Origin of the sequence: Streptomyces seoulensis (assembly GCF_004328625.1) — a bacterium.
GTDB lineage: Bacteria > Actinomycetota > Actinomycetes > Streptomycetales > Streptomycetaceae > Streptomyces > Streptomyces seoulensis.
The window spans coordinates 1,125,555-1,239,884 of sequence record NZ_CP032229.1; the positions used below are offsets into that span (position 1 = coordinate 1,125,555).

99 protein-coding genes and 3 rRNA genes (2 of these 102 running past the window's edge) are annotated in these 114,330 nt (G+C 72.2%); 44 read left to right on the top strand and 58 right to left on the bottom strand.

Going from position 1 to position 114,330, the window contains the following annotated elements; genetic code table 11:
• Both D0Z67_RS05330 and D0Z67_RS05335 read right to left on the bottom strand, forming a co-directional pair.
• A protein-coding gene (locus D0Z67_RS05330; protein ID WP_078873102.1) for a molybdopterin-dependent oxidoreductase crosses the window boundary here: on the bottom strand, window positions 1-683 show its 5' portion. 142 nt of this gene lie to the left of the window's left edge; the window shows 683 of its 825 coding nt (coding positions 1-683); its start codon is at window positions 681-683; its stop codon lies off the left edge, out of view.
• On the bottom strand, window positions 664-1,638 hold the full coding sequence (locus D0Z67_RS05335; RefSeq protein WP_031179989.1) for a hypothetical protein: 975 nt from the start codon (window positions 1,636-1,638) through the stop codon (window positions 664-666). The genes D0Z67_RS05330 and D0Z67_RS05335 overlap by 20 nt, the downstream gene beginning before the upstream one ends.
• A gap of 345 nt (window positions 1,639-1,983) precedes the next feature.
• Here D0Z67_RS05335 and D0Z67_RS05340 point away from each other — a divergent pair, with 345 nt between their 5' ends.
• From D0Z67_RS05340 to D0Z67_RS05355, 4 genes are read left to right on the top strand one after another with little or no spacing between them, the layout of a single operon-like run.
• Window positions 1,984-2,877, top strand: a complete 894-nt coding sequence (locus D0Z67_RS05340; RefSeq protein WP_037774569.1) for a DMT family transporter — start codon at window positions 1,984-1,986, stop codon at window positions 2,875-2,877.
• A 33-nt stretch (window positions 2,878-2,910) separates the two neighbouring features.
• Window positions 2,911-3,426: an NUDIX hydrolase gene (locus D0Z67_RS05345; protein WP_031179987.1), complete on the top strand. Its 516-nt coding sequence runs from the start codon at window positions 2,911-2,913 to the stop codon at window positions 3,424-3,426.
• Between the two features lie 21 nt (window positions 3,427-3,447).
• Window positions 3,448-3,840: a YidH family protein gene (locus D0Z67_RS05350; RefSeq protein ID WP_031179986.1), complete on the top strand. Its 393-nt coding sequence runs from the start codon at window positions 3,448-3,450 to the stop codon at window positions 3,838-3,840.
• Window positions 3,828-4,151 carry a DUF202 domain-containing protein gene (locus D0Z67_RS05355; RefSeq protein WP_382849327.1) on the top strand — a complete coding sequence of 108 codons (324 nt, stop codon included), beginning with the start codon at window positions 3,828-3,830 and terminating at the stop codon, window positions 4,149-4,151. The genes D0Z67_RS05350 and D0Z67_RS05355 overlap by 13 nt, the downstream gene beginning before the upstream one ends.
• Before the next feature lie 158 nt (window positions 4,152-4,309).
• Here D0Z67_RS05355 and D0Z67_RS05360 read toward each other — a convergent pair whose 3' ends face one another.
• Window positions 4,310-5,248, bottom strand: coding sequence for an NADP-dependent oxidoreductase (locus tag D0Z67_RS05360; RefSeq protein ID WP_031179984.1), 939 nt, complete (start codon window positions 5,246-5,248; stop codon window positions 4,310-4,312).
• 192 nt (window positions 5,249-5,440) lie between these two features.
• Between D0Z67_RS05360 and D0Z67_RS05365 the strand changes: the two genes are divergently transcribed.
• Window positions 5,441-6,463 carry a phosphotransferase family protein gene (locus D0Z67_RS05365; protein WP_031179983.1) on the top strand — a complete coding sequence of 341 codons (1,023 nt, stop codon included), beginning with the start codon at window positions 5,441-5,443 and terminating at the stop codon, window positions 6,461-6,463.
• A gap of 5 nt (window positions 6,464-6,468) precedes the next feature.
• Complete coding sequence (locus D0Z67_RS05370) at window positions 6,469-7,683, top strand: acyl-CoA dehydrogenase family protein (protein WP_031179982.1); 1,215 nt, start codon at window positions 6,469-6,471, stop codon at window positions 7,681-7,683.
• A 56-nt stretch (window positions 7,684-7,739) separates the two neighbouring features.
• Here D0Z67_RS05370 and D0Z67_RS05375 read toward each other — a convergent pair whose 3' ends face one another.
• Both D0Z67_RS05375 and D0Z67_RS05380 read right to left on the bottom strand, forming a co-directional pair.
• Window positions 7,740-8,333: a TetR/AcrR family transcriptional regulator gene (locus D0Z67_RS05375; protein ID WP_031179981.1), complete on the bottom strand. Its 594-nt coding sequence runs from the start codon at window positions 8,331-8,333 to the stop codon at window positions 7,740-7,742.
• A 98-nt stretch (window positions 8,334-8,431) separates the two neighbouring features.
• Window positions 8,432-9,205, bottom strand: a complete 774-nt coding sequence (locus D0Z67_RS05380) for an SDR family oxidoreductase (RefSeq protein WP_031179980.1) — start codon at window positions 9,203-9,205, stop codon at window positions 8,432-8,434.
• A 184-nt stretch (window positions 9,206-9,389) separates the two neighbouring features.
• On the opposite strand from D0Z67_RS05380, the gene D0Z67_RS05385 reads away from it, so the two are divergent.
• The gene (locus tag D0Z67_RS05385; RefSeq protein ID WP_031179979.1) at window positions 9,390-10,631 is read left to right on the top strand and encodes an exo-beta-N-acetylmuramidase NamZ family protein; all 1,242 of its coding nucleotides are present in this window, start codon (window positions 9,390-9,392) and stop codon (window positions 10,629-10,631) included.
• A gap of 39 nt (window positions 10,632-10,670) precedes the next feature.
• Here the strand turns inward: D0Z67_RS05385 and D0Z67_RS05390 are convergent, their stop codons facing one another.
• Window positions 10,671-13,463 (bottom strand): penicillin acylase family protein, encoded by a 2,793-nt coding sequence (locus tag D0Z67_RS05390; protein WP_031179978.1) that lies wholly within the window; start codon window positions 13,461-13,463, stop codon window positions 10,671-10,673.
• Between the two features lie 256 nt (window positions 13,464-13,719).
• On the opposite strand from D0Z67_RS05390, the gene D0Z67_RS05395 reads away from it, so the two are divergent.
• Both D0Z67_RS05395 and D0Z67_RS05400 read left to right on the top strand, forming a co-directional pair.
• Entirely contained in the window at window positions 13,720-14,322 is a 603-nt protein-coding gene (locus D0Z67_RS05395; protein WP_031179977.1) for a hypothetical protein, read from the top strand.
• A 22-nt stretch (window positions 14,323-14,344) separates the two neighbouring features.
• Window positions 14,345-15,067, top strand: a complete 723-nt coding sequence (locus D0Z67_RS05400) for a 3-keto-5-aminohexanoate cleavage protein (protein WP_031179976.1) — start codon at window positions 14,345-14,347, stop codon at window positions 15,065-15,067.
• Between the two features lie 200 nt (window positions 15,068-15,267).
• Here the strand turns inward: D0Z67_RS05400 and soxR are convergent, their stop codons facing one another.
• Window positions 15,268-15,744, bottom strand: a complete 477-nt coding sequence (soxR, locus tag D0Z67_RS05405) for a redox-sensitive transcriptional activator SoxR (RefSeq protein WP_031179975.1) — start codon at window positions 15,742-15,744, stop codon at window positions 15,268-15,270.
• 106 nt (window positions 15,745-15,850) lie between these two features.
• On the opposite strand from soxR, the gene D0Z67_RS05410 reads away from it, so the two are divergent.
• Window positions 15,851-16,312 (top strand): MaoC family dehydratase, encoded by a 462-nt coding sequence (locus D0Z67_RS05410; protein ID WP_031179974.1) that lies wholly within the window; start codon window positions 15,851-15,853, stop codon window positions 16,310-16,312.
• A gap of 22 nt (window positions 16,313-16,334) precedes the next feature.
• Here D0Z67_RS05410 and D0Z67_RS05415 read toward each other — a convergent pair whose 3' ends face one another.
• The 3 genes from D0Z67_RS05415 to D0Z67_RS05425 all read right to left on the bottom strand — a co-directional run bounded on the left by D0Z67_RS05415 (window position 16,335) and on the right by D0Z67_RS05425 (window position 18,556).
• A complete protein-coding gene (locus tag D0Z67_RS05415) occupies window positions 16,335-16,958 on the bottom strand; it encodes a TetR/AcrR family transcriptional regulator (RefSeq protein WP_031179973.1) in 624 nt (207 codons plus the stop codon).
• A gap of 58 nt (window positions 16,959-17,016) precedes the next feature.
• On the bottom strand, window positions 17,017-17,328 hold the full coding sequence (locus tag D0Z67_RS05420) for a YiaA/YiaB family inner membrane protein (protein WP_031179972.1): 312 nt from the start codon (window positions 17,326-17,328) through the stop codon (window positions 17,017-17,019).
• 76 nt (window positions 17,329-17,404) lie between these two features.
• Complete coding sequence (locus D0Z67_RS05425; RefSeq protein ID WP_031179971.1) at window positions 17,405-18,556, bottom strand: acyl-CoA dehydrogenase family protein; 1,152 nt, start codon at window positions 18,554-18,556, stop codon at window positions 17,405-17,407.
• Between the two features lie 106 nt (window positions 18,557-18,662).
• Between D0Z67_RS05425 and D0Z67_RS05430 the strand changes: the two genes are divergently transcribed.
• Genes D0Z67_RS05430 through D0Z67_RS05440 form a run of 3 tightly spaced genes read left to right on the top strand, consistent with a single transcriptional unit; the run spans window position 18,663 to window position 21,045 of the window.
• Window positions 18,663-19,304, top strand: a complete 642-nt coding sequence (locus D0Z67_RS05430; protein ID WP_031179970.1) for a TetR/AcrR family transcriptional regulator — start codon at window positions 18,663-18,665, stop codon at window positions 19,302-19,304.
• 40 nt (window positions 19,305-19,344) lie between these two features.
• Window positions 19,345-20,058 carry an ArsR/SmtB family transcription factor gene (locus D0Z67_RS05435; RefSeq protein ID WP_031179969.1) on the top strand — a complete coding sequence of 238 codons (714 nt, stop codon included), beginning with the start codon at window positions 19,345-19,347 and terminating at the stop codon, window positions 20,056-20,058.
• A 48-nt stretch (window positions 20,059-20,106) separates the two neighbouring features.
• Window positions 20,107-21,045: a DMT family transporter gene (locus D0Z67_RS05440; protein ID WP_031179968.1), complete on the top strand. Its 939-nt coding sequence runs from the start codon at window positions 20,107-20,109 to the stop codon at window positions 21,043-21,045.
• A gap of 19 nt (window positions 21,046-21,064) precedes the next feature.
• Here the strand turns inward: D0Z67_RS05440 and D0Z67_RS05445 are convergent, their stop codons facing one another.
• The 3 genes from D0Z67_RS05445 to D0Z67_RS05455 form a co-directional block, all read right to left on the bottom strand.
• A complete protein-coding gene (locus tag D0Z67_RS05445) occupies window positions 21,065-22,147 on the bottom strand; it encodes a Zn-dependent alcohol dehydrogenase (protein WP_031179967.1) in 1,083 nt (360 codons plus the stop codon).
• A 76-nt stretch (window positions 22,148-22,223) separates the two neighbouring features.
• The gene (locus D0Z67_RS05450) at window positions 22,224-24,482 is read right to left on the bottom strand and encodes a molybdopterin oxidoreductase family protein (protein WP_037774534.1); all 2,259 of its coding nucleotides are present in this window, start codon (window positions 24,480-24,482) and stop codon (window positions 22,224-22,226) included.
• Between the two features lie 102 nt (window positions 24,483-24,584).
• A complete protein-coding gene (locus tag D0Z67_RS05455) occupies window positions 24,585-25,223 on the bottom strand; it encodes a TetR/AcrR family transcriptional regulator (protein ID WP_031179965.1) in 639 nt (212 codons plus the stop codon).
• 171 nt (window positions 25,224-25,394) lie between these two features.
• On the opposite strand from D0Z67_RS05455, the gene hmgA reads away from it, so the two are divergent.
• From hmgA to D0Z67_RS05475, 4 genes are all read left to right on the top strand, one after another.
• Window positions 25,395-26,744, top strand: coding sequence for a homogentisate 1,2-dioxygenase (gene hmgA / locus D0Z67_RS05460; RefSeq protein WP_051887530.1), 1,350 nt, complete (start codon window positions 25,395-25,397; stop codon window positions 26,742-26,744).
• A 72-nt stretch (window positions 26,745-26,816) separates the two neighbouring features.
• Complete coding sequence (locus D0Z67_RS05465; RefSeq protein ID WP_031179963.1) at window positions 26,817-27,566, top strand: GntR family transcriptional regulator; 750 nt, start codon at window positions 26,817-26,819, stop codon at window positions 27,564-27,566.
• Window positions 27,567-27,622: 56 nt separating this feature from the next.
• Window positions 27,623-28,759, top strand: a complete 1,137-nt coding sequence (locus tag D0Z67_RS05470; protein WP_031179962.1) for a type ISP restriction/modification enzyme — start codon at window positions 27,623-27,625, stop codon at window positions 28,757-28,759.
• Between the two features lie 47 nt (window positions 28,760-28,806).
• Window positions 28,807-30,003 carry a CaiB/BaiF CoA transferase family protein gene (locus D0Z67_RS05475; RefSeq protein ID WP_031179961.1) on the top strand — a complete coding sequence of 399 codons (1,197 nt, stop codon included), beginning with the start codon at window positions 28,807-28,809 and terminating at the stop codon, window positions 30,001-30,003.
• 87 nt (window positions 30,004-30,090) lie between these two features.
• Here the strand turns inward: D0Z67_RS05475 and D0Z67_RS05480 are convergent, their stop codons facing one another.
• The 3 genes from D0Z67_RS05480 to D0Z67_RS05490 all read right to left on the bottom strand — a co-directional run bounded on the left by D0Z67_RS05480 (window position 30,091) and on the right by D0Z67_RS05490 (window position 31,891).
• Window positions 30,091-30,360, bottom strand: a complete 270-nt coding sequence (locus tag D0Z67_RS05480; protein WP_031179960.1) for a hypothetical protein — start codon at window positions 30,358-30,360, stop codon at window positions 30,091-30,093.
• 128 nt (window positions 30,361-30,488) lie between these two features.
• Window positions 30,489-31,304: an anti-sigma factor gene (locus D0Z67_RS05485; protein WP_031179959.1), complete on the bottom strand. Its 816-nt coding sequence runs from the start codon at window positions 31,302-31,304 to the stop codon at window positions 30,489-30,491.
• Entirely contained in the window at window positions 31,301-31,891 is a 591-nt protein-coding gene (locus tag D0Z67_RS05490) for a sigma-70 family RNA polymerase sigma factor (RefSeq protein ID WP_051887519.1), read from the bottom strand. The genes D0Z67_RS05485 and D0Z67_RS05490 overlap by 4 nt, the downstream gene beginning before the upstream one ends.
• Window positions 31,892-32,048: 157 nt before the next feature.
• On the opposite strand from D0Z67_RS05490, the gene D0Z67_RS05495 reads away from it, so the two are divergent.
• The 4 genes from D0Z67_RS05495 (at window position 32,049) to D0Z67_RS05510 (ending at window position 38,240) form a co-directional block, all read left to right on the top strand.
• Window positions 32,049-33,584: a DUF4331 domain-containing protein gene (locus tag D0Z67_RS05495; RefSeq protein WP_031179957.1), complete on the top strand. Its 1,536-nt coding sequence runs from the start codon at window positions 32,049-32,051 to the stop codon at window positions 33,582-33,584.
• 181 nt (window positions 33,585-33,765) lie between these two features.
• Window positions 33,766-35,067 (top strand): tetratricopeptide repeat protein, encoded by a 1,302-nt coding sequence (locus D0Z67_RS05500; protein WP_338058797.1) that lies wholly within the window; start codon window positions 33,766-33,768, stop codon window positions 35,065-35,067.
• Complete coding sequence (locus tag D0Z67_RS05505; protein WP_207391734.1) at window positions 35,064-36,653, top strand: sulfite exporter TauE/SafE family protein; 1,590 nt, start codon at window positions 35,064-35,066, stop codon at window positions 36,651-36,653. The genes D0Z67_RS05500 and D0Z67_RS05505 overlap by 4 nt, the downstream gene beginning before the upstream one ends.
• A 72-nt stretch (window positions 36,654-36,725) precedes the next feature.
• On the top strand, window positions 36,726-38,240 hold the full coding sequence (locus D0Z67_RS05510; protein WP_051888043.1) for a serine/threonine-protein kinase: 1,515 nt from the start codon (window positions 36,726-36,728) through the stop codon (window positions 38,238-38,240).
• A 69-nt stretch (window positions 38,241-38,309) separates the two neighbouring features.
• Here the strand turns inward: D0Z67_RS05510 and D0Z67_RS05515 are convergent, their stop codons facing one another.
• Entirely contained in the window at window positions 38,310-39,104 is a 795-nt protein-coding gene (locus tag D0Z67_RS05515; protein ID WP_031183207.1) for an SGNH/GDSL hydrolase family protein, read from the bottom strand.
• Window positions 39,105-39,367: 263 nt separating this feature from the next.
• Between D0Z67_RS05515 and D0Z67_RS05520 the strand changes: the two genes are divergently transcribed.
• The 5 genes from D0Z67_RS05520 to D0Z67_RS05540 all read left to right on the top strand — a co-directional run bounded on the left by D0Z67_RS05520 (window position 39,368) and on the right by D0Z67_RS05540 (window position 46,333).
• A complete protein-coding gene (locus D0Z67_RS05520) occupies window positions 39,368-39,838 on the top strand; it encodes a hypothetical protein (RefSeq protein WP_338058798.1) in 471 nt (156 codons plus the stop codon).
• 352 nt (window positions 39,839-40,190) lie between these two features.
• Window positions 40,191-41,009, top strand: a complete 819-nt coding sequence (locus tag D0Z67_RS05525; RefSeq protein ID WP_031183209.1) for a glycosyltransferase family 2 protein — start codon at window positions 40,191-40,193, stop codon at window positions 41,007-41,009.
• Window positions 41,006-41,992, top strand: a complete 987-nt coding sequence (locus tag D0Z67_RS05530) for a glycosyltransferase family 2 protein (RefSeq protein ID WP_031183210.1) — start codon at window positions 41,006-41,008, stop codon at window positions 41,990-41,992. Before D0Z67_RS05525 ends, D0Z67_RS05530 begins: the two co-directional genes overlap by 4 nt.
• Window positions 41,989-42,789: a polysaccharide deacetylase family protein gene (locus tag D0Z67_RS05535; RefSeq protein WP_031183211.1), complete on the top strand. Its 801-nt coding sequence runs from the start codon at window positions 41,989-41,991 to the stop codon at window positions 42,787-42,789. The genes D0Z67_RS05530 and D0Z67_RS05535 overlap by 4 nt, the downstream gene beginning before the upstream one ends.
• Complete coding sequence (locus tag D0Z67_RS05540) at window positions 42,782-46,333, top strand: lipopolysaccharide biosynthesis protein (protein WP_031183212.1); 3,552 nt, start codon at window positions 42,782-42,784, stop codon at window positions 46,331-46,333. The genes D0Z67_RS05535 and D0Z67_RS05540 overlap by 8 nt, the downstream gene beginning before the upstream one ends.
• Before the next feature lie 17 nt (window positions 46,334-46,350).
• Here D0Z67_RS05540 and D0Z67_RS05545 read toward each other — a convergent pair whose 3' ends face one another.
• Window positions 46,351-47,766, bottom strand: coding sequence for a GH39 family glycosyl hydrolase (locus tag D0Z67_RS05545; RefSeq protein WP_031183213.1), 1,416 nt, complete (start codon window positions 47,764-47,766; stop codon window positions 46,351-46,353).
• Between the two features lie 110 nt (window positions 47,767-47,876).
• Between D0Z67_RS05545 and D0Z67_RS05550 the strand changes: the two genes are divergently transcribed.
• The gene (locus D0Z67_RS05550) at window positions 47,877-48,995 is read left to right on the top strand and encodes a DUF5925 domain-containing protein (protein WP_031183214.1); all 1,119 of its coding nucleotides are present in this window, start codon (window positions 47,877-47,879) and stop codon (window positions 48,993-48,995) included.
• Between the two features lie 57 nt (window positions 48,996-49,052).
• Window positions 49,053-49,823 (top strand): DUF72 domain-containing protein, encoded by a 771-nt coding sequence (locus D0Z67_RS05555; protein ID WP_031183215.1) that lies wholly within the window; start codon window positions 49,053-49,055, stop codon window positions 49,821-49,823.
• Window positions 49,824-49,830: 7 nt separating this feature from the next.
• Here D0Z67_RS05555 and D0Z67_RS05560 read toward each other — a convergent pair whose 3' ends face one another.
• Window positions 49,831-50,196, bottom strand: coding sequence for a GntR family transcriptional regulator (locus D0Z67_RS05560; RefSeq protein WP_031183216.1), 366 nt, complete (start codon window positions 50,194-50,196; stop codon window positions 49,831-49,833).
• A gap of 83 nt (window positions 50,197-50,279) precedes the next feature.
• Here D0Z67_RS05560 and D0Z67_RS05565 point away from each other — a divergent pair, with 83 nt between their 5' ends.
• A complete protein-coding gene (locus D0Z67_RS05565) occupies window positions 50,280-51,209 on the top strand; it encodes a GNAT family N-acetyltransferase (protein ID WP_031183217.1) in 930 nt (309 codons plus the stop codon).
• A complete protein-coding gene (locus D0Z67_RS05570; protein WP_031183218.1) occupies window positions 51,190-51,687 on the top strand; it encodes a ribonuclease FAU-1 family protein in 498 nt (165 codons plus the stop codon). Before D0Z67_RS05565 ends, D0Z67_RS05570 begins: the two co-directional genes overlap by 20 nt.
• A gap of 3 nt (window positions 51,688-51,690) precedes the next feature.
• Here the strand turns inward: D0Z67_RS05570 and D0Z67_RS05575 are convergent, their stop codons facing one another.
• Window positions 51,691-52,305 carry a class I SAM-dependent methyltransferase gene (locus tag D0Z67_RS05575; RefSeq protein WP_031183219.1) on the bottom strand — a complete coding sequence of 205 codons (615 nt, stop codon included), beginning with the start codon at window positions 52,303-52,305 and terminating at the stop codon, window positions 51,691-51,693.
• Window positions 52,302-52,775: a GNAT family N-acetyltransferase gene (locus D0Z67_RS05580; RefSeq protein WP_031183220.1), complete on the bottom strand. Its 474-nt coding sequence runs from the start codon at window positions 52,773-52,775 to the stop codon at window positions 52,302-52,304. Before D0Z67_RS05580 ends, D0Z67_RS05575 begins: the two co-directional genes overlap by 4 nt.
• A gap of 207 nt (window positions 52,776-52,982) precedes the next feature.
• Between D0Z67_RS05580 and D0Z67_RS05585 the strand changes: the two genes are divergently transcribed.
• Complete coding sequence (locus tag D0Z67_RS05585; protein ID WP_037775883.1) at window positions 52,983-53,990, top strand: lytic polysaccharide monooxygenase; 1,008 nt, start codon at window positions 52,983-52,985, stop codon at window positions 53,988-53,990.
• Window positions 53,991-54,049: 59 nt separating this feature from the next.
• Here the strand turns inward: D0Z67_RS05585 and D0Z67_RS05590 are convergent, their stop codons facing one another.
• The 5 genes from D0Z67_RS05590 to D0Z67_RS05610 all read right to left on the bottom strand — a co-directional run bounded on the left by D0Z67_RS05590 (window position 54,050) and on the right by D0Z67_RS05610 (window position 62,224).
• Window positions 54,050-54,904, bottom strand: coding sequence for an esterase/lipase family protein (locus D0Z67_RS05590; RefSeq protein ID WP_031183222.1), 855 nt, complete (start codon window positions 54,902-54,904; stop codon window positions 54,050-54,052).
• Window positions 54,905-55,060: 156 nt separating this feature from the next.
• Window positions 55,061-56,041, bottom strand: coding sequence for a DNA polymerase Y family protein (locus D0Z67_RS05595; protein WP_031183223.1), 981 nt, complete (start codon window positions 56,039-56,041; stop codon window positions 55,061-55,063).
• Window positions 56,038-59,469: a DNA polymerase III subunit alpha gene (locus D0Z67_RS05600; protein ID WP_031183224.1), complete on the bottom strand. Its 3,432-nt coding sequence runs from the start codon at window positions 59,467-59,469 to the stop codon at window positions 56,038-56,040. The genes D0Z67_RS05595 and D0Z67_RS05600 overlap by 4 nt, the downstream gene beginning before the upstream one ends.
• Before the next feature lie 344 nt (window positions 59,470-59,813).
• A complete protein-coding gene (locus D0Z67_RS05605) occupies window positions 59,814-60,905 on the bottom strand; it encodes a S1 family peptidase (protein ID WP_031183225.1) in 1,092 nt (363 codons plus the stop codon).
• Between the two features lie 425 nt (window positions 60,906-61,330).
• The gene (locus D0Z67_RS05610; protein WP_031183226.1) at window positions 61,331-62,224 is read right to left on the bottom strand and encodes a S1 family peptidase; all 894 of its coding nucleotides are present in this window, start codon (window positions 62,222-62,224) and stop codon (window positions 61,331-61,333) included.
• 498 nt (window positions 62,225-62,722) lie between these two features.
• Here D0Z67_RS05610 and D0Z67_RS05615 point away from each other — a divergent pair, with 498 nt between their 5' ends.
• Window positions 62,723-63,163 carry a cell division protein SepF gene (locus tag D0Z67_RS05615; RefSeq protein WP_031183227.1) on the top strand — a complete coding sequence of 147 codons (441 nt, stop codon included), beginning with the start codon at window positions 62,723-62,725 and terminating at the stop codon, window positions 63,161-63,163.
• A gap of 35 nt (window positions 63,164-63,198) precedes the next feature.
• Here the strand turns inward: D0Z67_RS05615 and D0Z67_RS05620 are convergent, their stop codons facing one another.
• Together D0Z67_RS05620 and D0Z67_RS05625 are read right to left on the bottom strand one after the other, a co-directional pair.
• On the bottom strand, window positions 63,199-64,389 hold the full coding sequence (locus D0Z67_RS05620) for an acyl-CoA dehydrogenase family protein (RefSeq protein WP_031183228.1): 1,191 nt from the start codon (window positions 64,387-64,389) through the stop codon (window positions 63,199-63,201).
• Window positions 64,390-64,517: 128 nt separating this feature from the next.
• The gene (locus D0Z67_RS05625; protein ID WP_031183229.1) at window positions 64,518-66,161 is read right to left on the bottom strand and encodes an MFS transporter; all 1,644 of its coding nucleotides are present in this window, start codon (window positions 66,159-66,161) and stop codon (window positions 64,518-64,520) included.
• A gap of 266 nt (window positions 66,162-66,427) precedes the next feature.
• Between D0Z67_RS05625 and D0Z67_RS05630 the strand changes: the two genes are divergently transcribed.
• Window positions 66,428-67,591 (top strand): glycosyltransferase family 39 protein, encoded by a 1,164-nt coding sequence (locus tag D0Z67_RS05630; protein WP_031183230.1) that lies wholly within the window; start codon window positions 66,428-66,430, stop codon window positions 67,589-67,591.
• A 249-nt stretch (window positions 67,592-67,840) separates the two neighbouring features.
• Complete coding sequence (locus tag D0Z67_RS05635; RefSeq protein WP_031183231.1) at window positions 67,841-68,854, top strand: phosphatase PAP2 family protein; 1,014 nt, start codon at window positions 67,841-67,843, stop codon at window positions 68,852-68,854.
• A 9-nt stretch (window positions 68,855-68,863) separates the two neighbouring features.
• Here the strand turns inward: D0Z67_RS05635 and D0Z67_RS05640 are convergent, their stop codons facing one another.
• Window positions 68,864-69,079 (bottom strand): I78 family peptidase inhibitor, encoded by a 216-nt coding sequence (locus D0Z67_RS05640; protein ID WP_031183232.1) that lies wholly within the window; start codon window positions 69,077-69,079, stop codon window positions 68,864-68,866.
• A 384-nt stretch (window positions 69,080-69,463) separates the two neighbouring features.
• Complete coding sequence (locus tag D0Z67_RS05645; RefSeq protein WP_031183233.1) at window positions 69,464-70,144, bottom strand: LysM peptidoglycan-binding domain-containing protein; 681 nt, start codon at window positions 70,142-70,144, stop codon at window positions 69,464-69,466.
• 538 nt (window positions 70,145-70,682) lie between these two features.
• Between D0Z67_RS05645 and D0Z67_RS05650 the strand changes: the two genes are divergently transcribed.
• Together D0Z67_RS05650 and D0Z67_RS05655 are read left to right on the top strand one after the other, a co-directional pair.
• Window positions 70,683-71,480 (top strand): hypothetical protein, encoded by a 798-nt coding sequence (locus D0Z67_RS05650; RefSeq protein WP_031183234.1) that lies wholly within the window; start codon window positions 70,683-70,685, stop codon window positions 71,478-71,480.
• A 137-nt stretch (window positions 71,481-71,617) separates the two neighbouring features.
• Window positions 71,618-72,016 (top strand): hypothetical protein, encoded by a 399-nt coding sequence (locus D0Z67_RS05655; protein WP_031183235.1) that lies wholly within the window; start codon window positions 71,618-71,620, stop codon window positions 72,014-72,016.
• A gap of 75 nt (window positions 72,017-72,091) precedes the next feature.
• On the opposite strand, the gene der is transcribed toward D0Z67_RS05655, so the two are convergent.
• The 4 genes from der to D0Z67_RS05675 all read right to left on the bottom strand — a co-directional run bounded on the left by der (window position 72,092) and on the right by D0Z67_RS05675 (window position 76,223).
• The gene (gene der / locus D0Z67_RS05660; protein WP_031183236.1) at window positions 72,092-73,576 is read right to left on the bottom strand and encodes a ribosome biogenesis GTPase Der; all 1,485 of its coding nucleotides are present in this window, start codon (window positions 73,574-73,576) and stop codon (window positions 72,092-72,094) included.
• Between the two features lie 63 nt (window positions 73,577-73,639).
• Complete coding sequence (locus D0Z67_RS05665; RefSeq protein ID WP_051888047.1) at window positions 73,640-74,242, bottom strand: lysophospholipid acyltransferase family protein; 603 nt, start codon at window positions 74,240-74,242, stop codon at window positions 73,640-73,642.
• 62 nt (window positions 74,243-74,304) lie between these two features.
• Window positions 74,305-75,000 carry a (d)CMP kinase gene (cmk, locus tag D0Z67_RS05670; RefSeq protein ID WP_031183238.1) on the bottom strand — a complete coding sequence of 232 codons (696 nt, stop codon included), beginning with the start codon at window positions 74,998-75,000 and terminating at the stop codon, window positions 74,305-74,307.
• A 128-nt stretch (window positions 75,001-75,128) separates the two neighbouring features.
• On the bottom strand, window positions 75,129-76,223 hold the full coding sequence (locus tag D0Z67_RS05675) for a prephenate dehydrogenase (RefSeq protein ID WP_031183239.1): 1,095 nt from the start codon (window positions 76,221-76,223) through the stop codon (window positions 75,129-75,131).
• Window positions 76,224-76,486: 263 nt separating this feature from the next.
• Between D0Z67_RS05675 and D0Z67_RS05680 the strand changes: the two genes are divergently transcribed.
• Complete coding sequence (locus tag D0Z67_RS05680) at window positions 76,487-76,945, top strand: Rieske (2Fe-2S) protein (RefSeq protein WP_031183240.1); 459 nt, start codon at window positions 76,487-76,489, stop codon at window positions 76,943-76,945.
• 22 nt (window positions 76,946-76,967) lie between these two features.
• The gene (locus D0Z67_RS05685) at window positions 76,968-77,654 is read left to right on the top strand and encodes a nucleotidyltransferase domain-containing protein (protein ID WP_031183241.1); all 687 of its coding nucleotides are present in this window, start codon (window positions 76,968-76,970) and stop codon (window positions 77,652-77,654) included.
• A 12-nt stretch (window positions 77,655-77,666) separates the two neighbouring features.
• On the opposite strand, the gene D0Z67_RS05690 is transcribed toward D0Z67_RS05685, so the two are convergent.
• The 10 genes from D0Z67_RS05690 to D0Z67_RS05735 form a co-directional block, all read right to left on the bottom strand.
• Window positions 77,667-78,689, bottom strand: coding sequence for an ADP-ribosylglycohydrolase family protein (locus D0Z67_RS05690; protein WP_031183242.1), 1,023 nt, complete (start codon window positions 78,687-78,689; stop codon window positions 77,667-77,669).
• Between the two features lie 124 nt (window positions 78,690-78,813).
• Window positions 78,814-79,875, bottom strand: coding sequence for a pseudouridine synthase (locus tag D0Z67_RS05695; RefSeq protein WP_031183243.1), 1,062 nt, complete (start codon window positions 79,873-79,875; stop codon window positions 78,814-78,816).
• A complete protein-coding gene (gene scpB / locus D0Z67_RS05700) occupies window positions 79,835-80,455 on the bottom strand; it encodes an SMC-Scp complex subunit ScpB (protein WP_234312899.1) in 621 nt (206 codons plus the stop codon). The genes D0Z67_RS05695 and scpB overlap by 41 nt, the downstream gene beginning before the upstream one ends.
• A 65-nt stretch (window positions 80,456-80,520) precedes the next feature.
• Complete coding sequence (locus tag D0Z67_RS05705) at window positions 80,521-81,477, bottom strand: segregation and condensation protein A (RefSeq protein ID WP_031183245.1); 957 nt, start codon at window positions 81,475-81,477, stop codon at window positions 80,521-80,523.
• Between the two features lie 39 nt (window positions 81,478-81,516).
• Entirely contained in the window at window positions 81,517-82,065 is a 549-nt protein-coding gene (locus tag D0Z67_RS05710) for a hypothetical protein (RefSeq protein WP_078873600.1), read from the bottom strand.
• Window positions 82,050-83,042 (bottom strand): ParA family protein, encoded by a 993-nt coding sequence (locus tag D0Z67_RS05715; protein ID WP_382849455.1) that lies wholly within the window; start codon window positions 83,040-83,042, stop codon window positions 82,050-82,052. The genes D0Z67_RS05710 and D0Z67_RS05715 overlap by 16 nt, the downstream gene beginning before the upstream one ends.
• A gap of 556 nt (window positions 83,043-83,598) precedes the next feature.
• A complete protein-coding gene (gene ald / locus D0Z67_RS05720) occupies window positions 83,599-84,714 on the bottom strand; it encodes an alanine dehydrogenase (RefSeq protein ID WP_158713908.1) in 1,116 nt (371 codons plus the stop codon).
• 148 nt (window positions 84,715-84,862) lie between these two features.
• Window positions 84,863-86,941 carry a tetratricopeptide repeat protein gene (locus D0Z67_RS05725; protein WP_031183249.1) on the bottom strand — a complete coding sequence of 693 codons (2,079 nt, stop codon included), beginning with the start codon at window positions 86,939-86,941 and terminating at the stop codon, window positions 84,863-84,865.
• A 197-nt stretch (window positions 86,942-87,138) separates the two neighbouring features.
• Window positions 87,139-87,765, bottom strand: coding sequence for an NUDIX domain-containing protein (locus tag D0Z67_RS05730; RefSeq protein ID WP_031183250.1), 627 nt, complete (start codon window positions 87,763-87,765; stop codon window positions 87,139-87,141).
• A gap of 85 nt (window positions 87,766-87,850) precedes the next feature.
• Entirely contained in the window at window positions 87,851-89,518 is a 1,668-nt protein-coding gene (locus tag D0Z67_RS05735; RefSeq protein WP_031183251.1) for a CTP synthase, read from the bottom strand.
• Between the two features lie 554 nt (window positions 89,519-90,072).
• Between D0Z67_RS05735 and D0Z67_RS05740 the strand changes: the two genes are divergently transcribed.
• The 3 genes from D0Z67_RS05740 to D0Z67_RS05750 all read left to right on the top strand — a co-directional run bounded on the left by D0Z67_RS05740 (window position 90,073) and on the right by D0Z67_RS05750 (window position 94,915).
• Window positions 90,073-91,875, top strand: a complete 1,803-nt coding sequence (locus D0Z67_RS05740) for a glycoside hydrolase family 15 protein (protein WP_031183252.1) — start codon at window positions 90,073-90,075, stop codon at window positions 91,873-91,875.
• Window positions 91,876-91,938: 63 nt separating this feature from the next.
• On the top strand, window positions 91,939-93,252 hold the full coding sequence (locus D0Z67_RS05745; protein WP_031183253.1) for an FAD-binding oxidoreductase: 1,314 nt from the start codon (window positions 91,939-91,941) through the stop codon (window positions 93,250-93,252).
• A 43-nt stretch (window positions 93,253-93,295) separates the two neighbouring features.
• On the top strand, window positions 93,296-94,915 hold the full coding sequence (locus D0Z67_RS05750) for a PucR family transcriptional regulator (protein ID WP_031183254.1): 1,620 nt from the start codon (window positions 93,296-93,298) through the stop codon (window positions 94,913-94,915).
• 15 nt (window positions 94,916-94,930) lie between these two features.
• On the opposite strand, the gene D0Z67_RS05755 is transcribed toward D0Z67_RS05750, so the two are convergent.
• The 6 genes from D0Z67_RS05755 to D0Z67_RS05780 all read right to left on the bottom strand — a co-directional run bounded on the left by D0Z67_RS05755 (window position 94,931) and on the right by D0Z67_RS05780 (window position 100,923).
• Window positions 94,931-96,067 carry a glycosyltransferase family 4 protein gene (locus D0Z67_RS05755; RefSeq protein WP_031183255.1) on the bottom strand — a complete coding sequence of 379 codons (1,137 nt, stop codon included), beginning with the start codon at window positions 96,065-96,067 and terminating at the stop codon, window positions 94,931-94,933.
• A 280-nt stretch (window positions 96,068-96,347) separates the two neighbouring features.
• Window positions 96,348-97,091: a hypothetical protein gene (locus D0Z67_RS05760; protein ID WP_031183256.1), complete on the bottom strand. Its 744-nt coding sequence runs from the start codon at window positions 97,089-97,091 to the stop codon at window positions 96,348-96,350.
• 3 nt (window positions 97,092-97,094) lie between these two features.
• A complete protein-coding gene (gene recN, locus D0Z67_RS05765) occupies window positions 97,095-98,813 on the bottom strand; it encodes a DNA repair protein RecN (RefSeq protein ID WP_031183257.1) in 1,719 nt (572 codons plus the stop codon).
• 63 nt (window positions 98,814-98,876) lie between these two features.
• Window positions 98,877-99,800, bottom strand: a complete 924-nt coding sequence (locus tag D0Z67_RS05770; RefSeq protein WP_031183258.1) for an NAD kinase — start codon at window positions 99,798-99,800, stop codon at window positions 98,877-98,879.
• A complete protein-coding gene (locus D0Z67_RS05775) occupies window positions 99,797-100,612 on the bottom strand; it encodes a TlyA family RNA methyltransferase (protein ID WP_031183259.1) in 816 nt (271 codons plus the stop codon). Before D0Z67_RS05775 ends, D0Z67_RS05770 begins: the two co-directional genes overlap by 4 nt.
• A 59-nt stretch (window positions 100,613-100,671) precedes the next feature.
• Window positions 100,672-100,923, bottom strand: coding sequence for a hypothetical protein (locus D0Z67_RS05780; protein ID WP_031183260.1), 252 nt, complete (start codon window positions 100,921-100,923; stop codon window positions 100,672-100,674).
• Between the two features lie 42 nt (window positions 100,924-100,965).
• Between D0Z67_RS05780 and D0Z67_RS05785 the strand changes: the two genes are divergently transcribed.
• Window positions 100,966-101,313, top strand: coding sequence for a sterol-binding protein (locus D0Z67_RS05785; RefSeq protein WP_031183261.1), 348 nt, complete (start codon window positions 100,966-100,968; stop codon window positions 101,311-101,313).
• On the opposite strand, the gene D0Z67_RS05790 is transcribed toward D0Z67_RS05785, so the two are convergent.
• The 4 genes from D0Z67_RS05790 to D0Z67_RS05805 are packed head-to-tail and all read right to left on the bottom strand — an operon-like array spanning window position 101,297 to window position 105,344.
• Entirely contained in the window at window positions 101,297-102,175 is an 879-nt protein-coding gene (locus tag D0Z67_RS05790; protein WP_199812236.1) for an ABC transporter ATP-binding protein, read from the bottom strand. The two genes, D0Z67_RS05785 and D0Z67_RS05790, sit on opposite strands and share 17 nt — an antisense overlap.
• On the bottom strand, window positions 102,172-103,218 hold the full coding sequence (locus tag D0Z67_RS05795; protein WP_031183263.1) for a FecCD family ABC transporter permease: 1,047 nt from the start codon (window positions 103,216-103,218) through the stop codon (window positions 102,172-102,174). The genes D0Z67_RS05790 and D0Z67_RS05795 overlap by 4 nt, the downstream gene beginning before the upstream one ends.
• Window positions 103,215-104,258: a FecCD family ABC transporter permease gene (locus D0Z67_RS05800; protein WP_031183264.1), complete on the bottom strand. Its 1,044-nt coding sequence runs from the start codon at window positions 104,256-104,258 to the stop codon at window positions 103,215-103,217. The genes D0Z67_RS05795 and D0Z67_RS05800 overlap by 4 nt, the downstream gene beginning before the upstream one ends.
• Window positions 104,259-104,315: 57 nt before the next feature.
• Window positions 104,316-105,344 (bottom strand): HAD hydrolase-like protein, encoded by a 1,029-nt coding sequence (locus D0Z67_RS05805; protein WP_031183265.1) that lies wholly within the window; start codon window positions 105,342-105,344, stop codon window positions 104,316-104,318.
• Window positions 105,345-105,415: 71 nt separating this feature from the next.
• Here D0Z67_RS05805 and D0Z67_RS05810 point away from each other — a divergent pair, with 71 nt between their 5' ends.
• Complete coding sequence (locus D0Z67_RS05810) at window positions 105,416-106,705, top strand: DUF1015 family protein (protein ID WP_031183266.1); 1,290 nt, start codon at window positions 105,416-105,418, stop codon at window positions 106,703-106,705.
• A 78-nt stretch (window positions 106,706-106,783) separates the two neighbouring features.
• On the opposite strand, the gene D0Z67_RS30095 is transcribed toward D0Z67_RS05810, so the two are convergent.
• Window positions 106,784-107,719, bottom strand: coding sequence for an FUSC family protein (locus D0Z67_RS30095; protein ID WP_234312900.1), 936 nt, complete (start codon window positions 107,717-107,719; stop codon window positions 106,784-106,786).
• Here D0Z67_RS30095 and D0Z67_RS30380 point away from each other — a divergent pair.
• Window positions 107,669-109,162 (top strand): hypothetical protein, encoded by a 1,494-nt coding sequence (locus tag D0Z67_RS30380; RefSeq protein ID WP_165507334.1) that lies wholly within the window; start codon window positions 107,669-107,671, stop codon window positions 109,160-109,162. The two genes, D0Z67_RS30095 and D0Z67_RS30380, sit on opposite strands and share 51 nt — an antisense overlap.
• A gap of 29 nt (window positions 109,163-109,191) precedes the next feature.
• On the opposite strand, the gene rrf is transcribed toward D0Z67_RS30380, so the two are convergent.
• The 3 genes from rrf to D0Z67_RS05840 all read right to left on the bottom strand — a co-directional run.
• Window positions 109,192-109,308 (bottom strand): 5S ribosomal RNA (gene rrf / locus D0Z67_RS05830).
• A 111-nt stretch (window positions 109,309-109,419) separates the two neighbouring features.
• Window positions 109,420-112,540, bottom strand: a 23S ribosomal RNA gene (locus D0Z67_RS05835).
• Between the two features lie 295 nt (window positions 112,541-112,835).
• Window positions 112,836-114,330 (bottom strand): 16S ribosomal RNA (locus D0Z67_RS05840); it runs 31 nt beyond the window's last position.
• Together the 16S, 23S and 5S rRNA genes form the textbook arrangement of a ribosomal RNA operon.

Below are 114,330 nucleotides of genomic sequence, written 5' to 3' on the forward strand. Positions count from 1 at the left end.
ATCGGGGCGACGTAGAGGCGGACGGGGCCGCCGTGGTCGTGTCCGATGTCCTTGCCCTGCATGCGCAGTGCCACCAGGACGTCGGGGCGGCGGGCCTGGTCGAGGGTGAGGCTCTCGGTGTAGGTGCCGTCGAAGCAGGTGAAGCGGATGGCCTTCGCGGTGGGGCGGACGCCGGCCGCGTCCAGCAGGGTGCTCAGGCGGACGCCCTCGAAGGGGGTGCCGGGCACGCGCCAGCCGGTGACGCACTGGACGTCCCTGGTCAGCCGGGTGCGGGGCAGGGCGCGCAGGTCGCCCAGGGTGTAGCCGCGGGGGTGGTCGACGAGGCCGTCCACGGTGAGCTTGTAGTCGGTGGGGCCCTTGTGCGGGACGGAGGCGGCGACGGAGTAGTACCTGAAGCCGCCGCCGTTGGGGAGCAAGCCGCTCAGGCCGGTGGGGTCCTGGCCGGAGAGGGCGCCGAGCGCGCTCTCCGCTCCGCGTTGCAGCCAGGGGGCGGTGGCGACGCCGAGCGCGCCCAGGCCGAGGGTGCCGAGGAAGAGGCGGCGGCCGATGGGCTTGCCGTGCGCGTCGGCATCGTCGGCCGGTTCGGGGGTGGGCCGGTCCGGGTCGGGGGTCACGTCGTCATTCGAGCACGGGTGGGGGCCTTCGGGCCAGTGCCGCCGGGGTTCAGCCGGTGGCCAGGGCATGGGTGCGGGCCTGGTGGAAGGCGGCCCAGGGGTCCTGACCGGTGTATGACCAGGGGGCGCGGGTGGCGTGCGCGCCGATGCGGTGGAAGAGGGCGGCGGCCTCGGCGGGCCGGCCGGCGGCGGACATGGCGAAGGCCAGGTGGTTGAGGTCGAGGTGGCGTCGGGGGTGCTCGTCGTGCTCCCACTCCAGCCACCAGTCGAACGCGGCGCGCAGCACCCGGCGGGCGCGCGGGCCGGCCCAGTGGGCGCAGGGGGCCGGACCGGGGACGGCGGGGGCGAGGCCGGCGGCGGCGAGCACGCGGTGGCGTTCGGCGTAGGCGACGACCGGGAGGACGGCGAGCGGGGAGTCGGCGGGGGCCTCGGCGGCGGCGCGCTCGGCCATGTCGTACGCCTCGTGGGACTCGGGGCCGCCGGGCGGGCGTTCGGCGAGGCCGGCGACGAGGAGGTGGTGGCCGTGGTGGTGCTCGGGGTGGCGGGCGTGCAACTCCTTGAAGGCGGCGGTCAGTTCCGTCTCGGGGCCGAGGGTGCGGGCCAGCAGGAGCAGGCCGAGCCAGGGGGTGGGGTCGGCGGGCGCGAGTCCGGCGGCGGTGCGGCAGGAGGCGCGGGCGTGCTCGGGGTCCTCCTCGCCGCGCAGCGCGCGGTGCACCAGGGCGAGGGCGAGCAGGGTGGCCGCGTCGGCGGAGCCGGGCTCGGCGAGCAGCCACTGCCCGGCCCGGCCGTGGGCGCCGGGGTCGGCGGCGAGAACGGTGACGCGGTGGCCCCGGCGGTCCCATTCGTCGCCGGTGTGCAGCAGCAGGGAGCGCGCGGACTGCCAGCGGCCCTCGGCCAGCGCGGCGCGCGCGGCGAGGAGTTCGGCGTCGCCGAGCGCGGCGTCGAAGGTGCCGGAGTGCTCCGGGGCGAGGCCGCCGGGCGGGTCCGAGGGGGCCCGGTCTGTGACGGGCGGGGGCGGGGTCAGGGGCACCGCGGGACTTCCTGTTTTTCGGGCTGCCATCGGCCGATCACTCACAGCAAACTCCCCGCCTTGGTTTGCGTCAAGCGGAATCGAAGTGTTGCTCCGTCCAACCACCGCGGCAGCAGAGGGACTTGGGACACAGGTGCCCTGGTCGGCGGCGGTCAGTCCGGTCCGGGGACGCCGGGTGTGGCGTACGCCATGGCGCCGGGCGGCGGGGAGACGGAACATGACCGGGCGGTTCCCCCGAAACGTGTCCGCTTCCGGGCACTCTCCACGGTCCCGCCCTTGTGGGGCGCTACAGTCGGCCCCTACGCAATCGTGGCCCGGCCGATGATCGAGGTACGCAGCGTGTCCGTTCTGGTTCTCCTCCTCGCCGTGAGTGCGGCGGCGTGCCTGGGGTTCGGGTTCGTGCTCCAGCAGAACGTGGCGCGTGAGGCGCCCCCGAGCGACTTCCTGTCCTTCCGGCTGTTGCTGGACCTGATGCGGGTGCCGCGCTGGCTGGGCGGTACCGCGCTGATGGTGGCCGGCATGGCGCTGGGCGCGGTGGCGCTGGGCAACGGTGAGATCTCGCTGGTGGAGCCGCTGCTCGCCACCAACCTGCTGTTCGCGCTCGCCCTGTCCCGTCGGCAGACCGGTCAGCCGGTGGGCCGGCAGGGGTGGGCGGGGCTGGTGCTGCTGGCGGGCGGGGTGAGCACGTTCATCCTGGCGGGCCGGCCGCGCGGCGGCACCGTCGTCACCGATCCGGTGCGGCACTGGCTGATCCTCGGGCTGATGGTGGGGGTGGCGCTGGCGCTGGCCGGCTGGGCGAAGCGCTCGCGGACCACGTGGAGCCCGGTGCTGCTGGCGACGGCCGCCGGGCTCCTGTACGGCGTGCAGGACGCGCTGACCCGGGTGAGCAGCATCCGCTTCCGCGAGGGCGGCTTCACGGAACTCTTCACCGGCGGGCATCCGTACGCGGTGCTGGCGCTCGGGGTGACCGGGCTGCTGCTGGTGCAGAGCGCGTTCGAGGCGGCGCCCCTGCGCATGTCGCTGCCCGCGCTGACCGCCGCCCAGCCGCTCGCGGGCATCCTGTGCGGGGTCGGCTTCCTGGGCGACCGGCTGCACACCGACACCGGGGCGCTGGCCTGGGAGGCGGCCGGGCTCGCGGCGATCGTCGGGGGCATCGTGCTGCTGGGGATGCACCCGGCGATGCCCTGCGGCACGGCCGAGGAACGGCCGGTACGGGATCTCCAGCGCAACTGAGCCCTCGGCGGGCGGGGCTGCTTGGATGGCGGGATGAACCCCGCCGACGAGATCCTCGACATCGTGGACGAGCACGACCGTGTCGTCACCCAGGCCCCGCGCGGCGAGGCGTACGCCCGAGGGCTGCGCCACCGCTGCGCCTTCATCCAGGTCCGCGATGCCGAGGGCCGCCTCTTCGTACACCGGCGGACCGCCACCAAGATGGTCTTCCCCGCGTTGTACGACCTGTTCGTGGGCGGGGTGGTCGGCGCGGGCGAGTCCTACGACGAGGCGGCGCTGCGCGAGGCGGAGGAGGAGCTGGGGGTCAGCGGGCTGCCCGCGCCGACGTATCTCTTCAAGTTCCTCTACGAGGACGGGGCGGGGCACAGCTGGTGGTCGGCGGTGTACGAGGTCCGCTGCGAGCTGCCGGTACGGCCGCAGGTGGAGGAGGTGCAGTGGCACGCCTTCCTCACCGACGAGGAGGTAGCCGCGCGGCTCGGTGAGTGGGAGTGGGTGCCGGACGGGCTGGCCGCGCACGAGCGGCTGAGGGTGTTCCGGGCGGCGGGGTGACGCGCCGGTAGGGTCCGGCCTGTGAGCGAATTCGTACGCAACGTCCGGCTCTGGCTCGAACCCGGGCGGGTGCGGGAGCAGGGCACCACTCCGGACTACCGGTTCTCGCTGGCCAACGAGCGGACCTTCCTGGCCTGGCTGCGGACCGCGCTGGCGCTGATCGGCGGCGGTTTCGCGGTGGACCAGTTCCTGCCGCACCTGCGCTGGGCGTGGCGGGTGGGGCTGGCGCTGGCACTGCTGGGCGCGGGGGTGCTGTGCGCGCTGCGGGCGGTGCACCACTGGGTGCGCTGCGAGCAGGCGATGCGGCGGGGCGAGGACCTGCCGGTGTCCCGGTTCCCGGCGGTGCTGAGCCTGCTGGTGGCGGTGGTGGCCGTGGCGATGGTCGTGGTGGTGCTGGCCGGATGGGCGGGATGACGGCTCCGGCCCGGGACGCGGGGCTCCAGCCGCAACGCACCCGGCTGGCGTGGCGGCGTACGACCCTGGCGGGCACGGTGACCGCCGTACTGGCCGTACGGGCCTCGGTCCGCGCGGCCAGCCCGCTCACCGGGGCGGTGCTGGTCCTGCTGTGCTGTGTGTGCTGGCTGGCCTTCCTCGGCCTGGCCCACCTGCGCATCAGCACCCTGGCGGCGAGCCCGGAACCCCCCACGCTCACCCCGCGCCTGGCCTGGGCGGCGACGGGGTGCGCGATGGCGCTCGCGGTGTGCGCGGCGGTACTGGTGAGCTAGGGCCTCTCGTTTGGATCAGGCCGGGCTCGCGTGCCCCGGCACCGCGCCTCGCCGCGTTGTCGTCACTCGCCATGGCTCCGCCATGACTCCCTCCTCCGCCTTGCGATCCACGGCACCGGACCCCGCTCCCTGATCCGGCCTGATCCAAACGAAAGACCCTAGCCGTCGGCTCCCGACACCGTCACGACGATCTTGCCGCGGGTGCGGCCCTCCTGGCTGAGGCGTTGGGCGTCGGCGGTCCGCTCCAGGGGAAAGGTCTTGTCGACGTGGACGGAGACGGCGCCCTGGTCGGCGAGTTGGGAGAGCTTGGCGAGGTCCTCGGGGTCGGGGCGGACGAACCAGTAGCGGCCGCCGTACTCGGTGACGTCCGGGTCGGCGATGGAGGCGAGGCGGCCGCCGGGGGCGAGGAGCTGGGCGGAGACCTTCAGGGTCTCGCCGCCGACGGTGTCGAAGACCGCGTCCACGCCCTCGGGCGCGATGCCGCGTACGCGTTCGGCCAGGCCCTCGCCGTAGTCGACGGGTTCGCCGCCGAGGCTGCGGACGAAGGCGTGGTTGCGCTCGCTCGCGGTGCCGATGACGCGGGCGCCGAGGTGGGCGGCGATCTGCACGCCGAGGGAGCCGACCCCGCCGGCCGCCGCGTGGATGAGCACGGTGTCGCCGCGGCCGACCTTCAGGATCTGGACGAGTACCTGGTAGGCGGTAAGGCCCGCCAGCGGCAGCCCGGCGGCCTCCTCGAAGGAGAGCGCGGCGGGTTTATGGGCGAGGGTGCGCACGGGGGCGGCGATGTACTCGGCGAAGGTGCCGAGCGAGAGCAGGTCCTCGCGGACGTACCCCATCACCTCGTCCCCTTCCGCGTACTCGACGACGGAGGCGCCGGGGCGGACCACGACGCCGCTGACGTCCCAGCCGGTGACGACGGGGAAGACGGTGTTGAGGATCGGGTCGAGGTACCCCTCGCGGCACTTCCAGTCGACCGGGTTGACCGCGGCCGCGCGCACCCGGACCAGTACCTCGTCGGGGCCCACCTTGGGCTCGGGAACCTCGCCGTACTCCAGCACCTCGGGGCCGCCGTAGCGGCGGTAGCTGATGGCCTTCATGATCTGGACCCTCTCGGCTGTGCGCCCGTCCCGCAACCCCTGTGTGACGATATGAGCGGTTCGCGGTGTCCGCGCCGCAGGAGGTGTGTCCGGTCACGTCGGCGCACGCTTTGCGGTGTACGTACTGGACGGCATACCGACCGGTCGGCATCATGTGACGCGTTCCTGTTCACCCGTTCGTAGGAGTGATGTATGAGCGCCGACCACCCGCCCGGACTCGATCTCGACCGGCTGCGCGCGCTGCTCGACCGTGAGCGGCCCGGCCTGGTGACCGGTCCGCTGACCGGCAGGCTGATCGAGGGCGGACGGTCGAACCTCACCTACGCCGTCACCGACGGCACCTCCCGCTGGGTCGTCCGGCGCCCCCCGCTCGGCCATGTGCTGGCCACCGCGCACGACATGCGCCGCGAGCACCGGGTGATCAGCGCCCTGCACCCCACCCGCGTGCCGGTCCCCCGGCCGGTGCTGCTGTGCGAGGACGACGAGGTGCTGGGCGCCCCGTTCTACGTGATGGAGTTCGTCGAGGGCACCCCGTACCGCACGGCGGACCAGCTCGCGCCGCTCGGCGCCGAGCGCACCCGGAACGCGGTGCTGTCGCTGGTGGACACCCTGGTCGAGCTGCACGCGGTGGACCCCGCCGAGGTGGGCCTCGCCGACTTCGGCCGCCCCGAGGGTTTCCTGGACCGCCAGCTCCGCCGCTGGGGCAAGCAGCTGGACGCCTCCCGCAACCGCGAACTGGCGGGCGTGGACGAGCTGCACGCGGCCCTCGGCCGCTCGCTGCCCACCTCGCAGGCGCCGGCCGTGGTGCACGGCGACTACCGCCTGGACAACGTGCTGATCGGCGAGGGCGACCGGATCGAGGCCATCCTCGACTGGGAGATGTCGACCCTGGGCGACCCGCTCACCGACCTCGGCCTGCTGGCGATGTACAGCCAACCGCTCGGGATGACCCACTCCCCCGTCTCCACCACCGCCGAGGCCCCCGGCCACCCGACGCCCGCCGAACTGATCGAGCGGTACGCCGAGCGCTCCGGGCGCGATGTCTCGGACGTCAACTGGTACACCGCGTTCGCCTGGTTCAAGCTCGCCGTGATCCTGGAGGGCATCCACTACCGGTACACCCTCGGCCAGACGGTGGGCGGCGGCTTCGACCGCATCGGGGATCTCGTGCCCGTCTTCATCGACCACGGACTGACGACCCTTCAGGAAGGCTGAAGCAGATGGACTTCGCGTTCGACGCGCGCACCGAGGAACTCCGCACCCGTCTCCTCGCCTTCATGGACGAGTACGTGTACCCGGCGGAGAGGACCGCCGAGGAGCAGCGGGCGCTGCTGGACTCCCCCTGGGACACCCCGGCGGTGGTGGACGAGCTGAAGGCCGAGGCCCGCCGGCAGGGCCTGTGGAACCTCTTCCTGCCCGACGCCGAGTACGGTGCCGGGCTGACCAACCTCCAGTACGCCCCGCTGGCCGAGATCACCGGCCGCTCCCCGCAGCTGGCGCCGACCGCGCTGAACTGCGCGGCGCCGGACACCGGGAACATGGAGGTGCTGGCGCAGTTCGGCACCGACGAGCAGAAGAAGCAGTGGCTGGAGCCGCTGCTGGCCGGGGAGATCCGGTCGGCGTTCGCGATGACCGAGCCGGAGGTGGCCTCCTCGGACGCCACCAACATCACCACGCTCATCGAGCGGGACGGTGACGAATACGTCATCACGGGCCGCAAGTGGTACATCTCCGGGGCGATGAACCCGGACTGCAAGATCTTCATCGTGATGGGCAAGACCGACCCGGACGGCGCGGACATCCGCCGTCAGCAGTCGATGGTGCTGGTCCCCCGGGACACTCCCGGTGTGACCGTGAAGCGGGCCATGCAGGTCTTCGGGTACGAGGACCACTCGCACGGCGGGCACGCGGAGGTCGTCTTCGACCACGCGCGCGTGCCGGTGGCCAACCTGGTGGGCGAGGAGGGCGGCGGCTTCGCCATCGCGCAGGCCAGGCTCGGTCCGGGGCGCATCCACCACTGCATGCGGCTGATCGGCATGGCCGAGCGGGCCATCGAGCTGATGTGCCGCCGGGCGGTGTCCCGTACCGCGTTCGGCAAACCGCTGGCGCAGCAGGGCGTGGTGCAGAACTGGATCGCGGACGCGCGGGTGACGGTGGAGCAGCTCCGGCTGCTGGTGCTGAAGACCGCCTGGCTGATGGACACCGTCGGCAACCGGGGCGCGCACACCGAGATCCAGGCCATCAAGATCGCCACTCCGCGCGCGGTGGTGGAGATCCTGGACCGGGCGATCCAGCTGCACGGCGCGGGCGGGGTGAGCCAGGACTTCCCGCTGGCCGACCTGTACGCGGGCGCCCGCACGCTGATGCTGGCGGACGGTCCGGACGAGGTGCACCAGCGCTCGCTGGCCCGGCGCGAGCTGAGGAAGTACCTGTAGACACAGACCTGTTGTAAGGGGCGCCTGCCATTGCGGGCGCCCCTTACGCGTGTGCTTCAGGGGCGCAGGGCGCGCAGCAGGAGGTCGGCGAGGTGGTCGGCGACCTGCTGCGGGGTGAGCGGGCCCTTGGGGCGGTACCAGGTGGAGAGGTGGTGGACCGACCCGAAGTGGTAGTCCACGACGAGGTCGGCGGGGGTGGCGGTGGAGAACACGCCCTCGCGCTGGCCCTCCTCGATGAGCGCGCGGAACCGTTCGTGATAGCGGCGGCGCTCGGCGCGGACCTGCTTGTTCTTCTCCGGGCTGAGGTGGTGCATCGACCGGAAGAAGATCATCGCGTCGTCGAGGTTGTCGATGGTGGTGACGACGACGTCGGCGGCCGCGTCCCGTACCCGCTTCTCCACCGGCTCGTCGGCGTCCGCGAAGGCGTCCAGGCGCTCCTGCTGGAGGCGGAGCACGCGCGCGTAGACCTCGTGCAGGAGGTCGTCCTTGGAGCCGAAGTAGTGGTAGAGCGCGCCCTTGGTGACTCCGGCGGCCTCGACGATCTCCTGCACCGAGGTGCGGTCGTAGCCCTGGTCGGCGAAGAGGCGGGTCGCGGCGTCCAGCAGCCGCCGCGGGACGGGCGTGGCGTCTCCGTCCGTGGTTCTGGGCACTGCCGCCACCTGCCTTTCCGTCGGGTCCGCCGACTGTCGTCACTGGCGCGGGAACGGTCTCCCGCCGGAGGATCTTCCCATCCCGGCGCGCGGCCGGTTCAGCGGGAGTCCTCCCAGGCGCGCTGGAGCCGGTTCATACCGCCCAGCCACTTGTCCGGGTGGGCCGCGCGGGCCTGGTAGTACTCGGCCACCTCGGGGTGCGGCAGGATCAGGAAACGGTCCTCGGCCATCCCCGCGAACAGGGCGTCGGCGACCGCGTCCGGCTCGATGGCGGTCGGCTGGAGCACCAGGTCTCCGGCGCTGCCGGTGGCGGCCAGCATGTCGGTGCGCACGCCCTGCGGGCAGATGGCGTGCACCTTGACGCCCCGGTGGCGGTAGGTGAGGGACAGCCACTCGGCGAAGGCCAGCGCGCCGTGCTTGGTGACGCTGTAGGAGGGAGCGCCGATCATGGTGAGCAGTCCGGCGGCGGAGACGGTGGAGACGAACCGTCCGCCGCCGCGCTGGAGCCAGTCGGGCAGCAGGTCGTGGGCGGCGCGGACGTGGGCCATCACGTTGACGTCCCAGGACACCGCCCAGGAGCGCTCGTCCAGCGGATCGCCGGGGGTGCCGTCCTCGAAGGCGACGCCCGCGTTGGCGCAGTACACGTCGATGGCGCCGCCGAGGGCCGCGCGGGCCTCGGCGACGATGCCGGAGGCGTCGCCGGGTACGGCGGTGGCGCCGATCTCCTCGGCCACCGCCTTGGCCTTGTCGGCGTCGAGGTCGTTGACGACGACCCGGGCGCCCTCGGCGGCGAACCGGCGGGCGAGCGCGGCCCCGATCCCCCCGCCCGCCCCGGTGACGACGACTCCGGCGTCCTGCACGGCTTCCACCAGCGGCCTCCTTCGAGCTGTGGCTGTGCGCGGCGATCCCGCCTCCGCCGCGCCAGACTAACCAGTCGGTATGCCGGAGGGAAGGGGGATCCCCCTGCGGCCCCCGGTCCGGCGCGTTCCCTGGCGGGCCGCCAGCCGCTAGCGTCCCCGTGGTCATGACACCCGCCGCGCTCACGGAGGTCCCCGTATGACGCTGTCCAGACGGAGCATGCTCGCCACCACCGCCACGGCCGCCGTCGGGGCCGGGGTCCCCGCCCCGGCCTCGGACGCCGGAGCGGGGCACCGGGTGCGCACCGGGTTCGAGCGGCTGGCCGCCGACGGGTACGCGTCCCTGGCCGGCCGGCAGGTCGGCATCGTCACCAACCCGACCGGGATCACCCGCGACGTCCGGCACATCGTGGACGTGATGCACGCCGACCCCCGGGTGAGGCTGACCGCCGTCTTCGGCCCCGAGCACGGCTTCCGGGGCACCGCCCAGGCGGGCGGCTCGGAGGGGCGCTACGACGACCCGGCGACCGGGCTGCCGGTGTACGACACGTATCTCAAGAGCGGCCAGGCGCTCGCCGACGTCTTCACCGCCTCCGGCGTGGACACGGTCGTCTTCGACATCCAGGACGCGGGCGCCCGCTTCTACACGTACATCTGGACGCTGTACGACTGCATGGAGGCGGCGGCGCTCGCGGGGAAGCGGTTCGTGGTGCTGGACCGGCCGAACCCGGTGACCGGCCGGGCGGCCCTGGGGCCGGTGCTGCACGAGGAGTTCGCCACGTTCGTCGGCCGGCGGCCGATCGCGCAGGCGCACGGGATGACGGTTGCGGAGCTGGCCCGGCTGTTCAACGGGGAGTTCCTGGCGAAGCCGGTGCCGCTGGAGACGGTGACCATGACCGGCTGGCGGCGCGGGATGTTCTTCGGCGACTGCGGGCTGCCCTGGGTGCCGCCGAGCCCGAACATGCCGACCCCGGACACCGCCCTGGTGTACTCCGGGACGGGGCTGTTCGAGGGCACCAACCTCTCCGAGGGCCGGGGTACCACCCGCCCCTTCGAACTCCTCGGCGCGGAGGGCGTCGACGGCCGCTGGGCGGCGGAGGCGAACAGGGCGGGGCTGCCGGGGGTGCGGTTCCGGGAGGCGTACTTCGCGCCGACGTTCTCCAAGTTCCAGGGGAAGACGGTCGGCGGGGTGCAGCTCCATGTGCACGATCCGGCGGCCTTCGACCCGGTGCTGACCGGCGTGACGCTGCTGGTGACGGCGCGGCGGGTGTGGGACGGGTTCGCCTGGCGGCCGGACAACTGGATCGACAAGCTCACCGGTTCCGAGCAGGTGCGCACGATGATCGACGCCGGGGCCGGGGCGGACGAGGTGGCCGCCGCCTGGCACGGCGAGCTGGCCGCGTTCCGCCGGACGCGGGCGACGTACCTGATGTACCGCTGAGCGCGGCGGCCCCCGTACCGGGAGCCGCCGCACCGGCCGTCAGCGGTGCGAGGTGTACTCCACGACCTGCTGGTAGGTCGGCCGGTTCTGCCAGCTGATGTTTCCGTGCTTGATGCCGCCCAGGGTGCGCTGCTGGATCGAGTCGGCGCACCACTGGTCCCCGGCCGAGCACAGGTCGTCGCCCGGGTAGACCTGGGCGGCGGTGAGCCCGGCGGCCTGCTTCAGCGTGCCGACCAGGGCGTCCCGGCAGGCGGAGAGGCTGCCGTCGCCGCAGTACTTGCGGGAGAGCGCGCCCTGTACGGGCTCACCGAGCACCGCCCGTATGTCCTTGTCGACATAGCTCCACCAGCCGTACTGGAACGAGCTTCCGGCGTGCGAGCCGGTCGGGCCGTGTCCGGCGGAGGGTGCCTCGTCCACCGGGAGGTTGGCGGTGAAGGCGCCGTACAGGTCGCTGCCGAGGCCGGGTTCGAACTCGGCCTTCACCAGCAGCGGCCACCAGGCGTCCAGGATGCGGATCGCGTCGGCGTCGGCGTACTTCTTCGACCCCGCCGACGTCTCGGTGCGCTTGGCTCCGGCGCTCAGCCACGTCTGGAGCTTGGTCGCGGCCGCCGCTGCCGTCGGGTCGCTCACCGGCGCGGAGTTGACGACCTTCAGCAGCTTCGGCAGCACGTCCTCGGCGCGCAGGTCGGCCAGGGCCGCGTCCGCCATGGCCTGGACCAGCTTGGTCCGGGTGACCCCGCCCTGCGCGACCAGCTTGCTCACCCGGTCGTCGAGGAGGTCGCCCCGGTGCACCGAGCCCTCGCCCCAGGGCGCCGCGGTGTACGCCTCGGCCTGCTTGTTGTTCCAGGAGATGTAGTAGTCCTGGTCGATGGAGTTGGGGTGCGCGCTCGCCGGGGTGTAGTCGGCGATGTTGGCCGCCGGGTCCCAGTTGCGCCACTCGTAGGCCGGCTGGGCCCACACCGGGAACTCGGCGTCGACACCGGCCGCGCGGACCGGGTTGTCGCCGCTGTTGTAGTACGCGGTGTGCGCGGAGTCGGCGTAGAACCAGTTGAAGGTGAAGTTGATGTGCTGGGCGGCCTTCTGGAAGTCCTCGGGGCCCTTCACATAGCCGGGGTCGTTGAGCATCTGGAAGCCGATGATGGAGTCGGCCTCGTGCAGGTAGGAGGAGCGCAGGGTGGTGTAGGCGACCTTCTTCCCGCCGACGGTCGCCCGGTACTGCACGGGTCCGTACTTGGTCCGCCACACGCGCATGGCGTACGAACCGGCGGCGGTGCCGTCGGCCACGGTGGGCTTCCAGGCGTTCTTCCGCTCGACCTGCTCCATCGCGGTGCAGGTGCCCCGGTAGAGGTAGTGGTGGTCGTCCTGGCACAGCTCGACGGCGTAGGTGTCGATGATGTCCTGGCCGGAGGTGGTGGCGCTCCAGGAGTAGTCCTGGCCCCGGCCGAGTTCGACGTACATGCTCAGGCCGGCGAAGGAGGCGCCCCGGGCGCTGATGCCGGGGCCCTGGATCTCCTGGAGCATCAGGAGCTGCGGGGCGAAGTAGCCGGTCTGCGGGCCGAAGACGGCGACCGGGTGGCCGCTCGCGGTGTGCTTGCCGCTGACCACCAGGGCGTTGGACATGCCGCGCCGGGCGGAGCTGAGCGTGTCCTTGGCGACGGCGGTGGAGGAGTTCTTGGCGCTCGCGGTGCCTGCGCTGCCGGTGCGGTCGTAGACCAGTGGCTCCTGGGTGACCGAGCCCGCGTCGGGCAGGGCCCGGCCCTGGGGGCTGTCGGGTCGGGTGGCGTAGGGGAAGCGCTGTCCGTCGTGGAGGGTGAGGGCGGCCTCGGGGTCGTTGCGCTCACGGAAGGACTCCCAGACGCGGGTGCCCTCCTCGACGCCGTACTTGGACTGGGCGGCGATCAGGGAGAGGGCGTTGTTGACCTCGCCGCCCCCGCCGGAGCCGAACAGGGTGCCGACGACCGAGGCGAGCGCCACGAGGTCGGTGACCTTGAAGTGGTCGATGGTGCCGGCGTTGGTGATGGAGTCCTTGTGGCCGGTGAGGACGTACTCGCCGGGGAAGTAACGGCCGCTGTCGGAGGCGTCGATGTAGGCGTTGATGCCGTCCAGGTAGGCGGTGACGTCGGCGAGGGCCTGCTGTCCGCGCTCGCCGTTCCGGGCCACGGCGCCGTCGATCTGCGCCTGGAGGTCGGCCTCGGTGTAGGGCGCCTGGCGGTAGAACTCCTGCTCCAGACCCTGGTTGGCGGGGGCGCCGCCGGCGAAGCCGGTCAACTGGCCCCGGCCGACGTGCCGGAACACGTCCATCAGCCAGAGCCGGTCCTGCCCGGCCGCGTATCCGGCGCCGAACTCGGTGCCGTAGCGGGTGGTGCCGGTGATGTGGGGCACCCCGGTCTTCTTGTCCCGGACGATCGTGACGTCGGTGCGCCCGGCGGGCTTCTCGGTGGAGGCGACCTGGCCGGCGGGGACGCCGAAGGAGGCGTCGTTGAAGAAGTTGTTGATCTTCGCGTCGGTCAGGCCGGGGTGGCCGGTGGCGAGATTCGCATAGGGGCCGAGCTGGTCCTCGGCGTGCGCCGGCTGGGTGCCGAAAGCCTGGTTGAGCAGGATCTGCGCCAGGGTGGCATTGCCGTTCTCACCCGGCGGAAGGATGTCCGAACACTGGCCGGAACAGTAGTCGTTTGCGGCGGTGGGGGCGCTGGTGGCGGCCGCCGCCTGACCGAGCGGTGAAAGACAACCCGCGATCAGGACGCATATCGAGGCCGTCTTCAGGAACCCGGAGAGTGTGCGAGGAGTTCTGAGTCTGTCGGACAACACGTTACGTGGGGTGCGCCGTGGCATGGCAGCTCCTCCCGACGGGGGTGGGCCGGACGTTACCGCCGGTATCCCCGCGAACGAAGGTGAACATGCGTCAAGTTCCGCGGCTACTCAGGCCGGTGCCCGGCGGTCAACACGGAACGCGTTATGGGAGGGCATCGGAAATCGGATGGAGCCGGATCGGCCCGCGACACGTCTATCCGGCGACGTCGCGCGACAGCCGTACGGCGACGCCGAGGTGAGCGAAGAGCGGACACAGGTGTGACGGAGGTGCAGGGCGATGGCCGGATTCCGAAGTCTGGCGAGACAGGTGCGCGATCCGCGATGCGATCTGGCGCTGCGGCGCTACTCACTGCGCAAGTGCCTGGAGCGGTTCGCTCCTTACGGGCACCGGGCGACCTGGGACCATCTGTGCGGGCGGGCCGGTTTCGGCCCGGAGGACCGCTCCCCCGACCCGGCGCGGCTCGTGGCCGCACTGGTGGAGCTGGAGCAGGCCCGCGCGGTGTGGCTGACCTATGAGGCCGATTTCGCGGAGCGCCGGAAGAAGGAGAAGCACGACGGCCTGCGCAGGCCGGGCAGTGTCGACGACTGGCACCGGATGACCTGGGGCGGCTTCGGTGTCGCCTGGTGCGACGACCCGCGGCTGCACCCCCGTGAGCCGCTGGCCGACGTACTGCACCGGCTCATCAGCGCGCTGGAGCGCCGGCCGGGCTCGGTGTGCCCGGTGTGCGACGGCGAGCGGCTGGTGTGGCGGTACGGCCTCGATCACGAGCCGTCGGCCGGGCCGGTGTGCGCCGACTGCGGCATTTTGGTGCCGCGACCGGTGCTCACCGACGACGCGCTGGCCTCGGCCCGGCGGGAGCGGCTGCTGATGTCGGCCTGACCGGGTGCGGCACCATGGTGCCGTGCAGGTCTGTCTGAACGGGAGCAGAAAGGCGGCGGACGGGGCGCAAGTCCCTTTGACGCCGGAGGAGTTGGCCCGGTCGGCCGCGGAGGCGGCCGCCGCCGGGGCCACGGAGACGCACGCGCATCCCCGGACGCCGTGCGGGCGGGAGTCCCTGTCCGCACGCGTCGTCGGGCCCGTGGTGGAGGCGCTGCGCGAGCGGGCCGGGGTGCCGGTCGGGGTGACCACCGGCGCCTGGGCCGAGCCCGATCCCGCCGCCCGGCTGGAGCGGGTGCGCTCCTGGTCCGTGCTGCCCGACTTCGCCTCGGTCAACTGGCACGAGCCTGGCGCCGAGGAGCTGGCCGAGCTGCTGCTCTCTCGGGGCGTCGACGTAGAGGCGGGCATCTGGTCCGGCACGAAGGGCGCGGCACGCTTCGCACTCTCCCCGCTGGGACCGCGCGTGCTGCGGGTCCTGGCCGAGGTGACGGACCCCGACCCGGCCACCGCCGAGATGTCGGCGCACACCCTGCTGGCCGAACTGGGCCCGGCGCACGGCCGACCCGTCCTCCTCCACGGCGAGGACGGCGGCGCGTGGCCGGTGCTGCGGCTGGCGGGACGGCTGGGTCTGGCGACGCGTATCGGGCTGGAGGACACGCTGTTCCTGCCGAACGGTGAACGGGCTTTCTCAAACGCCGAGTTGGTGGCAGCTGGGCTGGCAGAGCACGGGGCTCAGCAGGACCAATAAGGGGTCGTTCCAGCGGGTGCCGTACGGCAGGCGCGGCCGGCGAGGCCGGTCAGGCTCGACGCCCGCAGGCGCACCGGGGCTTGCCCGCCCGGCCAGGTCCGGAGTTCGGTGAGTGTGGCGGCCGGGGGTTCCCGGAGGAAGCCCGGCCGGTGGTCCAGCATCAGGTAGTCCAGCCAGTCTCCGCGAGCGCGGCGGCGAGTTCACGGCTGTGCACGCGCTCCCCCGTCCTCCCGCATCAGGCGGGACCCGGCACCCCGTTCGCCGAAGGCGTCGTCCGGGTTGGAGAGGACGCAGGTGGCCAGGGAGAGGCAGCCGCAGCCGATGCAGTCGGTGAGGTGGTCGCGCAGCCGGTTGAGCTGGTTGATCCGGTCGTCCAGCTCGGAGCGCCACGCCTCGGAGAGCCGGGCCCAGTCCGCACGGGTGGGCGTGCGCTCCTCGGGCAGCTCGGCGAGGGCCTCGCGGATGGTGGCGAGCGGGATGCCGACCCGCTGGGCGGCGCGTACGAAGGCGACCCGGCGCAGGGTGTCGCGGGTGTAGCGGCGCTGGTTGCCGGAGGTGCGGCGGCTGCTGATCAGGCCCTTGGACTCGTAGAAGTGCAGGGCGGAGACGGCAGCGCCGCTGCGCGCGGACAACTGGCCTACGGTCAGCTCGTGGATCTTCTCGGGAAGCTGGGGCACCGTCCCGAGCCTACCGACCCGCCGGGCCGGACGAGCCGTTGACAGGCGCCGCCCACCCCACCATGCTAAGCAGTTGCTTAGACTTACGACGCGAGAGGCCGGGATCATGGCAGAACCGAGGACCTTCCACTCCCCCGACGAGCTGAAGGCGGCCGTGGGCGAGCAGCTCGGCCACACCGACTGGCTGGAGGTCGACCAGAAGCGGATCGACCTGTTCGCGGAGGCCACCGGCGACCACCAGTGGATTCACGTGGACCCGGAGAAGGCGGCCCAGGGCCCCTTCGGCACCACCATCGCGCACGGCTACCTCACCCTCTCCCTGCTCCCCCTGTTCGGGCCGCAGCTCATCGCGGTCGAGGGCGTGAAGATGGGCGTCAACTACGGCACCAACAAGGTCCGCTTCCCGGCCCCGGTGCCGGTCGGCTCCCGGCTGCGCTCCACCGCCGTGATCACGAACGTGGAGGACGTGCCGGGCGGGGTACAGGTATCGGTGGCCTTCACCGTGGAGCGCGAGGGCGGCGACAAGCCGGTGTGCGTGGCGGAGTCGGTGTCCCGCTACTACTTCTGACCCCGGAACGCGGGCGTCGGGGTCAGTGGGCCCCGACCATCCGCAGGACGAGTCCCGCGTACAGCTCGCCGACCTGCTCGGGGGTGCGCGGGCCGTCGACGTTGAACCAGCGGGCCACGTCGATGCAGAGCGACAGGATGGCGAGCGTGGTGCCCTGTATGTCGGGCACCTCGAACTCGCCGGCGGCCACGCCGTCCTCGATGATCCCGCGCACCTCGGCGTCCACCTGGCGGCGCAGCGCGACGATCTCGGCGCGGGCGTCCGGGCCGAGCGCGTCCAGTTCGTACTGCACGACCCGTGCGGTGGTGCGGCGGCCGGCGTGCCAGCGGACGAAGGAGCTGACGCCGTCGGCGAGCCGCTCGGCGGCCGTGCCCTCGCCGCGCGCGGCGGTGCGCAGGATGTCCAGCGCCTTGTCGTGACCGATGCGGCTGATCCGGTGGAGCAGCTCTTCCTTGGTCTTGTAGTGGATGTAGAGCGCGGCGGGGCTCATCCCGGCGCGGCCCGCGATGTCGCGGGTGGTGGTCGCGTGGTAGCCGCGCTCGGCGAAGGCTTCCACGGCGGCGACGAGCAGCCGCCGGGCCGCGTCCGGGGTCACCTCGGCCCACGCGTCGGCCTCGCCGCCGACCGTCTCCTCCGCCGTACTCATCGCTCGCCCCTCCTCGGATGACAGGAGCACCACCATACCGCCGAAGGTGAGCGCCCGCTTAGCGAGACTGCTGCCGGGGGTCGGGGGTCTTGCGGTAGGGGTCGTGGGCGGTGAGGAGTTCCTCCATGCGGGCCTGGTCGACTCTGCTGACGATCTCGCCGGCCTCCTGTCTGTCCCGGATCACCTTGGCGAGGGTGAAGGCGGAGGTGACGAGGTACAGCACGGCGATGGCGAGGAAGCCGCGCACCCAGGCGCTGGCCTCCAGCCGGTAGATGCCGATCGCGGTGGCCGTCATGGCGACGGCGAAGGAGGCGACGGCCTGTCCGTAGAAGGCGCCGGTGGTCTGCTGCTTGACTGGTGTGTCGCTCATGACACGAGTCTCGGCGGACGCGGCGCGCGCCACATCCGCCGAGGTACTCAGTACCCGTACTCAGAACAGCGCGGCCTCAGAAAGCCGAAACACCGGTCAGCGCGCGGCCGATCAGCAGCTTCTGGATCTGGCTCGTGCCCTCGTACAGGGTCATCACCCGGGCGTCGCGCAGCAGCTTGCCCACCGGGTACTCGTCGATGTAGCCGTAACCCCCGAATACCTGAAGGGCGTTGGAGGCGGCGCGCACGGCGGCCTCGGAGGCGAACAGCTTGGCCTTGGAGGACTCGGTGGCGAACGGCTCGTCCCGGTCGATCAGGTCGGCCACCCGCCAGGTCAGCAGCCGGGCGGCGTCCACGTCCACGGCGATGTCGCTGATCAGCTCCTGCACCAGCTGGTGCTTGGCGATGGAGCTGCCGAACTGCTCGCGCTCACCGGCGTATTGAACGGCCGCGTCGAGAGCGGCCTGGGCTATGCCGACGCAGCCCGCGGCGACCGACATCCGGCCCTTGGCGAGCGCGGACATGGCGACGGAGAAGCCCTTGCCCTCGGCGCCGACCATCGCGGAGGCCGGCACCCGTACGTCCTCCAGCACCAGTTCGGCGGTGGCCTGGCCGCGCAGGCCGAGCTTGCCGTGGATGGTGCGGCGGGTGAGGCCGGGGGTGTCGGTGGGGACGAGGAAGGCGGAGACGCCCTTGTGGCCGGGGGCGTCGGTGGAGCGGGCGAAGAGCAGCACCACGTCGGCCCAGGTGCCGTTGGTGATGAACATCTTGGTGCCGCTGAGCACGTAGTCCTCGCCGTCCCGTACGGCCCGCGCGCCGAGGCTGCCCGCGTCCGAGCCGGTGCCGGGCTCGGTGAGGCCGAAGCAGCCGATCAGCTCGCCGGAGGTCAGCCCCGGCAGCCAGCGCCGCTTCTGATCCTCGTTCCCCCAGGCCGCGATCGACTTGGCGACCAGCCCGAGGGAGACGGAGACGATCCCGCGCACCGAGGAGTCACCGCGCCCCAGCTCCTCGGTGACCAGGCAGTACGCAAGATGGTCGCCGCCGGAGCCGCCGTACTCCTCGTCGATGGTCAGCCCCAGGAAGCCGATCTCGCCGAGCTTCTTCACGATGCCCCGGTCGACCTCCTCGGCACGGTCCCAGGCGGTGACATGGGGGGCGATCTCGCGCTCCACGAAGTCACGGGCCAGCTGCCGTACGGCCGACTGTTCCTCGCTCAGGCCCAGGTCCACCATGCGATCACCCCACACGGCCTCAGCGGGAACCCGTAAGGCCCTTGAAAGACGTACATTTAAATTAGCAGTGCTAGTTTCTGCTCGCAGCCCTACTATGTGCGCCATGGCCCGACCGCGCAAGCCCCTCCTCAGCACCGACCGGATCGTGAAGACGGCACGGGCCCTCGTGGACGCGGAGGGCCTCCAGGCCGTCTCCACCCGGCGGCTCGCCGCCGAACTCGGGGTGAGCGGGCCCTCGCTCTACAACCACTTCCGCACCAAGGACGAGATCCTGGAGGCGGTCGCGGACTCGGTGAGCGCGCAGGTCGACCTCACGATGTTCGAGGACGGCCGGGACTGGCGTACCGCGCTGCACGACTGGGCCGTCTCCTACCGGTCCGCGCTGCGCGACCACCCCAACATCGTCCCGGTCCTCGCACGCGGCCCCGGCCGCCGCCCGGCCGGACTCCGGCTGGCGGACGCGGTGTACGGCGGGATGGTCGACGCGGGCTGGTCCCCGGCGCAGGCGACCTCGATCGGCGCGCTGATGCGGTACTTCGTCATGGGCTCCGCGCTCAGCTCCTTCGCGGGCGGCTTCGTGGACGACGCGAGCGCCTACGACCCCGCCGACTATCCCCACCTCGGGCAGGCCCACCTCCTCGCCGAGCAGCAGGAGAAGGTCGACGAGCGGGCCTTCGAGGTCGGGCTCGCGGCGCTGCTGGCCGGTCTGGAGGGGCAGTACGGTGAGCCGGACCCCCGGCCATGATTCGGTGAGCACCGAAGTGTCCGTGCCGCATGCTGGGCGCATGACCGCCACGGAACCGTGCGCCACCGCTCTCGCCTCGCTCGCCGCGCTGCTCGCCGACGAGACACGGGCCGGCTGTCTGCTCGCCCTGCTGGACGGGCGCGCGTGGACCGCCGGGGAACTCGCCCGGCACGTACGGGTCGCGCCCTCGACGCTCACCGGGCATCTGAACCGGCTGGTCGCGGGCGGCCTGCTGGTGACGGAACGCCAGGGGCGGCACCGCTACGTCCGGCTGGCCGACCCGCGCGCCGCGCAGCTCGTCGAGGATCTGGCCGCGCATCTGCCGCAGGACGTGGTGGTCCAGGTCCCGCGCACGCTGCGGGAGGTCCGTACCCAGTCCGCGCTGGCGCGCGGGCGGACCTGCTACGACCATCTCGCCGGCCGGCTCGGCATGGCGGTCACCGACGCGCTGACCTCGCACGGGCTGCTGCGCCAGGACACCGGGTTCGCGCTGACCGACGCGGGGCTGGCCTGGTTCGGGGACGCGGGCATCGCCGTCGACCGCTCCACCCGGCGCCCGCTGGCCCGCTCCTGCCTGGACTGGACGGAGCGGCGCCCGCATCTCGGGGGCGCGGCGGGCGCGGCGCTGTGCCGGCACGCGCTGGACGCCGGATGGTGCGCCCGCGTGGGCTCGGGGCGGGCGGTGCGGGTGACGCCCGTGGGGGCGCGTGCGCTGGCGGAGCTGCTGGGCATCGACGAACCGGCGCTGGTCTGAGACCGCCCGCCCTTTCACCTCTTCTCACCGCATCCACCGAGGAGTCCGATGGACCTCAGTCCGCGTCATCGTCTGCTGCCCACGGCCGCCGCCGTGGTCACCGTGCTGCTGTGGGCGTCCGCCTTCGTGGTGATCCGTACCGCCGGTGACGCCTACTCACCGGGCGCGCTGGCACTCGGCCGCCTGCTCGCGGGCGGTCTCACCCTGGCCGTGCTGTGCGCGATACGGCGCGAGGGCTGGCCGCCGCGCGGGGCCTGGCCAGGCATCCTGGTGTCCGGGGTGCTCTGGTTCGGCTTCTACATGGTGGCCCTGAACTGGGGCGAGCAGCGGGTGGACGCGGGCACGGCCGCTCTGGTGGTGAACGTCGGCCCGCTGCTGATCGCCCTGTTCGCCGCCCGGTTCCTGGGCGACCCGATGCCGCCCCGGCTGCTGGCGGGGATGGCGGTGTCCTTCACCGGCGCGGTGATCGTGGGCCTGTCGATGTCGGCCGGGGGCGGCGGCTCCTCGGTGCTCGGCGTGGTGGCCTGCCTGCTCGCGGCGGTCGCCTACGCGGCCGGGGTGGTCGCGCAGAAGCCCGCCGTGGCCCGCGCGAGCGCCCTTCAGGTGACGACGTTCGGCTGCCTGATCGGCGCGGTGGCCTGCCTGCCCTTCACCGGCCGGCTGATCTCGGAGGCGTCCGGCGCCCCGCTGTCGGCCACGCTGGGCATGGTCTACCTCGGCGTCTTCCCGACCGCGCTGGCCTTCACCGCGTGGGCGTACGCCCTGGCCCGCACCAGCGCGGCCAAGCTGGGCGCGACGACGTACGCCGTCCCCGCGCTGGTGGTGCTGATGTCCTGGCTGGCGCTGGGCGAGGTGCCGGGACCGGTGATGCTGGGCGGCGGCCTGCTGTGCCTGGCGGGCGTGGCGGTGGCCCGCTCGCGGGGGCGTACGGCGCCCGCGCAGGTGGCGGACGCGGCGCCCGACCCCGACCCTGACCGGGTGCGCTGAGCCTCCTGGGGGTGTCCCCCTAGAACACCACCAGCGCCCGCCCGCCCCGGCCCGCCAGCATGTCCTCGAAGGCCGCCGGGATGTCCTTCAGGGTGATGTGTTCGGTGACCAGGGCCGAGAGGTTCAGGCGTCCCTCACGGACGTGGGCGGCGATGGCGGGCAGATCACGGGCGGGGTCGGAGTTGCCGTACACGCAGCCGGTGAGGGTGCGGCCCCAGTGGAAGATCTCCAGGGCGTTGAAGGTGACCTGCTCGTCCTTGCCGCCGATGCCGACGACCGTGGTGCGGCCGCCCCGGCGGGTGGACTCCCAGGCGGCGCGGATGCTCCGCGCCCGGCCCGCGCACTCCACGGCGACGTCGACGCCCTGCTTGCCGGTGAGGGCGCGGACGGCGCGCGGGGTCTGCTCGTCGGCGAGGACGAAGTCGGTGGCGCCGCAGGCGCGGGCCAGCTCCTCCTTGGCCGGCGAGACGTCCACGGCGACGACCTGGGCCGCGCCCGCGATCCGGGCCGCCTGGAGGGTGGCGAGCCCGACCCCGCCGACCCCGAACACGGCGACCGTCTCGCCGGGCTGGACCCGCGCCGAGTGGTGGACGGCGCCGTACCCGGTGAGGACGGCGCAGCCGAGCAGGGCCGCGTCGGTCAGCGGCACCCCCTCGGGCAGCGGCAGCGCGCAGGCGGCCGGTACGACGGTCTCCTCGGCGAACGCGCCGACGTTGAGGCCGGGATGGAGTTCGGTGCCGTCGGCGGTACGGGCGTGCACCCGGGCGGCGCCGTCCAGCGCGTGCCCGCACAGCCAGACCTCGCCCCGCGCGCAGGCCGGACAACCCCCGCAGGCGGGAGCCCAGTTGAGGACGACGGGCGTGCCGGGTACGAGCCCCGCGACCCCCTCCCCCACGGCGGTCACGGTGCCCGCGCCCTCGTGTCCGAGAACCGCCGGGACCGGCACCCGCATGGTGCCGTCGGACAGCGACAGGTCGGAGTGGCAGACCCCGGCGGCGGCCAGGCGCACCCGCACCTGACCGGGCCCCGGCTCGGGCAGTTCGATCCCGGTGATCTCCAGCGGGGCCCCGACGGCGGGCAGGACGGCGGCTCGTACGGTCATCGCGCGCGGTCTCCTCGGAAGCTGGGGCGACGGTGCCCGGCGGGCGCGTGCCCGCCGGCGCACCAAACTAGCGGCGTTAGTTTTCCGGCGCCAGGGCTGCCGGGGCGCCGGCGGGGCTCACCCGGACCGGGATGCCGTTGAGGACGGCGTTGCCGGACAGGGGATCGAGGAGGGTGCCGTCGAGGAGCTGGTTGACGTTGACGCCGGGTTCGCGGCCGGCGTGGGCCTGCCGGGTGCCGGGGCGGTCGTGGCCCCAGCCGTGCGGGAGGCTCACCACGCCGGGCCGGATGGCGTCGGTGACCTCGGCGGGCGCGGTCACCTCTCCCCCGGCGCCCTTGATCCGTACCGGTTCGCCGTCGCGCACGCCGAGGCGTTCGGCGTCCTCGGGGTGGAGGTGGAGGGTGCAGCGGTTGGTGCCGCCGGTGAGGGCGGGCACGTTGTGCAGCCAGCTGTTGTTGGAGCGCAGATGGCGGCGGCCGACGAGGACGAGCCCGGTGGGCCGCTCGCGCAGGGCCTTCCGCAGCCGGGGCAGATCGGCGGCGAGGGGCGCGGGCAGCAGTTCCACCTTGCCGCTGGGGGTCTTGAGCGGCTGGGGCAGGCGGGGGCGGAGCGGGCCGAGGTCGATGCCGTGCGGGTTCTCGAGCAGCCGGGCGAGGGTGAGGCCGTCGGGGCGGGCGCCGAAGCCGTCGCCGTAGGGGCCGAGGCGGAGCATCAGGTCCAGGCGGCGTTCGGGGCCGTCGGCGCCGGTGAGCTGTGCGGCCAGCTCGTGCGGGTCGCGGCCGTGGACCGGGGAGTGGGGGTCCTGGACAGCTTTGCCGAGGGTCTGGTCGATGACCATGGTGTCGACGGCGTCCGGGTCGGCGCCGTGCATGCCGCTCGCGGCGAGGATCAGCCGGGCGAGTATCCCGGTCTCGGCCATCCGGCCGGGCTCCAGCGGCACGGCGGGCCGGGTGTAGCGGACCTGGTTGCGGACGGCCAGGGTGTTGAAGGCGAAGTCGTGGTGCGGGCTCTGCGCGGGCGGCGGCGGGGGCAGGACGACGTGTGCGTGGCGGGAGGTCTCGTTGAGGTAGGGGTCGACGCTGACCATGAAGTCCAGTGAGCCCAGGGCCTTGTCGAGCCGGTTGCCGTCGGGCGCGGAGAGCACCGGGTTGGCGGCGATCACGATCAGCGCGCGCAGGGGCTCGCCCTCGGGGGTGGCGGTGTCGATCTCCTCGGCGAGCGCGGAGAGCGGCAACTCGCCCTTGGCCTCGGGCAGTCGCCGTACCCGGGAGTGCCAGCGGCCGAGGGAGAAGCCCCGGCCGGGGCCCGCCGGGCGGGGGGTGCGGTCGGTGGCGGCCTGGGGGAAGAGGGCGCCGCCAGGGCGGTCGAGGTTGCCGGTGAGGGTGTTCAGGACGTCGACCAGCCAGCTCGCCAGGGTGCCGTGCGGGACGGTGCAGCTGCCGATGCGGGCGTAGACGGCGGCGGTGGGGGCGGCGGCGAGTTCGCGGGCGAGGGTGCGGATGGTGTCCGCGTCGACGTCACAGGCCCCGGCGACGGCCTCGGGGGTGAAGTCCTTTATCGCTTCGCGGAGTTCGGGCAGTCCGTCGACGTGCGGCGCGAGGTCCCCGAGGTCGACGAGGCCCTCCTCGAACAGCACGGTGGTCATAGCGGCGAGGAGCAGGGCGTCGGCACCGGGCCGGATGGCGAGGTGCCGGTCGGCGAGCTTGGCGGTGCGGGTGCGGCGGGGGTCCACCACGGTGAGGCGGCCGCCGCGCGCCTTGAGCGCCTTCAGCTTGCCGGGGAAGTCGGGCGCGGTGCACAGACTCCCGTTGGACTCCAGGGGGTTGGCGCCGATCAGCAGGAGGTGGTCGGTGTGGTCGAGGTCGGGCACCGGGATGGCGTTGGCGTCGCCGAACAGCAGGCCGCTGGAGACGTGCTTGGGCATCTGGTCGACCGTGGAGGCGGTGAACAGGGAGCGGGTGCGGACCGCGCCGAGCAGCACGGTCGGGTAGAGGGCGCCGGCCATGGTGTGCACGTTGGGGTTGCCGAGGACCACCCCGAGGGCGTCGGCGCCGTACCGCTCCACGACCGGGCGCAGCCCGCGCGCGACGGCGTCGAACGCCTCCTCCCAACTGGCCTCGCGCAGCTCGCCGTTCTCCCGGACCAGCGGGGTGCGCAGCCGGTCGGGGTCGGCGTCCAGCGCGCCGAAGGCGGCGCCCTTGGGGCAGATGAAGCCCTTGCTGAACACGTCGTCCCGGTCACCCCGCGCGGCGGTGACCCGGGTGCCCTCGATGGTGAGGGTCAGCCCGCAGGTGGCCTCGCACAGGGGGCAGATTCGCAGGGCGGTGCGGGGCACGGGTCCTCCCGGAGAGTCGGCGGCACTGCCGGACGGGCACGGCCGTACCGGCCCCGGCGAGCATACCGACCGGTAGGCATGGTGGGGAGTCCCCGCGGTGGTTCAGTCCGCCGGGTCGAGCACGCGGCCCAGGTAGGCCCGCAGGAGTTCCCGTGTCTCATGGATGATCGCCGGGTCGCCGTCCGGGTCGGCGCGGAAGGCGAGCTGGATGAGGGTGTCCGCGCTCTCCACGGCCACCAGCAGGACGCGGCGCAGGTCGTCGTCGGGGGTGCGGCCGAGATAGCCGGCGATGAGACTGCCGAGCCGGTCGGCGACGCGGGTGTTGGGCGCGGCGCCCCGGGTGCCGACCGGTATCTGGTTGCCGAAGTCGACCAGGGCGAAGCCGGGCGCGGTGCGCTTCATGCCGAGGTACTCGTCCAGGATGACGTCCATCGCCGCGCGCCAGTCGCCGGGCGGCGCCTCCCGCAGCCGGGCGGTGACGTGCTCGGCGTAGTGGCGCAGGTTGCGCTGGGCGAGGGCGTCGGCCATCTGCCGCTTGTTGCCGAAGAAGCGGTACACCGAGCCGATGGGCACCTCGGCCCGCTCGGCGACCGCGCGGGTGGTCAGCGCCTCGTAGCCGACCTCGTCCAGGAGAGCGGCGCACGCGTCGAGAATTCTGGTCAGCCGTTCGGCACTGCGCCGCTGAACGGGGGCGCGCCTGAGGGATGTCGCATGGGGCACGGCCACATGATGCCTCGCCATGGGCAGGCGGAGAAGGGCGGGGAGTCCCCATGGGCCCCGCGTACACCCCCGTGCGGCCGGTTCTCGCGCTCCGGCCGGGTGAAGGGCGCGTTCGCCTCTTGCGCACACCCCCCGGCATTCCTACGGTGCTCCATAGGAATGCCGGAGCAGCGTGTGCGCAAGGGAGCGATCATGACCGATGGGGGTACCTCCCGCGTGAGCGGGTTCGAGCGTGGGGGAGCGCGGAAGACCGCCGAAGCACTGGCGTACCTGACCGGGTTCGGCAACGAACACTCCTCCGAGGCGGTGCCCGGCGCCCTGCCCGACGGCCGCAACTCACCGCAGCGCGCACCGCTCGGCCTGTACGCGGAGCAGCTCAGCGGTACGGCGTTCACCGAGCCCCGCGCCCACAACCGCCGCTCCTGGCTGTACCGCATCCGCCCCTCGGCCGCGCACCCCGCCTTCACCCGCACCGCCAACGGCGCGATCCGCACGGCCCCCTTCGCCGAGACCGTGCCCGACCCCAACCGGCTGCGCTGGAGCCCGCTGCCCGAGCCACTGCCGGGCACCGACTTCCTGGCCGGCCTGTGGACACTGGGCGGCAACGGCGACGCGACCCAGCGCAGCGGCATGGCCGTGCACCTCTATCACGCCAACTCCTCGATGGAACGGGTGTTCTCGGACGCCGACGGCGAGCTGCTGATCGTCCCCGAGCGGGGCGGACTGCTGCTGCACACCGAGTTCGGCCGCCTCCATGTGGAGCCCGCACATGTGGCGCTCATCCCCCGTGGAGTCCGCTTCCGTGTGGAGCTGCTGGACGACTCGGCCCGGGGTTATGTGTGCGAGAACTATGGCGCGCCCTTCCGCCTTCCCGACCTGGGCCCCATCGGCGCCAACGGCCTGGCCAACGCCCGCGACTTCCGGGCGCCGGTCGCCGCGTACGAGGAGGTCGAGGGCCCGGTGGAGGTGGTCAACAAGTACTGCGGCAACCTCTGGACGGCCACCTACGACCACTCCCCGCTCGACGTGGTCGCCTGGCACGGCAACTATGTGCCGTACGCCTATGACCTGCGCCGGTTCAATGTGATCGGCACCATCTCCTACGACCACCCGGACCCGTCGATCTTCACCGTCCTGACCTCCCCCTCGGACACTCCCGGACTGGCGGGCGCGGACTTCGTGGTCTTCGCCCCGCGCTGGCTGGTCGGCGAGGACACCTTCCGGCCGCCGTACTTCCACCGGAACGTGATGAGCGAGTACATGGGCCTGATCGAGGGCGCCTACGACGCCAAGGCGGAAGGGTTCGTGCCCGGCGGTGGCTCGCTGCACAACATGATGTCGGCGCACGGCCCGGACCGGGAGACCTTCGACCGGGCGAGCGCGGCCGAACTGCGCCCGCAGCGGATCGACGACGGGCTGGCCTTCATGTTCGAGACCCGCTGGCCGATCGCCCTCACCCCGGACGCGGCCCGCGCGGACCACCTCCAGCGGGACTACGACGACGTGTGGCGCGGACTGGAGCCGCACTTCCGCACGCCCTGACGATCCCAGCCCCAACTCCGATGTGTGACCGCTCCGTTGCGCCGACCGGTCCGGACAGGTACGGATAGCCGCGTGACCTCTTTCGCCCCGGACTCGATCGTCCTGAACCGCAAACTGCCGCTCTGGTACCAGGTGTCGCAGTCGCTGCGGGCCTCCATCCTGGGCCGCTCCCCCGAGGACCCGCTGCGGCTGCCCACCGAGGAGCGGCTGGCCGGGCACTACGGGGTGAGCGTGCTGACGATGCGGCAGGCGCTGAAAGAGCTGGAGGACGAGGGGCTGATCAGCCGGCACCGGCGGCGCGGCACCTTCATCGAGCCGGGGGTGCGGCGCGGGGCGCCGGTGAGGCTGCTGGGCTCGGTGGACGCGATCGTGGCCCAGCAGTCCGGGATGACGGCCGAACTGCTGGACGCGGCGCGGGTCCCGGTGCCGCCCCTGTGGGCGGAGCACTTCCCGGACCTCGACGAGGTGGCGGTCTACCACCGGCTGCGCGGGGACGCGAAGACCGGCGAGCCGACCAACCACGCCGTCAACCATGTGCGCCCGGAGCTGGCCGACCGGATCGACCCGGCCGATCTGGCCCGGTGGCCGATGACCAAGGTGCTGCGGGACGTGGTGGGCGCCGACATCAGCCGGATCACCGACACGGTGGAGGCCCGTCTCGCCGACCCGGAGACCGCGCGGCTGCTCCAGGTGCCGCTACTGAGCCCGATCCTGCACTACACAGGGGTCACCTACGACTCGGCGGGCCGGGTGCTGGACGTGGCGGTCATCCAGTACCGGGGCGACCGCTTCTCCTTCACCGTCACCCTGGAGGCGACCTGAGCGCCGCCCGCACCTCCGCCCCCGTTCCGGTACCCCGTCCGGGCCGAGGCCGTAGCATTCCGGGCGTGACGTACGAGGACGCGCCGCCGCTGGCGGACCTCATGCCGTGGTCCGTCGCACCGCTGCGGCCGGGCCGCGCCTGGCCGACGGCACCCGACCCGGCGTCCCTGAGGGCCCGTTGGACGGCCCTGCTGGCGGCCGAGGGGCCGGAGCGGGAGGCCCTGTTCGAGCCGACCCGCTCGCGCACCGTCCATTCGGCGGTGGCGCAGCTGCCCGGCCGGAGCACCGGTACCGAGCGGCTGGCGCGGGCCTCGGGGCCGTGCCCGGAGCCGGTGCGGGTGCTCGCGGCGCCGTTCGACGAGCGCTGGCTGATTCCGGACCACCGGCTGCTCGACCTCGCCCGCCCGGAGCTGTGGCGGGTGGCGGACGAGCGGCAGGTGTTCGTGGTGGAGGCGGGCACCGGGCTGCTGGCGACCTCGCTGCCGCCGACCCTCGCGGCCGGGCGCGTCCGCCCGCTGTACCGGCGTCCCGGCGGCGCCGAACCCAACCTGGCGCCGGGCCTGTTGGACGAGCTGGCCGCACGGCTCGGCTCCCGGCCCACGGCGGCGGACGTGCTGGCGTGGACACTGGCCGCCGTCCAGGCAGACCTGACCGTCCCGCTCACCGGGGACCCCGAGGTCTGGGCAAGGGGCGTGGCGACCGGCCGGCGCGCGCTGTGGCTGATGCTCCGGGACGGGGAGCGCCCCAAGCTGCCCGGCGGCCGCCGCCCGTACGTCCGCGCGCCGCTGCCCCCGTACCCGCGCACCCTGCGCTACGACACTGACGAGGAGACCCTGTTCCTGGACGAGGGCCGCGTCTCCCCCGTCCCCCGCGCCGCCTGGGAGCACGAGGTGGCCGGGGTCCGCACGCTGGAAGCCTGGTTCACCGCCCGTACGACCCCGGGCACCCCCGGCACCCTGGCCGCGATCGGCCCCCGCACCTGGCCGCAGAGCTGGACCTCGGAGCTGCTGGAGCTGATCACGGTACTGACCCTCCTGGCCGAACTCCCCGAGTCGGTGCCGGTGTCGGACCCGCTCACGGCAACCGCTCTCCGCACGGCCGGAGTTCTCCCGCCCGCACCTCCGACCCGCCGTCCCGCCTCGGTGCTGGACCACCAGGAGGAGGGCCCGGAGGGGCAGTTCGCCCTGCTCTAGCCAGATGCCGGGTGACAGCGGGAGCCCGCCGGGAGATCATCGCGGGCATGGATCTGCTGCCGCCGCCCCTGGAGGGCGTCACCGTCGTCGCCGTCGAACAGGCCGTGTCCGCGCCCTTCGCCACCCGCCAGCTGGCCGATCTGGGGGCCAGGGTGATCAAGGTGGAGCGGGTCGACGGCGGTGACTTCGCACGCGGTTACGACACCGCCGCCGAGGGGCTCGCCTCGCACTTCGTGTGGTGCAACCGGGGCAAGGAGTCCATCGCGCTGGACCTGAAGGACCCGCGCGGACTGGACGTCGTGCGGCGGCTGGTCGCGGACGCGGACGTGTTCGTGCAGAACCTCGCGCACGGCGCCGCGGCCCGCCTTGGCCTGGACGCGGCCACCCTGTGCGCGGCCGACCCGCGCCTGATCGCCGTGGACATCTCGGGGTACGGCGGCTCGGGGCCGTACGCGGACAAGGGGGCGTACGACATGCTCGTGCAGTGCGAGGCGGGGCTGGTGTCGGTGACCGGGACGCCCGAGCGGCCGGTGAAGGCGGGCATCCCGGCGGCGGACATCGCGGCGGCCATGTACGCCTTCTCCGGGGTGCTGGCCGCGCTGGTCAGGCGCGGTACGACCGGGCGGGGCGGTCCGGTGGAGGTGTCGATGCTGGAGGCGCTGGCCGAGTGGATGGGGCATCCGCTGCACCACACGATGCACGGGGGCGAACCCCCGGCGCGCACCGGTCTGGGGCACGCCGTCATCGTGCCGTACGACTCCTACGGAACGGCGGACGGCGGGCGGGTGATGCTGTCGGTGCAGAACGACCGGGAGTGGCGGCGGCTGGCCGAACAGGTACTGGACAGGCCGGAGTTGGCGCACGACCCGGCGTACGCGACCAACGCGGCGCGGGTGGCCGGGCGGGAGCGGACCGACACGCTGGTCGCCGGGGCGCTGGGCGCGCTGACGGCGGACGAGGCGCTGGCGCGGCTGGAGGCGGCGGGGATCGCGTGTGCGCGGATCAGGGATCTGGCGGAGCTGGCGGAGCATCCGCAGCTCGCGGCGCGGGAGCGGTGGCGGCGGGTGGGTTCGCCGGTGGGACCGCTGCGGGCGCTGCTGCCGCCCATCACGCTGCCGGGCGGCGCGGAGACGCGGCTGGGGGACGTGCCCGCGCTCGGCCGGCACACCGACGCGCTGCTCCGTGCCGTGGGGATGACGGACGACGAGATCGCGGCGTTGCGCCGGGACGGTGTGGCGGCCTGAGCGCGGATGACCTGCTGGGCGGGGCGCCGGTGCGCTCCGGGCCGGGCCGGAACCGGGCGGGACTCCGGGGAGTCCGCTCGGTACGGCTCAGTGGCTGCCGAAGAGCGACCGGCGCAGCCGGCGCAGTGGCGCGAAGAGAGAGACCCGGCTGACGCGGACGCGCCGGTCGCTGCGCTGACGCACGGTGTCCCGCGCGGTCAGTTCACGCATCAGCGACGTCGCCTCGACCGTCTCCCGCTGCGGTACGGCAGGCCCGCCGAGCACCGCGAGGTGGCGGTCCAGACGCCTGCTGGTCGCACCACTTCCGCAGGTGATCGCAGGGACCCTGGCCCTGCTGCGCATTGCTATCTGCTCCATGTCACTCCCCACCCGTACGAATCCACCCGGCCCACGGGCAGAGTAACCCTATCGTCCCCATAGGGCATGCGTGTATCTCGGCCACGGGATTCACCTTCCCCACAAGGCGGTTGATCATCCCTCGTTGACTACTCTCCGAATCCGACTGATTTCAGGGTGAGTTGGACAACGGGCTGGCCAGTGGGGTGTGTGGAACCGCCGTTCGGCTCGACGGTCACCGCGAGTGACGCCGAGGACTTCTCAAGCCCCTTCACCGCCAAGGGCGTGTCGGCGCCGAGAAGCCCGAGAGAGAGGGGCTCGGCGCCGGGACGCGTGAGCCAGAGCTGGTGCACCCGGCCGCCGGACGGGGTGCCGTATCCGCTCAGGGTGACGACGGCGCGGCCCTCGGACGGCGAGGCGACGACCGCGAGCGCGCGTCCGTGTCCGTCGGTCCCGGCGGTGGCGCGGGCGTCCGGAGCGGCGAGAACGTGGGCGATGTCACGTGCCCGCGCCCGCTCGGCGGCGAGCCGTCCCTCGGTGCGGTGCGCCTGGACGGCGAAGAGCGAGGCGACGACCAGGGCGGCGGCGGCCGTCACGGTGGCGAACGGCACGAACAGCGGACGTGTCCCGGCCCGCCGGGCACGGGCGGGCGGCGGCTGGACTCCCCAGACGTGCGGCGGCAGTTGGGCGGCACGCGGCCGGCCGGCGGGCGCCGGTTCCTGCGGGGTGGCGCGTACGGCGGCCAGGACGCGTTCGCGCAGGGCGGCCGGGGCGGGGGCGGCGGTGGACCAGGCGAGCCGGACGGCGTCCTCGGACAGTTCACGGACCTCGACCGTGCACCGGCCGCAGCCGGCGAGGTGCTTCTCGAACCGGCGCCGCTCGCCGGGGTCGAGGGCGTCCAGGGCGTAGGGCGCGGCCAGCGAGTGCGGGTCCTCGCGGCGCAGCAGCCGCCCGAAGAGGCTCACGCGGCACCTCCGAGGCAGCCGCGCAGCCGGTTGAGGCCGTCGCGCATCCGGGTCTTGACGGTGCCGAGCGGCAGGGCGAGCCGTTCGGCGACCTCGCGGTAGGTGTAGCCGTCGTAGTAGGCGAGGGTGACGGACTGGCGCTGGAGGTCGGTCAGCCGTCTCAGACAGCGGCGCACCCACTCCCGTTCGAGTCCGGCCTCGACCTCCTCGGTGACGTGGTCGAAGGCGGGTTCGCCGGCGCGCAGGGCCTCGCGCTGCTCGCGTTCTCCGGCCGCGCGGGCGCTGCGCACCCGGTCGACGGCGCGGCGGTGGGCGAGGGTGAGTATCCAGGACAGGGCGCTGCCGCGTGCCGGGTCGAACCGGCCCGCTGAGCGCCAGAGTTCGAGCAGCACCTCCTGGACGACCTCCTCGGACTGGGCGGGGTCGCGCACCACCCGCCGGACCAGTCCGAACACCGGGCCGGAGATCATGCCGTACAGCTCCTCGAACGCCTGGTGGTCGCCGCCCGCCACGCGTACCAGCAGCGTTTCGGCCCCCTCACCCCGGCCGCCGTGGCCGCACCCGGCCCTGCCTGTGACCCCTCGCATCCGCACGAACGCACACCTCCGGCGGTTGATACGGATCGGCGGGCCGAAAACGCGGGTCGAAAAAAGGAAAAAGAAAGTTCCTCTCCGGTCCAATCCGTCCGCGCCGGCCGCTCCGTATACCCGTCCGTCAAGCAAGTCGGATTCGAGGACGGACGGCATGACTCTCTTCGCCAGAAGCGGCACGGCACGCAAGGGCCTGGTCCCGCTCATCTGCGGCGCGCTGGCCGCCGGTGGGCTCGCGGCCGCCGGTGTCGCCACGCTGGAGCCGGGGGCGGCCTCCGCCTCCTCCCACCGGGAGGCCCCGCTGATCTCGGGCACCCCGCAGTACGACAACACCGATCTGTACGCGTTCGTCAGCCCCGACAAGCCGGACACGACGACGATCGTGGCCGACTGGATACCGTTCGAGGAACCGGCGGGCGGCCCCAACTTCTACACCTTCGCCGACGACGCGCAGTACGACCTGCACATAGACAGCGACGGCGACGCCCAGGACGACCTGCTCTTCCGCTACACCTTCAAGACGAGGACGAGGAACGGGAAGACGTTCCTGTACAACACCGGCCCGGTCACCAGCCTGGACGACCCGGACCTCAACATCACCCAGACCTACGACCTCGAACTGGTCCGCATGAAGGGCGGCCACGCGATGTCCCGGACGAAGGTGGCGGACGACGTGCCGGTGGCGCCGTCCAACGTGGGCAAGGCGTCCATGCCGGACTACGGCAAGCTGCGTTCGCAGGCGGTGTACAGGACAGCGGGCGGCGCGGCGACCTTCGCGGGACAGGCGGACGACCCGTTCTTCCTGGACCTGCGCGTCTTCGACCTGCTGTACGGCGGCAACCTCAGCGAGGTCGGCCGGGACACCCTCAAGGGCTACAACGTCAACACGATCGCCCTCCAGGTCCCCAACGACCTGATCCGGCAGTCGGCCGGCCAGCCGGTCGTCGGCATCTGGTCCACCACCCAGCGCCGCAACGCCCAGGGCTACTACAGCCAGGTCTCCCGCCTCGGCAACCCGCTGGTCAACGAGGTGGTCAACCCGCAGGCGGACAAGGACCGCTTCAACGCCTCGCAGCCCTCGCACGACGCCCAGTTCCTGAAGAACGTCACCAACCCCGAGCTGCCCAAGCTCATCCAGGGCATCTACAAGATCGACGCCCCGGCCGAGCCGCGCGACGACCTGGTGGACGTCTTCCTCAAGGGCGTCAAGGGCCTCAACCAGCCCCCGAACGTGCGCCCTTCGGAGCAGCTCCGGCTGAACACCTCGATCAGGCCGACGATGCACCCCAAGCGGCTCGGCGTACTGGACGGCGACAACGCGGGCTTCCCCAACGGGCGCCGGCTCACCGACGACGTGGTCGACGAGGCCCTCCAGGTCGTCGAGGGCGAACTCCTGGGCGCCAAGAACGACTTGGGTGACGCGGTGGACGCCAACGACAAGAAGTTCGAGAAGTCCTTCCCCTACGTCGCCCAGCCCACGGCGGGTTCGCGGGGCGCGCTGGCCAAGGGCACGACCGCGGGCGCCGACGTCAAGAGCCAGCTCGGCGACGCGCTGAGCCCGGCCTCGGCGGCGGGCGGCACCAGCGACACGGTGCTGATCGCCGGCTCGGCGGCGGCGGGCGCGGCCGCAATCCTGCTGCTGGGCACGGTCGTCGGCTGGTGGCGGCGCCGGATGCGCCGCGCCTACTGAACCACCCCTTGAGCGACCGGCACGGCCCGTACCCCTTCCCCCACGGCGGGCCGCGCCGGTCTTTCCCCACCACCACCAGGCGAACCAGGAGAGGGCGATGGGCCCGCGTACGAGTAGTGACGAGCAGACCGGCGGCACGCCGGACGGTCGTGTTCAGGGGCGCCGACGGACGGCGTGGCGGGTGGCTTCCGCGACCCTGCTGGCCGTCGCACTGACCGGCGGCGCGGTCGCCTTCGGGGCCGCGCGGGACGGCGGGCGGCCGGCTCCGGCCGCCGCCTCGGCCGCCCTGGACCCCGGCGCGCTGGCGGGCGCCGACCCGGACGCGGCCGTCGCCGCGCTCCAGACCCAGCTGAAGGCGCAGCCCAAGGACCACGACGGCTGGGCCACCCTCGGCCTCGCCTATGTGGAGCAGGCCCGCACCAAGGGCGATCCGGCCCGGTACCCGCAGGCGCAGGCGGCCCTGAAGCGCTCCCTCGCGCTCGCCCCAGGCAACGACAGGGCGGTGGCCGGACAGGCCGCCCTCGCCGCGGCCCGCCACGACTTCGCCGGCGCCCTCGCCGGCGCGGACCGCGCCCTGAAGCACAACCCCTACGACGAACGCGCCCTGTGCTCCCGCATCGACGCCCTGGTCGAACTCGGCCGGTACGCCGAGGCGGCCCGCGCCGCCGACACCGCCGACGCCCGCAGGCCCGGCATCCCCGTCTTCACCCGGTACGCCTACGTGCACGAGCTGCGCGGCGACGTCACCACGGCCCGGCGCGTCCTCCAGCAGGCGCTCACCGGCGCGACCTCCCCCGGCGACATCGCCTACGTGGCCGCCCAGCTCGGCCAACTCGCATGGAACCAGGGCGACTACAAGAGAGCGCTCACCCAGTACGCCCGCGCCCTGGCCGCCGACGACACCTACCTCCCCGCGCTGGAGGGCCGGGCCCGCGCCCGGGCGGCGAGCGGACAGCAGGCCGCCGCGATCAAGGGACTTGAGGCGGTCGTCGCCCGCGCCCCGCTGCCCACCTCGCTGGTGGCGCTCGGGGAGCTGTACGAGGCGCGCGGCGGTGCCGGTGACCGGGAGAGGGCGCGCGAGCAGTACACGCTGGTCCAGGCGTGGATCGCGCTGGCCCGCGCCAACGGGGTCGACGCCGACCTCGACACCGCGCTGGCCGCCGCCGACCACGGCGACAAGGCGGCCGCCCTGCGCGCCGCCCGCGCCGAGTGGGCCCGCCGGCACACCGTCCACACGGCGGACGCCCTCGCCTGGGCGCTGCACGTCAACGGCCACGACACGGAGGCCCTCGCGCACGCCCGGGAGGCCACCGCCACCGGCTACCGCAACGCGTCCTTCCTCTACCACCGGGGCGTCGTCGAACTCGCCACCGGCCACGCGAAGGAGGGCCGCGCCTCACTGGCGGCGGCGCTGAGGCTGAACCCCGGCTTCTCCCCGCTCGGTGCCGCGGACGCCCGCAAGGCGCTGGAGGGGGCCGAGTGAGGCTCCGCCGTCCCCTCGCCGTCCTCGCGGGCGCCTGCGCCGTACTGCTCGGCTCCGCCTCGGCGGCGGACGCGCATCCCCTGGGCAACTTCACCGTCAACCGGTACGACGGCCTGGTCGCCGCTCCCGGCGCCCTCCGCGTCACCCATGTCGAGGACCTCGCGGAGATCCCGGCGACCCAGGCCAAGCCGGAGCTGGAACGGCTCGGCACCGCCCGGTGGGCCTCGTCGCGCTGTGCCGAGGCGGCGCGGGGCAGCGAGGTCACGGTGGGCGGGCGCCGGGTCGCGGTCACGGTGTCGGCCGCGCGGGCCGAGCTGCGGCCGGGGCAGGCGGGGCTGGACACCCTGCGGCTGGAGTGCGCGGAGTCGGCCCCCCTGCCCGAGGGTGCGACGGTGAGCGTCGGGTTCCGCAGCGCCGGGGTGTCCTCCGGGCCGGGGTGGCGGGAGATCACGGCACGGGGTGACCGGATGACGCTGAGCCGGTCCGACGTGCCGCGCGAGTCGGTCTCGCGTGAACTCACCACCTATCCGGCCGGCTTGCTCTCCTCCCCCGCCGACACCTCCACCGCCCGGCTCACGCTCCGGCCCGGCGGGGCGGCCCTCTCCCCGGAACGGGACGCGCCCGGCGCCTCGGTGCTGCCGCGCGGCGCCGACCGCTGGACCCAGGCGCTCAACGATCTGGTCGCCCGGCGTGACCTCACCCTCGGCTTCGCCACGCTCGCCCTGCTCATCGCGGTCGGGCTGGGCGCGGCCCACGCGCTGGCACCGGGACACGGCAAGACGCTGATGGCCGCCGCCGCTGCCGCCCGGGGCGGACGGGCCCGGCTGCGGGACGTGCTCCCGCTGGCCGCCTCGGTCACCGTCACCCACACCCTCGGGGTGGTCGCGCTGGGGCTCCTGGTGACGGCCGGCTCCGCCGCGACCCCCTCGGTGGTGGCGTGGCTGGGGGTGGCGAGCGGGGCGCTGGTGCTCGGGGCGGGGGTGAGCCTCGTACGGCGGGCTTGGCGGGGACGGGGGGTTCAGGTCGCGCACACCCGTGAACCGGTGCCGGTGCCGGCCGCCGGGGTGGAGGGGCGGGCGTTGGCGCTGGTGGGCGGGGGTGATGGTGGGGAGGCACATGTGGGTGCGCACCACGGCGCGGGGCCACATGTGCCCAACCACCACCCGCACCCCCACCCCCACCCCCACACCCACCCCCACACCCACACCCACGGTGGCCACACCCACACCCACCCCACAGCCCCCACCCTCAAAGGCACCCTCCTCCTCGGCTTCGCGGGCGGCCTCGTGCCCAGCCCCTCCGCCGTGGTCGTCCTGGTGGGTGCCGCCGCCCTCGGCCAGGCATGGTTCGGCCTGCTCCTGGTCGTGGCGTACGGCGCCGGCCTCGCCCTGACCCTCACCGCCGCCGGCTTCGCCGTGGTCCGCCTCGGCTCGGTCACCGGCCGCCTCCTGGACCGGAACCCGGCCCGCCGTGCCCACCCCCTCGCCGCCCTGATCCGCCGCGCGGTCCCGCTGGCCTCCGCGCTGGCCGTGCTGGTGCTGGGCGCCGGATTGATGCTCAAGGGGGTCGCAAGCGCTCTCGGCTGAGCTAGGTTGTTCAGGATTCGCGCGACGTGCCATGGGGGGAAGCCCGTGTCAGAACAGCCGGGACGCGATCGGTTGATCGCCGGCCGTTACCGTCTGCTGTCCCCGCTGGGCGAGGGCGGCATGGGCACCGTGTGGCGCGCCCACGACGAGGTGCTCCAGCGCGAGGTGGCCGTCAAGGAGGTACGCGCCCCGGCCGGGCTGCCCGCCGGGGACGTGGAGCGGATGTACGCCCGCCTGGAGCGCGAGGCGTGGGCGGCGGCTCGGGTCGCCCACCCCAACGTGGTCACGGTGTACGACGTGGCGATGGAGGGCGGCCGCCCCTGGATCGTCATGGAGCTGGTGCGCGGCCGCTCGCTCGCCGACATCCTGGAGACCACCGGCCCGCTGTCCGTGACGGAGACCGCCCGCGTCAGCGCCGAGGTGCTGGACGCGCTGCGCGCCGCGCACGACGTCGGCGTACTGCACCGGGACGTGAAGCCGGCCAATGTGCTGCTGTCCGACGACGGCCGGGTGGTGCTGACCGACTTCGGTATCGCCTCGGTCGAGGGCAGCTCTGCGCTGACCATGGCCGGAGAGGTCATCGGCTCGCCCGAATTCCTGTCCCCGGAGCGGGCGTTGGGCCGTACCCCGGGCCCCGGGTCGGACCTGTGGTCGCTGGGCGTGCTGCTGTACGCGGCGGTGGAGGGCGGCTCCCCGTTCCGGCACGACACCCCGCTGGCCACCCTGCGCGCCGTGGTGGACGAGCCCCTGCCGCCCCCGCGCCTGGCGGGCCCGCTCACCCCGGTCATCGAGGGCCTGCTCCGCAAGGACCCCGAGGAACGGCTGCCCGCCGAGCAGGCCGCCCGTGACCTGCGGCTGATCGCGGCCGGGGGCGCGCCCACGACCCGTGTGGCCTACGTACCGCCACCCCCGCCGACCGTGCCGCTGCCGGAGGGCGAGCCCGACCCGGGGCCACCGGTGCGCGAACGCCGGGCCGGTGTCGTCCTGGTGATCGGCGTGCTCGCCCTGGTCCTGGCGCTGGCCGGGCTGACGTACACCCTGCTGCACCGGGACGACGGCGACCGGAACGAGGGCGGGAGCACGCCGAGCGCGACAGTGACGAAGACCGGTGAGCCCCGCTCCCCCACGCCGACCAGCCACGAGCCGTCGCCGTCGACCTCCAAGAGCAGCGCGCCGCCGAGCAGCAGCGAGCCCGCGCAGTCGGTACGGGTGGCGCTGAGCGGTGAGCACACGCGGTACGAGGGGAGTTGTCCGCCGCCGGAGGCCGAGTCGCCGGTGTTCACCGCGACGTTCACCGTGGGGCGGCTGCCCGCCGAGGTGCGGTACCGGTGGAAGCTGAGGCATGGCTCGTTCGAGGGCCGGGAGTGGCGCACGCTGTCCTTCCCCGAGGGCGGGGAGCGGACGCGGCAGGCGCGGGTGACCGTGCGGACGAACGACGAGGACGGCGCGTCGGAGAACGCGATCAGCGTCGAGGTGCGCGAGCCGGAGCGGGCCACGTCCGACGAGGTGCCGTTCACCGTGACGTGTGACAAGACGACGGAGACCCCGTCGGACGGGGCCTCCGCTTCATCCTCTGGCACACCGTGATATTTCGTTCGTCCGAGTGAGTCCCGCACGGCTCACATTGACGGGGTCACCCTGGTGGACGGTGGGGGGTCAGGCCGCGTTGGTGAGCACGGGGAGATAGCCGCCGGACTGTCCGGCCGCCGTCGGGTGGTACGACTCGCCGATGTTGGTCCAGTTGACGCTGTGCAGCCAGGAGTTGCTGGAGCAGATCTCATGGCCGGTGAAGGTGGTCCGGACGTCGCCGAAGACGAAGCCGTGGGCCTGGGCGCGCTTCTGGATGGCGCTGTCCATGTAGTCGGAGGCGCTGTTGATCGCGGAGCGCTTGGTCTCGGAGAGGCCGAGGCAGCTCTGGCCGAGCAGGTAGAAGCGCGGGTAGCCGATGACGACCACGCGGGCGGAGGGGGACTTGGCGCTGATCGCGTTGTACACGGCGTCGAGCTTGCCGGGCAGGGTGGAGTCGACGTAGGCGCGGGCGGTGTTGATCCGGGACAGACAGGTGCTGTCGGAGGAGATGACACAGGTGGTCATGACGTCGGCGAAGCCGGCGTCATTGCCGCCGATGGTGATGGACACCAGGCCGGTGGAGGAGTTGAGCGAGCCCAGCTGGTTCGCCAGGACGTCGTCCGTGGTGGCGCCCGAACAGGCGTTGAAGGCGAACGAGGACGGGCCGTGCGCGGCGTTCCAGAGGTAGGGGTACGCCTTGGTACTGCGGTCGCAGTCGCCGCTGGAGCTGATGTAACTGCCTGAGCCGACCCCGGAGGAGTAGGAGTCGCCGAGCGCCACATAGCCGCCGGTGGCGGCCTGCGACGATCCGGCACCGGCGAGGGTGAAGCCGGTGGCGAGGAGGAGTGAAGCCACGTATGCCGCAATTCGGGTACGTCTCATGGAACCTCCCTTTAGCAGGATCTCTGCCACAACTTTGGTACCAGCTACGCGCGTTGACGGGAAGTGTTCATGCCAAAACAATTTCGGGTCTCAACCATGATCGGCCGATTGAACTGACGCCTCGCCACATAGCACAAGCCACAGGCGGGTTCATGGACAATCCCCCGGAAGGGTCACGGAGACAGAGGTCGTCTTGACGCCCTCGGAGCGGCTGCGCCACATTGAAGCCCGGCATCCGGCGCGTCGGGGGGCAAAGTCGGCCCATGCGGTCCTCAACTGGCAACAGATCCACGGCAGATGGCTTTACAGCGGGTGAAGGTGGGCGGCGGGCAGGTCCGGGGAGGGACCTGTCGGCACTGCTCGCCGGAGCCGCGACCGGCATCGCCGCGTGCGGCGCGCTGCTCGCGCTCATCGGCTCCGGCTCACCGCTGCGCGGCCCGTGCGCGCTGTTCTTCCTGCTCGCCGCACCCGCCCTGGCCATCGCCGTGGCACTGCGCGGTCTCGACCCCTTCGGCCGGCTGATCGCCGCGCTCGCGGGGGCGGTGGCGCTCGACATGCTGGTCGCCCAGGCCATGTTGACCGTGCACCGCTGGTCGGTGACCGGCGGGATCGTCGCCGTGACCGCACTCAGCCTGCTGATCCTTGCGGCCGGCCGGGTACGGCAGCGACCGGGCGCACGGGAGGGGAGCAAAACAGGCCAAAGTTTCGTAACGGCCAAACCAACTGATTCGTGAGACCACGTCCAGGTCTTGCGATTCTGCTTCTATCGTCAATACCGTCGTACATCTCACCCGCATCGGTCCGTCGCCCACGGTTCAGGGGAGGGCTCGGAGCCGTGACGCACCGGGGTGAGGCGCGGTAGGGGGGTGCCGCGCTCGGTGACCGCACCAGGTGACCGGGCCGTGCCGCGCGACCGGAGGTCCTTGCACGCTCGGGGGCCCGGTCAGCTTTGCCAGCTCGTCCTTTTCCGGCCCGGAGCGCGATTCGCCGTGCCGCGGGCCAGGACGAGAACCCCCCTTTCGAACCGGACACACAGCCGGGCCGCCCGAGGGGCGGGCGGTCCACCGGACGAGAGGGACCACAGTCATGAGTTCTGTTCTGCGCACGCCGGGTCCGGACCGCGAACCGCTGCTCGCGGCCCACTACCGGCCCATCTCCTCGCACCTGGCGATCACTCCGCCGGTGAGCGTGGTGATCCCCGCCATGAACGAGGCGGAGAACCTGCCGTACGTGTTCAAGACACTGCCGGACTGGATTCACGAGGTGGTCCTGGTCGACGGCGACTCCATCGACGACACCGTGGACGTGGCCCGTTCGCTGTGGCCGGACGTGAAGGTGGTCGCCCAGCGCGGCAAGGGCAAGGGGGACGCCCTGATCAGCGGGTTCGAGGCGGCTTCCGGCGACATCATCGTGATGGTCGACGCGGACGGCTCGGCCGACGGCAACGAGATCGTCTCCTACGTCTCCGCGCTGGTCTCCGGCGCCGACTTCGCCAAGGGCTCCCGGTTCGCCAACGGTGGCGGCACCGACGACATGACCCTGATCCGCAAGCTGGGCAACTGGGCGCTGTGCACGGTCGTCAACCGCAAGTTCGGCGCCCGCTACACCGACCTGTGCTACGGCTACAACGCCTTCTGGCGGCACTGCCTGGACAAGATCGACCTGGACTGCACCGGCTTCGAGGTCGAGACGCTGATGAACATCAGAGTGGTCAAGGCCGGGCTGAAGGTGCAGGAGATCCCCAGCCACGAGTACCTCCGTATCCACGGCACCAGCAATCTACGGGCGGTGCGGGACGGGCTGCGGGTGCTCAGAGTGATCCTCCAGGAGCGTTCCAACCGCCGTGCGCTGCGCCGGGGACGCCGCTCGCCGCTGGCCGACTCCCGGCGGGGAGCGGCGTCTTGACCGCTCCGGCCATCTCCGTCGTGATCTGCGTGTACACCGAGGACCGCTGGGCGGACATCCTCGCGGCGGTCGCCTCGGTGCGCGCCCAGTCCCGCCCGGCGCTGGAGACCCTGCTGGTGGTGGACCACAACACCGCCCTGCTGGACCGGCTGGCCGCCGAGTACAAGGAGGCGGACGCCCCGGTCCGGGTGCTCGCCAACGCCGGTCCGCGCGGCCTGTCGGCGGGGCGCAACACCGGGGTCGCCGTGTCGAAGGGGGAGGTCATCGCGTTCCTCGACGACGACGCGGTGGCCGAGCGGGACTGGCTGCGCCGCTTCGCCGAGGGGTACGCCGACCCGCGCGTGCTGGCGGTCGGCGGCCGGACCGAGCCGGTGTGGGCGTCGGGCCGGCGGCCGGTGTGGTTCCCGGAGGAATTCGACTGGGTGGTGGGCTGCACCTACCGGGGTCAGCCGCCCGGCCGGGCCCGGGTGCGCAACGTGCTGGGTGGCAACGCCTCCTTCCGGCGTACCGCGTTCGAGGTGGCGGGGGGTTTCGCCACCGGGATCGGCCGGGACGGCGACCGGCGTCCGCTGGGCTGCGAGGAGACGGAGCTGTGCATCCGGATCAGCCGGGCCCGGCCGGACGCCGTGCTGCTCATCGACGACCGCGCGGTGATCCACCACCGGGTGCCCGAGGTCCGCGAGCGCTTCGCCTACTTCCGCACCCGGACGTACGCCGAGGGCCTGTCCAAGGCGCTGGTGTCCCGGAGCGTGGGCGCGGCGAAGGGGCTGGAGTCCGAACGGCGGTACACCACAAGGGTGTTGCCCGCCGGAATCGCACGCGGGCTGCGGGACGCGGTACTGGCCCGGCCGGGCGGCGCGGGGCGGGCCGGGGCGATCGTGGCGGGCCTGCTCGGCGCGGCCGGCGGTTACCTGGTGGGCAGCGTACGGGCCCGGCGCGGCGGCACCCGGTTCGCGGTGCCACCGGCGGAGGTGGGCGGATGACCGGGACGGCGGTACCGATCCTGATGTACCACGCGGTGGCGGCCGCGCCCAACGACGCGACCCGCGCGCTGTCGGTCGCGCCGGAGGCGTTCGCGGAGCAGATGGCGCTCATCGGCGACCTGGGCCTGACCCCGCTCACCACCGCCGCGCTCGCGGCGCACTGGCGCCACCGGCGTCCGCTGCCTGCCCGGCCGGTACTGATCACCTTCGACGACGGCTACGAGGGCGTCCACCGTCACGCCCTGCCGGTGCTCGCCGAGCACGGCTTCCCGGCCACCCTGTTCGCCTCCACCGGCTGGCTCCGGGGACCGTACGACACCGGGGGCGGCCTGGACGCCATGCTCGACTGGGACCAGCTGCGCGAACTCGCCGACAGCGGCGTGGAGATCGGCGGCCACACCCACAGCCATCCGCAGCTCGACCAGCTGGACGACGCCGCGATCGCCGCCGAGCTGGAGCACAGCACCGCCATCCTCACCGACGAACTGGGCGCCCGCCCGCTGTCGTTCGCCTACCCCTACGGTTACTCCAGCCGCCGTGTCCGCGAGGCGGTGCGGTCGGCGGGGTACACCCAGGCGCTGGCGGTGGGCAACGCGCTGGCCCGGCGCCGGCAGGGCCCGTACGCGCTGCGCCGGGTCACCGTACGGCGCGCTACCGGGGTGGCCGAGTTCGAGCGGCTGCTCCAAGGACGTTCCATCGCACGGGACTTCGCCAAGGACCGTGCGCTCACCAAGGGATACGCACTCGTGCGAAGAGCACGCCAGGTCTGCCGGAAGGCCATCCGCTCCCGTGTCTGACACGACCACCGCCCAAGAGGCCGCCCCGGCCGTCGCCGCGCCGGGGCGCCGCCCGCGACTGCCCGTACTGGGCCGCGCGTTCGGCGGCAATCCGCTGTTCCGCAATGCCTACGCGCTGATGCTGAACACCGGCATCTCCGCCGTCCTCGGTCTCGGCTTCTGGCTGGCGGCGGCACGCTACTACTCGGAGTCGGCGGTCGGGCAGGGCTCGGCCGCCATCGCCGCGATGAAGCTCCTCGCGGGGCTGACCGCGGTGACCCTGACCGGCGCCCTGGCCCGTTTCATCCCGGTCGCCGGACGCGCCACGGCGCGGCTCATCTTCCGCACGTATGCCGGAAGTTCGGTGGCGGTGGCGGTGGCGGCGGGGGTGTTCCTGCTGACGCTGGACGTGTGGGGGCCGTCGTACCGGTTCCTGCACGGGCCGGTGGGCGGGCTCGGGTTCGTCGCGGCGGTCGTCGCGTGGAACGTGCTCACGCTGCAGGACGGGGTGCTGACCGGGCTGCGCAGCGCGCCGTGGGTGCCGGTGGGCAACACCGTGTTCTCGGCGGTGAAGCTGGGGCTGCTGGTGGCGTTCGCGGTGGCGATCCCGGCCGCCGGGGTGTTCGTCTCCTGGGGCGCGGCCATCGCCACCTCCGTACTCCCGCTGGGCTGGCTGGTGTTCCGGCGGCTGGTGCCCCGGCACACGGCGGCGACCGAGGGGCGGGCGCATCCGCCGACGCTGCGGGAGATCGGCCGGTTCCTGGCCGGCGACTACACCGGCTCGCTGTTCTCGCTCGGGGTGGTCTACCTCGTCCCGGTGATCATCGCGTCGAAGGTCAGCGCCGAGGACAACGCGTACTTCTACATCACCGCCACCATCGGCGGCACCACCAACCTGCTCGCCATCAACATGGGTGCCTCGCTCACCGTGGAGGGCTCGCACGACCCGGCGCGGCTGGCCGCCAACACCCGGGCGGCACTGAAGCGGATGACCCGGATCATGCTGCCGGTCGCGGGCGTCCTCTTCATCGGCGCCCCGTGGATTCTCGGCGTGTTCGGCGCGGGGTACGCGGAGGCGGCGACCCCGCTGCTGCGCTGGTTCGCGGTCGGCGCGGTGCTGCGCGTGGTGATGGAGACGTATTTCGCGGTGCTCCGGGCGCAGAGCCGGACCGCCGGACTCGCCTGGCTCCAGGGGCTGTTGTGCGTACTGGTGCTCGGCCTGACGCTGCTGCTCCTGCCCCGGATGGGGCTGACCGGGGCGGGCGTCGCGGAGATCTCCAGCCTGGCGGTGATCGTGGCCGTCGCCGCGCCGCGCCTGTGGCAGGTGATCCGGCCCGGACCGGTGACCCCGGCCCCGGACGGCGATCTGGCCGACCTGGGCCCGCGCGAGGCGGCCCGGCCGGCGCCGTCCTGGGTCAAGGGGGCCGAGCCGGTGCCCTTGCAGGTGGCCCCGCCGGAAGCGCCACCGGCGGCTGCCCCGCCGGAAGTGGAAAATCCTTCGGCTGCTCCACCGAAAGAGGCGAAGCGGACCCCCGCCGAGCCGCCTCCACCCCGGCCCCGCCGCGCCCCCACCCGCACCGGCCTGGTCCTCGGCTGCCTCCTCCTCTCCGCGCTGCTCCTCTACTGGGTCCCCGCGCTGCGCCTGACCGACGCCGACCTGGACCGGATGGGCGGCCTCGGCCTGATCTCGGTGCTGCCGCTGACGACGCTGGCCGGTGCCGCGCTGCTGGTCACGGTGTTCGCCGCGCTGCTCAGGCTGCGCCGGGAGCACCGGGCGCTGCTGCTGCTCACCCTGGTGGCGACGGTGTTCTCGCTGCACGCGCTGCCCGCCGTGCTCGAGAGCGCGCCCCGGTTCCCCACGGCCTGGCAGCACCTGGGCTTCCTGGACTACATCGACCGCACCGGCTCGACCGTGCCCGACCTGGACGCCCGCTGGAGCTGGCCGGGCTTCTTCGCCCTCACCGCGTTCGCCGCCCAGGCGTGCGGGGTGTCGGACTTCACCGAGGTGATCCGCTGGTGGCCGACGGCGATCCAACTCGCCTACCTGGCCCCGATGTTCCTGCTCGCCCGGTCGCTCCGGGCGAGCTGGCGGGCCCGGTGGGCCGGGGTGTGGCTGTTCGCGCTGAGCGGCTGGGTCGGGCAGGACTACTTCTCCCCGCAGGGCTTCACCTTCCTGCTGTACCTCGTGTTCGTGGCGATCCTGCTGGTGTGGTTCCGGGCCCCGCACATGATCTGGTCCCGGTCCCGGCCCGGCGAGGCCGAGGTGGAGCCCACCGACCGGCGCCAACGGGCCGTGCTGTTGCTGGTGTTGATCGCCCTGTTCCTGGCCTGCGTCCCGGCCCACCAGCTCACCCCGTTCGTGATGCTCGGCGTGCTCGCGGCCCTGGTGCTGCTGCGCCGCTGCGAACTGCGGGGGCTGCCAATGCTGTTCGCGGTGGTGGTGGCGATGTGGGTCGGCTTCATGGCGGAGCCGTACTGGTCGGGGCACTTCGACGAGCTGTTCGGCGGGCTCGGCGGGGTCGGCGGGAATGTGTCGACCTCGGTCTCCGGCCGTATCGAGGGCGGGAGTTCGACCCACAAGCTGGTGCTGTACACCCGGGTGCTGCTGGCCGGTTCGGTACTGGCGCTGGCCTGCTGGGGCTGGTGGCGGCGGCGCTCGCACGGCTACCGCGAACGCTCGCTGCTGGTCCTGGCGTTCGTGCCGTTCCTGGGCTTCGGCATGCAGTCGTACGGTGGCGAGATGGCGCTGCGCGTCTTCATGTTCGCGCTGCCGGGCGCCGCTCTGCTGGGTGCGCTCGCGCTGTTCCCGCGTACCGGCGCGCGGGAGCGGATCCGGGTGAACCTGGCCGCGCCGGCCGCGCTGCTGGCGGGGCTGCTGCTGATCGGCGGCTTCCTGGTGGCCCGTTGGGGCAACGAGCCGTTCGAGCGGACCCGGCCCGGCGAGGTCTCCGCGATGAACTGGGTGTACGCCCATGACGAGCCGACGGTACGACTGCTGTGGCTGAGCACCGACACGGTCAACGACGTGACTCCGGCGCTGGCCTGGGGCGCGCGGGACATGGAGCGGGTGACCTATGTGCCGACCCTCGCACCTCCCGACCCGGTGCTGGTGTCCGGGCTGGTGAAGGCGCTGAAGGACGCGGGCCCGAACTCGTATCTCATCGTCAACGAGAGCCAGGTGCGCTATCTGGAGCTGGACGCGGGTTATCCGGCGTCCTGGGAGTCCCGGCTGACCCGCACGCTGGACGACCGTGCCGAGCTGGCAAAGGTGCTGGTGAACAGGGACGCGACGGTGTACGCGCTGCGCGGGGGCGGGTCGGCGGCGGTGCCCGAGCCGGACCCGGGTCCGATCGGGCCGCAGGTCACCTGGACGCCGTGGTCGGTGGTGGGCGCTCTGGCCGCCGGGGTGCTGATCCTGCTGCTGGCCGGGCGGGAGGTGCTCCGGGTGGCGGGCCGGCCGAGCGTGTGGCGGCTGCGGCGGTCGCAGAGCGCGTTCTGGTTCGCGCTGCCGCTGCTGGCGGTGGTGCTGGCCTCACTGGTGCAGCGGTTCCTCACGCTGAGCTGATGGGGGGGTGAAGTGGCTCAGCGGTCCAGCCACTTCACCTCGTAGCCGCGCAGCTCGAACCGCTTGCCGTCGACGCGGGCGCTGACCGGGCGGTCCAGGGTGTTCACCACGAGGACGGTGTCCCGGCTCGCCAGGACGCGGAGGTTGGGGCGGTCGTCGGCGGCGACGGACACCGTCTCGTACCGGGTGCCGGGCGGGAACGCCCGGCCGAAGCGGGAGAGCAGGCCGTACATGGGCAGTGCGCGGCCGCCGTCGCTGTCGCCGGCCGGGGTCCACAGGCAGCCGGGGCAGTCGGCGCCGCTCTTCTTCTCCGGGTTCCAGTAGAAGCCGGAGTCGGCGCCGCCTCTGGCCATGGCGATCAGACCGGCGGCGTGAACGGCGATGCGGCGGTCCTCGGCCCAGCCCTCGCGCCGGTCCTGGGAGTCGGCGGGCTCCACGTAGTACTCGGCCCACCACAGCGGGAGGCCGTGCGTACGCCCGCGCACCCACTCCCCCACGGCGGTGAACTTGGCGGTGGCGGCGAACTCGTCGGGGAGCAGCTCGTCGTCGTTGGTGTAGCTGGAGCCGTCGACCACGACGAAGTCGGCGCCGGACTTGTGGGCGTTCCAGTAGTCGAAGGCGTCCAGCACCCGCTGGTCCATGGCGCCCCAGGGCCCGCGTACCCGGGTGGAGGCGTGGTCGGCGCGGGGGTCGACGCTGTCCATGGGCAGGTAGGGTCCGCCGACGAGGTTGGCCGGGTCGGCCTTCTTCAGCGCCGCCCGGACCAGGTTGTACAGCTTGGTGTACCCCTCGTAGTCCCAGCGGCCCTCCCCTTCGTTCCAGAACCCCTTGAACTCGTTCCAGACGACGAAGTGCCGTACGTCGGGATAGCGGCGGGCGACGGTGGCGGCGAGGTCGGCGAAGTCCTGGTAGTGCTCCGGGTCGGGCGCGCGTTCCAGCGAGCCCTGGCTCCAGTCGGTGGCACCGACACCGGCCTTGCCGCCCTTCATCCAGTCGGGCGCGCAGCACAGGGTGAGGACGGGGGTGCCGCCGGAGGCGCGGATGAAGTCGATACGGCGGTCCAGGGCGCCGAAGTCGTAGTGGCCCCTGACCGGTTCGGGGTTGTCGGCGCCCCAGCCCATCACGGCCTGGTCCTGCGGGAGTCCGCCGTCGCCCTTGAGCAGCCGGGCCACGCGGTCGCTTCCGCCGCCCTGGTCGGCGCTGTACTGGGTGTGGGTGAAGCCCCAGCCCACGTCGGGGCGGACGGGCCTCGCGGGGGCGCCGGGTGTGCCGTGCACCTTGTCGCCGTCGCGGGTGGTGCCGCTTATGTCGGCGCCGCGTCCGGGGAGGGTGTTCAGGAGGGTCACCAGCAGGGCCAGCGCGGTCACGCACACGCCGAGCAGGGCGGTGAGCCGCCACCTCCGTGCCCCCGTGTACCACCGATGACTGCCCATCAGCTCCACAGTAACGGCGGAGACCCGGCGTCGGGCGCGAGTTGGGAACACCTGCCGACAAGCGGCGGAATTGCCGTGCGCGCGGTGCGCCGGTGCCCGATCATGGCGGCATGTCTGTGAACCCGCGGAACCCGCACGACGCGCTGCCGATCCGGCTGAACGTCGACGACTCCGACTCGCCCTCCGACGTCGTCGACGCGCTGTTCCTCGGCCGTTTCGCCACGGGTGAGCAGCCGTACGCGCACGCGGCCAACATCGACCGGGTCCGCTCGGAGGCGACCCTGCTGCCGGACGGCGCCCGGGTGCTGCGGGTGGCGCGGGACGAGGACCGCAGCGCGACCCTCGCGGAGGGCGACGGCTGGACCCTGCTGGTCTCCCGCTGGAACCGGGGCGCGGACGTCACGGTGACCGCGACCACGGCGGAGCTGGCCAAGGAGGTGCTGGGCCGGGCCACCGACGGCGCGGCCGACGATCCCGCCCCGCAGCCGGACAACGTGACGATGGGTTTCTGGTACGTCTCGCCCCGGCGCGGCCCGCACCGCACCACCCGGCAGATCTCGGCCGGCACCTGGGAGGAGGTGCGGTCCAACTACACCGCGCCGGTGGCCCAGGCGATGGACCGGCTGATGAAGACGACGCCGGAGGACATCGCGGGCCGCCTCCTGCTGCTGCACGGCCCGCCGGGCACCGGCAAGACCTCCGCGCTGCGCACGCTGGCCCGGTCCTGGCGGGAGTGGTGCCAGGTGGACTGCGTACTGGACCCGGAGCGGCTCTTCTCCGACGTGGGCTATCTGATGGACATCGCGATCGGTGAGGAGGACGGCACCGGCAAGGCGCGCTGGCGGCTGCTCCTGCTGGAGGACTGCGACGAGCTGATCCGGGGCGAGGCCCGGCACACCGCGGGCCAGGCGCTGTCCCGGCTGCTGAACCTGACCGACGGGCTGCTGGGCCAGGGGCGCAACGTCCTGGTGGGGGTCACCACCAACGAGGACCTGGAGCGGCTGCACCCGGCCGTGGTCCGCCCCGGCCGCTGTCTGGCCCGGATCGAGGTGGGCCCGCTGACCCGTCCGGAGGCGGTGAGCTGGCTCGGCGACCAGGCTCCGGAGCTGAAGAGCGAGCTGGGCCGGGACGGCTCGACGCTGGCCGAGCTGTACGCGCTGCGCCGGGGCACGGCACCGACGTCGGTACCGGGCGCGCGGGAGGGCGCGGACGCGGGGCTTTACCTGTAGGCCCGGTCGGGACCTGTAGGCCGGGTCAGGCTCACGCCCGGATGTTTTCATGGACGTATGACCCTGTTCGTCGGTACGTCGGGGTGGCAGTACAAGAGCTGGCGGGGCGTGCTGTACCAGGCGGGCGTGCCGGTGCGCCGGTGGCTGGAGGAGTACGCGGAGCACTTCGCCACGGTGGAGCTGAACAACGCGTTCTACCGGCTGCCGTCCCGCGAGAACTTCGAGGCGTGGCAGGACCGGCTGCCCGAGGGGTTCGTGGTGGCGGTGAAGGCGAGCCGCTATCTGACCCACATCAAGCGGCTGCGGGACCCCGAGGAGCCGGTGCACCGGCTGATGAGCCACGCCGAGGGGCTGGGCGACGACCTGGGCCCGGTACTGCTCCAGCTCCCGCCGACCCTGCGCGCCGACCCCCCGCTGCTGGACGCCTGCCTCGCCTGCTTCCCGGCGAGGACCCGGGTGGCGGTCGAGCCGCGCCACGACTCCTGGTGGACCCCGCGGACCCGCGAAGTACTCCAGGCCCGCGAGGCCGCCCTGTGCTGGGCGGACGAGCTGGGCCGCCCGGCCGGCCCGCTGTGGCGCACCGCCGACTGGGGCTACGTCCGCTTCCACCGCGGCCGCGCCAAGCCCTGGCCCCGCTACGGCACCCAGGCCCTCCAGTCCTGGGTCGACCGCATCGCCACCACCTGGCCGGAGGGCCAGGACGTCTACGCCTACTTCAACAACGACCCCAGAGGCGCGGCGGTCAAGGACGCGGCGGAGTTCGGCAGTCTGGCCCGCCGGGCGGGGCTGGAGGTGACCCGGACCCCGGAGCCCTGGGCGCGGCGGTGAGCGCCGGTCAGTCGGTGCCGTAGGCGGCGCGCAGGGCATCCCTGACCGTGGCGAGGGCCGTGTCGTGGTCGAGGCCGAGGCGGCGGGCGCGTTCGGCGTACGTCTGGGCGGCGGTGCTGGCCTCGCGGGTGGCGGCGGGGGCGGCGATGTAGGTGCCGTTGCGGCCGCGGGTCTCGATCACCCCGTCCGCCTCCAGCGCCCGGTACGCCTTGGCGACGGTGTTCACGGCGAGGCCGAGGGACTCCGCGAGGCCGCGCACGGTGGGCAGCCGGTACCCGGTCGGGAGGGCGCCCGCCCGCGCCTGCTCGGAGATCTGCGCCCGGACCTGCTCGTACGGCGGCGCGCTGTCATCGATGTGGATCTTCAGGCTCACAGGCCGATTGTCCCGCACCGGGCGCGGACGAGGGGCGGAAAATGAGAGGCGCTCCGCCGGTCCCGCCCGTACGGTGCCTGCTCATGACCGTACTCGTGCGCGATCTGCGCCCCGACGTGCCGGCCGACACCGAGGGCTTCGCCCGGGTCCGACGGCTGGCGCTGCCCTACATCCTGTTCACCCCCGAGTCGGTACGCCATGTGCTCGTCCGGAGCCACCCGGCCGCGAGGTTCCGCTCGCTGGTCGCGGAGGAGGACGGCGAGGTGATCGGCACGGCGCAGGTGGCGCTGGCGCACGAGAGCACGGAGCCGGGGCAGGCGTACGTCAACGTCCATGTCCGCCCGGACCGCACCGGCCGGGGCGCGGGGCATCTGCTGGTCGCCACCGCCGAGGAGTACCTCGCCTCGCTGGGCGCCGCCCGGCTGTACTCCTGGGTACTGGACGAGCCGGCCAGTGTGCGGTTCGCCGAACGGCACGGCTACCGCGCAGGCCGCACCGCCCGCTTCCTCCGCCTCGACCTGGCGCACAGCGCCCTCCCGCCGTTGCCGGAGACCCCGGCCGGGGTGGATCTGCGCACGGCCGCCGACTTCGCGGCCGACCCGCGCCCACTGTTCGAGCTGGACGCCGAGACCGTGGCGGACGAGCCCGGCGAGGTCACGCTCGCCTACTCCGACTACGAGGCGTGGCTGGCGGAGACCTGGGAACACCCGCTGCTGGACCTCGACTTGACCATGGTGGCCGTGGTGGACGGCCGTCCGGCCGCCTTCAGCGTGGCCTACTCCGACGGCGCCACCCGCTACTTCACCGCCATGACCGGTACCGCCCGCGCCCACCGGGGCCGGGGCCTGGCCAAGCTCGCCAAGCTGCACTCGCTGCACCGGGCCCGCGCGGCCGGCCACACCGAGGCGTTCACCGGGAACGACGCGGGCAACGGCCCGATGATCGCCATCAACAAGTGGCTCGGCTACGAGTTCTGCGCCACGGAGGTGCGGTATGTACGCGAACTCGGCTGACACGGCACAGGAGTTGGAGGTTGTCCTCGTCAAGGCGGGCCGTACGAAAATCCGTTACCCGGCGACCCTGCTCGCGGACGACGGCACCCGCGTCTCGGTGCGCGCCCCCTGGGCGGGCGAGGGCGTACGGGACTTCGGGTTCGTGCGCTTCGAGCCGGGCGACGTGTTCACCGAGCACTACTGGCGGGACCGCTGGTACGCGGTGAAGGAGGTCCGCGCCGGGGACGGCACCCTGAAGGGCTGGTACTGCGACGTCACCCGGCCCGCCGTCCGGTCAGGCGCCGAACTGGTCGTGGAGGATCTCGACCTGGACCTGTGGGTCTCCGCCGACGGCACGGACGTACTCCGGCTGGACGAGGACGAGTTCGCCGCGAGCGGGCTGGCGGAGCGGGACCCCGGGGCGGCGGCCTTCGCCCGGTCCGCGCTGGACGAACTGGAGGCGCTGGCCCGCGCGGAGGGGCTCGCGGGCCGGCTCTGAGCCTCAGATCTCGGCCAGCACCGCGTACCGCTCGTCGGTGACGGACTTGCCCCAGAGCAGCGGGTCGTCGGACAGCGGCTCCACCCGTATCCGTCCGGCGAGCGGCGCCAGCAGGCCGGTGACCTCGTCGACGGGCATCCCGACCGGGGAGAGGCTCCCCCAGACGCCCTCGACCAGCACGAACCGGCCGCCGGGGCGCAGCAGGGTGCGCCAGTGGCGCAGCACCTCGGCGGGGCGGGGCAGCGTCCACAGCACGTGCCGGACGAGGATCACGTCGTAGCCCTCCTCCCCCACCGGCGGTACGGCCGCGTCCCCGCACAACACCCGGGCGTCGTGCCCGGCGAGCTTGGCGCGGGCGCGTTCGGCCATGGCCGGGGAGGCGTCGACCCCGGTGACCCGGTGCCCCTGCTCGGCGGCGAGCAGCGCGAGGCTGCCGGTGCCGCAGCCCAGGTCGAGCACGTCCGAGGGCGTTTCGGGCAGCCAGCCCCGCAGCCGTCCGGCCCACGCCGCCCGCACTTCGGGCGCGCGCAGGCCGTGGTCCGGTTCGTCGTCGAAGGCGGCGGCCCGGGCGTCCCAGTCCACGTCCGTCCCGGCGGTCCACTCGTTCGCGTCAGTCATACGGCAAGCGTGCCATCCAGCGGCTTGCGGTAGTGGAGCCGGTCGTAGGGGCCGTCGATGCGGCGGTCCACCAGCTCGTAGCCGTAGCGGGGGTAGATCCGCTGGTTCTCCCACATCAGGGCGTGGGTGTAGAGCCGGATCTCTCGGAGGCCGAGGGCGCGGGCGTGGGCCTCGACGAAGCGCAGCAGCCGGCGGCCGACGCCCCGGCCGTGGGCGTCGGGGTGGACGGCGATGCTGTCGAGGAGAAGGTGGTCGGGGCGGGCGCGGACGACCACGAGTCCCTCGACGGGCTCCCCTGTGAGGTAGACACACCCCTTTTTCACGTCGGCCATGTGGTCCGCCTCCATGGGCTGGGGCACCACACCGATGCGCGCGATGTAGGGACGGTAGGCGGCGTCGGTGACCGCGCGCACGGCGGGCACGTCGGCGGCCGTGGCGGCGCGGACCGGGGCTTCGGGGTGATCGTCCATGCCGGGCACGGTAGCGACCTGAGCCCAGTCTGAGCACGGCCTTAAGCGGACCATAAAGATCGCCCCAAGGGGGCCGGCGCAGGCCGATCCCCTGCCGTACGCGGCTAGTTTCTGAGCGTCCCCCCACGGGACCAGCCCCCTTCCAGCACACCCTTCCGAGGAGTTCCGATGCCCTTCGCCACGCCCTCGACCCCGCGCGGGCGGCGTCTGCCCCGGCTGCGGGCCGCCGCCACCGCGGCCGCGCTCGGCCTGGCGCCGCTGACCCTGAGCGTGCTGGCCGCCGCGCCCGCCTCCGCGCACGGTTCGATGGGCGACCCGGTCAGCCGGGTCGCGCAGTGCTTCGCGGAGGGCCCGGAGTCCCCCGAGTCGGCGGCCTGCCGGGCGGCCGTCGCGGCGGGCGGCACCCAGGCGCTGTACGACTGGAACGGCATCCGGATCGGCGACGCGGGCGGCCGCCACCAGGAGCTGATCCCCGACGGCAAGCTGTGCAGCGCGGGGAACGACGAGTTCAAGGGCCTCGACCTGGCCCGCGCCGACTGGCCGGCGACCGGGGTGCACAGTGGCGCGTACACCTTCAAGTACCGGGTGACCGCGCCGCACAAGGGCACCTTCGAGGTCTACGCGACCAAGCCCGGCTACGACCCGGCGAAGCCGCTGGCCTGGTCCGACCTGGACCTGGCCCGTCCGGTGGCGAAGTCCACGGACCCGGTCGCCACGGACGGCTTCTACACGTTCTCCGGCACGCTCCCCGACCGTACGGGCCGCCACCTGCTGTACGCGGTGTGGCAGCGCTCGGACAGCCCGGAGGCGTTCTACTCCTGCTCGGACGTCGACTTCGGCGGCACGACGGCGGCCGCCCCGGCCGGTACGGCCAAGGTGACCAAGTCCGCGAAGTCGGCCCCCGCGCCCACAACCCCCGCACCCACGGTCTCCGCCCCCTCGGAGCGTCAGATCGCGGCCGGCGCCGGCCGTTCCACGGTGGAGCACCACGGCCACGGCGACAACGACCCGAGCACCTCGGCGAAGCCGGTGACCCCCGCCACCCCCAACGCCCCTCAGCCGGAAGGCACTTCGGTCCCCCTGGCCGAGACCGGCACCCCCGCCGGCACCTCGTACGCGGCCATCGGCGGCGCCGCCGCCCTGGCCCTCGGTTCGGCCGCACTGTTCCTCTCGGTGCGCCAGCGCGCGACGGGCCGCGACCGCGCCGCACGCTGAACACCCCTGATCACGGGGCCCTGCCGGGCGGCTCAGGCCGGGCAGGGCCCCGAGTCACATCAACTGAACGCCGACGCGCAGCTGGTGGTCGTGGCGTGGGACGGGTCGAGGGCGTTGGCGACCTCGTGGTAGGCGATGCGGTCGAAGATGCCGATCGCGACGTGTTCGGAGAGGTCGAGCGGGCAGAGGTCCTGGAGGAGGACGTTGCGGACGTCGGAGCCGGTCAGGTACTGGGTGCGCCAGGGGGTGACCACCTCGTCGTACTTGGTGGCGATGACGGTGTAGTGCACCCCGGGGACGGTGTCGCCGCCCGCGTTGAGCTTGGTCATGAAGGCCGAGCCCGTGATCTGGTCGGCCAGTCCGGGCGTACTGGACTTGATGAGGTCCTCGGCGCCGGGGAAGTACGGCAGCAGGTTGGTGAGGCCGCTCAGGTCGGTGCCGTGGTTGCTGGGGGCGATCCCGACGAGCGCGTTCACCTTGGCGGCCCCGCCGAGGAACTTCAGGTAGTACCGGGGCATCATGCCGCCCTGGGAGTGGCCGACGAGGTCGGCCTTGGTGGCTCCGGTGGCGGTGAGCACCTTGTCGACGAAGGCGGAGAGCTGCTCGGCCGACTTGTCGATCGGGCCGAGGCCGTAGAAGACGGGGACGCCGGGGAGCTGCCCGTAGTCGAGGGAGAAGACGCAGTAGCCGCGCTCCTTGAGGTACGGAGCGAGCGACACCCAGTTGGTGACGGAGTTGCCGAGGGTGCCGTGGACGAGGACGACGGGCCGCGGGTGGGCGGCGGAGGGCTTGCAGGAGTAGTCGTTCCAGCCACTGCTGGGAGCGGCGTGGGCGGTGGCGGCGGGAACGGTGGCGAGCGCGGCGGCCAGAACCAGCGCGGCGAGCGGTCTGAGCGCTCGCTTCCAGGGCAGCATCGTGTGATCTCCTTGCGGCTCAAGGGAGAAGGTGCACGGCCTAACCCTGTGATCCGGATCACGGGATGCTGTTCACTCGTCAAGTTACGGACGAGTAGTGCAACTGTGAAGTTACGCGTCGGTAAAAAGTTCTCTCACTCGCGCACCCTGTGCTACTCAGGCCGCGAGCGTCCCGGGCATCACCGCGCGGGGCCCGAACTTGGCCCGCGCCAGGTCGGCGACCTCCTCGATCCGGCGGACCTTCTCGTCCACGGGGTCGAAGGTGAGCTGGTGCGCGGCCTCCCCGGCCGGGGTCAGCCCCTCGGCGCGCAGGGCGAGCGCCCGCACCCGCGCCCGCTGCAGCCCGAGCGCCTCGTACATGCCGTACGCGGCCCTGGTGAGGTCGGCCGAGTGCGCGGTCGGCTCGGCGAGGGTGCGCCCGCGCACCGTGGTGGAGCGGTCGGCGTAGCGCACGGTGAGCGTCAGGGAGCGGCAGACGTGCTCCATCTCCCGCAGCCGCGCCCCCAGTTCCCCGGCGTCGGCCAGCAGCGCCCGCCGGTGCCGGGCGGGGTCCAGCTCGTCCACGCCGAAGGACCGCTCGGCGGCCACCGACCGGGAGACGGCGTTCGGCACGACCCGCCCCCGGTCCACCCCGTTGGCCCGCTCCCGCAGCTCACGGGCGGTCCGGGCGCCGACGAGCCGCTGGAGCGTGGCGGGCGGCGCGACGGCGACGCGCCCGAGGGTGTCGAGCCCGTACTCGCACAGGGTCCGGGCGGTGGCCGTGCCCACACCGGGCAGCGCGACCACGGGCAGCCCGGCGAGGAACTCCGCCCCGGCACCGGGCTCGTCGGGGACGGCGCGCACCTGCCCCGGCCGGGCCTCCCGCAGCGCCATCCGGGCCAGCATCGGGCCGGGCCCGGCGCCCACCACGCAGTCGACCCCGTACCGGGCGAGGGCCCGTACCCGGATCAGCGCGGCCAGTTCCACCGGACCGCGCCCGAAGTACCGCTCGGCCCCGCGCAGATCGGCCAGCGCCCCGTCGGGCGGCAGCCCCTCCACGACGGGCGTGAACTCCTCCAGCAGCCCGAGCAGTTCGGCCAGCTCCAGCTCACCGTCGCCCTCGCTCGCGCGGCGAAAACGTACACAGAGGATGGTCATCCCGCACTCCCCGGACTCTGGTGCCACAACTTCCGCATGGCGGACGGCGCCTGCTCGGACACCTCCTGGCCGGCCGGGCGCAGGTCGGCCCAGGGGTGCATCTGGAAGCCGGTGGACATCCGGATGCGCCGCCCCGACCCGTCCTCGGCGGCCTTCGCCTCCGGCGCGGGCTCGGCCAGCCGGGCCGCCACCCGCTCAAGGCCGCCCTCGGCCCGCAGTTCGGCGAGTTCGGCGAGGTTCCAGGCGACCGACCCGACCACGCTCAGGCTGCGCGGCCCGCGCCGCTGCACCACCCCGCGCACCAGCAGCAGCCAGGAGTGGAAGACGGTGTGCGCGCAGGCGTCGTGCGAGTCGTCGAAGAAGGCGAGGTCGACCAGCCCCGTGCCGTCGTCGAGCGTGCTGAAGATGACCCGCCGGCCGGACCGGATCGGCGGTGTCTGGGTGGCCGCCTTGGCCCCGGCGACCAGCACGGTCTCCCCGTGCCGGGCCTCGCGCAGCCTCTTCGCCGACACCACGCCCAGCTCCTCCAGGAAGCCCCGGTGGTCGTCCATCAGGTGGTGGGAGACGTCCATGGACAGCACGCCCAGCTCTGCGCTGAGCCGCTCGGCGTCCGACAGGTCGGGCAGCCCGGCGGAGGCGGTCCGCCGCCCCCCGCCCAGCGGAAGCTGATCCCCCCGCCCGCCCCGGGCTCCCCGGTGCAGCTCGGCCAGGTGCAGCTGGAGGTCACGCCGGTTGGCCCCGAACGCGTCCAGCGCTCCCACCTGGGCCAGCCGCTGCGCGAGCGGCCTGCCCGGCCGCCCCCGCTCCCAGAAGTCCAGCAGGGACGCGTACGGCTGCCCCTCGGCGATCCGCGCGGCCTCCGCCTCACTGATCCCGTGCACATCGGCGAGGGCGAGCCGCACCCCCCACGCCCCCGAACCAGACACCAGTTCGATTCGATGAGCGACCCCGGACACATTCACGTCCAACGGCAGAACCGGCACCCCGAGCCGCCGGGCGTCGGCCAGCAGCAGCCGCTTCGGATACATGCCGGGATCATGAGTGAGCAGCCCGGCGTAGAAAGCGGCCGGGTAATGCGCCTTGAGCCACGCCGACTGATAAGTGGGCACAGCGAAAGCAACTGCGTGCGCCTTGCAGAACCCGTAGGACCCGAAAGCCTCGACGATCTCCCAGGTCCGCCGAATGGTCTCGGTGTCGTACCCCTTTTCCTCGGCCCGCCGAGCGAACCACACACGCACCCGCCCCTGAGCCTCGGCATCGGAGAGCAACCGCCGCACGGCATCGGCCTCTCCCCGCCCGCACCCGGTCATGACCGCCAAAATATCGATGACCTGCTCATGAAAGACCACCACGCCATACGTGTCCCGCAACGCCGGCTCAAGATCCGGATGCGGATACCGCACAGGCGCCCGCCCATGCCGAGCCTCGATGAAAGGCCGCACCATGTCGGCGGCGACAGGACCGGGCCGGAACAAGGAAATATCCACCACAAGATCCTGAAAACAATCAGGCTGAAGCCGCCCGACCAGATCCCGCTGACCGGGCGACTCGATCTGAAAACACCCGAGCGTCTCGGTGGACCGAATGAGCCGGTACGTATCCGCGTCCCCCTCCGGCAGAGCGTCCAGATCGACCCGCTCCCCCGAAGCCCGCTCCACCTCGGCGACGGCATGCGCCATGGCCGACTGCATCCGCACCCCGAGCACATCCAGCTTCAGCAGCCCGAGATCCTCCACGTCCTCCTTGTCGAACTGCGACATCGGCAGTCCCTCCCCACTGGTCGGCACCACCGGAGTACGCCGGAGCAGCGAGGAGTCGGACAGCAGAACCCCACAAGGATGCATGGCGACCCCACGCGGCAGCGCGTCCAGCGCCTCCACCAGTTCCCACAGCACCCCGTACCGCTCCTGCTCCCCCGCGAGCCCCTTCAGCTCGGGCAGCTCGGCAAGCGCCACGCGGGCATCCCGAGCCCGGACATGCGGAAACGCCTTGGCGACCCGGTCGATCTCGGCGGGGTCCATCGAAAGCGCGGCCCCCACATCCCGAATGGCATGCCGGACCCGATAGGTCTCCGGCATGGCGACGGTAGCCACCCGCTCCTCGCCGAACCGCCCGATGATGGCCCGATAAACCTCGATCCGCCGGGCGGACTCCACATCCACATCGATATCGGGAAGCGCAACCCGCTCCCGCGACAGAAACCTCTCCATGAGCAACCCGTGCGCCACCGGATCGGCATGAGCGATACCCAGCAGATGATTCACCAGAGACCCGGCCCCGGACCCCCGGGCAGCGACCCGAATCCCCATCCCCCGCACATCATCGACAACCTGGGCGACCGTCAAAAAATAGGACGCGAACCCGTGATACCCGACAATCTCAAGCTCCTCATGCATCCGCTCCCAGTACTCCCGCCGCCCGGAATACCCAAGACGCACCATCCCGGCGACGGCCCGGGAGGCGAGCGCCCGCTGAGCCCCCCGCCGCCCGGCCCCCACGAGCCGCCCCTCGGGAAACCGCACACTCCCGATCCCCAGATCGTCCTCAGGATCGACCACGCACTCCCCGGCCACAGCAAGCGTCTCGGCGACCAGCCGCCCCGCGACCTCCCGCCGATACCCCGCGGCCTCCACCACCCGCTCGGCCACCCGGAACATCTCCTCGGGCCCCTTCAGCCAGGCTTCCCCGGAATCAAGCCCTTTCCGAGGATCAATGGGCACCAGCCGCCGAGCGGCATCCAGCACATCGGCAACCCGCCCCTGCCCGGCATCGGCATACCGCACCGCATTACTGAGCACAGGCCGCACCCCGTGCTCCACAGCGAACCCAAGACTCCGCGCGGCAAGCCGCAAGGACCCACTTCCCGTCCCCTCCACCCCATGCCACACCACCTCGACCCGCAAAGCGTCCCCGAAAACCTCCCGCCAGCCCCCCAACAACCGCCCAGCCCGATCCGGCCGCCCAGCGGCAAGAGCCCGCCCCACATCGGAGTCGGGCCCCAACAGCACGACAACCCCTTCCCCCCTAAGCGCCTCCCAGGGCAACAGCGGCCGAGCACCCCCACCCGCCCAGGCAGCGCTGACCATCCGACAAAGCTCAGCCCACCCCAGAGCCCCGTCCCGAGCCAGAAAGGTCACCCGAGGAGCCGACTCATCCACAAAGGCGCCCCCACGCACCGGAGCCCGAAGCCGCCCCCCGCCACCCCCGGAAGCAACGGTGGCAACCCTAAGGTCAACCCCAAAAACGGGCCGCACCCCACTCCCCGCACAAGCCTTGGCAAACCGCACGGCCCCGGCAAGCGAGTCCCGATCAGCAAGGGCCAGCACATCCATCCCCCGCTCGGAGGCCCGCTGAGCCAGCCGCTCCGGATGCGAGGCCCCGTACCGCAGGGAGAACCCGGAGACGACCCGCAAATGCGCGAACGCCACTCCCAGCACCTCCCACCACTCAGCCAATCGAACACCCGTTCCATCCCCACCATACCCCCACCATCGAACGCACGTACGATGAGCGCGACCACCCCCCTCACCTGCAAAAACGGCAAGGAAGCCCCACGAGGAGCCCCCCGGGCGGGACGGCCGGCCACGGCGGCGAGGGGACGTGCCGGGGGGTGTCCGCCCGCAGCGGCCGGCGAAACACCAAGCTGAACGCACCGAAGAAACCCAAGTCGCCGGACCGAGGACGGACACCCCCCGGCGCGGCCCCGCCCCACACGCAAAGGACCCCCGCCCTCCCGAAGGAGAAACGGGGGCCAAAGGCCGAACCGGAAGCCTCAGCCGATCTGCGTCCCCGTGGCGGACAGCGCCTCGGTGACAGGCTGGAAGAACGTCTCCCCACCGGAGGAGCAGTCCCCACTACCCCCCGACGTCAGCCCCACCGCACTGCTCCCGGAGAACAGCGACCCACCACTGTCCCCAGGCTCAGCACACACATCGGTCTGGATCAGCCCGCTGACGGTCCCCTCGGAGTAGTTCACGGTCGCGTTGAGCCCGGTGACGGTCCCGTCGTGAACCTGGGTCGTGGACCCGCTACGGGTGACCTTCATCCCCACAGTGGCCTCAGCGGCCCCCGTGATCGCCTGAGCGGACCCGTTGTAGAGATTGACCTCGCTCGGGTGGTCGACCCCGTCGACGTACTTCACGAGCCCGTAGTCGTTCCCGGGGAAGCTGGAGTCCGCGTTGGACCCGATCGCGTTCCCGGAGGCATCGGTCCAGCTGGAGATCGCGTCGGTGCAGTGCCCGGCGGTGAGGAAGTACGGCGCCCCGCCCTTGGTCACGTTGAACCCGAGCGAACACCGCCCGCCCGACCCGTTGATGGCGTCACCACCGGAGACGAAGGGCTTGAACTCCCCCTTGGACCGCTTGAGTTCGGTGGTGTCCCCGAGCCCGGAGACGACCTTGCCCAGCTTGGCGTACTCGGCCGGGGACACGGTCTTGTCGGCGGTGACGACGACCTTGTTGGAGACCGGGTCGGTCGCCCACGAGGTGCCGGGGATCGTCGCGTCCTTCTTGAGCGTGGACCGCGCCCCGTCGAGGACGGCGAGCGAGTGGGAGACGATTCTGGCCTTGGCGCCGGCCGCCTGGACGGTATCGGCGGCGGAGGCGTCGAGCACGTTGACGACGAGGCTCTTGGCCTGCGCGTCGTAGTAGCTGCCCGCGCTGTCGGAGCCGAGGTCGGCGAGCAGCGTGGAGGCGAGCTTTCCGGCCGCGGGAGCGGACAGAACGCGTGCGCCGGCCGTGGAGTCCGCGGCGCCGGAGGATTCGCTGGCGTTCGCAGTCTGGAAGGTGACACCTGCTCCGACCAGTGCGAGAACACCCGCTCCGGCGATCGCGGCCCGGCGTGCGGGTATGCGTCGGTGCTTCAACTCATGTCCTCCTGTGGGGGGTCGGACCGCAGGTTGTGGGGACCTGACGGACCGGAAGGCTGGTTGACGAGCGCCACTCTTCCGAAGGTCACAGCGGGCACACAAGACCGACTTCAGGCCGCACTCTCGAACAACCTCTCCAGGTTGACCGAGGACAGTCACCCCAGGGAGTTCGTATCGCAAACGCAGAATCCACACCTTGGAAGACCGGACGGCAACAGGATCGGCTGTCCGAAAACCGCCCTTCCCAAAACCCCCGAAAACCGAAGCCCCACACACCCCACACACCCCACACAGGCCCCCCGCACAGAGACCCACCCGCCCCCACATCCCCGCCCCCACCAAAAAGCGGGCCCCCGCACGCGAGTTGCCGCGTGCGGGGGCCCGCCGAACCGACCCGTCAGTGAGGACGGCCCGTAAGGGAACTACGGAAGCGTCACCCCGTAGTAGCTCAACGCCTCGGTGACCGGCTGGAAGAACGTGGTGCCGCCGGAGGAGCAGTTGCCGCTGCCCCCGGACGTGAGCCCGTAGGCGACGCTCCCGCCGTACAGCGGACCGCCACTGTCGCCGCCCTCGGCGCACACGGTCGTCTGGATGAGCCCGGAGACCACGTCACCGCCGCCGTAGTTGACGGTGGCGTTGAGCGCCGTGACCTTCCCGCTGTGCGTACCGGTGGTGGACCCGCGCCGCGTCACGGTGGTCCCGACCGCCGGAGTGGCCGCGCTGCTGATGGTCTGGCTGCCGACCGCGCTCGGGTGCGCGACGGAGGAGTTGGTGTAGCGCACCAGCGCGAAGTCGTTGCCGGGGAAGCTGTACCCGACGTTGGTGCCGAGCACCGTGGTCTTCGCGGAGTTGCTGTACCAGGTGGAGGCGACCTCACCGCAGTGCCCGGCGGTCAGGAAGTAGTACGTGCTGCCGCTGCGGACGTTGAAGCCGAGCGAGCACCGGTAGGAGCCGCCGTAGATGGCGTCACCGCCGGTGATCAGCTTGTTGAACTTGCCGGCCGTCCGCTTGATGGTGAGCGTGTCCGCGCCCGCCTGCCGCTTGATCTTGGCGATCTCGGCCTGGGACACCGTGCTGTCGACGGTGACGAGGACGCGGTTGGTCCTGCTGTCGACGGCCCAGGCGGTGCCGGGGACGTCGGCCTGGCGGACGGAGTCGCTCGCCTTGGTGAGCTGACTGGCGCTGAACGTGTGGGCGTCACTGGCGTTCGCGGTGGGGGCGGCGAACGCGGCGACGGCGAGAAGGCCGCTGACGGCCGCCGTGAGCTGGGTGCGTCTGGCGATACGGCCTCGGGGAGTGGTGCGCTTGATCCTCACGTGTCGTTCCCTCCTGGGGAATTCGGGGGCCCGCGTGGGGTCGGGGCCCGTGAGGCGCAGCCAGCGGCAGGTCGATCGGACGTGCATGCCCCTGACAAGCGCTGAGGGGGAGTATTCGGCCGAACGACCGGTCGGCACAAGGGTGCCTTTCAGCCGTACACGGCTCAACGATCAGGCGTCCCGCGCACCCTGACGTCCCCTCATGTCACAAGAGCCGACAATCGCCCCACAAGCCACACCTCGGGCGTCCCGGAGACCCCTTCCGTCACCCGGACACACCACACATCACCCTTCCGCCGCGACAAATCATATTTCACTCACAGTCAGCAGCCGTATGGTTCGCCGCCCTTGGGGCACAAGGGCTCTCGACGGATCGATCGTGCACCAGTACCGTCACAAACCCCCCGCGCGGCGTCTATCCACTTGGCGTGCCGTCCGCATCATGGATGACCATAGGGAAGCGAAGAACAGACAAGACCGCTGTGAGAGGAGGCGTCCATGGGATCGGTACGCAAGGCGAGTGCGTGGCTCGGCCTCGTCGACGACAACACCGAAGACGAGCGTTACTACGACGACGACTACTCCGAGGGCACGGAGCCCGCTGACGCCTGGGTCACCGACCCGCGGGTGAAGGTGGCCGCGGACACGGCCGAGGACAAGGGCCGCCGCATCGGCACGGTCACCCCGGACAGCTTCCGGGACGCCCGCGCCATCGGCGAACTGTTCCGGGACGGCGTCCCGGTGATCATGAACCTCACGGCGATGGAGGGCGCCGACGCCAAGCGGGTGGTGGACTTCGCGGCCGGGCTCACCTTCGGTCTGCGGGGCACGATCGAGCGGGTGGCGACGCGGGTCTTCCTGCTGACGCCCGCCCACACCGAGATCATCAGTGGCGAACCGGCGGGCCGCCGGGAGGACGGCTTCTTCAACCAGAGCTGAGGCGGGGCCGTCCACCGGCCCCGCCCCCTGGGGGCTCACCGGAAGGCGTCGAGCCCGGTGAGCGCCTTGCCCAGCACCAGCTGGTGCATCTCCACGGTGCCCTCGTAGGTGAGCACCGACTCCAGGTTCGTCGCGTGCCGCATCACGGGGTACTCCAGCGAGATCCCGTTGGCACCGAGGATCGTCCGCGCGGTGCGGCAGATCTCGATGGCCTCGCGGACGTTGTTCAGCTTGCCGAGACTGATCTGCTCGGGCCGCAGCCGCCCGGCGTCCATCCGCCGCCCCAGATGGTGGGCGAGCAGGATGCCCTTGTGCAGCTCGACCGCCATGTCGGCGAGCTTGGCCTGGGTGAGCTGGAAGCCCCCGATGGGCCGTCCGAACTGCTCCCGGGTCCGCGCGTACTCCAGGGCGGCCTCGAAGCTGGCGCGGGCGGCGCCCATCGAGCCCCAGACGATGCCGTACCGGGCGTGCGAGAGGCAGCCGAGCGGTCCGCGCAGCCCGGTGACGCCGGGCAGCACCGCGTCGGCGGGCAGCCGTACGTCGTCCAGCACCAGCTCGCTGGTGACCGAGGCCCGCAGCGACCACTTGTGCTTGATCTCCGGCGCCGAGAAACCGGGCCGGTCGGTGGGGACCACGAAGCCCCGGATGCCGTCCTCGGTGCGCGCCCAGACCACCGCGACGCCCGCCACCGAGCCGTTGGTGATCCACATCTTGCGCCCGCTGAGCACCCAGTCCTCGCCGTCCCGCTTGGCGAAGGTGCGCATGCCGGCCGGGTCGGAGCCGTGGTCGGGCTCGGTCAGCCCGAAGCAGCCGATCACCTCGCCGGAGGCCATCCGGGGCAGCCACTCGTTCTTCTGCTCCTCGCTGCCGTACGCGTGGATCGCGTACATGGCGAGCGAGCCCTGGACCGAGACCAGGGAGCGGATGCCGGAGTCGGCGGCCTCCAGCTCCAGGCAGGCCAGGCCGTACTGCACGGACGAGGCGCCCGCGCAGCCGTACCCGGTCAGGGACATGCCGAGGGCGCCGATCGAGCCGAGTTCGCGGGCCAGCTCCCGGATGCCGGGCAGCTCGCCCTTCTCGTACCAGTCGGCCACGTACGGCAGCACACGGTCGGCCGCCCAGGAGCGGACGGTGTCGCGTACGGCGAGGTCCTCGGGATCGAGGAGGTCGTCGAGGCCGAGCGGGTCGGCGGGGTCGAACGCGGGCGGCTTCGGGGACGCGGACATGGGAAACACCCTCCGGCACTCTGCGGCTCTGGACCTTCGCGGCGCCAAAAACTAGCACCGCTAGTTACGTATGCCCGGCCGACGTTACGGCTGAGCGCGCCGCACGTCCAGAGCGACCGGGCCGAAGGTCAGGCGGAGACCGTGGGTTTCCCGGCCGCCCGGGGCGCGGGCAGCTCGCCCTTGGCGAGCGGTACGGGGCTCTCCACAGCCGCCTTCGGGACCCCGGCGCCCTCCGGTGCGCAGTTCATGACCTTCGGCAGCCGGAGCGCCATCAGCGCGCCGAGCAGCAGCAGACCGGCGCTGACCAGCAGCGTCACATGGAGCCCGTGCACGAAGGAGTCGCGGGCGGCGTGCCGCAGCGCGGCCCCGGCGGGCCCGCCGAGCCGGGCGGCGACGTCGTACGCCTCGCCCAGGGAGCGGCCCGCGGCCGAGGAGGCGGAGGCGGGGACGCCGGGCACGGAGTCGAGGGCGGGCGCGTAGGCCGCGTTCATCACGCTGCCGAGCAGGGCGATGCCGATGCCGGCGCCCAGCTGGTAGGAGGTCTCACCGATGGCGGCCGCGCCTCCGGCCCGGTCGGCCGGGGCCTCGCTGAGCATGGACTCGTAGGCCCCGAAGAGGGTCGTCTCCAGGCCGAAGCCGAGCAGTACGAAGCCGGTGAGGAGCAGCGGGGTGTTGTCGTGGCCGCCCATCGCGGTGAGGGTGACGACGGCGACGGCGGTGAGGACGAACCCGGCGCAGACCATCCGGCGCGGCCCGAGCCCGCGCAGCACGCGGGCACCGGCCAGGCCCGCCGCCATCGCGGCGACGGTGAGCGGGAGCAGCCGCAGCCCGGTCTGGAGCGGGGACAGGCCCAGCACCAGCTGGAGGTACTGCGCGGCGATCAGTTCCAGGCCGACCAGGGCCAGCATGGCGAGCACGATGCAGCCCACCGAGGTGCTGAAGGCGGGCCGCCGGAACATGCTCAGGTCGACCAGGGGGTGGGCGCGGCTGGACTGGCGCCGGACGAAGAGGACGATCAGGGCCACGCCCACCAGGAGCGGGACCAGGGTGAGCGGGCCGGTCATGTCCTCGCCGCCGCCGAGCCGCTTGACGCCGAGCACGACGCCGAAGAGGCCGCCCGCCGCCATCAGGGCGCCGACGACGTCCCAGGGGCCGTCGCGCTCGCCGCGGGACTCGGGCAGCAGCATCCGGCCGATGGGCAGGCTCACCAGCATCAGCGGGATGTTGACCAGGAAGACCGAGCCCCACCAGAAGTGCTCCAGCAGGAACCCGCCGAGCAGCGGGCCGACGGCCGCGCCGACGGCGGCGACCGCGCTCCAGATGCCGATGGCGAGCGCCCGCTCGCGCCGGTCGGGGAAGACCTGGCGCAGGATGGACAGCGTGGCGGGCATGATCATGGCGCCGCCGACGCCGAGCAGCGCACGGGCCATGATCAGCGTCTCGCCGTTGTGGGCGAGGGCCGCGACGGCCGAGGCCACGCCGAACAGCGCGTAGCCGAGCAGCAGGACGCGTCTGCGTCCGACCCGGTCGCCCAGCGTGCCGAAGAGGATCAGCAGCGAGGCGCAGACCAGGGGGTAGATGTCGACGATCCAGAGCAGTTCGACCGCGCTGGGTCTGAGGTCCTCGGTGACGGCGGGGACCGCCACGTGCAGCACGGTGGCGTCGAGACCGACGAGCAGCAGGCTGACACAGAGGACGACGAGGACGACCCAGCGGTTGGCACCGGTCGCCTCACGGGACGGCCGGACAGCGGCCGTGGTCGTCCCGGACATGTACGTACCTCCCAGAAGAGTCCTCGCGTGCGGCGGGTCGGCGGGGTGGTGGGGGGGGATCTCCACGCCGTACGGCCGGAGAGGAGCGGTGCCTCGCGGCCCGCTCGGACCCACGCGGGTGGCTCGTCAGCGTACGCGAGTTCATACGCAGGTCACGTGGCGGACCTCTCATGGTTGTGCCCCGATCGGTGTGGCGTGCGCCACCTCGCCGCCCGGGGTCGCCGGCGGATGACGGGGCGGCCGGCGCGGGCGTCGATAATCGGCCCGTGACCGAGACAGCCACGCGGGCGGCCCCGCCCGCGCCCTCCCTCCCCCGCCGGGCCCTCCCGGCGCTCCTGGGGTACGCGGGGGTCCGGGGCCTGGGGCTGGCCGTGCTGGCCCTGTGGAGCGCGGCACGCGGCACGAGCGCGCACACGCTGCTCTCCGCCCGCTGGGACTCCCTCTGGTACGCGGGGGTCGCCGGGGCGGGCTACGGCCACGAAATCCGGCTGCCCAACGGCGACGTCCACTCCGACCTCGCCTTCTTCCCGCTGCTCCCCTGGCTGGAGCGGCTGCTGCACGCCCTGGCCCCGCTGTCGTACGCGGACGCGGGCCTCGCGGTGTCCGCCGTGGCCTCGCTGGCGGCGGCTGGCGGGATCTTCGCGCTGGCGGAGAGGCTGTACGGGGCGCGGGCCGGGGTGTGCGCGGTGCTGCTGTGGGCGGTGCTGCCGGTCGGGGTCGTGCAGTCGATGGCGTACAGCGAGTCCCTGTTCACCGCGCTGGCCGCCTGGTCGCTGTACGCGGTGGTGTCCGGGCGGTGGGTGACGGCGGGGGTGCTGGCGGCGCTCGCGGGGCTGACCCGGCCGGTGGGGGCGGCGGTGGTCGCGGCGGTGTGGGTGGCGGCCATTGCCTCGTTCGGGCGAACCGGGAGCGCGGACGCTCCGTGCGCCCCCGCCTGGCGCCGGGTGCTGGGCGCCGCCCTCGCCCCGCTGGGCGCGGCCGCCTATGTGCTGTGGGTGGGCCACCGCACCGGGGACGGCCCGCTCGGCTACCTCGACGTGCAGGCGGGGTGGCGGAACGGGTTCGACGGCGGGTACGCCTTCGCCCGCTTCGTCGGCGGCATGCTCACCGCGTTCCCGTCGGCCCTCGCGGGCATCGCCCTGATCATCGGCGTCGTCCTGCTGCTGTGGCTGTACGGGGCCGGGGTGCGCCGGGGGCAGCCGCTGCCGCTGCTGGTCTACAGCGGGGTCGTGCTGGCGCTGGCGCTGTGCGCGTCGAGCTACTTCGGCTCCAAGCCCCGGCTGCTGCTGCCCGCCTTCCCGCTGCTGCTCCCGCCGGCCGAGGCCCTGGCGCGGGCCCGCCCGGCCCGTGCCGCGCTGCTGGCCGGCGCGCTCGCGGCCGGCGCGGCGGTGTACGGCGCCTGGTGGCTGAACGGCTCCGGTCCGCCCTGACCGGCCCGGCGGGCCGGGTGAGCGGCCCCCGAATACCGGGCCACCTTTCGGTGAACCGAATTTGAACCGAATTAAAAGCGCCATAAAACCGCTCCCGGCAAGATCCGGGGCAATTACGGGGGCCGCTCCGGCGATATTGCCGACGTTCAGGAATTCAAGGGGTTCCTGAGAGGTTTCCCACATCACATCGTCATCACAAAGCCCCAGTACCGACCGGGAACACAGCTCACTCGCTGTAACGTCGATTGGGTGCGTACCGAACGAAAGCTCACCCGGCGTCTGGACCGGGTGTTCGCCAGGCTGGACCGTGAGCCGGAACGGCCGGCCCATATCGACGTGCCGCGGATGTCGCGGCACCGGGCCATGCTGTTCTCCTCGACCCTGGCCTTCTACCTGGCGATCGTGTGGGCCGTGATCACCACGTCCTGGCTGGTCCGGCTGGACTGGCGGGTCATGTTCTTCCGCCCCTACCAGCAGTGGCCCGGCATCCACGCCTTCCTCGACTACTACGTGGTGCTCGGCCAGCGCGGCCCCACCGCGGTGATGGTCGCGGCCTGGCTCGGCTGGCGCTCCTGGCGGCAGCACACGGTCCGTCCGCTGCTGACCCTGGCCGCCTCGCTGCTGCTGCTGAACATCACGGTCGGCGCCGCCAAGCTCGGCATGGGCCGGCTCGGCCCGCACTACGCCACCGTGATCGGCGCGAACGAGATGGGCCTGGGCGGAGACATATTTCCCTCGGGTCACACCGCCAACGCGGTCGTGACCTGGGGCATCCTGGCGTATCTGGCCTCCACGGCCAGGGCGCGCCGCTGGCTGTCCGCCCTGTCCGCGATCACTTCGCTCGGCGTCGGGCTCACCACCGTCTACCTCGGTACGCACTGGCTGAGCGACGTGCTGCTGGGCTGGGCCGCCGGGCTGCTGATCCTGCTGGCGCTGCCCTGGTTCGAGCCGCTGATCTCGCGCGCGGAGAACGCGCTGTTCGCGCTGCGGGACCGGCTGCGCGCCCGTCGGCGGCGCACCGCGCCGGTGCCGGCCGCGCCGCTCGCCCCGGTGGCGCTCCAGCCGCTGGCCAAGGCCGCCGAGCCGGCCGTACCGGCGCGGGAGCCGGTCACGTCGGCGCGCGGGTCCCGGCCGCCGGTCCATCTGGCGCCGGGCCCGCACACCACCCGCTCCGAGCGCACGCCGGTCACCCCGGCGGGCAGCCGGCGTCCGCCGCACGCGGACCGGCTCCCGCGCGGGGCCTCGCAGGCCGCGCGCCCCTGACGGCCCGGGTCAGCCCTTCCAGACGCGGGCGACCCGGCCGTCCTTCACCTCGAAGTTGAGACGGCCCGTTCGGTACTCCATGGTGATGATCGCGCCGGGCGGCAGCGCCCGCACCGTCTGCCAGCCCCGGCTCCGGGCGCGCCGGTCGGCCTCCTCCGGGGCCAGGCCGACATAGCTGTCCAGGGTGTCCTGCGGCTCCGGCGGCGGAGCGGGAATCTGTGCCATGCGGCCACGCTAAGCGGCCCGCGCCCGCTACGGAAGGCACCCGCCGGGGCGCCGCCCGGTCACACTTCTGTCACAGGTCCCGGTGCCCGTCACCCGCGTACTCCGTCACACGTATGGGGGTTTCCGTTCACCTTCACGGGGTAATCGAACAGAATTTTCCCGAGGCGGTCGTCACGGGGTCCAATTAACGCTCGTAATGCGTCGGATCACACACCGGAACCGGCCAAGAACACGGCGGTCACGTTTTTCCCGCGAAATACGGCGCACGCGTCCCGGAGCCGGAACCGCACAGGAAATTCACGCACCGCCCGGCGCGAACAGACATGCGAACGGCCGCCGCCCTCCGGAGGGCGGCGGCCGTCAGCCGTCAAGGCGGGGGCTCACTCAGAGCGCGAGGTGCTGCCCCGGCACGATCAGGTTCGGGTCGGCCCCGATGACCGACCGGTTGGCCTCGTAGACCCGCTGCCAGCTCACCCCGTGCCGGGCGGCGATGGTGCTCAGCGTGTCGCCCTGGCGGACGGTGTAGCCGCCCCGGCCGGCCCCCCGGTCGGCGTGGGTCGTCGCCGGGCGCTGCGGGGCCTGGGCGGACCGCGTCGGTGCGGTCCGGGTGGGGGCGGACCTCGTCGGGGCGGACTTCTTCGTCACGCCCTTGTCGGTCCCGCCGCCCGTCGAGGCGCTGGACGGTGCGGACCCGTAGGCCCCGGCGCGGCCGGAGCAGACGGGCCAGGCGCCCCAGCCCTGGGCCTGCTGGACCCGGGACGCCACGGCGATCTGCGCGCTTCTCGACGCCTGGTCGGCGGTGGCGGCGTAGGCGCCGCCACCGTAGGCACGCCACGTGCTGGCGGAGAACTGGAGCCCGCCGTAGTAGCCGTTGCCGGTGTTGATGTTCCAGTTGCCGCCGCTCTCGCACTGGGCGATGCGGTCCCAGACTCCGTTGTCCGCCGCCTGCGCCTCTCCGGAGGCTGCCAGCAGCCCCAGCGGGGCGAGCAGCGCGGCCCCGGCGAGGGCGGCCGTCGTACGGCCCTTACGGGCGGTCGAACGGGTGGTATCGGCACACTCGGACATGCAGTTCCCTCTCCACGAACCCGGGCTCCCCCTGAGCGGGGCACGTCTCGCCGCGTCGGACCGCGGTTCCTCGCGCCCGCCCCGTCCGCCGGTGACCGGTGCCACGGCCCTGACGGACCCGGCGCCGGGCGGCGGAGCTGCCCGAGCGGTGCTAGTTGCACACGGCGAAGGAATCTAAGGAGGACAGGTGCCGCATTTCAACAACACCCCGTAGAGGCAGGCCAGTTGGCGGTTACCGCCGGTATCGGCGATTTCCGGCCAACCACTTCATACGGTTATTTCGGCACTTGTCGACCATGGGCGGCACCTGCCCGTGACGCACATCACCCTTTCAAGTTCCTTGACTGTGTACGGAGTTGACGTTGAGTGGCCGATTCCGTGCCGAAAGTGACCCTGCGCGCAGGTCGGTTCGATTCCGTTCCCCCTGGGGCGTGACCCCCACCACAGGACGCCCGTTGTCTTCTGTATGAGCCCGCGATCCCAAGGCTCAGCGACCGGGAGCCACCCGGCCGACCGCGCGCATCCCGAGGGAGCCACCGTGCCGCGCATGCTCGACGTCAGTGACGCCGTACGCGCCGAGATCGGCGACGAAGAAGCCGACCGGCTGCTCACCGGAGCGAACGCTCCGGGCAGTTACGACTGCACGTCCTGCCGCACTCCGGGGGACTCCGAGCAGGAACGCACCAGCACCGTCCTGTTCGTCGGGGACGAGACCGCCGTCCTCGCCTTCGCCCACGCGGGCTGTCTGCCCTCGCAGGTCGTGCAGGTCACCGAGGAGCAGTTGCAGGGCGCCGTCCGCTCCATCGGCGGCGAGGCCGCCCCCCAGGAGCATCAGCAGGAGCAGCCCCACCGCACCACGCCCGAACCCGCCGTGCTCGGGGTGACCAGCGGACTGGTGCTGATCGAGGGCGAGTTGCACCCGGCGCTCGTCGTCGAGCCGACCGCGCCCATCGCGCGCCCCGGCGCCACCGGGGGCGGGGACGACTTCCTCCCCCTCCTCATCGAGCAGGGCTTCATGCCGGTCACCGCGCTCGACGCCGTCCCCCCGGTGCTGCACGGCTGGTCGGTGCTGCTCGCCGTCGGCCAGCTCCACGCGGTGCTCCAGCCGGGCCCGCACGGCCACCAGCCGGTGGCCTGGTGGCAGGCGCACCAGCCGCTCCAGGTCACCGACAGCTGGCGGGCCGCCGCCAACAAGCACCAGCAGGTGCTGATGTTCGCGGCCCCGGTCGGCTCGATCGGCCGCCAGCCCCGCGAGGACCTGCTCCGCGACGCCCTGGACAAGGCCGCCGCCAACGGCCGCCTGGTCGCCGCCGCCCTCCCCCTCGCCGGCACCTGACCGCAACCCCTCCCCCGGACACCGGCCGTGCCGCCCTTTCACCCCAGGGGCGGCACGGCCGGTCGTGCTGTCCGGCGCACCCCCGACAGCCCCCCGCGTGGCCGCATCCCTTTGGGTGCACCGTCGTTTGGACATACGTGCACCCATACGACGCCTCTCCCCGCCGGCCCGCCCTGTCCCCCGTCCCCGTCGCCCGCTCAGGGCAGGACAACCCCGGCGGGCCCTCGTCCACGCCGATCTACGACACGCTGTACGCGGAGTGGGTCAAGACCTTCCGTACGCTGCCCGGGGACCGCAGCGGCGAGGAGAACCTGGGCTTCACCGCCTTCGGGAACCTCCCCCAGGGCACCGGCTCGTACGGCGGGCACCGGCCGGGGTCGTTCAGCAGCTCCTACAGCGCCTACAGCGCGGGGGCGTACAGCGCGCGGCAGCAGTCCCAGCAGTCCCAGTGGCAGCGGATCGGCACGATCGGGCGGGCCCGGCCGGACGGCGAAGGCCCCCCGGCGCTCCCGCCGGGCCCGCGCCAGGGCAACTGAGCCGGACACGAAGGGGCGGCCCGTCTCCACCGAGACCGGGCCGCCCCTTCGCCGTGTGTTCCTCCGCCGTGGCGGTTACTTCTTCTTCGCGCCGCGCTTCTCGCGCACCCGCACCGAGAGGTGGATCGGGGTGCCCTCGAAGCCGAACTCCTCGCGCAGGCGGCGCTCGATGAAGCGACGGTAGCCAGCCTCGATGAAGCCGGAGGCGAAGAGGACGAAGCGCGGCGGCTTGGTGCCGGCCTGGGTGCCGAACAGGATGCGCGGCTGCTTGCCGCCCCGGACCGGGTGCGGGTGGGCGGCGGCCAGCTCACCGAGGAAGGCGTTCAGCCGGCCGGTGGGGACGCGGGTCTCCCAGCCGTCGAGCGCGGTCTCGATCGCCGGGACCAGCTTCTCCATGTGGCGGCCGGTGCGGGCGGAGACGTTGACGCGCGGGGCCCAGGCGATCTGGCCCAGCTCGGTCTCGATCTCACGCTCGAGGTAGTAGCGGCGCTCCTCGTCGAGGGTGTCCCACTTGTTGAAGGCGACGACGACCGCGCGGCCGGCCTCGACGGCCATGGTGACGATGCGCTGGTCCTGCACCGAGATGTTCTCGGAGCCGTCGATCAGGATGACGGCGACCTCCGCCTTCTCCACGGCGGCGGCCGTGCGCAGGGAGGCGTAGTAGTCGGCGCCCTGCTGGAGGTGGACGCGCTTGCGGATACCGGCGGTGTCCACGAACTTCCAGGTCTTGCCGCCCAGCTCGATCATCTCGTCGACCGGGTCGCGGGTGGTGCCCGCCAGCTCGTTGACGACGACGCGCTCCTCGCCGGCGACCTTGTTCAGCAGCGAGGACTTGCCGACGTTCGGGCGGCCGATCAGGGCGATGCGGCGGGGGCCGCCGACGCCGGGGCCGCCGAAGGTCTGCGCGGGCGCCTCCGGGAGGGCCTCCAGGACGGCGTCCAGCATGTCGCCGGTGCCGCGGCCGTGCAGGGCGGAGACCGGGTGCGGCTCGCCGAGGCCCAGGGACCACAGGTAGGCCGCGTCGGACTCGCCGGAGAGGCCGTCGACCTTGTTGGCGGCCAGCACGACCGGCTTGCCGGCCTTGCGCAGCAGCCGGACGACCGCCTCGTCGGTGTCGGTGGCGCCGACCTTGGCGTCCACCACGAAGACGACCGCGTCGGCGGCCTCGATCGCGTACTCGGCCTGCGCGGCCACGGAGGCGTCGATGCCGAGGACGTCCTGCTCCCAGCCGCCGGTGTCGACCACCTTGAAACGGCGGCCGGCCCACTCCGCCTCATAGGTGACGCGGTCGCGGGTGACGCCGGGCTTGTCCTCGACGACCGCCTCGCGGCGGCCGATGATCCGGTTCACCAAGGTCGACTTGCCGACATTGGGGCGGCCGACGACGGCGAGCACGGGAAGGGGGCCGTGGCCCGCCTCCTCGATGGCGCCCTCGACGTCCTCGATGTCGAAGCCCTCTTCCGCGGCGAGCTGCATGAACTCCGCGTACTCGGCGTCGCCGAGAGCCCCGTGCTCGTACTCGTGCGCGGCCGAGCCGTCGGGCTGGTTCTGGTCGTTCATGAAGTCCGTACCTCGTCGTCGTTCGTGGTGATCGGTGGAGTGACCCGTTCCGGGCCGGTTCCACTACTCAAGTGTCGCCCAGCGCCCGGTCAGGCGCCTGGCGTTTTCCAGGTGTGCGGTGAGCCGCTTCTGGATGCGCTCGGTCGCCTCGTCCAGCGCCTTGCGCGTACGCCGCCCGCTCCCGTCGCCCGCCTCGAACGGGTCTCCGAAGACCACGTCGACGCGGGAGCGCAGCGGCGGCAGGGCCTTGACCAGGCGGCCGGGCCGGTCGGCGCTGCCGAGCACGGCCACCGGCACGATCGGCGCCCCGCCGCGCACCGCGAAGTAGGCGAGCCCGGCGCGCAGCGAGGCGAAGTCGCCCTCGCCCCGGGTGCCCTCCGGGAAGATGCCCAGCACGCCGCCCTGCTCCAGCACGCCGAGCGCCCGCCCGATGGCGGTGCGGTCGGCGGTGGTGCGGTCGACCTTGAGCTGGCCGATGCCGGTCAGGAAGGGGTCCAGCGGCCCGATGAACGCCTCCTGCTTGATCAGGAAGTGCGTCGGCCGGGGCGCCACGCCCATGACCATCGGGCCGTCGATGTTGTGGGAGTGGTTCACCGCGAAGATGACCGGGCCGGACGCGGGCACCTTCCAGGCACCCAGCACGCGCGGCTTCCACAGGCCGTACATCAGGCCGACGCCGATGCGCCGCCCGATCTCGGCGCCCCGCTCCGAGGGCGGTGGCGGCTGGCTCACTTCCCGGCCCGCTTCTCCTCGACCAGGGTGACGACGCACTCGATGACCTGGGCGAGGGTCAGCTCGGTGGTGTCGACCTCGACCGCGTCGCCGGCCTTGGCGAGCGGGGAGGTCTTGCGGCTGGAGTCGGCCGCGTCCCGCTGGATGAGGGCCTCGCGGGTGGCGGCCACGTCGGAGCCCTTCACCTCGCCGCTGCGGCGGGCCGCGCGGGCTTCCGGGGAGGCGGTGAGGAAGATCTTCAGGTCGGCGTCGGGCAGCACGGTGGTGCCGATGTCCCGGCCCTCGACCACGATGCCGCCCTCGGCGCCGGCCGCGATGGAGCGCTGCAGCTCGGTGATCCGGGTGCGCACCTCGGGCACCGCGCTGACCGCGCTGACCTTGGAGGTGACCTCCTGGGTGCGGATCGGCCCGGCCACGTCGTAGCCGTCGACGGTGATCGTCGGGGCCAGCGGGTCGGTACCGGAGACGATCTCGGGCTTGCCCGCGACGGCGGCGATCGCGGTGGGGTCCGTGAGGTCGATGCCGTTGGTCACCATCCACCAGGTGATGGCCCGGTACTGGGCGCCGGTGTCCAGGTAGCTGAGGCCGAGCTGCGCGGCCACGGCCTTCGACGTGCTCGACTTGCCCGTGCCGGAGGGGCCGTCGATCGCTACGATCACGGGCTGTGCGGTCGGGGCGGCGCCGTTTTCCACGGGAGGGCACCTTCCTGGTGAAGGGTGTCGGTCGGGGTGGCGGGACGCGAGGGCGCCCCGCACAAGGTTACTGGGTGTGGGTCACTCGTACGGACGCACGTGGGCCGTGTGACCGCCGGGGTGCCGCGCTACTGCCGCAGCGCCCAGCCCCGCTCGCGCAGCGCCTCGGTGAGGACGGGCGCGGCCCCGGGCTCGACCATGAGCTGGATGTGTCCCGCCTGCTGTCCGGTGGCGTGCTCGATGCGGACGTCCTCGATGTTGACGCCGGCCCGTCCGGCGTCGGCGAAGATGCGGGCGAGCTGGCCGGGCTGGTCGTCGATGAGGACCGTGACGGTCTCGTACGCGCGCGGGGCGGAGCCGTGCTTGCCGGGGACGCGGACCTGGCCGGCGTTGCCCCGGCGCAGTACGTCCTCGATCCCGGCGCCGCCGGTGCGCCGCTTGTCCTCGTCGGCGGACTGCAGGGCGCGCAGCGCGCGCACGGTCTCGTCCAGGTCGGCTGAGACGTCGGTGAGCAGGTCGGCGACCGGTCCCGGGTTGGCGGAGAGGATGTCGATCCACATCCGGGGGTCGGAGGCGGCGATCCGGGTGACGTCCCGGATGCCCTGCCCGCAGAGCCGTACGGCGGCCTCCTCGGCGTTCTCCAGCCGGGCGGCGACCAGGCTGGAGACGAGGTGCGGCATGTGGGAGACGAGGGCGACGGCGCGGTCGTGGGCGTCGGCGTCCATCACCACCGGGACGGCGCGGCAGTGCGAGACCAGTTCGAGGGCGAGGTTCAGCACCTCGGTGTCGGTGTCGCGGGTCGGGGTGAGCACCCAGGGGCGGCCCTCGAAGAGGTCGGCGGTGGCGGCCAGCGGGCCGGACTTCTCCCGGCCGGACATGGGGTGGGTGCCGAGGTAGCGGGCGAGCACGGCGTCGTCCAGGCCGAGCGCCTCCAGTTCGCGGCGCGGGCCGCCCTTGACGCTGGCCACGTCGAGGTAGCCGTGCGCGAGGTCGCGGCGCATGGCGTCGGCGAGGACGCCGGCGACGTGCGCGGGCGGCGCGGCGACGAGCGCGAGGTCGACCCGGCCCTGCGGCGGCTCGTCGGTACCGGCGCCGAGGGCGGCTGCGGTACGGGCCTGCGCCGGGTCGTGGTCGGCGAGGTGGACGGTGACGCCCCGCCGGCTGAGGGCGAGCGCGGCCGAGGTCCCGATCAGCCCGGTGCCGATGACGAGTGCGGTTCTCACTGGGCGATGTCCTTGGTGCGGGGCGGCGGCGCCGGCGCTGAACCGGCTTCTGGTGCCGTCCAGCCTAGTCAGCCGGGGCGGTCCGGACGCACGCCGACCGCGGGGTGGGACGGGCGCCCGTTCGGCCGAGGCGGGGGCCGACCCGCTGCCGCCTCCTTCGTGCGGGCGGCGTTCAGTGCCAAGATGCCCGGAAGTCTGGGGCTTTACGTCCCCTTTTCTTGTTTCCCGTCCGTTTTCCGCCTCTTGAACCTCGGAGTGACGACATGACCCAGCCCGCGACGCGGCGCACGCTTCTCACCACGGGGGCCGCCACGCTCGCCGTCTGCTGTGTGGGTTGCGGCAGCGACGGCGACAGCTCCTCGGCCACCGCCAGCTCCTCCCCCGGCGGCGAGAGCGCCTCGGCCTCCGGTTCCGCCTCGTCCGACTCCGGCGACGGCCAGGCGCTGGGCAGCGTCAGCGAGATCCCGGAGGGCGGCGGCAAGATCTTCACCGCGGAGAAGGTGGTGGTGACGCAGCCGAAGAAGGGCGAGTACAAGGCGTTCTCCGCCATCTGCACCCACCAGGGCTGCACGCTGAACAAGGTCGCGGACGGCACCATCGACTGCCCGTGTCACGGCAGCAAGTTCCACGTCGCCGACGGCTCGGTCGCGCACGGCCCGGCCACCGAACCGCTGGCCGCCAAGGAGATCATGGTGCACGGAAACACGGTGCACCTGGCCTGACCGGCCGCGTACGCTCCCCCGCATGCGCTCCGCCGACCTGGTCCGCGACCACACCGTGTACGCCTGTGTCATGGGCTCGCGCGCCTTCGGTCTGGCCACGGACGGCAGTGACACCGACCGGCGGGGCGTGTTCCTGGCCCCGACCCCGCTGTTCTGGCGGTTCGAGAAGCCGCCCACGCATGTCGAGGGGCCGGGCGAGGAGCGGTTCTCCTGGGAGCTGGAGCGCTTCTTGGAGCTGGCGCTGCGGGCCAACCCGAACATCCTGGAGTGCCTGCACTCCCCGCTGGTGGAGCACCTGGACGACACCGGTCGCGAACTGCTCTCCCTGCGCGGCGCGTTCCTCTCCCGCCAGGTGCACGCCACCTTCACCGGCTACGCCCTCGGCCAGCGCCGCAAGCTGGACGCCGACATCCGCACCACCGGCGCCCCGCGCTGGAAGCACGCCATGCACCTGCTCCGCCTGCTGGGCAGCGCCCGCGACCTGCTGCGCACCGGCGAGCTGCGCCTGGACGTGGGCGAGGAGCGCGAGTCGCTGCTCGCGGTGAAGCGGGGTGAGGTGCCCTGGCCGGAGATCGAGGCACGGATGGCCCGCCTGGCCGACGAGACCGACGCGGCCCTCCTCCGCACCCCGCTCCCGGTCGAGCCGGACGAGCCCCGGGTGGCCGACTTCCTGTACCGGGCACGGCGGGCGTCGGCCGCGCGCGTCTAGGCGTCCCCGCGTCTAGGCGTCCCAGAGGGCGCCCAGTTCCAGCAGTTCGTCGCGGTGCTCGATGCGGTCCACCCAGTCCGCGGGCCAGGCGTCCGCGCCCAGCCAGGCGCCCGCGAAAGCGCCGGTCAGGCAGGCGATGGAGTCGGAGTCGCCGGAGGTGCAGGCGGCCCGGCGCAGCGCCAGCACGGGGTCGCCGGGGAAGAGCAGGAAGCAGAGCAGCCCGGTGGCGAGCGCCTCCTCCGCGATCCAGCCCTCGCCGGTGGCGAGGCAGGGGTCGGTCTCCGGGGAGGGGGTGCGCAGCGCGTCCTGAAGCCGGTCCAGGACGGCCAGGCATTCGTCCCAGCCACGGGCGATGAAGTGCTCCGGGCTCGGGTCCTGGGAGCGGCGCCACAGGTCGCCGAGCCAGGTGTGGTCGTAGTGGGTGCGGTGGTCGAGGGCGTACGAGCGCAGCCGGCCGACGAGCCCGGCGGGGTCCATGCCCTGGGCCAGCAGCCACACGGCGTGCGCGGTGAGGTCGGAGGCGGCCAGTGCGGTGGGGTGGCCGTGGGTGAGGGCGGACTGCAACTGGGCGGCGCCGGAGCGCTGTTCGGCGCTCAGAGCGGGGGCGAGGCCGAGCGGGGCGACCCGCATGTTGGCACCGCAGCCCTTGGAGCCGACCTGGCTCGCGTCCTGCCAGTCCCGCCCCTCCTCCTTCAGCAGCGCGCAGGCCGTGAGGCAGGTGCGGCCGGGGGCGCGGTTGTTCTCCGGGGACTCGTACCAGGCGACGAACTCCTCGCGCAGCGGCCGCTCGAGCCGCTCCGGCGCGAGCGGGCCCCGGCCCATGGCGGTACGGAGCCCGCGCCCGAGCGCGAGGGTCATCTGCGTGTCGTCGGAGACGTAGGCGCGGCCCGGCAGCTCCATCTCCCGCCAGGGTCCGCACTTGGCGAGGATGGCGGGCACGTCGTTGAACTCGGTCGGGAAGCCCAGCGCGTCGCCGAGGGCGAGTCCGAGCAGGGAACCGGCGGCGGCGCGCTGTCCCGAGGGCGTGGTGGTCATGGGTGAAGTCCTTCCGGGCACCCATGACCCGGCCCCCGTTGGTCCGGCCGCATGGCCACCCGACTAATCGTCAGGTTGACCATAAGGCCGGACCGTCACCGGCGGCAAGGGGCCGCCCCGGGGACTAGAGGTCGACTTCCTTCATCAGCATGCCGACCTCGGTGTTGGACAGGCGGCGCAGCCAGCCCGACTTCTGGTCGCCGAGGGTGATCGGGCCGAAGGAGACGCGGACCAGCTTGTCGACGGGGAAGCCCGCCTCGGCCAGCATCCGGCGCACGATGTGCTTGCGGCCCTCGTGCAGGGTCACCTCGACGAGGTAGTTCTTGCCGGTCTGCTCGACCACGCGGAAGTGGTCGGCGCGGGCCCAGCCGTCCTCCAGCTGGATGCCGTCCTTCAGCCGCTTGCCGAGGTCGCGCGGGATCGGGCCGACGATGTGCGCGAGGTAGGTCTTGCGCACGCCGTACTTGGGGTGGGTGAGACGGTGGGCCAGCTCGCCGTGGTTGGTGAGCAGGATGACGCCCTCGGTCTCCGTGTCCAGCCGGCCCACGTGGAAGAGGCGGGTCTCGCGGTTGGTGACGTAGTCGCCGAGGCACTGGCGGCCCTCGGGGTCCTCCATCGTGGAGACCACACCGGCGGGCTTGTTCAGCGAGAAGAACTGGTACGACTGGGTCGCGACGGTCAGGCCGTCGACCTTGACCTCGTCCTTCTCCGGGTCGACCCGGCGGCCCTGCTCCAGCACGATCTCGCCGTTGATCTCGACGCGGGCCTGCTCGATCAGCTCCTCGCAGGCGCGCCGCGAGCCGTAGCCCGCGCGGGCCAGCACCTTCTGGAGGCGCTCGCCGTCCTGCTCGGCGCCGGGGAAGGTCTTGGGCAGCTTCACGTCCTTCTTGCCCTCGTACCGCTCCCGGTTGCGCTCCTCGGCCCGCGTCTCGAACTCACGCGAGCGGCCGGGCGCCGTACGGCCGCGCCCCGCCTGCTGGGACTGCTTGGGGCCGCCCTTGGCGCCGCCGCGTGCCGCGCCGCCACGGCCGGACTTCGGGCCGTCCTTCGTGGCGCCGGGTCCGACGTCGTAGCGGCGCTCCTCCGGACGGGGCTTGCTGGGGCGGCCCTGCCCCTTGCGCTCGTCCCGGTCGTTGCCGCGGGGGTTACCGCGTCCGCTGTTCCTGCCGCTGCCGCTGCTTCGCATCAAGGTTTCCGTCGTAGTCGTCTGCGTCCTGACCACCGGCCGCGTCGGGCGCGTCCGGGTCGAACGACGGGACTCCCTCCTGGGTCTCCGCCTCGATCGCCTCCGCCTCGGGGAGGAAGGGCGCGAGTTCCGGAAGCTCGTCCAAGCCGCGCAGGCCCATCCGCTCCAGGAAATAGTTCGTCGTCACGTACAGGATCGCACCTGTTTCGGGTTCCGTGCCCGCCTCGGCCACCAGACCGCGCTGGAGCAGGGTCCGCATCACGCCGTCGCAGTTGACCCCGCGCACGGCGGAGACCCTGCTGCGGCCGACCGGCTGGCGGTACGCGACGACCGCGAGGGTCTCCAGGGCCGCCTGGGTGAGCCGGGCCGTCTGGCCCTCCAGCGCGAGGCGTTCCACGGCGGGGGCGTACGCGGGGCGGGTGTAGAAGCGCCAGCCGCCCGCGACGAAGCGCAGCTCGAAGCCGCGGCCCTGGGCGGTGTAGTCGTCGGCCAGTTCGCGCAGCGCCTCGGCGATCCGGCGCCGGGGCCGTTCGAGGACCCTTGCCAGGTGTTCCTCGGTGGCGGGCTCGTCCACGACCATCAGGACGGCCTCCAGCGCGGGCTTGAGGTCGAGGGCGGCGACGCGGTCGTCCGTGGCTGGGTGGTTCACGTCCGCTGTTCCTCCTTCTTCGGCGCCTCTGCCTTCCTGGGCGCCTCGGCGGGCCGGTCGAACTCGTCGGTAACCACCGGTGCCGCTCGGTCCCCGCCGGTCCAGCGGACCAGCAGGCTGCCGAGCGCGGTCTCCTGCTCCAGGGCGACGGCCTTGTCCCGGTACAGCTCCAGCAGCGCGAGGAAGCGGGCGACGACGGTGAGGGTGTCCTCGGTGTCGGCCACCAGCTCCTGGAAGTCGGCCTCCCCGGCCTCGCGCAGCCGGGCCACCACGACCCGGGCCTGCTCCTGGACGCTGACCAGGGGGGCGTGGATGTGGTCGACGTACACCTGTGGCTTGGCCCTCGGCTGCATCGCCTTCACCGCGAGCCGCGCGAACCCCTCGGGCCCGATGCTGATGACGACCTCGGGCAGCAGCTCGGCGTGCTCCGGCTCCAGGCCGACGGTACGGGGGTAGCGGCGGCCCTCGTCCTCCAGCCGCTCGTTGAAGATGTCCGCGATCCGCTTGTAGGCCCGGTACTGCAGCAGCCGGGCGAAGAGCAGGTCGCGCGCCTCCAGCAGGGCGAGGTCGGCCTCGTCCTCGACCTGGGCGGCGGGCAGCAGCCGGGCGGCCTTGAGGTCGAGCAGGGTGGCGGCGACGACCAGGAACTCGGTGGTGCGGTCCAGGTCCCAGTCGGGTCCCATGGCCCGGATGTGCGCCATGAACTCGTCGGTCACCTTGGACAGCGCGATCTCGGTGACGTCCAGCTTGTGCTTGGTGATGAGCTGGAGCAGCAGGTCGAAGGGGCCCTCGAAGTTGTCCAGCCGGACCTTGAAGACACCGTCGGGCACGGGTGCCTGGGGTGCGGGAGGCTCGGGCAGAGCGGCCAGAGGGGCCGGGTCCGGAGGTGCGGTGTCCGGGCCCCGGCCCAGCGGGCGTCTCGGGCCGGTCGTGGCGGTGCGGTGCGCGTTCATGGGGGTCGCAGGCTATCGGTCGGGCGGCGGGAAGCCGGGTCAGCGCCCCCGCAGCCGCCGTACCAGGATGCTGGCTTCCCCTCGGGACTCCAGGTCGGCGAGGACCACGGCGACCGCCTCGCGGACGATCCGGCCGCGGTCGACGGCGAGGCCGTGCTCGCCGCGCAGCACCAGCCGGGCGTGCTCGAGGTCCATCAGTTCCTCGGCCGAGACGTACACGGTGATCTTCTCGTCGTGCCGCTCGCGTCCGCTGGGCCGCCGGGCGGCCGCGCGGCCGCGCTTGCGGGGCTGCTCGCCGGAGCCGTCCGGCTCGCTCTGCCGCCGGGCGGGCCGGATACGGGACTCGCCGGACCCGTCGGGTTCCGGGCCGGCCGCGGCGGTGTGCTCGGCGCCCTCGCCGTCACCGCCCTGCACGGGCACCGACTGCGGGGCGTCCTGTGCCGCGGCGGCCGGGTCGCTCTCCCCCGCCGGCGCGGGGACCCGCGCCTCCTGGCCGGGCCCGCGCCGGGGCGAGGAGGACTGGAGCCCCATCCCCCCTGTCGTACGGAACAGTTCGTCGGCTCCGGGCAGACTCACTCGGCGTGACACCGGGCGAGCACCTCCCTGGCGAGCTGACGGTAGGCGGCGGCACCGACGGAGTTGGAGGCGTACGTGGTGATCGGCTCACCGGCGACCGTGGTCTCCGGGAAGCGGACCGTACGCCCGATGACCGTGTGGTAGACGTGGTCGTCGAACGCCTCGACCACGCGGGCCAGTACCTCGCGGCTGTGCACCGTGCGCGAGTCGTACATGGTGGCGAGAATGCCGTCCAGCTCCAGCTCAGGGTTGAGCCGCTCCTGGACCTTCTCGATGGTCTCGGTCAGCAGGGCCACACCGCGCAGCGCGAAGAACTCGCACTCCAGCGGGACGATCACCTTGTGGGCGGCGGTCAGCGCGTTGACGGTGAGCAGGCCCAGCGAGGGCTGACAGTCGATCACGATGTAGTCGTAGTCGTCCATCAGCGGCTTCAGGGCGCGCTGGAGCGTCGACTCGCGCGCGACCTCGGAGACCAGCTGGACCTCGGCCGCCGACAGGTCGATGTTGGAGGGCAGCAGGTCCATGTTGGGGACCGCCGTCTTGAGCAGCACCTCGTCGGCCGACATGCCCCGCTCCATGAGCAGGTTGTAGACGGTGAGGTCCAGCTCCATCGGGTTGACACCGAGACCCACCGACAGCGCGCCCTGCGGGTCGAAGTCCACGAGCAGCACGCGCCGTCCGTACTCCGCGAGCGCCGCGCCCAGGTTGATGGTCGACGTGGTCTTGCCGACGCCGCCCTTCTGGTTGCACATGGCGATGATCTTCGCGGGGCCGTGGTCGGTCAGCGGGCCCGGGATCGGGAAGTACGGGAGCGGGCGCCCGGTCGGGCCGACGCGCTCACGGCGCTGGCGGGCAGCGTCGGGCGCGAGCGTGGCCGCGTACTCCGGATCGGGCTCGTACTCGGCGTCGGGGTCGTAGAAGTGCCCCTCGGGGACTTCGTCGTAGTCGGCGAAGTGGTTGCGGGGCGTGCCACTTCCGTCGCCGGCCATGGCGTTCACGTGTTGGCCATCCATGCTCTGGTGTGCTCTCCGGGCCGTCTGCGGTACCGGACTCTGGTGGGCTGCGAAGGTGCGCACCGCGACGGAGCCGACGGCCTCGTGTCCCTCGGGACCCTGGCCCTCTCCGCGCAATCCTGGTCGACCACCTCCGGGAGAAAATGTCGACTCATTCACAAGTCGTCTTACCTCCTTGGCGGCCAGGGGACTTCTAGACAAGGTCAGCGTGGCACCATGCCGACGGTTGGCGACTCTATGGCGTGTCGGCGGTCCGCAGCAACACAATCCGCCGGACCCGGCACGATGTGTCGACAATGAAACATCCCGCTGTCAAGGGCGTACAGCCGTCGCACAGCAGGTTTCACCGGTGTGCGAATCAGTCCAAGCGTTACGTTCGAGGCGAGTTGACCTTGCCTCGCAAAGTGACCATACACACATCCGGCCGGACCTTGTCGGGCAAGGTCCGGCCGGGTTCGCGGTGTTGACGATCCATGTTGACGAATCGCCTTTTCCACGCGGGCGACTTGGTGCTTCGCCGCCGGCGAGGAGGTCAGCCGATCAGGGTCTCGATCGCGACGTGCTCCAGGCCGTGCGCCTCGGCGACCTCGCGGTAGACGACCTTGCCGTCATGGGTGTTGAGGCCGCGGGCGAGCGCCTCGTCCCGGCGCAGCGCCTCGACCCAGCCGTTGTTGGCGAGCGAGACGATGTACGGGAGCGTCGCGTTGGTGAGCGCGTTGGTGGAGGTGTTGGGCACCGCGCCGGGCATGTTGGCGACGCAGTAGAAGACCGAGTTGTGCACCCGGAAGGTCGGCTCGGCGTGCGTGGTGGGACGGGAGTCCTCGAAGCAGCCGCCCTGGTCGATGGCGATGTCGACAAGGACACTTCCGGGCTTCATCTGCGACACCAGCTCGTTGGTGACCAGCTTCGGGGCCTTGGCGCCCGGGATGAGGACGGCGCCGATGACGAGGTCCGCGTCGAGGACGGCCTTCTCCAGCTCGAAGGCGTTGGACATGATCGCCTTGACCTTGCTGCCGAAGATCCGGTCGGCCTCGCGCAGCTTGTTGATGTCACGGTCCAGCAGGGTGACCTCGAAGCCCATGCCGACGGCGATCTGGGTGGCGTTCCAGCCGGAGACACCGCCGCCGATGACGACGGCCTTGGCCGGGGTCACGCCCGGCACACCGCCGGGGAGCACACCGCGGCCGCCGGCCGGGCGCATCAGGTGGTAGGCGCCGACCTGCGGGGCGAGCCGGCCCGCGACCTCGGACATCGGGGCGAGCAGCGGCAGCGCGCGGTTCGACAGCTCTACGGTCTCGTACGCGATCGCCGTGGTGCCGGACTCCAGCAGGGCGTCGGTGCACTCGCGCGAGGCGGCCAGGTGCAGGTAGGTGAAGAGGATCTGGTCCTTGCGCAGGCGGTGGTACTCCTCCGCGACCGGCTCCTTGACCTTCAGCAGCAGGTCGGCGTCGGCCCACACCTGGTCGGCGGAGTCCAGGATGCCGGCGCCGGCGGCGATGTACTCCTCGTCCGTGATCGAGGAGCCGAGACCGGCGCCCCGCTCGATGACGACCTGGTGGCCGTTACGCACCAGCTCGTGCACGCCGGCGGGGGTGATGGCCACCCGGAACTCGTTGTTCTTGACCTCGCGGGGGATGCCGACCTTCACGTCGATCACGGTCCTTGGCTCAGGGGGTATGGGGGGTGCGCTGAAAGACATACCCGGGCGCGCCGGGGCACACCGGGAGACACCGCAGGAGAACGTGCGGCAGAGCCAGTCTAATGAAGGTGTTCCGCGTGTCTAGCCTTCCAATGCATCAATCTTCTTTGGATGCACTGCGGATTTCGCAGGCATCCGGGCTGGCAGAGTCTGCTTCCGCCGGCTCTCCGTCGGCGGCGGTCCCGGTGGCCGCCTCCTCTTCCAGCATGCGCTCGGCCGCCGCGCGGTGCAGTCGGGCGGCCGTGGGGTCGCCCAGCCGGTCCAGGGTGTCGGCCAGCCGCAGTTGCAGCGCGGCCTGCAGCCGGGTGTCCTCCGCCCGCCGCGCCCACTCCACCGCCTCCTGGCAGGTACGCAGGGACTCCTCGGGCCGGCCGGCGTACTCCTGCACCCGGGCCAGCTCGCTCAGGGCGCGGGCGTGGGCGGCGATGTCGCCCTCCTTGCGGTATCCGGCGAGCGCGGCCCGCCAGTTGCGCTGCGCCTCGCCGTACCGGCCCGCGTAGGTGTGGGCGGTGGCGATCCGGCCGTAGAGCCGGGCGGCCTCGGCGCGTTCGCCGCGGGCGAGGCGCTGGGAGAGGGCGCGGCCGAACCAGTCGGCGGCCCGGTCGTGGTCGCCCAGCTCCTGGTGGGCGCCGCCTACGGATTCCATCGCGCGGCCGGCGGCGTAGGGGTCGTTCGCCTCGCGTCCGGCGTCCAGCGCGGTGCGGTAGCGGGCCAGCGCGGCGCGGGTGCGGCCGGTCTGGGCGTCCACGTCGCCGAGGTTCAGCAGGGCGGCGGCCTTCTCGCGGGGCAGTCCGCGTCGCTCGGCGACGTCGAGGACCAGGCCGTGGATGCCGTAGAGGTCGGGGGCGGCGGCCTGGGTGCCGAAGTGGGCGACCATGGCGCGCACCAGCTGGGACATCAGGCGCCGGGCCAGGTTGTCCAGCTCGCCGTCGGCCACCGCGAGCCGGGCGGCGGCCAGCAGCGCCGGGCGCCGGGCGGTGAGCCAGGCGGCGGCCGCGTCGGGGGTGGGGAAGCGCAGCGGCGGCGGGATCGCCTGGAGCTTCTCGCGGGCCTCGGGGGTGTCGGTCTCGGTGACGGCGCGGCAGGACTGGAGGAGGCGTACGTCCCGCTCCAGCAGCCGGGCGCGGGCCAGCTGGAGTTCGGCGGGGCGTTCGCCCGCCTCGGCCAGGGCGCGCAGCAGGGGGTGCAGACAGCCGGGGATGTCGTACTCGGGCAGCGGTCCGGCGACCGGGCGGAGCAGGCCGAGGGCGGCGAGTTCCCGCAGGACGGTCTGCGCGGCCTTGACCGAGCAGCCGGCCAGCGCGGAGGCGGTGTGCGCGTCGACGGTGCCGGCCGGTGCCTGGGAGAGCAGCCGCAGGGTCCGGGCGGTGGAGGCGGGCAGTCCGTCGTGCACGAGTGTGAGGACGCGGGCCAGGGTGGGGGCGTCGTCGGGGTCGGTGTGCAGCCGCTTGGCCAGGTCGGATACGGCCGTCTGGGGGCGGGCGGCGAGCCAGCCGCCGGCCAGGGTGAGGGCGGCGGGCTGTCCTTCGCAGATCTCGGCCAGGGACTCGGCGGAGCGCGGGTCGACGGTGACGCGGACCGAGCCGGTGTACCGGGTGAGCAGTTCCACCGCCGACTTGGTGTCCAGGCCGCCCAGGGTGCAGGGGCGGACGTCGGAGATGCCGGTGAGGGGGCCCCGGGAGACGGCGACCACCAGGCAGTCGGGAGCGTCCGGGATGAGGGCGTCGACCTGTTCGGCCCCGGTGGCGTCGTCCAGCAGGAGCAGGGCGCGCCGGTCGGCCAGGGCGGTACGCAGTGCCTCGGTCAGCTCGTCCTCGGCGGCGCCCGCCGGACCGGGTGCGCCGAGCGCGCCGAGCAGGTCGCGGGCGGCGCGCTCCACGGGTACGGGGGTGCCGTCGGGGTCGCTGAGACGGGCCCGGAGGACGCCGTCGGGGTAACGCTGCGCGACCTGGCGGACGAACTCCTCGGCGAGCGCGGTCCGGCCGGAGCCGGGGCGCCCGGCGATGAGCAGGACCCGGGCGCGGGGCGCCTTGCGGCCGGCGAGGGTGTCCAGCCCGGTGCGCTCGATGTCGGCCCCGAGCTCCTTCAACTCCCGTGTGCGCCCGAGGAAATGACCCTCCGGGGCCGGCGGCTCCGACAGCCGCGCCTCTTCCTGGTCCACCGCCTGATCCGTCACGGGCCACGCTCCCGTCCCACCGCACGCGCAAAGCCCGCCGGTTCTTCCGGTACGGGCGTTTCCAGAGCCTAGTTCACGCTCTGCGACGTTCCCGGTGGAGCGCGGCGGACAGGTCCCCCGATCGGATCAGGCGATGGTCACACCATTGGGCCGCTGCTGCGGTACTGCTGTGGATCTTGGCCGGATTCGGCAGGCGATCAGGACGTGAAGGGACGTGCGGGCCACGGCGCGTCGGCCGGGCGCAGGCTCTCCAGGCCGTCCCCGGCACGGGCGGCGGCCAGCGCGAGGACGCCGACGACCAGGCAGTTGTTGTGCAGGTCCCCGGCGAGCACCAGCCGCACCAGCTCGTCCACGGGCACGCGCGCGTACTCCATGTCCGTCTCCTCGTGCTCCGTGACGAAGCGCTCGCCCTCGGCCTCGGAGACGTCGCGGGCCAGGAAGATCCGTACCGCCTCGTCGCAGCCGCCGGGGCTGGTGTAGACGTCGGCCAGCACCCGCCAGTCCTCGGCCTTGACGTGCGCCTCCTCGTACAGCTCGCGCTGGGCGGCGTGCAGCGGGTTCTCGCCGGGCACGTCGAGCAGGCCGGCCGGGATCTCCCAGAGCTTGTGGCGCACGGGGTGGCGGTACTGGCTGATGAGCAGGACCCGGTCCTCCTCGTCCAGGGCGAGGACGGCGACCGAGCCGGGGTGGACCTGGTAGTCGCGGCGGGCCACCGAGCCGTCGGGCATGACCACGTCGTCGGTGCGGACCGAGGTCTTGTTGCCCGTGAACGGGGTCGCGCTGTCGCGGATCTCCCACTCCTCGGGGGTGTCCTTGATCGTCATGCCCTGTCCCTCCACGCGCGCAAAAAGAAAACCGGGGTGCGCACCTTTGAAGGTTCGCACCCCGGCCACCGTAACAACTGGTGTGCTACTTGGAGTTCTTCGGCTTGCCCGCCGTCTTGCGCTCGACGGAAGCCTTCACCAGGCCCGCGAACAGCGGGTGCGGCCGGGTCGGCCGCGAGCGCAGCTCGGGGTGCGCCTGGGTGGCGACGAGGTAGGGGTGGACCTCGCGCGGGTACTCCACGTACTCGACGAGCTTGCCGTCGGGCGAGGTGCCCGAGAAGACGATGCCCGCCTTCTTCTCCAGCTCGGCGCGGTAGGAGTTGTTGACCTCGTAGCGGTGGCGGTGCCGCTCCTCGACGTACTCCTTGCCGTCGTAGACCTCGCGGACGATGGAGCCCTCGGCCAGCTTGGCCGGGTACATGCCCAGGCGCATGGTGCCGCCCATGTCGCCCTCACCGGCGACGATGTCCATCTGCTCGGCCATGGTGGAGATGACCGGGTGGCCGGTGGCCGGGTCGAACTCGGTGGAGTTGGCGTCCGGGATGTCCGCCAGGTTCCGCGCGGCCTCGACCACGATGCACTGCAGGCCCAGGCAGAGACCCAGCAGCGGGATCTTGTTCTCGCGGGCGTAGCGGATCGCGCCGACCTTGCCGAGCACACCACGGTCGCCGAAGCCGCCGGGGATGCAGATGCCGTCCACGTCGCCGAGGGCGGCGGCGGCACCGGCCGGGGTCTTGCAGTCGTCCGAGGTGACCCACTTGATCTTGACGCGGGCGCGGTTGGCGAAGCCGCCGGCGCGCAGCGCCTCGGTGACCGACAGATAGGCGTCGGGCAGGTCGATGTACTTGCCGACCAGGGCGAGGGTGATCTCGTGGTCCGGCTTGTGCACGCGGTCCAGCAGGTCGTCCCAGGTGGTCCAGTCCACGTCCCGGAAGGGCAGGTCGAGCTTGCGCACGACGTATGCGTCCAGGCCCTCGCCGTGGATGACCTTCGGGATGTCGTAGATGGAGCGGGCGTCGGGGCAGGCCACGACGGCGTCCTCGTCCACGTCGCACATCAGCGAGATCTTGCGCTTGATGGCGGTGGGGACCTCGCGGTCGCAGCGCAGCACGATCGCGTCGGGCTGGATGCCGATGTTGCGCAGCGCGGCGACGGAGTGCTGGGTCGGCTTGGTCTTCAGCTCGCCGGAGGGGCCGATGTAGGGCAGCAGCGAGATGTGGACGACGAAGACGTTGTCCCGGCCGACCTCGTGGCGGACCTGGCGGACGGTCTCCAGGAACGGCAGCGACTCGATGTCGCCGACCGTGCCGCCGACCTCGGTGATGACGACGTCCACCTCGTCGGTGGCCATGCGCCGGATGCGGTGCTTGATCTCGTTGGTGATGTGCGGGATGACCTGCACGGTGTCGCCCAGGTACTCGCCGCGCCGCTCCTTGGCGATGACCGTGGAGTAGACCTGGCCGGTGGTGACGTTGGCCGAGCCGTCGAGGTCGCGGTCGAGGAAGCGCTCGTAGTGGCCGATGTCCAGGTCGGTCTCGGCGCCGTCGTTGGTGACGAACACCTCACCGTGCTGGAAGGGGTTCATCGTGCCCGGGTCGACGTTCAGATACGGGTCGAGCTTCTGCATCACGACGCGCAGGCCGCGAGCCTTGAGCAGCATGCCCAGGCTGGAGGCGGTGAGGCCCTTGCCGAGCGAGGAGGCGACACCCCCGGTGACGAAGATGTGCTTGGTCGTCGTAGATTTCGGCGGCATGGCCAAGAGGGGGCTCCCGTGGTCGCTGTCTGTGATGCGGTGCGGTCGCCGGCCCGGAGGAGTGGGTGTTCCTCGCGGTGGCGTCGTCGCTGCGGTTCGGGGGTTTTGAGGCCCACCGGTCCACGGGCTACCAGGGTATCAGCGCCTGGAGGAGTCGGCGTCCGGCCACGCTCCGCACACGGCCGGGAGGGCTGGTGTGACCAGGTACCGGACCCGTGGACGGCCGTCACACGGTTCTCACCCCGCGGTCACTCGTTCGGCCCACACGGGTTGCCCCGAGCGGCGCGCGGATCATCCGGGTGCGTCGTATCCTGCTCGGACACTCGCTGCCGAGCGCGGCCGGGATGACGGCACACCCCCGCCTCCAGCATCCCCGCCACTGGCAGGTGGAACCTGGAGAGCGCGGCAGTTCGTTGAGCACGGACCGCCGTTTTGCCTCAGGGCTCGGCGGGCTGCTTTGCTTCACCGCTCAACGTATGACAACCACCCCTTGACCGCACCAAGCGACTGCCCCCTCGTGCGGGGGTGACGTGGCCGTTCGACTGGAGTTGCACGTGGCCGGGCGCATCGAAGATTACGCACTCATCGGAGACATGCAGACCGCCGCGCTGGTCTGCCGGGACGGCACAGTGGACTGGCTGTGCCTGCCCCGCTTCGACTCGCACGCCATCTTCGCCGGCCTGCTCGGCACCGAGGAGCACGGCTTCTGGCGGCTAGGCCCGGCGTACGCGGCGGACTCACCCCCGCCCACGGCGGCCCGGCGGGGCTACCGGGGCGACTCGCTGATCCTGGAGTCGGAGTGGGACACCCCGCGCGGCACCGTACGGGTGACGGATTTCATGCCCCCGCGTGACGGCGCCCCGCAGCTCATCCGGATCGTGGAGGGGCTCAGCGGCGAGGTGCCGATGCGCTCCGAGCTGCGCATGCGGTTCTCCTACGGCCGTGTGGTGCCGTGGGTGCACAAGTACGACAACCGTACGGTCGCCGTCGCGGGTCCCGACTCGGTCTGGTTCGACACCGAGGCCGACACCTACGGCAAGGACCTGACGACGTACTCCGACTTCACCGTCTCCGCCGGTGAGCGGGTGGCGTTCACCATCTCCTGGCAGCCCTCGCACAAGGAGGCGCCGCCGCTGCCCGAGCCGGAGCAGGCGCTGCGTGCGACGGAGGAGTTCTGGCGCGAGTGGGTCGAGCAGTGCACGTACCACGGCCCCTACCGGGAGGCCGTGATCCGTTCGCTGATCACGCTGAAGGCGCTGACCTACGCCCCCACCGGCGGCATCGTCGCCGCGCCCACCACCTCCCTGCCGGAGGACATCGGGGGCGTGCGCAACTGGGACTACCGCTACACCTGGCTGCGGGACGCGGCCATCACCCTGTCCTCGCTGCTGCGCACCGGCTACCGCGACGAGGCCCGCGCCTGGCGCGAGTGGCTGCTGCGGGCGGTGGCGGGCGACCCGGAGAACCTCCAGATCATGTACGGGATCGCCGGCGAGCGTGAGCTGGGCGAGGCCGAGCTGGACTGGCTGCCGGGGTACGAGAACTCCCGCCCGGTCCGGGTGGGCAACGGCGCCGCCGACCAGCTCCAGCTCGATGTGTACGGCGAGGTCATCGAGGCCCTCCACCTGGGCCACATGACCGGGCTGGCGCGCAACGACTACGCCTCGGTGCTCCAGCTCAAGCTGATCCGCTACCTCGAGGACCACTGGCAGGAGCCGGACGAGGGCATCTGGGAGGTGCGCGGGCCGCGCCGCCAGTTCGTGCACTCCAAGGTGATGGCCTGGGTCGCGGTGGACCGCACGATCAAGCTGATCGAGTCCGGGGACGCGGAGGGACCGCTGGAGCGCTGGAAGGAACTGCGCGACGACATCCACCGCGAGGTCTGCGAGAAGGGCTACGACCCGGAGCGCAACACCTTCACCCAGTACTACGGCTCCAAGGAGCTGGACGCCTCCCTGCTGCTGATCCCGCAGATGGGCTTCCTGCCGCCGGACGACAAGCGGGTGATCGGCACCATCGAGGCGATCCAGCGCGAGCTGTCCACCTCCGACGGGTTCATCCTGCGCTACCCGACCGACGGTGAGGACGCGGGCGTCGACGGCCTGCCCGGTGACGAGGGCGCCTTCCTGGCCTGCTCGTTCTGGATGGCGGACGACCTCGCGATGATCGGCCGGGTGGACGAGGCCCGCAAGCTGTTCGAGAAGCTCCTCGCCCTGCGCAACGACCTCGGCCTCCTCGCCGAGGAGTGGGACCCCGTCAACCAGCGCCAGGTCGGCAACTTCCCCCAGGCGTTCAGCCACGTCCCCCTGATCGACACCGCCCTGCGGCTGACGGCCTCGGGGGCGTACGGGGGCTGACGCTCCTAGGCTGGATCTCACTGCCCCGAATCTCACTGCCCCGACCGGAAGGGGGCGGTCGCCATGGCCCCCCTCTCGAAGGCCGGCGCGGCGCTGGCCGCGTTGCGTGACGAGCTGAGCGGTGAGGTGTACGCGCCCGGTGACCCGGGATACGACGCGGCACGGGCCGGGTCGCGCCCGGCCGTGATCGCCCGGTGCGCCGACCCGGCCGACGTGGTGCGCGCGGTCCGCTTCGCCCGTGATCTGGACCTGCCCGTCGCCGTGGGCGGTGCCGTCGGCCACGGCGGGGTGATGGTGGACCTGCGCCGGATGCGCGGGGTGAGCGTCGACCCCGAGGCCCGGACGGTACGGGTCGAGGGCGGCGCCACCATGAGCGGGCTCGACCGGGCCTGCCGGCCGTACGCGCTGGCCGCTCCCGGCGCCCCGGACCCCGCCACCGGGGTCGCCGGGTTCGTGCTCGGCGGCGGTACCGGCTGGCTGGACCGCGCCTTCGGGCTCGGCGTGGACGGTCTGCGCGGTGTGGAGCTGGTCACGGCCGACGCCGAGCTGATACGCGTCGGCCCCCAGGCGCATCCCGAGCTGTTCTGGGCGCTGCACGGCGGGGGCGGCACCTTCGGCGTGGCCACCGCGCTCACCCTGGACCTGCACGAGCTGCCCGAGTTCACGGCCACCCTGCTGCTGTACCGGCCGGAGCACGGTCCCGAGGTGGTGCGCGCCTTCCGCGAGGCCGTCGAGCGGGGCCCGGACCGGCTGAGCGGGACCCTGCTGTACCTCACCGGCCCGCCCGGGTCCGCCGCCGGGGAGCTGATGTGCGGGGCGCTGGTGACGTACGCGGGCGGGGCGGAGGCTCTGCGGGAGACGGCCGCGCCGCTGCGGGCGCTGCCGGTGGCGGGCGAGCTGCCGTACGCGGAGGCCCTGGGCCTGTTCGACGCGCCGCCCGGCCGGCGGAGCCTCTCCTCGGCCGAGTGCCTGACCGGTCTGCCGGACGAGCTGGTGGACGTCCACTGCTCGCTCGGCGAGCGGATGCCGGTACCGAGCGGCAGCCTGCATCTGCTGTTCCCGCAGGGCGGCGCCGTCGCGGCCGGTCCGCACGACTACCCGCTCCCCTTCCGGGACGCCCCCTGGGTGGCGCACCCGTCCGCCCGCTGGGCGGACGGGTGCGACGACGAGCGCGCCCGCGCCTGGGTGCGGGAGGTCCGCTCCGGGGTCGCGCCGTGGAGCACGGGCGCCGTCCCACTGGACCTCATCGGCGACGAGGGCGCCGAACGGCTGCGCGCGGGGCTGGGGGTGGGCAACCTGCTGCGGCTGGAGAAGGTGAAGCGGGCGTACGACCCGGACGACGTCTTCCGCTTCCACCACGCCATCCGGCCCGTGTAGCCCTGGCTGTTCCCTTCGAGGTCAGCGGGGTAGCGTCCGGCGCATGGGCACAGAGGGTGGCGGGATCACCGTGCGGCGGGCGCTGGAGCTGCCCGGACTGCGCGGCGGGCTGCCGGAGGTGGTGGCGGGCGAGGACCGGCTGGAGCGCGCGGTGCGCTGGGTGCACGCGGGCGAGGTCCCGCACATCGCCAAGCTGCTCAAGGGCGGCGAGCTGCTGCTGACCACCGGGTACGGGCTGGGCACGCGCCCGGCCGAGCAGCGGGCGTTCGTCCGCACGCTGGCGGAGCGGGACATCGCCGCGCTGGTGGTGGAGCTGGGCCAGCGCTTCACCCGGCTCCCGGCCGCCCTGGTGGAGACCGCGCGGGCGACCGGCCTGCCGCTGGTCCAGCTGCACCGCGAGGTGCCGTTCGTGGCGGTCACCGAGGAGATCCACACCGAGATCGTCAACGGCCACTACGCCCTGCTCCAGCGGGCGGAGGACGTGCACCGGCGCTGTACGGAGGCGTTGCTCGGCGGCGGCGGAGTACCCCAGCTCCTCACCATCCTCGCCGACTTCTGCGCCAACCCGGTGTTACTGGAGACCGCCGACGGCCGCCTGCTGTACGCGGCCGGGCCGGGCCCCGAGGGTGCGGACCCCTTGCAGGTGTGGGAGGGGCTGCGCGGTCCGCACCGGGCGGAGCCGCCGCCGGCCGGGGCGCTGCTGGTGGACGTGCCGGGCGGGGGCGCGGGGGCGAGCGGGGTGCGGGCGCGGCTGGTGCTGCTGCCGGTCGGCGCTCCGCTGGCGCCGGTGCACCGGATCGCGGCCGAGCGGGCGGCGGGGACGGTGGCGGTGGTGCTGATGCAGGCCCGCCAGGAGGAGGAGCTGGCGGCGCGTGGCCGGGGGGACTTCCTGACCGATCTGGCCGAGGGCCGGGTGCGGGCCGGGGACGCTCCGGCGCAGGCCCGGGTGCTGGGGTTCCGGCCGGGTGACGGCCCGCTGCTGCCGGTGGTGATGCGGGTGGGGGACGCGCTGTCCCCGGCGGGCGGCTGGGCGGTGCTGGCGCGGGCGGTCGGTGAGGAGTTGGCGTCGGTGGGGGTGCCGGTGCTGCTGGGGGTGCGGCCGGTGGAGGGCCGGGTGCCGGTGCTGGTGGGGCTGCGCTCCGCGGCCGACCGGGTGCCGGTCGCGGACCGGGTGGCGGCCGCGCTGCGTGCGGGTGCCGAGCGGGCCGGGATGATCCGGCCGGGGGCCCGGCCGCCGGTCGTGGTGGTGGGGGTGCCGGGCGACTGGGCGTCGGCCTCGGCGGGCCTGCGGCACGCGGCGGAGACGGCGACGGCCGCACAGGGGCTCACCGACCGGCCCTGGTACGACGCCCGCCGCCTCGACATCGACCTGCTGCTGTGGCGGCTGCGCGACCACCCCGACCTGGCGGCCTTCGTGGACCGGGCGCTCGGCCCGCTGCGCGAGCACGACCGGCGCGCGAAGCCGCCGCTGCTGCCCACCCTGGAGACCTACCTCGCCCACGCGGGCCGCAAGGCGGAGACCGCTCGCGAACTCCACCTCAACCGCCAGACCCTCTACAACCGCCTCGCCCGCATAGGCGAGTTGCTGAACACCGACCTCGACGACCCGCACACCGTACTGGCGTTGAGCCTGGCCCTGCGGGCGCGGCGACACGTCGACTAGAGGGATCCAGAGGGCCTAGAGGAGCGCCAGGGTCTGGGTCAACTCGTCGTAGATGCTGAGCACTTGCGCGACCGCGTCGTCCTCGGTCGGCCAGCCGGACGCCTGGCGGGTGCCGCGCTCGGTGAGCTGTGCGCGCCGCTCGGGGTCGGCGAGGAGGGCGGTGACGGTGTCGGCGAGGGCGCGGGGGTCGCCGTAGGGGACGAGGGCGGCGGCGTCGCCGACGAGGTCCGGGACACCGCCGACGGCGGTGGCGACCAGGGGGACCCGGGCGTGCAGGGCCTCCTGGGCGAAGAGGGGGCGGGACTCCCAGCGGCTGGTGAGCAGGGCGAGGTCGGCGGCCGCGAGCAGGTCGGGCACGTCGTCGCGGACGCCGAGCAGCCGGACGGGCAACTCCTCGTCCCTGATGCGCTGTTGCAGCTCCGCGCGGAGCGGCCCCTCCCCCGCGACCAGGGTGACCGGCTGTGGGTCGAGGCTGCTCCAGCGGCGGGCCGCGTCCAGCAGCACGTCGTAGCCCCGGTGCCGGTCGAGGGAGCCGACGGCGAGGAGCAACGGGCGGTCGGTGGCGCCGAGTTCGGCGCGGAGCTTGGCGGAGGGGCGGTCCGGGTCCTCCGGTGCGGCGGGCCGGGGGCGGCCGGGCAGGGCCATCGCGCCGAGCCGGGCGTCCCGGGCGCCGGTGCTACGGGCCCGGTCGACCAGGGCGGAGCTGGTGCCGAGGACCACGGCGGCCGTCCGCGCCACGCGCCGCTCCAGCAGCCGCAGCAGATGCGCCCGCGCGCCCTCGGCGTGCGCCCGGTCGTGCCAGGTGACGACCAGCGGGGTCGTCCGTCCGCCGAGGGCCAGCGCGGCGCGGAAGGAGGCGTGCAGCCCGTGCGCGTGCACCAGGTCGGCGTCCGCGCAGGCCGCGCGGAGCCGGCCCACGGCGGCCGGGTCGCTGCTGCGGGGCACGGGCACGTGGTCGGCGCCGGTGCCCCGGAAGTCGTAGGCGTGGTCGGCCTCGGCCGGGGCGCACACCGTGACCCGGACGCCCCGCGCGACCAGCCCCTCCGCCAGGGAGCGCACATGGGCGCTGCTCCCGGCGTGGCCGCCGCCGACCACCTGCACGGTGCGCAGCGAGGACTGGCCGTGCGGGGCGTTGCTGCTCACGGGGGTCACTGAGGCCGGGGCTCCTGGGTCGGGGCGGGGTCGGTCGGGAGAACGTACAGAAGGTAGCGAACGGCGATACACCCGAAGCGGGGTACGACGGGCCGCGCGGGCCCCCGCCCGGAGGCGGCACACCGTCAAGCATGCCAGTACGTACGGCTGTTCCGGGAAATCGCGCCGGAGCCGCGAGGTGGGGCGCGTTGGCAATGCGCCGGCGCATCTCACCCGTACGAGTGAGAGCAGCCGGCGGCCCGTCGGACCCGTCCGACCCGCGTACCCCGAGGTCAGCGACTCACAGCGCCCGCGCCCAGGCGGACACCCGGTCCCCGCCCACGGCGGCGGCGACCACGGCACCGGCGTGCACGAGAAGCCCCACGCGCCCATTGGCCGAAACCACGGCGGTTCCGAGCACCGCCCCCAGCGCGTGCGCCCCCGCGTCCCCGAGCATGGCCCGCTCCCCCAGATCCTCGGGAAGCACGGCCCCGGCCCCGCCCACCGCGACGGCGGCCAGCGCGCCGCCCGCGCCGCCCCGGGCGAGCCCCGGCGCCGCGAGCGCGAGCACGGCGCCCGCCGCGCGGCCGGGGCGTACGTCGAGCAGGTTGGCGGTGTGCGCGGCGCCCGCGATGACGACGCCCGCGAGCAGCCCGTCCAGCGGCCGCTCCTTCAGCAGGGTCCCGGCGGCCAGCGCGGCGGCGGAGATGCCGAACAACTTGACGGCGCCGGAGGTGACTTCGCCGGTGCCGAGGGCGCCGAGGTGGGCGCGGAAGCCCCGGCGGGGGTCGTCGGCGCCGGCGATGTCGTCGTACGCCCCGCAGGCTCCGGCGGCCAGCACGGCGAGGCCGGCCGCCGGGTGGACGCGGGCGGCGGCGAGCGCGGTGGCGGCGGCGGTCGCGGGGCCGGCGTACAGGTCGACGGTGCGGCCCGCGTGGTTCCTCCGCTCCCAGCGGTCCCGGCCACCCGGCGCGCGGTGCCGGAGCGCCGCCGTCAGCCCCCGGGTGAGCAGGGCGGAGGTGAGCAGGGCGGCGAAGCGGGACACGCGTCAGTCCTCCGCGCGGGCGGTCGCGAGGAGTTCCTCGGCGTGGGCTCGGGCGGCCTCGGAGTTCTCCTGGCCGGCCAGCATGCGGGAGAGTTCGCGGACGCGGTCCTCGCCTTCCAGGACCTTGACGCCGGACCGGGTGACCGAGCCGTCGTTGGTCTTCTCCACCAGCAGCTGGCGGTCGGCGAAGGCGGCGACCTGCGGGAGGTGGGTGACCACGACGACCTGCGCGGTGCGGGCGAGCTTCGCCAGCCGCCGCCCGATCTCCACGGCCGCCTTGCCGCCGACCCCGGCGTCCACCTCGTCGAAGAGGTACGTCGGCACCGGGTCGGTCCCCGCGAACACCACCTCGACCGCGAGCATCACGCGGGACAGCTCACCGCCGGAGGCGCCCTTGGCGATGGGCCGGGGCGGGGCCCCGGGGTGCGGGGCGAGGAGCAGCTCGACCTCGTCGACACCGCTGGGCCCGTAGGCGACCGTACGGCCGCCGGCCTCGACGCCGCCGGGGTCCTCGGTCTGCCGGATGTCGAAGGAGACCCGCGCGTGCGGCATCGCCAGCGAGGCGAGTTCGGCGGTCACGGCGGCGGCGAACCGCTCGGCGGCCTCGGTCCGCGCCTTGGTCAACTCCTCGGCGAGCGCGCCCAGTTCGGCGCCCAGGGCGTCCCGCTCGGTGGTGAGTTCACCGATCCGCTCGTCGTCGCCGTCCAGCTCGGTCAGCCGGGCGGCGCCCTGCTCGCCCCAGGCCAGCACGGCGCCGATGTCCTCGCCGTACTTGCGGGTCAGCTGGGTCAGCGCCGCCCGGCGCTCCTCCACCGCGGCCAGCCGCAGCGGGTCGGCGTCCAGGTCGGAGGCGTATCCGGCCAGCTCGCCGGCGACGTCGGCCAGCAGGATGCCGATCTCCCCGATCCGGTCGGTGAGCGCGGCCAGCGCCGGGTCGTGGGCCCGGACCGCCTCCAGCGCCCGGTGGGCGCCCGCGACCAGGGTGGAGGCGTCGATGCCCTCCGGGTCCTCGGGGTTGCCCGCGAGAGCGGCGTGCCCTGCGGTGGCCGCGGCGGCGAGCGCCTCGGCGTGCCCGAGCCGCTCCGCCTCCTCGGCGAGTTCGGTGTCCTCCCCGGCGCGGGGCTCCACGGCGGCGATCTCGTCCAGGCCGTACCGCAGCAGGTCGGCCTCCTGGGCGCGCTCACGGGCGCGGGTGACGATCTCGTCCAGCTCGACGGCGACGGCCCGCAGCCGCTTGTACGCCTCGGTGTACGCGGCCAGCGGGCCGGAGACGGCCTCGCCCGCGTACCGGTCCAGGGCCTGCCGCTGCCGGGACAGCTTGAGCAGGCCCTGCTGGTCGGTCTGGCCGTGCACGGCCACCAGCTCGTCGGCCAGCTCGGCGAGCAGCCCCACGGGCACGCTGCGCCCGCCGAGATGCGCGCGGGAGCGGCCCTCGGCGGAGACGGTACGACTGATCAGCAGGGCGCCGTCGTCCAGCTCGGCCCCCGCCTCCTCGGCGCGTACGACGGCGGAGGCGCCGGCGGCCAGGGCGATCCGCCCCTCCACCACCGCCTTGCCCGCACCGATCCGTACGAGCGCCGGGTCGGCGCGTCCGCCGAGCAGCAGGCCCAGGCTGGTCACCACCATGGTCTTGCCCGCGCCGGTCTCACCGGTGACCGCGGTGAACCCCGGCGACAGCTCGACCACGGCGTCGTCGATGACCCCGAGCGACCGTATCCGCATCTCCTCCAACACGGAACAGACCTTACGAGGTCCGGGGCGCGCCGCGCACACGGGCCGCCGCTGTCACTCCGAGGAGTGGTCCCGGGCGCCGCGCCAGCCGGTGGTCGGCAGGGCGAACTTGGCCACCAGCCGGTCGGTGAAGGAGGCGTGGTGCAGCCGGGCGAGCCGGACCGGCACCGCGCCGCGCCGGACCTCGACCCGGGCGCCGGGCGGCAGCTCGATGGTGCGGCGGCCGTCGCACCACAGCACGCCCGGCGGGACGTGCGGGAGCACCTCGACGGCGAGGACCGAGTCGGGGGAGGTGACCAGCGGCTTGGCGAACAGGGCGTGCGCGCTGATCGGCACCATGAGCAGCGCCTCCACCTCGGGCCACACCACAGGTCCGCCGGCGGAGAAGGCGTAGGCGGTGGAGCCGGTGGGGGTGGAGAGCACGATGCCGTCGCAGCCGAACGCGGTGACCGGGCGGCCGTCGATCTCCAGTACCACTTCGAGCATCTTCTCGGCGGACACCTTCTGCACGGCCGCCTCGTTCAGCGCCCAGTCGGTGTGCACGATGTCACCGTTGCGGTGCACGACCACGTCGATGGTCATGCGCTCCTCGACCTCGTAGGAGCGGGCCACCACCCGGTCCACCACCCGGTCGAGGTCGTCCCGCTCGGCCTCGGCGAGGAAGCCGACGCTGCCGAGGTTGACACCGAGCATCGGCACCCCGGAGGCGCGGGCGAACTCGGCGCCGCGCAGCAGGGTGCCGTCACCGCCGAGGACGATGAGCAGTTCGCAGCCGTCGAGTGACTGCGGCGTCGCTTCCTTGACGAGCTCGACCCCGCCCCCTCCCGGCAGCGGCAGGTCGCACGCCTCCTCCTCCAGCACCCGCACCCCGATGCCGGACCGCAGCAGTCCCTTGACCACGAGTTCCGCACTGCGGATCGCCGCGGGACGCCCGGTGTGGGCGAGCAGGAAAACAGTACGCGCTCGGTTCTGTGTCAACGCGGCCCCTCCGCCACTGCACGATCGATGTCGGCCGGGTCGATCTCGGGGGCTCCGGCGCGCAGCCAGAGAAAGTACTCGACGTTGCCGGACGGGCCCGGCAGCGGACTCGCGGTGACTCCTCGCACCCCGAGACCCAGCTCCCACGCCTTGTCGGCCACCCCGCGCACGGCCTCCGCCCGCAGCTGCGGACTCCGTACGACACCCCCGCTGCCCAGCCGTTCCTTACCCACCTCGAACTGCGGTTTCACCATCATCACCAGATCCGCGTCCGGCGTCACGCACCGCTTGAGGGCGGGCAGCACCAGATGGAGCGGGATGAAGGACAGATCGCCCACCACCAGGTCCACCGGCTTCCCGTCAATCCCCTCCAGCGTCAACTCGCGTACGTTCGTACGGTCCTTGACGACGACCCGTTCATCGTTGCGGAGAGACCAGGCGAGTTGTCCGTATCCGACGTCCACGGCGACGACCTGGGCGGCGCCCGCGCGGAGCAGGACGTCGGTGAAGCCGCCGGTGGAGGCGCCGGCGTCCAGGGCGCGGCGGCCCTCGACGACGAGCCCCTCGGGGACGAAGGCGGCGAGCGCGCCGGCCAGCTTGTGGCCGCCGCGCGAGACGTAGTCGGGGTCGGTGTCGTCGCTCAGCACCACGATCGCGGCGGCGGTCTCCACCTGGGTGGCCGGTTTGGTCGCCACGGTCTTGCCGACGGTGACCCGGCCGGCGGCGATCAGCTGGCTGGCGTGCTCGCGCGAGCGCGCCAGCTTGCGGCGGACCAGTTCCGCGTCGAGACGGCGGCGTGCGACTCCTGCCACGTTCGGTTCAGCTCCTGCTCAAGTCTTCGTGCTTTGGTACGGGCGGTGCGGGCGGCGCCTCACCGTGGGGCGGGCGCCGGAGGGTCCGGGCGGGCGTCGAGCGCGTCCAGCGCGTCGCGCAGCCCCCGGTGTACATCCTCGTACACGCCGAGGTGCCCGTCGGTGGGCAGGTGGTCGGCGTCGGCCAGCCGGGCCAGGCGGGCGTCGACCCCGGCGTCCCCGGTGGGGGTGCGGGGGACGGCCAGGGGCGCCGGGGCCGAGGGGTCGGAATCGGGCGCCGGGGGCACCGGCTCGGGCGCGGACTCGCTCATGCCCAGACGCTACCGCGAACGCCTGGGGTACCGTCGTGCCCGATGGCCACGATCGATGAGTGCCGTACGGCACTGGAGAAGCTTTCGGACAGCATGAGCGGCGCCGAGGGTGACGTCGGCGCGGCAGCCGCGCTGGACCGCTCGGTGAGCTGCCATGTCACCGACCTGGACGTCACCTTCGCCGGGCGCATGCGAGGCGGCCGGATCGAGGTGGCCGAGACCCTGCCCGGCCCCCCGGGGGAGCGGGCCCAGATCCGGCTGGCGCTGACCGGGGACGACCTGGTGGCCCTGGTGGACGGCGAGCTGAACTTCGCCTCCGCCTGGGGTTCGGGCCGGGTCAAGCTGGAGGCGGGTCTGATGGACCTGTTCCGGCTCAGGAAGCTGCTGTGACCCCGCCGGCCCGAGGTGCCGTCCGCGCCTTGCGGGCGGCTGGCACGACCAGCGGGGTCCCGGTCTCGGGGTCGTCGATGACCTGGCAGCGCAGCCCGAAGACCCGCTCGACCAGTTCGGCGGTGACGATCTCGTTCGGCGCGCCCTGGGCGATGACCTCGCCGCCGCGCAGCGCGATGAGGTGCGTGGCGTAGCGCGCCGCGTGGTTGAGGTCGTGCAGCACGGCGACCAGGGTGCGGCCCTGCGTCTCGTGCAGCTCGGCGCAGAGGTCGAGGACGTCGATCTGGTGCTGGATGTCGAGATAGGTGGTCGGTTCGTCCAGGAGCAGCAGCGGGGTCTGCTGGGCCAGGGCCATGGCGATCCAGACGCGCTGGCGCTGGCCGCCGGAGAGTTCGTCCACGTAGCGCTCGGCCAGTTCCGCGACGCCGGTCTGCGCCATGGACTCGTTCACCACCCGCTCGTCCTCGGCGGACCACTGGCGCAGCAGCCCCTGGTGCGGGTAGCGGCCCCGGCCGACGAGGTCGGCGACGGTGATGCCGTCGGGCGCGACGGAGGACTGCGGGAGCAGGCCCAGGGTGCGGGCCACCTTCTTGGCGGGCAGCGAGTGGATGGCCTGCCCGTCGAGCAGCACCTGGCCCTCGGCCGGCTTGAGCATCCGGGACAGCGCCCGCAGCAGGGTGGACTTGCCGCACGCGTTGGGGCCGACGATCACGGTGAAGGAGTTGTCGGGTATCTCCACCGACAGCCGCTCGGCGATGACGCGCTGTTCGTAGGCGAGGGTGACGTTCTCGGCGGACAGGCGGTTCACGGTGTTGGCACTCCTAGGAAGATTCGACTTCGGTCCGCGGGCTTCGGCGCTCATACCCGGCCCGCCCGGCGCTCGCCGACCAGCAGCCACAGCAGGTAGGCGCCGCCGACGACACCGGTGACCACGCCGACGGGCAGCTGGTCGGCGCCGAAGAGGCGCTGGCAGACCCAGTCGGCGGTGACCAGCAGGACCGCGCCCATGCACAGGGACGGCACGAGGTTGGGGCCCGGCGAGCGGGTCAGCCGCCGGGCGAGCTGCGGCGCGGTGAGCGCGACGAAGCCGACGGGACCGGCGGCGGCCGTCGCGGCGGCGGTGAGCAGCACGGCGCAGGTCATCAGCACCAGCCGTACCCGGTGCACCCGCACCCCGAGGGCGTACGCCACGTCGTCGCCCATCTCCAGCATCCTGAGCGCCCGCCCGTTGGCGAGGACCACGGGGACGACGACCGCGCACAGGATCAGCAGCGGCCAGACCTGGGTCCAGTCCCGGCCGCTGAGGGACCCGGTCATCCAGACCACCGCGCGGGCGGCGTCGACGATGTCGGCCTTGGTGATCAGGTAGCCGTTGACGGCGGTGAGCACGGCGGAGACGCCGATGCCGACCAGTACCAGCCGGTAGCCGTGCACCCCCTGCTTCCAGGCGAGCAGATAGATGCCGAGGCCGGTGACCAGGCCGCCGACCAGCGCGCCCGCCGTGACGGCGGCGGCACTGCCGGAGAACAGCACGATCATCACCAGGGCGCCCGCGGTGGAGCCCTGGGCGAGGCCGAGCACGTCGGGGCTGCCCAGCGGGTTGCGGGAGATCGACTGGAACAGCGCCCCGCCGAGCCCCAGCGACGCGCCGACCAGCAGCCCGACCAGCAGCCGGGGCAGCCGCAGCTCGTTGACGATGAAGTCCTGGTACGGGTTGCCGTTCCCGAACAGGGTCCGCAGCACGTCCATGACGGGGATGTGGGCGTCGCCGGTGCCGATCAGGGCCACACCGGCGGCCAGCACGGCGACCAGCAGCAGGACGACGACGATCAGGGAGCGCGGGTCCAGGCGCAGCGAGAGCCCGCCGGGGGTGCGTACCGCACGGCTCCGGGAGAGTGTCTTCACAGTTGCGCCGTCCTCCGCCGTCGTACGAGAAAGATGAAGACCGGGCCGCCGATCAGCGCGGTGATGATGCCGACCTGGATCTCGGCGGGCCGGGCGACGAGCCGGCCCACGATGTCGGCGCCGAGCAGCAGCACCGGCGACAGCACGGCGGCATACGGAAGAATCCAGCGCAGGTCGGGCCCGGTGAAGGAGCGCACCACGTGCGGCACCATCAGGCCGACGAACATGACCGGGCCGCAGGAGGCGGTCGCGGCGCCGCACAGCACGGTCGCCGCCAGCATGGCCAGCGCGCGGGTGCGGTTGAGGTGCGCGCCGAGCGCGCGGGCGGTGTCGTCGCCCATCTCCATGGCGTTCAGCGGCCGGGCCAGCGCCAGCGAGAGGACCATGCCGGCCAGCAGGAACGGCAGCACCTGGATGATGGTCCGGTGATCGGCGGAGTCCAGCGAGCCGACCGTCCAGAAGCGCATCCGGGACAGCGCCTCGTCGTCCGTGATCATCACGGCCTGGAGGTACCCGTACAGCGCCGCCCCGATCGCGGTGCCGGCCAGCGCGAGCCGTACCGGGGTGGCGCCCCGGGTGCCGCCGAGGAACCACACCAGCGCGCCCACGGCGGCGGCCCCGGCGAACGCGAACCAGACGTACCCGCTCAGCGAGGTCACGCCGAAGAAGGTGATGGCGGTGACGACGGCCGCCGAGGCGCCCGCGTTGATGCCGAGCAGGCCGGGGTCGGCCAGCGGGTTGCGGGTGAGCGCCTGGAGCACCGAGCCGGACAGCCCGAACGCGGCCCCGGCCAGCAGACCGAGGACGGTGCGGGAGATACGGTCCCGGACGACGATGTCGGCGTAGGTGCCGCTGTCGTGGAACAGCCCGTGCCAGACGAGGTCCGGCGCCAGCGATTTGGCGCCGACACCGATACTCGCCATGGCGACGAACGCCAGCAGCACGACGGCCAGCAGCAGCCCGAGGGCACGCACCAGCCGTCGCTTCGGGGGCGCGGGGGCGGTCGCCGCGCGCTGTTCCGGAGGACTCTCGACCAACACGCGGTTAGGTTAGCCTATCCTCCTATTTGATCTCGATCCCGCCCGTCCGGCGGAGCCTCAGAGACCCAGCCTGGCCAGCGCCTTCTCCGCGTCCAGCGCGCAGGTGCCGTCCCCGGCCGCCGTCCAGGCCGCCGCGCACAGCGCCCGCAGACCGTCCAGCTCGGACCCCTCGCCCGTCAGCTCCAGCCGGTCCGGGCCGGCCGTCGCGGTCCAGCCCCCGCAGCGGAAGCCCTCGCCGTCCCTGGCCACCTCCGGCTGCCCGGTCAGCAGGCCGCGCAGGTCGGCGTCGACATAGGTCGGCCGGTGCTGCGGCGGCGCGGCGAGCAGCTGGGCGCCGTCGGTGACCCCGGTCAGCACCAGCAGCGAGTCGACCTCGCCGTTGTAGGCACCCTCGATGTCGGTGTCCAGCCGGTCCCCGACCACCAGCGGCCGCTCGGCTCCGGTGCGCAGGATGGTCTCCTTGTGCATCGGGGGCAGCGGCTTGCCCGCCACCTGCGGCTCGGCACCGGTCGCGATCCGGACGACCTCCACGGCCGCGCCGTTGCCCGGCGCGATGCCCCGCCCGCTCGGGATGGTCAGGTCCGTGTTGGACGCGAACCACGGCACCCCGCGCGCCACCGCGTACGACGCCTCCGCGAACCGCCCCCACGGGAAGTCCGGGCCGCCGTACCCCTGCGCCACCGCCGCCGGGTCGTCGTCCGCCGAGTCCACCGGGGTCAGCCCGCGCTCGCGCAGCGCCACCCGCAGCCCCTCGCCGCCGATCACCAGCACCCTGGCCCCGGCCGGCACCTGCTCGCTGATCAGCCGGGCCACCGCCTGCGCGGAGGTGATCACGTCCTCGGCGCCGGTCGGTATGCCCAGCTCGGTCAGGTGCCCGGCCACCGTGTCCGGGGTGCGCAGCGCGTTGTTGGTGACATACGCGAGGTGCATGCCGTCGGCACGGGCCCCGGCCAGCGAGTCCACGGCGTGCGCGATGGCCTCACCGCCCGCGTACACCACCCCGTCCAGGTCGAGCAGCGCCGTGTCGTACGCCTCGTGCAGGGGCCGCTCACTGCCCTCGGGGCTCGTCCTGACGCTCCGGCTCATCCGTATCGCTCCTCGTTCGACGTGTTTCCCCCGATCATCCCGCAACCCGTCCGCACACGTACGATGCCGGGATGAACATCGCAGGTCACTCGGAAGCAACGGCGCCCCGAGGTCTGGAGCTCACCCCGTTCCGCGGCCTTCGTTACGACCCCGAACGGGTCGGCAGCCTGGCCTCCGTCACCTCCCCGCCGTACGACGTGGTGGTACGGCCGGACGGCCTGCACCATCTCCAGGACGCCGACCCGTACAACATCGTCCGGCTGATCCTGCCCCAGGCCGACACGCCCGAGATCCGCAACGAACAGGCCGCCGACACCCTGCGCCGCTGGCTCGCCGCCGGCATCCTCGCCCCCGACCCGGTCCCCGCGCTGTACGTGTACGAGCAGCAGGACGCGGACGGGGACGGCCCGCTCCAGCGCGGTGTCATCGGGGCCCTGCGTGTCTCGGAGCCCGAAGAGGGCGTGGTCCTCCCGCACGAGGACGTGATGGACCCGGTGGTCGCCGACCGCGCCGGCCTGATGCGCGCCACCCGCGCCAACCTGGAACCCCTGCTGCTGACCTACCGCGGCGACGGCGCCGCCTCCGAGGCCATCGAGCGCACGGCGAAGCTCCCGCCCCTGCTGACGACCACCACCGAGGACGGCGTACGACATCGTCTGTGGCACCTCACCGACCCGGCCGAGCTGGCTGTCGTCCGCGAGGACCTCGCCCAGCACCAGGCGCTCATCGCCGACGGCCACCACCGCTGGGCCACCTACCGCCTGCTCCGCGCCGAGCAGCCCGCCCCCGGCCCCTGGGACCTGGGCCTGGTCCTGCTGGTCGACACCGCCCGCTATCCGCTGCGCGTCCGCGCCATCCACCGCCTGCTGCACGGCCTCCCGGTGGCGGACGCCCTGGCCGCCGTGGGCGACCTGTTCCGGGTACGGCACCTCGCGGTGTCCCTGCCCGAGGCGCTGGAGGCGCTCGGCGAGGCGGCCGCCGAGGGCAACGCCTTCCTGCTGGCCGGTGACGGCGACTTCCACCTGCTGGACCGTCCCGACCCCGCCCTGCTGGCCCGCGCGGTCCCGGTCGGCCACCCGGCCGCCTGGCGCTCCCTGGACGCGACGGTCCTGCACACCGCCCTCCTCGACCACATCTGGCACATCCCCGAGGACTCCCCCGCGCACATCGCCTACATCCACGACACGGCGGCGACCGTCGCCAAGGCGGAACGCGGCGGTGGCACGGCGGTGCTGCTGCATCCGGTACGCGAGGAGGTCGTGCGCGAGCTGGCGCGGCAAGGGGTGACGATGCCGCGCAAGTCGACGTCGTTCGGGCCGAAGCCGGCGTCGGGGCTGGTGCTGCGGGTGGTGGACATCTAGCGGATGCGTCCGGCTTCCGGGCATGAAAAAAGGGCGGGACCACTGGGGTCCCGCCCTTTCTGTTGTTCCGCGCGAGGATCAGTCCTCGGTGGAGTCCTTGATCTGGACGATCTTCGGCTCGTCGGCCTTGGGCTCGTCGGCCTCGGTCTCATCGGCCTTCGGCTCGACGGTCTCGGTCTCGACGGTCTCGGTCTCGACGGTCTCGGTCTCGACTGCCTCGGTCTCGACGGCCTCGGGCGCGTCCTCGTCCGAGGGCTCGTCGTCGGAGGCGTCGTCGGTCGTGGTGTTCTCGTCCACCACGACCGTCACCACGGTCTCGGTCTCGTCGTCGTCCTCGTCCATCGCGTCGACGAACTCGACACCGTCCAGCTCGGCGAGCCGGTCGGAGGCGTCGGTGCTGCCGTCACGGTCGGCCTCGACCGTCTTGGCGAACCACTCCCGTGCCTCGCCCTCCCGGCCGACGGCCAGCAGGGCGTCCGCGTAGGCGTAACGCAGCCGGGCGGTCCAGGGCTGGACGGAGCTGGAGGCCAGCTCCGGGCTCTGGAGAGTGACGATGGCCGCGTCGAGCTGGTCCAGGTCACGCCGGGCACCGGCGGCGACGAGCCGCATCTCGACCTGGCCGGCCTTGTCCAGCTTCTGCACCTCGGGGGCACCGGCCATGTCCAGCGCCTTCTCCGGACGCCCGAGCCCACGCTCGCAGTCCGCCATCACGGGCCACAGCTCGGTGTTGCCGGTCATCCGGCGGGCGGCGCGGAACTCGGCCAGGGCCTCGCTGTACTTCTGGTTCGCGTAGGCGGCGAAGCCGGCGGCCTCGCGCACGGCGGCCACACGGGACGCCAGACGCAGGGCGACCCTGGAGTAGCCGTAGGCACCCTCGGGGTCCTCGTCGATGAGCCGCGCGACCATCACCAGGTTCCTGGCGACGTCCTCCGCGAGCGTCTTCGGGAGGCTCAGCAGCTCCTGGTGAACGTCCTTGTCGATCTCGTTGCCGGTGACGTCGTCCGGGATCGGCAGGCGCTTGATCGGCTCGCGGTCGCGGTCGCGCTCGTCACGGCCCCGGTATCCACCGCGGTCGCCGCCCCGGTCGTCCCGGCGGTCGTCACGACCCCGGTACCCACCGCGCTCGCCCGGCCGGGCGCCACGGTCGTCACGGCCGCGGTATCCCCCACGGTCGCCGCCCCGGTCGTCCCGGCCACGGAAACCGCCCCGGTCACCACCACGGCTGTCGTCCCGACGGAACCCACCACGGTCGCCGCCACCACGGCGGTCGTCGTCGCGGCGGAAGGAAGGACGGTCGCCGGAGCGCTCGTCACGACGGAAGGGGGGACGGTCGCCGCCACGGTCGTCACGGCCACGGAAGCCGCCACGGTCATCGCCACGGCGGTCATCGCGACGGTCGTCGCGGCGGAAGTCGCCACGGCTGTCGTCACGACGGAACGCGGGACGGTCGCCCGAGCGCTCGTCGCGGCGGAAGGACGGACGCTCCCCGCCACGGCGGTCGTCGTCACGACGGAACGCGGGACGGTCGCCGCCACGGTCGTCGCGGCCACGGAACCCACCACGGTCGTCACCACGACGGTCGTCACGGCGGAAGTCACCACGGCTGTCGTCACGACGGAACGCCGGCCTGTCGCCGGAACGCTCGTCGCGGCGGAAGGACGGACGGTCCCCACCACGGCGGTCGTCGTCACGACGGAACGAGGGGCGGTCGCCGGAGCGGTCGTCGCGGCGGAACGAGGGGCGGTCGCCGCCACGGTCGTCACGGCCACGGAAGCCGCCACGGTCATCGCCACGACGGTCGTCGCGGCGGAAGTCACCACGGCTGTCATCGCGACGGAACGCGGGACGGTCGCCGCCACGGTCGTCGCGACGGAACGAGGGGCGGTCGCCGCCACGGTCGTCACGGCCACGGAACCCACCACGGTCGTCACCACGACGGTCGTCACGGCGGAAGTCACCACGGCTGTCGTCACGGCGGAAGGACGGACGGTCGCCGCCACGACGGTCGTCGTCGCGACGGAACGACGGGCGGTCGCCGCCGCGGTCGTCACGACCGCGGAACCCACCACGGCTGTCGCCACCGCGGCTGTCGTCACGACGGAACGCGGGACGGTCGCCGCCACGACGGTCATCGTCACGGCGGAAGGACGGACGGTCGCCGGAGCGGTCGTCGCGGCGGAAACCGCCACGGTCGCCACCACGGCTGTCGCCACCACGGTCACCGCCGCGGTCGTCGCGGCGGAAGGAGGGACGGTCGCCGGAACGACGGTCGTCGCCACGGTCGTTGGACCGACGCGGGCCGCCGCGGTAGCCGCCACGATCACCGCGGTCACCACTGTCCCGTCGCCGCTGGTCGCGCTCCGGTCGGTCGTCGGGAGAGTTGGTGGACATCGGGTGACTCCTGTCTTCGGGCACTACAAGCATTGTAAAAACAAAAGGACCCCTGGTCCCAGCTGAACGCTGGGACCAGGGGTCCTCCAAAGATTGTTCGGCGGCGTCCTACTCTCCCACAGGGTCCCCCCTGCAGTACCATCGGCGCTGTGAGGCTTAGCTTCCGGGTTCGAAATGTAACCGGGCGTTTCCCTCACGCTATGACCACCGAAACCCTAATGGTTTCGAGCGAACAAGCACACTTTTTATTTGTGAGTTCGAGTTCAGCTCTGAACCGGCAACTGTTCGTTGCCTCAGAACTTACACAGTGGACGCGAGCAACTGAGGACAAGCCCTCGGCCTATTAGTACCAGTCAACTCCACCCGTTACCAGGCTTCCATATCTGGCCTATCAACCCAGTCGTCTACTGGGAGCCTTACCCTCTCAAGGAGGCGGGAATACTCATCTCGAAGCAGGCTTCCCGCTTAGATGCTTTCAGCGGTTATCCCTCCCGAACGTAGCCAACCAGCCATGCCCTTGGCAGGACAACTGGCACACCAGAGGTTCGTCCGTCCCGGTCCTCTCGTACTAGGGACAGCCCTTCTCAATATTCCTACGCGCACAGCGGATAGGGACCGAACTGTCTCACGACGTTCTAAACCCAGCTCGCGTACCGCTTTAATGGGCGAACAGCCCAACCCTTGGGACCGACTCCAGCCCCAGGATGCGACGAGCCGACATCGAGGTGCCAAACCATCCCGTCGATATGGACTCTTGGGGAAGATCAGCCTGTTATCCCCGGGGTACCTTTTATCCGTTGAGCGACGGCGCTTCCACAAGCCACCGCCGGATCACTAGTCCCGACTTTCGTCCCTGCTCGACCCGTCGGTCTCACAGTCAAGCTCCCTTGTGCACTTACACTCAACACCTGATTGCCAACCAGGCTGAGGGAACCTTTGGGCGCCTCCGTTACTCTTTAGGAGGCAACCGCCCCAGTTAAACTACCCATCAGACACTGTCCCTGATCCGGATCACGGACCCAGGTTAGACATCCAGCACGACCAGACTGGTATTTCAACGACGACTCCACACACACTGGCGTGCATGCTTCAAAGTCTCCCAGCTATCCTACACAAGCCGAACCGAACACCAATATCAAACTGTAGTAAAGGTCCCGGGGTCTTTCCGTCCTGCTGCGCGAAACGAGCATCTTTACTCGTAGTGCAATTTCACCGGGCCTATGGTTGAGACAGTCGAGAAGTCGTTACGCCATTCGTGCAGGTCGGAACTTACCCGACAAGGAATTTCGCTACCTTAGGATGGTTATAGTTACCACCGCCGTTTACTGGCGCTTAAGTTCTCAGCTTCGCCACCCCGAAGAGTGACTAACCGGTCCCCTTAACGTTCCAGCACCGGGCAGGCGTCAGTCCGTATACATCGCCTTACGGCTTCGCACGGACCTGTGTTTTTAGTAAACAGTCGCTTCTCGCTGGTCTCTGCGGCCACCCCCAGCTCACGGAGCAAATCCGATCACCAGTGATGGCCCCCCTTCTCCCGAAGTTACGGGGGCATTTTGCCGAGTTCCTTAACCATAGTTCACCCGAACGCCTCGGTATTCTCTACCTGACCACCTGAGTCGGTTTAGGGTACGGGCCGCCATGAAACTCGCTAGAGGCTTTTCTCGACAGCATAGGATCATCCACTTCACCACAATCGGCTCGGCATCAGGTCTCAGACTATGTGCAAGGCGGATTTGCCTACCTTGCGTCCTACACCCTTACCCCAGGACAACCACCGCCTGGGCTGGACTACCTTCCTGCGTCACCCCATCACTCACCTACTAACCGCTTGGGCTGGCGGCTCCACCACTTTCCATTCCCCGAAGGGTCCGGAACGGCTTCACGGCCTTAGCATCACGATGCTCGATGTTTGACGCTTCACAGCGGGTACCGGAATATCAACCGGTTATCCATCGACTACGCCTGTCGGCCTCGCCTTAGGTCCCGACTTACCCTGGGCAGATCAGCTTGACCCAGGAACCCTTAGTCAATCGGCGCAAACGTTTCTCACGTTTGTATCGCTACTCATGCCTGCATTCTCACTCGTGAACCGTCCACAACTCGCTTCCGCGGCTGCTTCACCCGGCACACGACGCTCCCCTACCCATCCATACAGGCGTTGGCCCTATTGTATGAATGACACGACTTCGGCGGTACGCTTGAGCCCCGCTACATTGTCGGCGCGGAATCACTAGACCAGTGAGCTATTACGCACTCTTTCAAGGGTGGCTGCTTCTAAGCCAACCTCCTGGTTGTCTCTGCGACTCCACATCCTTTCCCACTTAGCGTACGCTTAGGGGCCTTAGTCGATGCTCTGGGCTGTTTCCCTCTCGACCATGGAGCTTATCCCCCACAGTCTCACTGCCGTGCTCTCACTTACCGGCATTCGGAGTTTGGCTAAGGTCAGTAACCCGGTAGGGCCCATCGCCTATCCAGTGCTCTACCTCCGGCAAGAAACACACGACGCTGCACCTAAATGCATTTCGGGGAGAACCAGCTATCACGGAGTTTGATTGGCCTTTCACCCCTAACCACAGGTCATCCCCCAGGTTTTCAACCCTGGTGGGTTCGGTCCTCCACGAAGTCTTACCTCCGCTTCAACCTGCCCATGGCTAGATCACTCCGCTTCGGGTCTTGAGCGCGCTACTGAATCGCCCTATTCGGACTCGCTTTCGCTACGGCTTCCCCACACGGGTTAACCTCGCAACACACCGCAAACTCGCAGGCTCATTCTTCAAAAGGCACGCAGTCACGAGATATGTGCAAGCACATATCCGACGCTCCCACGGCTTGTAGGCACACGGTTTCAGGTACTATTTCACTCCGCTCCCGCGGTACTTTTCACCATTCCCTCACGGTACTATCCGCTATCGGTCACCAGGGAATATTTAGGCTTAGCGGGTGGTCCCGCCAGATTCACACGGGATTTCTCGGGCCCCGTGCTACTTGGGTGTCTCTCAAACGAGCCGCTGATGTTTCGACTACGGGGGTCTTACCCTCTACGCCGGACCTTTCGCATGTCCTTCGCCTACATCAACGGTTTCTGACTCGTCCTGTCGCCGGCAGACGACAGAAGAGAGATCCCACAACCCCGCACACGCAACCCCTGCCGGGTCTCACACGTATACGGTTTGGCCTCATCCGGTTTCGCTCGCCACTACTCCCGGAATCACGGTTGTTTTCTCTTCCTGAGGGTACTGAGATGTTTCACTTCCCCTCGTTCCCTCCACACTGCCTATGTGTTCAGCAGCGGGTGACAGCCCATGACGACTGCCGGGTTTCCCCATTCGGAAACCCCCGGATCAAAGCCTGGTTGACGGCTCCCCGGGGACTATCGTGGCCTCCCACGTCCTTCATCGGTTCCTGGTGCCAAGGCATCCACCGTGCGCCCTTAAAAACTTGGCCACAGATGCTCGCGTCCACTGTGCAGTTCTCAAACAACGACCAGCCACCCATCACCCCACCAGACAAGCTGGTGAGTGCACTGGGGCCGGCGAATGAGGGGATTCATTCCCTCAGACACCCAACAGCGTGCCCGACACCCTTCCCCGCTTCCATCCGTTCCACGCCGAAGCAGTACTAGGAGAAAGTCAGTGAAGTGTGCCGAATAGTCAACGTTCCACCCATGAGCAACCAGCATCGAACATTCGCCGATGTACTGGCCCCTGACCAACCGAAGTTGGTAAGAAGTGCTCCTTAGAAAGGAGGTGATCCAGCCGCACCTTCCGGTACGGCTACCTTGTTACGACTTCGTCCCAATCGCCAGTCCCACCTTCGACAGCTCCCTCCCACAAGGGGTTGGGCCACCGGCTTCGGGTGTTACCGACTTTCGTGACGTGACGGGCGGTGTGTACAAGGCCCGGGAACGTATTCACCGCAGCAATGCTGATCTGCGATTACTAGCAACTCCGACTTCATGGGGTCGAGTTGCAGACCCCAATCCGAACTGAGACAGGCTTTTTGAGATTCGCTCCACCTCACGGTTTCGCAGCTCATTGTACCTGCCATTGTAGCACGTGTGCAGCCCAAGACATAAGGGGCATGATGACTTGACGTCGTCCCCACCTTCCTCCGAGTTGACCCCGGCAGTCTCCTGTGAGTCCCCATCACCCCGAAGGGCATGCTGGCAACACAGAACAAGGGTTGCGCTCGTTGCGGGACTTAACCCAACATCTCACGACACGAGCTGACGACAGCCATGCACCACCTGTACACCGACCACAAGGGGGGCACCATCTCTGATGCTTTCCGGTGTATGTCAAGCCTTGGTAAGGTTCTTCGCGTTGCGTCGAATTAAGCCACATGCTCCGCTGCTTGTGCGGGCCCCCGTCAATTCCTTTGAGTTTTAGCCTTGCGGCCGTACTCCCCAGGCGGGGCACTTAATGCGTTAGCTGCGGCACCGACGACGTGGAATGTCGCCAACACCTAGTGCCCACCGTTTACGGCGTGGACTACCAGGGTATCTAATCCTGTTCGCTCCCCACGCTTTCGCTCCTCAGCGTCAGTAATGGCCCAGAGATCCGCCTTCGCCACCGGTGTTCCTCCTGATATCTGCGCATTTCACCGCTACACCAGGAATTCCGATCTCCCCTACCACACTCTAGCTAGCCCGTATCGACTGCAGACCCGAGGTTAAGCCTCGGGCTTTCACAATCGACGTGACAAGCCGCCTACGAGCTCTTTACGCCCAATAATTCCGGACAACGCTTGCGCCCTACGTATTACCGCGGCTGCTGGCACGTAGTTAGCCGGCGCTTCTTCTGCAGGTACCGTCACTTTCGCTTCTTCCCTGCTGAAAGAGGTTTACAACCCGAAGGCCGTCATCCCTCACGCGGCGTCGCTGCATCAGGCTTTCGCCCATTGTGCAATATTCCCCACTGCTGCCTCCCGTAGGAGTCTGGGCCGTGTCTCAGTCCCAGTGTGGCCGGTCGCCCTCTCAGGCCGGCTACCCGTCGTCGCCTTGGTGAGCCATTACCTCACCAACAAGCTGATAGGCCGCGGGCTCATCCTTCACCGCCGGAGCTTTTAACCGCAGACCATGCGATCCGCAGTGTTATCCGGTATTAGACCCCGTTTCCAGGGCTTGTCCCAGAGTGAAGGGCAGATTGCCCACGTGTTACTCACCCGTTCGCCACTAATCCCCACCGAAGTGGTTCATCGTTCGACTTGCATGTGTTAAGCACGCCGCCAGCGTT

Bases quoted from the DNA above. Each gene is read 5' to 3' on its own strand.
- D0Z67_RS05345 (WP_031179987.1), top strand. From the start codon at position 2,911: ATGAACCCCGCCGACGAGATCCTCGACATCGTGGACGAGCACGACCGT.
- D0Z67_RS05355 (WP_382849327.1), top strand. From the start codon at position 3,828: ATGGGCGGGATGACGGCTCCGGCCCGGGACGCGGGGCTCCAGCCGCAA.
- D0Z67_RS05360 (WP_031179984.1), bottom strand. From the start codon at position 5,248: ATGAAGGCCATCAGCTACCGCCGCTACGGCGGCCCCGAGGTGCTGGAG.
- D0Z67_RS05365 (WP_031179983.1), top strand. From the start codon at position 5,441: ATGAGCGCCGACCACCCGCCCGGACTCGATCTCGACCGGCTGCGCGCG.
- D0Z67_RS05370 (WP_031179982.1), top strand. From the start codon at position 6,469: ATGGACTTCGCGTTCGACGCGCGCACCGAGGAACTCCGCACCCGTCTC.
- D0Z67_RS05385 (WP_031179979.1), top strand. From the start codon at position 9,390: ATGACGCTGTCCAGACGGAGCATGCTCGCCACCACCGCCACGGCCGCC.
- D0Z67_RS05390 (WP_031179978.1), bottom strand. From the start codon at position 13,463: ATGCCACGGCGCACCCCACGTAACGTGTTGTCCGACAGACTCAGAACT.
- D0Z67_RS05395 (WP_031179977.1), top strand. From the start codon at position 13,720: ATGGCCGGATTCCGAAGTCTGGCGAGACAGGTGCGCGATCCGCGATGC.
- D0Z67_RS05410 (WP_031179974.1), top strand. From the start codon at position 15,851: ATGGCAGAACCGAGGACCTTCCACTCCCCCGACGAGCTGAAGGCGGCC.
- D0Z67_RS05415 (WP_031179973.1), bottom strand. From the start codon at position 16,958: ATGAGTACGGCGGAGGAGACGGTCGGCGGCGAGGCCGACGCGTGGGCC.
- D0Z67_RS05420 (WP_031179972.1), bottom strand. From the start codon at position 17,328: ATGAGCGACACACCAGTCAAGCAGCAGACCACCGGCGCCTTCTACGGA.
- D0Z67_RS05430 (WP_031179970.1), top strand. From the start codon at position 18,663: ATGGCCCGACCGCGCAAGCCCCTCCTCAGCACCGACCGGATCGTGAAG.
- D0Z67_RS05435 (WP_031179969.1), top strand. From the start codon at position 19,345: ATGACCGCCACGGAACCGTGCGCCACCGCTCTCGCCTCGCTCGCCGCG.
- D0Z67_RS05440 (WP_031179968.1), top strand. From the start codon at position 20,107: ATGGACCTCAGTCCGCGTCATCGTCTGCTGCCCACGGCCGCCGCCGTG.
- D0Z67_RS05445 (WP_031179967.1), bottom strand. From the start codon at position 22,147: ATGACCGTACGAGCCGCCGTCCTGCCCGCCGTCGGGGCCCCGCTGGAG.
- D0Z67_RS05455 (WP_031179965.1), bottom strand. From the start codon at position 25,223: ATGGCGAGGCATCATGTGGCCGTGCCCCATGCGACATCCCTCAGGCGC.
- hmgA (WP_051887530.1), top strand. From the start codon at position 25,395: ATGACCGATGGGGGTACCTCCCGCGTGAGCGGGTTCGAGCGTGGGGGA.
- D0Z67_RS05475 (WP_031179961.1), top strand. From the start codon at position 28,807: ATGGATCTGCTGCCGCCGCCCCTGGAGGGCGTCACCGTCGTCGCCGTC.
- D0Z67_RS05480 (WP_031179960.1), bottom strand. From the start codon at position 30,360: ATGGAGCAGATAGCAATGCGCAGCAGGGCCAGGGTCCCTGCGATCACC.
- D0Z67_RS05490 (WP_051887519.1), bottom strand. From the start codon at position 31,891: ATGCGAGGGGTCACAGGCAGGGCCGGGTGCGGCCACGGCGGCCGGGGT.
- D0Z67_RS05495 (WP_031179957.1), top strand. From the start codon at position 32,049: ATGACTCTCTTCGCCAGAAGCGGCACGGCACGCAAGGGCCTGGTCCCG.
- D0Z67_RS05515 (WP_031183207.1), bottom strand. From the start codon at position 39,104: ATGAGACGTACCCGAATTGCGGCATACGTGGCTTCACTCCTCCTCGCC.
- D0Z67_RS05520 (WP_338058798.1), top strand. From the start codon at position 39,368: ATGCGGTCCTCAACTGGCAACAGATCCACGGCAGATGGCTTTACAGCG.
- D0Z67_RS05525 (WP_031183209.1), top strand. From the start codon at position 40,191: ATGAGTTCTGTTCTGCGCACGCCGGGTCCGGACCGCGAACCGCTGCTC.
- D0Z67_RS05535 (WP_031183211.1), top strand. From the start codon at position 41,989: ATGACCGGGACGGCGGTACCGATCCTGATGTACCACGCGGTGGCGGCC.
- D0Z67_RS05545 (WP_031183213.1), bottom strand. From the start codon at position 47,766: ATGGGCAGTCATCGGTGGTACACGGGGGCACGGAGGTGGCGGCTCACC.
- D0Z67_RS05550 (WP_031183214.1), top strand. From the start codon at position 47,877: ATGTCTGTGAACCCGCGGAACCCGCACGACGCGCTGCCGATCCGGCTG.
- D0Z67_RS05555 (WP_031183215.1), top strand. From the start codon at position 49,053: ATGACCCTGTTCGTCGGTACGTCGGGGTGGCAGTACAAGAGCTGGCGG.
- D0Z67_RS05565 (WP_031183217.1), top strand. From the start codon at position 50,280: ATGACCGTACTCGTGCGCGATCTGCGCCCCGACGTGCCGGCCGACACC.
- D0Z67_RS05570 (WP_031183218.1), top strand. From the start codon at position 51,190: ATGTACGCGAACTCGGCTGACACGGCACAGGAGTTGGAGGTTGTCCTC.
- D0Z67_RS05575 (WP_031183219.1), bottom strand. From the start codon at position 52,305: ATGACTGACGCGAACGAGTGGACCGCCGGGACGGACGTGGACTGGGAC.
- D0Z67_RS05580 (WP_031183220.1), bottom strand. From the start codon at position 52,775: ATGGACGATCACCCCGAAGCCCCGGTCCGCGCCGCCACGGCCGCCGAC.
- D0Z67_RS05590 (WP_031183222.1), bottom strand. From the start codon at position 54,904: ATGCTGCCCTGGAAGCGAGCGCTCAGACCGCTCGCCGCGCTGGTTCTG.
- D0Z67_RS05595 (WP_031183223.1), bottom strand. From the start codon at position 56,041: ATGACCATCCTCTGTGTACGTTTTCGCCGCGCGAGCGAGGGCGACGGT.
- D0Z67_RS05615 (WP_031183227.1), top strand. From the start codon at position 62,723: ATGGGATCGGTACGCAAGGCGAGTGCGTGGCTCGGCCTCGTCGACGAC.
- D0Z67_RS05620 (WP_031183228.1), bottom strand. From the start codon at position 64,389: ATGTCCGCGTCCCCGAAGCCGCCCGCGTTCGACCCCGCCGACCCGCTC.
- D0Z67_RS05625 (WP_031183229.1), bottom strand. From the start codon at position 66,161: ATGTCCGGGACGACCACGGCCGCTGTCCGGCCGTCCCGTGAGGCGACC.
- D0Z67_RS05640 (WP_031183232.1), bottom strand. From the start codon at position 69,079: ATGGCACAGATTCCCGCTCCGCCGCCGGAGCCGCAGGACACCCTGGAC.
- D0Z67_RS05645 (WP_031183233.1), bottom strand. From the start codon at position 70,144: ATGTCCGAGTGTGCCGATACCACCCGTTCGACCGCCCGTAAGGGCCGT.
- der (WP_031183236.1), bottom strand. From the start codon at position 73,576: ATGAACGACCAGAACCAGCCCGACGGCTCGGCCGCGCACGAGTACGAG.
- D0Z67_RS05665 (WP_051888047.1), bottom strand. From the start codon at position 74,242: ATGTACGGCCTGTGGAAGCCGCGCGTGCTGGGTGCCTGGAAGGTGCCC.
- D0Z67_RS05680 (WP_031183240.1), top strand. From the start codon at position 76,487: ATGACCCAGCCCGCGACGCGGCGCACGCTTCTCACCACGGGGGCCGCC.
- D0Z67_RS05685 (WP_031183241.1), top strand. From the start codon at position 76,968: ATGCGCTCCGCCGACCTGGTCCGCGACCACACCGTGTACGCCTGTGTC.
- D0Z67_RS05690 (WP_031183242.1), bottom strand. From the start codon at position 78,689: ATGACCACCACGCCCTCGGGACAGCGCGCCGCCGCCGGTTCCCTGCTC.
- D0Z67_RS05695 (WP_031183243.1), bottom strand. From the start codon at position 79,875: ATGCGAAGCAGCGGCAGCGGCAGGAACAGCGGACGCGGTAACCCCCGC.
- scpB (WP_234312899.1), bottom strand. From the start codon at position 80,455: ATGGTCGTGGACGAGCCCGCCACCGAGGAACACCTGGCAAGGGTCCTC.
- D0Z67_RS05705 (WP_031183245.1), bottom strand. From the start codon at position 81,477: ATGAACGCGCACCGCACCGCCACGACCGGCCCGAGACGCCCGCTGGGC.
- D0Z67_RS05715 (WP_382849455.1), bottom strand. From the start codon at position 83,042: ATGGCCGGCGACGGAAGTGGCACGCCCCGCAACCACTTCGCCGACTAC.
- D0Z67_RS05730 (WP_031183250.1), bottom strand. From the start codon at position 87,765: ATGACGATCAAGGACACCCCCGAGGAGTGGGAGATCCGCGACAGCGCG.
- D0Z67_RS05735 (WP_031183251.1), bottom strand. From the start codon at position 89,518: ATGCCGCCGAAATCTACGACGACCAAGCACATCTTCGTCACCGGGGGT.
- D0Z67_RS05745 (WP_031183253.1), top strand. From the start codon at position 91,939: ATGGCCCCCCTCTCGAAGGCCGGCGCGGCGCTGGCCGCGTTGCGTGAC.
- D0Z67_RS05750 (WP_031183254.1), top strand. From the start codon at position 93,296: ATGGGCACAGAGGGTGGCGGGATCACCGTGCGGCGGGCGCTGGAGCTG.
- recN (WP_031183257.1), bottom strand. From the start codon at position 98,813: ATGCGGATACGGTCGCTCGGGGTCATCGACGACGCCGTGGTCGAGCTG.
- D0Z67_RS05780 (WP_031183260.1), bottom strand. From the start codon at position 100,923: ATGAGCGAGTCCGCGCCCGAGCCGGTGCCCCCGGCGCCCGATTCCGAC.
- D0Z67_RS05785 (WP_031183261.1), top strand. From the start codon at position 100,966: ATGGCCACGATCGATGAGTGCCGTACGGCACTGGAGAAGCTTTCGGAC.
- D0Z67_RS05790 (WP_199812236.1), bottom strand. From the start codon at position 102,175: ATGAGCGCCGAAGCCCGCGGACCGAAGTCGAATCTTCCTAGGAGTGCC.
- D0Z67_RS05805 (WP_031183265.1), bottom strand. From the start codon at position 105,344: ATGAGCCGGAGCGTCAGGACGAGCCCCGAGGGCAGTGAGCGGCCCCTG.
- D0Z67_RS05810 (WP_031183266.1), top strand. From the start codon at position 105,416: ATGAACATCGCAGGTCACTCGGAAGCAACGGCGCCCCGAGGTCTGGAG.